At 63.3% G+C, this 115,343-nt stretch carries 80 protein-coding genes, 1 tRNA gene and 1 pseudogene; 37 read left to right on the top strand and 45 right to left on the bottom strand.

Translation table 11 applies throughout. The annotated features are described in order from the left end of the window. The first annotated feature begins 268 nt into the window (after positions 1-268). Positions 269-5,050, top strand: a complete 4,782-nt coding sequence (locus BV071_RS18330; RefSeq protein ID WP_035610360.1) for an autotransporter-associated beta strand repeat-containing protein — start codon at positions 269-271, stop codon at positions 5,048-5,050. Between the two features lie 146 nt (positions 5,051-5,196). Then, a complete protein-coding gene (locus BV071_RS18325) occupies positions 5,197-5,724 on the top strand; it encodes a glutathione peroxidase (protein ID WP_035610358.1) in 528 nt (175 codons plus the stop codon). Positions 5,725-5,976: 252 nt separating this feature from the next. Here the strand turns inward: BV071_RS18325 and BV071_RS18320 are convergent, their stop codons facing one another. After that, positions 5,977-6,642, bottom strand: coding sequence for a GntR family transcriptional regulator (locus tag BV071_RS18320; RefSeq protein WP_035610355.1), 666 nt, complete (start codon positions 6,640-6,642; stop codon positions 5,977-5,979). A 118-nt stretch (positions 6,643-6,760) separates the two neighbouring features. On the opposite strand from BV071_RS18320, the gene madL reads away from it, so the two are divergent. From madL to BV071_RS33240, 4 genes are all read left to right on the top strand, one after another. Next, positions 6,761-7,150 carry a malonate transporter subunit MadL gene (gene madL / locus BV071_RS18315; protein ID WP_035610353.1) on the top strand — a complete coding sequence of 130 codons (390 nt, stop codon included), beginning with the start codon at positions 6,761-6,763 and terminating at the stop codon, positions 7,148-7,150. Beyond that, positions 7,147-7,908: a malonate transporter subunit MadM gene (gene madM / locus BV071_RS18310; protein ID WP_035610350.1), complete on the top strand. Its 762-nt coding sequence runs from the start codon at positions 7,147-7,149 to the stop codon at positions 7,906-7,908. The genes madL and madM overlap by 4 nt, the downstream gene beginning before the upstream one ends. Before the next feature lie 3 nt (positions 7,909-7,911). Beyond that, positions 7,912-9,393, top strand: a complete 1,482-nt coding sequence (locus BV071_RS18305) for an acyl-CoA synthetase (RefSeq protein WP_265594584.1) — start codon at positions 7,912-7,914, stop codon at positions 9,391-9,393. A gap of 364 nt (positions 9,394-9,757) precedes the next feature. After that, positions 9,758-12,904 carry a GDSL-type esterase/lipase family protein gene (locus BV071_RS33240; protein WP_052573533.1) on the top strand — a complete coding sequence of 1,049 codons (3,147 nt, stop codon included), beginning with the start codon at positions 9,758-9,760 and terminating at the stop codon, positions 12,902-12,904. 197 nt (positions 12,905-13,101) lie between these two features. On the opposite strand, the gene BV071_RS18295 is transcribed toward BV071_RS33240, so the two are convergent. Continuing rightward, a complete protein-coding gene (locus BV071_RS18295; protein WP_035610347.1) occupies positions 13,102-13,944 on the bottom strand; it encodes an endonuclease/exonuclease/phosphatase family protein in 843 nt (280 codons plus the stop codon). A gap of 153 nt (positions 13,945-14,097) precedes the next feature. On the opposite strand from BV071_RS18295, the gene BV071_RS18290 reads away from it, so the two are divergent. The 3 genes from BV071_RS18290 (at position 14,098) to BV071_RS18280 (ending at position 18,027) form a co-directional block, all read left to right on the top strand. Next, the gene (locus tag BV071_RS18290) at positions 14,098-14,889 is read left to right on the top strand and encodes a carbohydrate-binding family 9-like protein (protein WP_081886078.1); all 792 of its coding nucleotides are present in this window, start codon (positions 14,098-14,100) and stop codon (positions 14,887-14,889) included. Positions 14,890-14,893: 4 nt separating this feature from the next. Continuing rightward, the gene (locus tag BV071_RS18285) at positions 14,894-16,477 is read left to right on the top strand and encodes a hypothetical protein (protein ID WP_035610344.1); all 1,584 of its coding nucleotides are present in this window, start codon (positions 14,894-14,896) and stop codon (positions 16,475-16,477) included. 68 nt (positions 16,478-16,545) lie between these two features. Beyond that, the gene (locus tag BV071_RS18280) at positions 16,546-18,027 is read left to right on the top strand and encodes a C25 family cysteine peptidase (protein ID WP_035610341.1); all 1,482 of its coding nucleotides are present in this window, start codon (positions 16,546-16,548) and stop codon (positions 18,025-18,027) included. On the opposite strand, the gene BV071_RS18275 is transcribed toward BV071_RS18280, so the two are convergent. After that, positions 18,011-18,529 carry an ankyrin repeat domain-containing protein gene (locus BV071_RS18275; protein WP_035610339.1) on the bottom strand — a complete coding sequence of 173 codons (519 nt, stop codon included), beginning with the start codon at positions 18,527-18,529 and terminating at the stop codon, positions 18,011-18,013. The genes BV071_RS18280 and BV071_RS18275 overlap by 17 nt on opposite strands. 77 nt (positions 18,530-18,606) lie before the next feature. Next, the gene (locus BV071_RS18270) at positions 18,607-20,085 is read right to left on the bottom strand and encodes a catalase (protein ID WP_035610540.1); all 1,479 of its coding nucleotides are present in this window, start codon (positions 20,083-20,085) and stop codon (positions 18,607-18,609) included. Positions 20,086-20,237: 152 nt separating this feature from the next. Here BV071_RS18270 and BV071_RS18265 point away from each other — a divergent pair, with 152 nt between their 5' ends. The 3 genes from BV071_RS18265 to BV071_RS18250 all read left to right on the top strand — a co-directional run bounded on the left by BV071_RS18265 (position 20,238) and on the right by BV071_RS18250 (position 24,159). Beyond that, complete coding sequence (locus BV071_RS18265; RefSeq protein ID WP_035610336.1) at positions 20,238-21,119, top strand: LysR substrate-binding domain-containing protein; 882 nt, start codon at positions 20,238-20,240, stop codon at positions 21,117-21,119. A 239-nt stretch (positions 21,120-21,358) separates the two neighbouring features. Continuing rightward, positions 21,359-21,775, top strand: coding sequence for a BlaI/MecI/CopY family transcriptional regulator (locus BV071_RS18260; protein WP_052573532.1), 417 nt, complete (start codon positions 21,359-21,361; stop codon positions 21,773-21,775). Next, the gene (locus tag BV071_RS18250; RefSeq protein ID WP_075090946.1) at positions 21,772-24,159 is read left to right on the top strand and encodes a M56 family metallopeptidase; all 2,388 of its coding nucleotides are present in this window, start codon (positions 21,772-21,774) and stop codon (positions 24,157-24,159) included. Before BV071_RS18260 ends, BV071_RS18250 begins: the two co-directional genes overlap by 4 nt. 167 nt (positions 24,160-24,326) lie before the next feature. Here the strand turns inward: BV071_RS18250 and BV071_RS18245 are convergent, their stop codons facing one another. Both BV071_RS18245 and BV071_RS18240 read right to left on the bottom strand, forming a co-directional pair. Continuing rightward, on the bottom strand, positions 24,327-24,974 hold the full coding sequence (locus tag BV071_RS18245; protein ID WP_035610536.1) for an SDR family NAD(P)-dependent oxidoreductase: 648 nt from the start codon (positions 24,972-24,974) through the stop codon (positions 24,327-24,329). Positions 24,975-25,081: 107 nt separating this feature from the next. Beyond that, on the bottom strand, positions 25,082-25,654 hold the full coding sequence (locus BV071_RS18240) for a hypothetical protein (protein WP_035610329.1): 573 nt from the start codon (positions 25,652-25,654) through the stop codon (positions 25,082-25,084). A gap of 139 nt (positions 25,655-25,793) precedes the next feature. Here BV071_RS18240 and ribD point away from each other — a divergent pair, with 139 nt between their 5' ends. Beyond that, positions 25,794-26,828: a bifunctional diaminohydroxyphosphoribosylaminopyrimidine deaminase/5-amino-6-(5-phosphoribosylamino)uracil reductase RibD gene (gene ribD / locus BV071_RS18235; protein ID WP_035610327.1), complete on the top strand. Its 1,035-nt coding sequence runs from the start codon at positions 25,794-25,796 to the stop codon at positions 26,826-26,828. Positions 26,829-27,048: 220 nt separating this feature from the next. Here the strand turns inward: ribD and BV071_RS18230 are convergent, their stop codons facing one another. Continuing rightward, on the bottom strand, positions 27,049-27,312 hold the full coding sequence (locus BV071_RS18230; protein ID WP_265594583.1) for a hypothetical protein: 264 nt from the start codon (positions 27,310-27,312) through the stop codon (positions 27,049-27,051). A 176-nt stretch (positions 27,313-27,488) separates the two neighbouring features. On the opposite strand from BV071_RS18230, the gene BV071_RS18225 reads away from it, so the two are divergent. Next, the gene (locus tag BV071_RS18225) at positions 27,489-27,851 is read left to right on the top strand and encodes a hypothetical protein (RefSeq protein ID WP_035610320.1); all 363 of its coding nucleotides are present in this window, start codon (positions 27,489-27,491) and stop codon (positions 27,849-27,851) included. 106 nt (positions 27,852-27,957) lie between these two features. Here the strand turns inward: BV071_RS18225 and BV071_RS18220 are convergent, their stop codons facing one another. From BV071_RS18220 to BV071_RS18185, 8 genes are all read right to left on the bottom strand, one after another. Beyond that, positions 27,958-28,818, bottom strand: coding sequence for a PEP-CTERM sorting domain-containing protein (locus BV071_RS18220; protein ID WP_035610318.1), 861 nt, complete (start codon positions 28,816-28,818; stop codon positions 27,958-27,960). Between the two features lie 326 nt (positions 28,819-29,144). Beyond that, on the bottom strand, positions 29,145-29,552 hold the full coding sequence (locus BV071_RS18215) for a hypothetical protein (protein ID WP_265594582.1): 408 nt from the start codon (positions 29,550-29,552) through the stop codon (positions 29,145-29,147). A gap of 152 nt (positions 29,553-29,704) precedes the next feature. Continuing rightward, positions 29,705-30,562, bottom strand: coding sequence for a trypsin-like peptidase domain-containing protein (locus BV071_RS18210; RefSeq protein WP_035610313.1), 858 nt, complete (start codon positions 30,560-30,562; stop codon positions 29,705-29,707). 55 nt (positions 30,563-30,617) lie between these two features. Beyond that, positions 30,618-32,663, bottom strand: a complete 2,046-nt coding sequence (locus tag BV071_RS18205; RefSeq protein WP_265594581.1) for a PDZ domain-containing protein — start codon at positions 32,661-32,663, stop codon at positions 30,618-30,620. 144 nt (positions 32,664-32,807) lie between these two features. Next, on the bottom strand, positions 32,808-35,060 hold the full coding sequence (locus BV071_RS18200; RefSeq protein ID WP_035610309.1) for a right-handed parallel beta-helix repeat-containing protein: 2,253 nt from the start codon (positions 35,058-35,060) through the stop codon (positions 32,808-32,810). A gap of 65 nt (positions 35,061-35,125) precedes the next feature. After that, complete coding sequence (locus BV071_RS34850) at positions 35,126-36,706, bottom strand: LamG-like jellyroll fold domain-containing protein (protein ID WP_081886076.1); 1,581 nt, start codon at positions 36,704-36,706, stop codon at positions 35,126-35,128. Between the two features lie 313 nt (positions 36,707-37,019). After that, positions 37,020-37,766, bottom strand: a complete 747-nt coding sequence (locus BV071_RS33235; protein WP_052573531.1) for a helix-turn-helix transcriptional regulator — start codon at positions 37,764-37,766, stop codon at positions 37,020-37,022. A 148-nt stretch (positions 37,767-37,914) separates the two neighbouring features. Beyond that, positions 37,915-38,298 (bottom strand): response regulator, encoded by a 384-nt coding sequence (locus tag BV071_RS18185; protein ID WP_035610303.1) that lies wholly within the window; start codon positions 38,296-38,298, stop codon positions 37,915-37,917. A 126-nt stretch (positions 38,299-38,424) separates the two neighbouring features. Here BV071_RS18185 and BV071_RS18180 point away from each other — a divergent pair, with 126 nt between their 5' ends. Together BV071_RS18180 and BV071_RS18175 are read left to right on the top strand one after the other, a co-directional pair. Then, entirely contained in the window at positions 38,425-38,625 is a 201-nt protein-coding gene (locus BV071_RS18180; protein WP_035610301.1) for a hypothetical protein, read from the top strand. A 107-nt stretch (positions 38,626-38,732) separates the two neighbouring features. Next, positions 38,733-40,043 carry a hypothetical protein gene (locus BV071_RS18175; protein WP_265594580.1) on the top strand — a complete coding sequence of 437 codons (1,311 nt, stop codon included), beginning with the start codon at positions 38,733-38,735 and terminating at the stop codon, positions 40,041-40,043. 82 nt (positions 40,044-40,125) lie between these two features. On the opposite strand, the gene BV071_RS18170 is transcribed toward BV071_RS18175, so the two are convergent. After that, complete coding sequence (locus BV071_RS18170) at positions 40,126-40,752, bottom strand: superoxide dismutase (RefSeq protein WP_035610297.1); 627 nt, start codon at positions 40,750-40,752, stop codon at positions 40,126-40,128. Positions 40,753-40,866: 114 nt separating this feature from the next. Between BV071_RS18170 and BV071_RS18165 the strand changes: the two genes are divergently transcribed. Further along, positions 40,867-41,484 (top strand): hypothetical protein, encoded by a 618-nt coding sequence (locus tag BV071_RS18165; protein ID WP_035610294.1) that lies wholly within the window; start codon positions 40,867-40,869, stop codon positions 41,482-41,484. A gap of 5 nt (positions 41,485-41,489) precedes the next feature. Here BV071_RS18165 and BV071_RS18160 read toward each other — a convergent pair whose 3' ends face one another. Together BV071_RS18160 and BV071_RS18155 are read right to left on the bottom strand one after the other, a co-directional pair. Next, complete coding sequence (locus BV071_RS18160) at positions 41,490-41,939, bottom strand: type II secretion system protein (protein WP_035610291.1); 450 nt, start codon at positions 41,937-41,939, stop codon at positions 41,490-41,492. Between the two features lie 54 nt (positions 41,940-41,993). Further along, the gene (locus BV071_RS18155) at positions 41,994-42,995 is read right to left on the bottom strand and encodes an amidohydrolase family protein (protein WP_035610288.1); all 1,002 of its coding nucleotides are present in this window, start codon (positions 42,993-42,995) and stop codon (positions 41,994-41,996) included. A 120-nt stretch (positions 42,996-43,115) separates the two neighbouring features. Here BV071_RS18155 and BV071_RS18150 point away from each other — a divergent pair, with 120 nt between their 5' ends. Further along, positions 43,116-45,128: a SpoIIE family protein phosphatase gene (locus BV071_RS18150; protein WP_081886075.1), complete on the top strand. Its 2,013-nt coding sequence runs from the start codon at positions 43,116-43,118 to the stop codon at positions 45,126-45,128. Here BV071_RS18150 and BV071_RS18145 read toward each other — a convergent pair. The 8 genes from BV071_RS18145 to BV071_RS18105 all read right to left on the bottom strand — a co-directional run bounded on the left by BV071_RS18145 (position 45,125) and on the right by BV071_RS18105 (position 58,894). Further along, a complete protein-coding gene (locus BV071_RS18145) occupies positions 45,125-50,224 on the bottom strand; it encodes a DNA repair ATPase (protein WP_052573530.1) in 5,100 nt (1,699 codons plus the stop codon). The genes BV071_RS18150 and BV071_RS18145 overlap by 4 nt on opposite strands. A 70-nt stretch (positions 50,225-50,294) precedes the next feature. Then, positions 50,295-50,669 (bottom strand): GxxExxY protein, encoded by a 375-nt coding sequence (locus tag BV071_RS18140; RefSeq protein WP_265594579.1) that lies wholly within the window; start codon positions 50,667-50,669, stop codon positions 50,295-50,297. Positions 50,670-50,712: 43 nt separating this feature from the next. Further along, positions 50,713-52,779, bottom strand: a complete 2,067-nt coding sequence (locus BV071_RS18135; RefSeq protein WP_035610283.1) for a hypothetical protein — start codon at positions 52,777-52,779, stop codon at positions 50,713-50,715. A gap of 29 nt (positions 52,780-52,808) precedes the next feature. Further along, a complete protein-coding gene (locus BV071_RS35505; RefSeq protein ID WP_265594578.1) occupies positions 52,809-53,594 on the bottom strand; it encodes a hypothetical protein in 786 nt (261 codons plus the stop codon). A 112-nt stretch (positions 53,595-53,706) separates the two neighbouring features. Next, positions 53,707-55,320 (bottom strand): FtsX-like permease family protein, encoded by a 1,614-nt coding sequence (locus BV071_RS18120; protein WP_035610277.1) that lies wholly within the window; start codon positions 55,318-55,320, stop codon positions 53,707-53,709. 50 nt (positions 55,321-55,370) lie between these two features. Further along, positions 55,371-56,288: a hypothetical protein gene (locus tag BV071_RS18115; protein ID WP_035610275.1), complete on the bottom strand. Its 918-nt coding sequence runs from the start codon at positions 56,286-56,288 to the stop codon at positions 55,371-55,373. 46 nt (positions 56,289-56,334) lie between these two features. Beyond that, positions 56,335-57,492, bottom strand: a complete 1,158-nt coding sequence (locus BV071_RS18110) for a formylglycine-generating enzyme family protein (protein ID WP_052573528.1) — start codon at positions 57,490-57,492, stop codon at positions 56,335-56,337. A 100-nt stretch (positions 57,493-57,592) separates the two neighbouring features. Next, a complete protein-coding gene (locus tag BV071_RS18105) occupies positions 57,593-58,894 on the bottom strand; it encodes a Gfo/Idh/MocA family oxidoreductase (RefSeq protein WP_035610273.1) in 1,302 nt (433 codons plus the stop codon). Between the two features lie 178 nt (positions 58,895-59,072). Between BV071_RS18105 and BV071_RS18100 the strand changes: the two genes are divergently transcribed. From BV071_RS18100 to BV071_RS18090, 3 genes are all read left to right on the top strand, one after another. Further along, complete coding sequence (locus BV071_RS18100; protein ID WP_035610524.1) at positions 59,073-60,467, top strand: MFS transporter; 1,395 nt, start codon at positions 59,073-59,075, stop codon at positions 60,465-60,467. Between the two features lie 46 nt (positions 60,468-60,513). Beyond that, positions 60,514-61,776, top strand: coding sequence for a Gfo/Idh/MocA family oxidoreductase (locus BV071_RS18095; RefSeq protein ID WP_035610263.1), 1,263 nt, complete (start codon positions 60,514-60,516; stop codon positions 61,774-61,776). Between the two features lie 228 nt (positions 61,777-62,004). Beyond that, the gene (locus BV071_RS18090; RefSeq protein WP_035610259.1) at positions 62,005-62,862 is read left to right on the top strand and encodes an SPFH domain-containing protein; all 858 of its coding nucleotides are present in this window, start codon (positions 62,005-62,007) and stop codon (positions 62,860-62,862) included. Positions 62,863-63,053: 191 nt separating this feature from the next. On the opposite strand, the gene BV071_RS18085 is transcribed toward BV071_RS18090, so the two are convergent. From BV071_RS18085 to BV071_RS18075, 3 genes are all read right to left on the bottom strand, one after another. Continuing rightward, the gene (locus BV071_RS18085; protein ID WP_265594576.1) at positions 63,054-63,962 is read right to left on the bottom strand and encodes a DMT family transporter; all 909 of its coding nucleotides are present in this window, start codon (positions 63,960-63,962) and stop codon (positions 63,054-63,056) included. 106 nt (positions 63,963-64,068) lie between these two features. Beyond that, entirely contained in the window at positions 64,069-65,502 is a 1,434-nt protein-coding gene (locus BV071_RS18080) for a C39 family peptidase (protein ID WP_035610257.1), read from the bottom strand. Between the two features lie 150 nt (positions 65,503-65,652). Beyond that, positions 65,653-66,360, bottom strand: coding sequence for a hypothetical protein (locus BV071_RS18075; protein WP_265594575.1), 708 nt, complete (start codon positions 66,358-66,360; stop codon positions 65,653-65,655). Between the two features lie 42 nt (positions 66,361-66,402). Here BV071_RS18075 and BV071_RS18070 point away from each other — a divergent pair, with 42 nt between their 5' ends. Beyond that, positions 66,403-66,633 (top strand): addiction module protein, encoded by a 231-nt coding sequence (locus BV071_RS18070; RefSeq protein WP_035610252.1) that lies wholly within the window; start codon positions 66,403-66,405, stop codon positions 66,631-66,633. Between the two features lie 308 nt (positions 66,634-66,941). On the opposite strand, the gene BV071_RS18060 is transcribed toward BV071_RS18070, so the two are convergent. After that, positions 66,942-68,528: a peptide chain release factor 3 gene (locus tag BV071_RS18060; RefSeq protein WP_035610246.1), complete on the bottom strand. Its 1,587-nt coding sequence runs from the start codon at positions 68,526-68,528 to the stop codon at positions 66,942-66,944. Positions 68,529-68,692: 164 nt separating this feature from the next. Here BV071_RS18060 and BV071_RS18055 point away from each other — a divergent pair, with 164 nt between their 5' ends. The 5 genes from BV071_RS18055 (at position 68,693) to BV071_RS18030 (ending at position 72,581) form a co-directional block, all read left to right on the top strand. Beyond that, a complete protein-coding gene (locus BV071_RS18055) occupies positions 68,693-69,499 on the top strand; it encodes a hypothetical protein (RefSeq protein ID WP_265594574.1) in 807 nt (268 codons plus the stop codon). 161 nt (positions 69,500-69,660) lie between these two features. Beyond that, positions 69,661-69,855 carry a hypothetical protein gene (locus BV071_RS18050; protein WP_035610242.1) on the top strand — a complete coding sequence of 65 codons (195 nt, stop codon included), beginning with the start codon at positions 69,661-69,663 and terminating at the stop codon, positions 69,853-69,855. Positions 69,856-70,027: 172 nt separating this feature from the next. After that, positions 70,028-71,104, top strand: coding sequence for a Gfo/Idh/MocA family oxidoreductase (locus tag BV071_RS18045; RefSeq protein ID WP_035610240.1), 1,077 nt, complete (start codon positions 70,028-70,030; stop codon positions 71,102-71,104). A 94-nt stretch (positions 71,105-71,198) separates the two neighbouring features. Further along, entirely contained in the window at positions 71,199-72,440 is a 1,242-nt protein-coding gene (locus BV071_RS34340) for a DUF1080 domain-containing protein (protein ID WP_075090945.1), read from the top strand. A gap of 68 nt (positions 72,441-72,508) precedes the next feature. Continuing rightward, positions 72,509-72,581 (top strand) — tRNA-Ile (locus tag BV071_RS18030). A gap of 781 nt (positions 72,582-73,362) precedes the next feature. Here the strand turns inward: BV071_RS18030 and BV071_RS18020 are convergent. Further along, the gene (locus tag BV071_RS18020) at positions 73,363-73,620 is read right to left on the bottom strand and encodes a hypothetical protein (RefSeq protein ID WP_035610235.1); all 258 of its coding nucleotides are present in this window, start codon (positions 73,618-73,620) and stop codon (positions 73,363-73,365) included. Positions 73,621-74,112: 492 nt separating this feature from the next. On the opposite strand from BV071_RS18020, the gene BV071_RS18010 reads away from it, so the two are divergent. From BV071_RS18010 to BV071_RS17990, 5 genes are all read left to right on the top strand, one after another. Continuing rightward, on the top strand, positions 74,113-74,547 hold the full coding sequence (locus tag BV071_RS18010) for a GNAT family N-acetyltransferase (protein ID WP_035610230.1): 435 nt from the start codon (positions 74,113-74,115) through the stop codon (positions 74,545-74,547). A gap of 81 nt (positions 74,548-74,628) precedes the next feature. Next, positions 74,629-75,747, top strand: a complete 1,119-nt coding sequence (locus BV071_RS18005; protein WP_052573524.1) for a sialate O-acetylesterase — start codon at positions 74,629-74,631, stop codon at positions 75,745-75,747. 74 nt (positions 75,748-75,821) lie between these two features. Then, on the top strand, positions 75,822-76,685 hold the full coding sequence (locus tag BV071_RS18000; RefSeq protein ID WP_265594573.1) for a hypothetical protein: 864 nt from the start codon (positions 75,822-75,824) through the stop codon (positions 76,683-76,685). Positions 76,686-76,748: 63 nt separating this feature from the next. Further along, positions 76,749-77,315 (top strand): ribonuclease H-like domain-containing protein, encoded by a 567-nt coding sequence (locus BV071_RS17995; protein ID WP_035610226.1) that lies wholly within the window; start codon positions 76,749-76,751, stop codon positions 77,313-77,315. 464 nt (positions 77,316-77,779) lie between these two features. Next, a complete protein-coding gene (locus BV071_RS17990) occupies positions 77,780-82,093 on the top strand; it encodes a LamG-like jellyroll fold domain-containing protein (protein WP_081886073.1) in 4,314 nt (1,437 codons plus the stop codon). A gap of 116 nt (positions 82,094-82,209) precedes the next feature. Here BV071_RS17990 and alr read toward each other — a convergent pair whose 3' ends face one another. The 5 genes from alr to BV071_RS17965 form a co-directional block, all read right to left on the bottom strand. Next, positions 82,210-83,307: an alanine racemase gene (gene alr, locus BV071_RS17985; RefSeq protein WP_035610221.1), complete on the bottom strand. Its 1,098-nt coding sequence runs from the start codon at positions 83,305-83,307 to the stop codon at positions 82,210-82,212. Positions 83,308-83,347: 40 nt separating this feature from the next. After that, the gene (locus tag BV071_RS17980) at positions 83,348-83,707 is read right to left on the bottom strand and encodes a hypothetical protein (RefSeq protein WP_265594572.1); all 360 of its coding nucleotides are present in this window, start codon (positions 83,705-83,707) and stop codon (positions 83,348-83,350) included. A gap of 115 nt (positions 83,708-83,822) precedes the next feature. Next, a complete protein-coding gene (locus tag BV071_RS17975) occupies positions 83,823-84,083 on the bottom strand; it encodes a hypothetical protein (protein WP_035610217.1) in 261 nt (86 codons plus the stop codon). Between the two features lie 9 nt (positions 84,084-84,092). After that, on the bottom strand, positions 84,093-85,601 hold the full coding sequence (locus BV071_RS17970; protein WP_035610214.1) for a tryptophan 7-halogenase: 1,509 nt from the start codon (positions 85,599-85,601) through the stop codon (positions 84,093-84,095). Between the two features lie 22 nt (positions 85,602-85,623). Continuing rightward, positions 85,624-87,201, bottom strand: a complete 1,578-nt coding sequence (locus BV071_RS17965) for an FAD-dependent oxidoreductase (RefSeq protein ID WP_265594571.1) — start codon at positions 87,199-87,201, stop codon at positions 85,624-85,626. Positions 87,202-87,265: 64 nt separating this feature from the next. On the opposite strand from BV071_RS17965, the gene BV071_RS17960 reads away from it, so the two are divergent. Next, on the top strand, positions 87,266-88,048 hold the full coding sequence (locus tag BV071_RS17960; RefSeq protein ID WP_035610210.1) for a class I SAM-dependent methyltransferase: 783 nt from the start codon (positions 87,266-87,268) through the stop codon (positions 88,046-88,048). Positions 88,049-88,533: 485 nt separating this feature from the next. Here the strand turns inward: BV071_RS17960 and BV071_RS17955 are convergent, their stop codons facing one another. From BV071_RS17955 to BV071_RS17945, 3 genes are read right to left on the bottom strand one after another with little or no spacing between them, the layout of a single operon-like run. Continuing rightward, positions 88,534-89,232 (bottom strand): sigma-70 family RNA polymerase sigma factor, encoded by a 699-nt coding sequence (locus tag BV071_RS17955; RefSeq protein WP_052573523.1) that lies wholly within the window; start codon positions 89,230-89,232, stop codon positions 88,534-88,536. Between the two features lie 15 nt (positions 89,233-89,247). Next, entirely contained in the window at positions 89,248-91,992 is a 2,745-nt protein-coding gene (locus BV071_RS33225; protein WP_265594570.1) for a serine/threonine-protein kinase, read from the bottom strand. Between the two features lie 43 nt (positions 91,993-92,035). Beyond that, positions 92,036-92,383 carry a VOC family protein gene (locus tag BV071_RS17945; RefSeq protein WP_035610207.1) on the bottom strand — a complete coding sequence of 116 codons (348 nt, stop codon included), beginning with the start codon at positions 92,381-92,383 and terminating at the stop codon, positions 92,036-92,038. A gap of 216 nt (positions 92,384-92,599) precedes the next feature. Between BV071_RS17945 and BV071_RS33220 the strand changes: the two genes are divergently transcribed. Beyond that, the gene (locus BV071_RS33220) at positions 92,600-94,807 is read left to right on the top strand and encodes a YXWGXW repeat-containing protein (RefSeq protein WP_052573521.1); all 2,208 of its coding nucleotides are present in this window, start codon (positions 92,600-92,602) and stop codon (positions 94,805-94,807) included. A 135-nt stretch (positions 94,808-94,942) separates the two neighbouring features. Here BV071_RS33220 and uvrA read toward each other — a convergent pair whose 3' ends face one another. After that, positions 94,943-100,651, bottom strand: a complete 5,709-nt coding sequence (gene uvrA, locus BV071_RS17930) for an excinuclease ABC subunit UvrA (RefSeq protein ID WP_052573520.1) — start codon at positions 100,649-100,651, stop codon at positions 94,943-94,945. Positions 100,652-100,747: 96 nt separating this feature from the next. Further along, positions 100,748-102,625, bottom strand: coding sequence for an acetylxylan esterase (locus BV071_RS33215; RefSeq protein ID WP_052573519.1), 1,878 nt, complete (start codon positions 102,623-102,625; stop codon positions 100,748-100,750). Positions 102,626-102,688: 63 nt separating this feature from the next. Here BV071_RS33215 and BV071_RS17920 point away from each other — a divergent pair, with 63 nt between their 5' ends. Continuing rightward, positions 102,689-103,066: a hemin transporter gene (locus BV071_RS17920; protein WP_035610204.1), complete on the top strand. Its 378-nt coding sequence runs from the start codon at positions 102,689-102,691 to the stop codon at positions 103,064-103,066. Positions 103,067-103,075: 9 nt separating this feature from the next. Here the strand turns inward: BV071_RS17920 and BV071_RS33210 are convergent, their stop codons facing one another. The 4 genes from BV071_RS33210 to BV071_RS33200 form a co-directional block, all read right to left on the bottom strand. Then, the gene (locus BV071_RS33210; RefSeq protein WP_052573518.1) at positions 103,076-106,219 is read right to left on the bottom strand and encodes a protein kinase; all 3,144 of its coding nucleotides are present in this window, start codon (positions 106,217-106,219) and stop codon (positions 103,076-103,078) included. A 251-nt stretch (positions 106,220-106,470) separates the two neighbouring features. Beyond that, the gene (locus BV071_RS33205; RefSeq protein ID WP_052573517.1) at positions 106,471-109,287 is read right to left on the bottom strand and encodes a protein kinase; all 2,817 of its coding nucleotides are present in this window, start codon (positions 109,285-109,287) and stop codon (positions 106,471-106,473) included. Between the two features lie 128 nt (positions 109,288-109,415). Beyond that, entirely contained in the window at positions 109,416-110,606 is a 1,191-nt protein-coding gene (locus BV071_RS17905) for a serine/threonine-protein kinase (protein WP_052573516.1), read from the bottom strand. Positions 110,607-110,671: 65 nt separating this feature from the next. Further along, on the bottom strand, positions 110,672-112,069 hold the full coding sequence (locus BV071_RS33200; RefSeq protein WP_052573515.1) for a type II CAAX endopeptidase family protein: 1,398 nt from the start codon (positions 112,067-112,069) through the stop codon (positions 110,672-110,674). Between the two features lie 532 nt (positions 112,070-112,601). On the opposite strand from BV071_RS33200, the gene BV071_RS17895 reads away from it, so the two are divergent. Together BV071_RS17895 and BV071_RS17890 are read left to right on the top strand one after the other, a co-directional pair. Continuing rightward, a complete protein-coding gene (locus BV071_RS17895; protein ID WP_035610201.1) occupies positions 112,602-114,836 on the top strand; it encodes a hypothetical protein in 2,235 nt (744 codons plus the stop codon). A gap of 44 nt (positions 114,837-114,880) precedes the next feature. Then, positions 114,881-115,343, top strand: a pseudogene (locus BV071_RS17890) (hypothetical protein); the annotation flags it as partial.

Raw genomic sequence — 115,343 nt, 5'->3', positions numbered from 1 at the left:
TAAAATTGCGGTATCAGACCTGTTTGCAAACAAAGTTGTTTTCTTTGAAAACAGCCTTGGTATATAAAAAACAGACTGCGGTACCTCCTAGACCGCAGCCGAACCCAACCCAACCCAAAAAGCCCAAAACCCCGCAACCGGGTCAGTCCCCCGGTGCAACATAACGACCCCGATTTTTCCGGGTTGCTCGCGCTTCTTCGCCCGCATGCGGGCTCCGGGAACGTGTGCACTCGTCACTTGTCCCCCCCAATTTCGACCCCAAACCCCAATGAAACAAACCCCGACCACGCCGCTCATTACCCGTGAATCCCTTACGGCCACAGCCTCCCACAATGCCCGCTGGTTTGCCCGGCTGGTAGTAGGCGGGATCCTGAGCTCTGCCGTAAGCCAAGCCGCGATCGACAATATCTGGAACGGATCGGTCGATTCGAACTGGAACACTCCGGGCAACTGGAGCTTCGGACATGCCCCGGTGAAGACGGGGACGGAGGCAACCAATGAGCACGGGGTGATCGATTCCACGACGGTGAATATCCCGACGATCACGGTCGATATGACCCCGATCCCGACCGACATCATCCTGCGAGGCGTGAGCAGGCTGGATCACCGCTCGGGGATCGCGACCACCGGCGGCGGCAACTGGATGTTCGTGGGATCCACGACTGGCAGCAACTCGGTTTACAACCTGGCCAACACCACCACAGCGGGGGGCGGGATCAGCGGCTTCGCCCAAGGCTCCGGCACGATGACCGCCAACGGCGGCCGCCTCTACGTGGGCGGCAACAATGGCGGGGCCAGCACCGGGATCGGCAAGGTGAACATGAACACCACCGGCAACCTGAACATCGGCAACCGCCTCTACGTGGGCGCACGCGGTGGCAACGGCACTTTCAACATGGAGTCCGGCACGATGCCGATCGGCAACGATCTGGCGCTGGGCACCGGCGGCGGCACCGGGGTGATGACGGTGACTGCGGGGACCATCACCACGGGGGGCTGGAACTTCATCGGCAAGAACGAAGATGGAACAGGCTCCAATGGCTCCCTGTTCATGAACGGCGGCACGCTGACCAACACCGGCCGCACCTACGTGGGCCAGAACACCTGCACCGGCCTGCTGAAGCTCTCGGGTGGCGACTACCTGAACGTGAACAACGAGCAGTTCATCCTCGGCGAGGATGTGAACTCGAACGGCACGGTCACGGTGGACAACACCAACTCCGACCTGCAGATCGGCGGGGAACTCTGGATCGGCCAGAATGGCGGCACCGGGGTGGTGAACCTGAGCGCGGGTAACATCAGCGTGGGCAACTGGCTGGCCATCGGCCGGGCCAACAATGCCACCGGCACGCTCAACATCAGCGGCACCGGCGTCTTCACCAAGAACTCCAACCAGGAGTTCATCGTGGGTAGCGACGGCACGGGGGCGCACGGCACCATCAACCAAAGCGGCGGCACGATGAACGTGGGCACCGTCGCGGTCAGCATCGGTCGCGCGGGTGGCAGCTTCGGAGCGTACAATCTCTCCGCGGGCACGGCCACGTTGGGCGGGACCCTGCGGATCGGCGAAGGCGGCACCGGCACCCTGACCATGACCGGGGGCGCCTTGAGCGCACCTAATGTGGATGTCGCCACCGGCGGCGGTTCGGCCGGCCACATTGATTTCGATGGCGGGACGCTCTCGACCAAGCGGATCAACGGCGGACCAGGCGCGGATGTGGTGGAATTCAACGGCACGCAGATCACCTCCAACGGGATCGAGCCGAACTTCATCAGCAATCTCGACACCGCCGAGATCCAAGTCGGCGGCCTGAAGATCAACAGCAATGGCAGCCCGATCGGCATCCCGCAGATCTTGAGCGGTGCCGGCGGCCTCACCAAGAGCGGTGCCGACACGCTGACGCTGACCGCAGCCAACACCTACACGGGCGCGAATACGGTGAACGGCGGCAAGCTGTATACCACGACCGACTCCGTGGGCGGCGGTGCCTTGACAGTTGCGAACGGTGCTTCCTTCGGGGTGACCGCGACCTTCTTTGATGCCCAGTTCAACGCGGCCAGCGCCTCCTTCGGGACCGGCGGTGCGACCAGCCTGGACATCAACTACAACGCGATCGCGGGGAATCCCTCGCTGGCACCTGTGAACGTGACGGGCGCCCTGACCATCAACGGCACCGCGACGATCAACCTGACGGGCCTGCTGCCGCAGGTGGGCAGCTTCCCGCTGGTGAAATACAACAGCACCACGGGCGGCACCTTCACCCTCGGCACCTTGCCTCCCGGCATCCAGGCCACGCTGGTCCACGACACGGTGAACAAGCTCTACCGGCTGAATATCACGGCGGTGGCCCTGCGGAGCTGGACTGGCAACTTCGACAACGAATGGAGCACCCGGACGACCACGGGCACCCAGAACTGGCTCGATTCGATTGCGAACACTCCGGCCTTCTTCGCGAACGGGAATCCGGTGACCTTCGACAACAGCTTGTTGGTCCCCGCCAATAGCGCGATCAACATTCCCGGCACGGTCACGCCAAGCGGCATGACCTTCGACAACACGATCGATGTGGACTACAGCCTCAGTGGTGCTGGTCAGATCTCGGGCACCGGCGGCCTGCTCAAGCAGAACACCGGCAACCTGACGATCTCGACCGCGAATACCTACACCGGCGTCACCACGCTGGCAGGGGGAACCACCAGCGTAGCCACCTTGGCTGCGGGCGGTGCGGCCAGTCCGCTGGGTGCAGCTCCGGCGGCTCCGGGCAATCTGGTCTTCGCGGGTGGCACGCTCGCCTACACCGGTCCGGCTACCACCAACAATCGCGGTTACACCGTGGGAGCAGCCGACAATGCGGTCATCAGCACGCTGAAGATCACCAACAACCTGGAGATCTCCGGGCAGATCGCCCGTTCCCTGGGTGGCTTCGTCAAGGATGGTGCCGGCACGCTGACGCTGTCCTTCCCGGGCGCGAACGGTCTGTCGAACAACGGCCTGACGGTGGCAGCAGGTGGCTTGGTCCTCAACGGCACGGGCCAGACCAACGCGGTGGCAGGTCCCCTGCTGATGCGCTCCGGAACCGTGGTGAGCCTGCTGAACAATGCGGCTCTCTCGGTCACGGGAGAAACCCAGATCAGCAATACCGCTGGCACGGCCGGGGCGATGACGCTCGCCGGGACATCCGTCTACAATGCCGGAGCCCAGCTGCTAATTGGCACCGGCGTGAACGGCACCGCGGGCTCGCTGACCATCGGCGGCAGCAGCACGCTCAACCAGACCGCCGGATGGCTCGCAGTCGGCCACACCTCCACCAGCACCGGAACGCTGACGGTGAAGGAGAACGGCACCTACAACCACACCGGCAATGACTTCAACGTCACCGACCTGGATAATTCCATCGGCAACTTCAACCTGCAGGACAACGGCACCGTCCACTCGGTGACGACCTTCTGGGGCAAGAACACCGGCACGGTCGCCACGGTTAGCATCAGCGGCACCAGCACCTACACCGGCACTGGTAGCTTCTTCGTGGCGCTGAACACGGGCTCCAGCGGCACGGTCACCATGACCGGCGGCACGGTCAGCCACACCGGGGGTGAGTTCATGATCTCCCGCGATGGTCTCGCGGTGTGGAACCAGAGCGCCGGCTCGGTGAGCGCCAACGGCTGGATGATCCTGGGCCGCAACGCCACCGGCGACGGCACGCTGAACATCTCCGGCGGCACCTTCACCCAGACCCAACTCGACCGGCCGCTGATGGTCGGTGAGTTCGGCAAGGGCACGGTGAACATGACCGGGGCGGCGCAGGTGACTTCGCTGGGTGCGAACGGGCTGATCCTGGCGAACGAACCGAGCGGCACCGGCACCATGAACCTGGATGGCGGTCTCCTGACTGTGCGCCGGGTGCGTGAGGGCAATGACAACAACGGTGGTGTTGGCGGCGAGAGCCACTTCAACTTCGACGGCGGCACGCTGAAGGCCGGCGCGAATGCGAATGCCAACTTCATGTCGAGCCTCAACAGCGCGATCATCGAGGACGGCGGTGCGATCATCGACAGCAACGGCCAGACCATCAACATCGGGCAGGGGCTTGATGATGACGGCACCGGGCTGGGCGGGCTGACCAAGATCGGCGCCGGCACGCTGAACCTGAACGGCACCAACACCTATCTGGGAACGACCACCGTCAGTGTCGGGACGCTCGGCGGCACCGGCACGATCAAGGGTCCGATCTCGGTCAGCAACGGCGCCTCGCTGGCACCGGGTGCTCCGACCGGAGACCTGTTCGCGGATGGCAACGTGAGCTTCGCTGTTGGCGGTAACTTCGCGATCAACCTCAGTGCCACCGAGCCGACGACCGGCCATCTGGTCGCTACCGCCAACCTGAACATCACCAATGCCAACCTGGTGATCACGGGAACTCCAACGGCGTCGACCTACATCATTGCCGACTACGGCACCAAGACGGGCACCCAGTTCGCCAACCATGCGGCGGTCTCGGCAACGCTGCCTTCGGGCTACTCGATCAACTATGCCTACCAAGGCGGCACCCAGATCGCGATCGTGCGGGCGGCAAGTGCCTTCGAAACCTGGGCGAACGGCTTCTTCCCGGGCGAGACCGATCCGAACATCGTGGGACCGAATGCGGACCCGGATGGTGACGGCAACAGCAACGCGCTCGAGTTCGCCTTGGGTGGCACCCCGAACAACGGCTCGAGCGGTCCGAAGGTCTACAACCTGATCGGTGACGGCAACGATGCTGGCACGGCCAACGAGTTGTTGCTGACCATCGCGGTACGCAGCGGAGCGCCGGTCTTCGCCGGAGCGCCCTCGCCCACCGCCGCGAAGGACGGTTACACCTACACGGTGCAGGGCAGCCTGAACCTGGCGGCATTCACCAGCCCGGTCACGGTGGTCACCCCGGTCGTCACCACCGGCCTGCCGGCGGCACCGGCGGGGTATGAATACCGGACCTTCAGCCTGACCGCCAGCGATGGCTTGGCCCAAGGCTCGAAGGGCTTCCTGCGGGTGAACGTGACTCCGACCCCCTGATCGGTCCGATTCGATCCTTGAAGTGATTCAATTCCAGCCCCGGCCGCCCTCAAGGTGGCCGGGGTTTTCTTTTCCCTCCGGTTCCACCCCGGATGGCGTGGAATAAGCGATAGCAGGATCGCTCCTATCGCCGTATTTCTCCCGCCATGCGCCACTTCCTCGCTTCCCTCGTCCTCTTCGCCACCGCTACCGCAGCGGATCTCACCAGCATTCCCTTCAAGACCATCTCCGGCAAGGAGACCAACCTGGCCGAGTACAAGGGCAAGGTGGTGCTGGTGGTCAACACCGCTTCCAAGTGCGGCCTGACCCCGCAGTACGAGAAGCTCGAGGCGATCTACGACAAGTACAAGAAGAAGGACTTCGTGATTCTCGCCTTCCCTTGCAACGACTTCGGCAACCAGGAGCCGGGCACGGCCGAGGAGATCAAGGAGTTCTGCAAGGACAACTACAAGGTCAGCTTCCCGCTGATGGAGAAGGTCCACGTCAAGGGCGCGGAACAGCATCCCCTCTACACCGCACTCAGCGGCAAGGAAGGCGCCTTCCCGGGTGATGTGACCTGGAACTTCGGCAAGTTTTTGATCGGGAAGGATGGCAAGCCGATTGCGCGCTTCGAGCCGAAGACCACGCCGGATAGCGCCGAGGTGACCGAGGCGATCGAGAAGGCGCTGAAGTGAGAAGAGGTGCGGCTCTGGAGGGCTGCTAATGAGCTTGGAAGCGATGTCTCCCCTGCTGTGCCGGGGATGCTTTGGAGCGAGGGGAGCTTTCGGGAAGACGTGGACTTGCACGGTCGCGGCTCGGGAGAGCCGCGCCACTTCTGCAAGACAGCGGAGACTTGGGGTGAAGCGCCACGCCCCCACGCTCGGCAAGCCTCGCGAAGAAAGGCGGGGGCAAGCCTCCGCAGTCCAAGGAGAGCCGCGCCACTTCTGCTACTTCTTGCCTGCGGCGGACTTCTCGTAGCTGGAGAGGAGGTCGTGGAACCTCTCGCCCTGGACGGCCACGTGGCTGCGCAGGGTATCGGCGGCGATGGCGGCATTGCCGTCCTTGAGCGCCTGGAGGATCTGCTCGTGCTCCGCCATCGATTGGCGCATGCGGCCGCGGGCACGGAGCTGCATCCGCCGGAAAGGGCGCAGGCGCTTCTGGAGCCGCTTCGCTTCCGTCACCAGGAAGCTGTTGCCCGCCGCCCGGTAGATCAGTTGGTGGAACTCTTCGTTGCGATGGTAGTAGGCGTCGGGATCCTCCTTCTCCAGTGCCTGCTCACAGGCCCGCGCGCTCACCGAGATCTCGGCCAGCTCGCCGGGTGAGATCCGCCGCGCGGCGAGGCGCCCGCAGAGGGCTTCCAGCTCGGCCATCACCTCGAACATCTCGATCAGCTCGACGATCCCGGGGTGCCGCACGAAGGCCCCACGGCGCGGGATCAACTCCACCAGCCCGGAACCGGCGAGCATTCGCAACGCTTCCCGCAAGGGAGTGCGCGACACGCCGAAGCGCTTCGCCAAACTGACCTCATCCAGCCGCTGTCCGTCCTCGAACTCGCCTTCCACGATGCGTTGTTCGATGTCTTCGCGGATCTCGTCGGCGCTGCGGCTCGTCATAGGTGCAGCAGCGTAGCGGCCGATCCCGGCTGTTCCAGACAGCATTTGGATTTTTGTATACAAGAATCGCCATTCTCCTCATGGTGCGCCGGTCCGCCTCCCAAAAACCCTCTCTGGTATGGCCATCTACGGAACGGCAATCCTATCCTTCTGCCTGCTCGCAGGCATGCTGATCGGCCGCGGGCTTGGCCAGCTGCTCGGCATGGAAAACAAAGACATCGGCGGCGTCGGCATTGCGATGCTGCTGCTGATCCTTCTAACCGATTGGCTCAAGAAGCGCGGCAATCTGCAGCCGCCCACCGAGTCCGGCATCCTCTTCTGGAGCGCGATCTACATCCCGGTGATCGTCGCCATGGCTGCCTCGCAGAATGTCCGCAAGGCGATCCACGGTGGCTATGCTGCGCTCATCGCGGGCGTCTTGGTCTCGGTTGCCTGTGTCGCGCTGGTGCCGCTCTTCTGCCGGATCGGCCGTTCCCGCGGCGAAGACTCTTCCCACCTGGACCCATGATGCAGTTCATCAAACCGCTGCTGGTGGAGTATCCGCTGATCACCGCTTTCGCGGTCATCGGCTTGCTGGTGGGCTTTTCCTATCTGCTGTCCGGTTGGCTGACCCGCGGCCGCCTGCATGGCTCCGCGATCGCGATCATGCTTGGCCTGGTACTGGCCTATGTCGGTGGAGAGATCACGAAGGGCGAGAAGGGGCTGGCCGACATTCCAGAGTTTGCCGGCATCGGCCTGATGGGCGGCTCGATGCTGCGTGACTTCGCCATCGTCGCCACCGCCATGGGCGTGCGCATGGAAGAGCTTCGCAAGACCGGTATCGCTGGAGTCGCCTCCCTGTTCACCGGAATCTTCGTCTCCTTCGTCGTGGGAGTCTGCGTGGGTTATGCCTTCGGCTACCGGGATGCGGTCAGCCTGACCACACTCGGTGCCGGCGCGGCGACCTTCATCGTCGGCCCAGTCACCGGCACAGCGCTCGGTGCCACCCCTGAAGTCATCGCGCTGAGCTTCGCGGCGGGGCTGATCAAATCGATCACCGTGATGGTCGGCACTCCTCTCGTCGCCCGCTTCATCGGCCTGAACAACCCGCGCACGGCGATGATCTATGGCGGCCTGATGGGCACCACCAGCGGCGTCGCCGGTGGCCTAGCGGCCACCGATCCGAAGCTTGTCCCCTATGGCGCGATGACCGCGACCTTCTACACCGGCCTGGGATGCCTGCTGGGGCCTTCGGTGATGTATTTCATCATTCGCTCGATCTTCTGACAGATGGTGGAACTTCCCTTGATTGCCCGGGCCCGCGCCCATGAAGAGCGGATCGCCATTCATGCCGATGGCCGCTCCTACTGCTACGCGGATCTGCTGCGACGCTCCGAGACGATCGCGGCCGTTCTGTTAGACGGTCGCGCTGATCTTCGGGAAGAACGCGTGGCCTTCATGGCACCCCCGGGCTTCGACTACGCAGCGCTGCAATGGGGAATCTGGCGGGCTGGCGGGATCGCCGTACCGCTGTCCACCCAAGTCACCGCGCGGGAACTGGACCACGTGCTGGGCGACTCGGACATCAAGCTCATCCTCACGACTCCGGCCTACGCCAGCAAGCTGGACCCCGGCCCGCGCCGCCTGCTGGTCATCGAAGAAGGGACTAGGGCTGAGTGCTCCTTGCCCGACATCGCAGCCACCCGGCGGGCAATGATTCTCTATACCAGCGGCACCACCAGCAAACCGAAGGGCGTGGTGAGCACCCATGCGAACCTCCAGGCGCAGATTGAGGCCCTGGTGAACGCGTGGGAGTGGAGCGCGGAGGATCGCATCCCGCTCTTCCTGCCGCTGCATCACATCCACGGCATCATCAATGTCCTCGGCTGTGCCCTGTGGTCCGGCGCGATGATCGAGGCCTTCCCGCGCTTCGATGCGGAGCTGATCCTGCCGCGGGTGAAGGCGGACGCCTACACGCTCTTCATGGCGGTGCCGACGATCTACGCGAAGCTCGTCGATTTGTTAGGTGATGGCGCGTCGGATCTTGCCGCCGCCTTCGGCCGCATGCGCCTGATGGTCTCCGGCTCGGCGGCCCTGCCCGCGGGGCTCCACCGCCGCTGGCATGATCTGACCGGCCAGCATCTGTTAGAACGCTACGGGATGACGGAGACCGGGATGATCCTCTCCAATCCGCTGCAGGGGGAACGCCGTCCCGGTGCGGTGGGCCAGCCCTTGCCCGGCGTAGAGGTCCGGCTGCGCTCCGAAAGCGGCGAGACCCTGCATGGCGAGCACGAGCCCGGCGAGATCCAGGTCCGCGGCCCGGCGGTCTTCAGTGAATACTGGCAGCTTCCGGAAATCACCGCGGCCTCTTTCGAGGATGGCTGGTTCCACACCGGCGACATGGGCGTGATGGAAGATGGCTACTACCGCATCCTCGGCCGCCTCTCCGTGGACATCATCAAGAGCGGTGGCTACAAGCTCTCCGCGCTGGAGATCGAAGCCGCCCTGCTCGACCACCCGGCCATCCGTGAGTGCGCGGTGGTCGGCTTGGAGGATGCCACCTGGGGCGAGACCGTCGCGGTCGCCGCCGTCCCGGAAGCCAGCGCCCCACCGCTGGTGCTCACGGAACTGCAGCACTGGGCCAAGGACCGCCTCTCCCCCTACAAGCTGCCCCGGCACCTGATGCTGGTGGAGCAATTGCCCCGCAACGCGATGGGCAAAGTCGCCAAGCGCGAGGTCGCGACCTTGTTCACGGACGGGCCCTGCGCCTAAGAGGCTTTCTGAAAATCGGGATGGCAGAGCCTCTTCTCCAGAGGGCCGGATGAGAATGAAGCGGAGAACTCACGATGCGGCTTGTGGCCGCCGAGGTGCGACGGTCATAGACGCGCCGCTACAGGCGCGATAGGCGCTCTAGTATGCAGCTCATTCCCTAGATCAGGGCGATTTTTCTTCACCGCGAAGAAGCATCGGTATGTCCGATGCCATCGATTGTATACAATCAGATTGACCCGGTGTCCGATTTACACCTAATTGCAGACATGAGCCTCCCAAACCCGTGGCGTTTGCCCGGGGCCGGCTGCTGTCCCGCCCACATTTGAGCGCGGACTTCTCTACCCAACCTAACCCAGTCGAACCCATGTTATCCCGCAAGCTCCTCACGGGCTGGCGACCGGCCCTCTTGGCGGGTCTTGTCGCCGCCCTCGTCTCCTCACTCCATGCGCGTACCCTGTTGGTAGACTTCGGTCCCAACAATACGACGGATGGCAATGTCACTCCCTCCGGAACTCCGGTGATCAATCCCGGCAACGGCAGCACCGGTGTGGCCGACAGCAACGGCAACTTCTGGAACAACGTGGTGGGAGCCGGTGCCACCGGCGGCCCGGTCGCGATGAGCTACCTGAACCTCATCGATACCAGCAATGCCCCCACCGGCATCGGCCTGACCCTCGGTCCCAACTGGAAGTCCAATGGGATCCTGAATGGCGGCCTGCTAGCGCCGGATTCCGCCACGCTCGGCAGCTTCGCCATCGCGAAAGCCACCCAAGACTACCTTTTCATCGACGGTGGCAACGGCAACTACGCCACCCTCAACATCAACAACCTGGATCCTGGCAAGCTGTACAACCTGCGGCTTTTCGGCACGCGCAATACCACGGATGTAAGAAAGACGACTTACACCGTGACCGGGGGCAACGGGATCTTCAGCACTTTGCTGCAGACTTCCGGAACCGACATCGGGGGCGCCGGCATTCACGGCAACAACTCCACAATCGCTACGCTCAGCGGCCTGCAGACCGATGCCAGCGGCCAGCTGTCCCTGCGGGTGACCGCGACGGAAGGTGGCTTCGCCTATCTCGGCATCCTGGAGCTCAGCGAAGGTGACGCCGCTCCGGCGATCGTGACCAAGAAGGTGCGGGTGGACTTCGGCAGGCATGACGTGACCAACGGCAATCCGACCGTGAACCCGGACAGCTTCGGCAGCTACTGGAACAGCTTCGGGACTACCGCCAATGGCAGCGCCATCAGCAACCTGGTGACCACCACCAACGAGCCGACGTCACTGGGCATCACCCTGACCTCGGCGAACTGGCAGAACAACGGCATCAACAACGGCGGCCTGCTCGCCCCGAGCTCCGCGCTGCTGGGAGATCTGGCGGTGCCAACGGCAACCCAGGACTACTTCTTCAACAACGGCGCCACCGCCGTCTCGAATCTGACCATCCGGGGACTCAGCCCGACGAAGCTCTACTCCATGCGCTTCTTCGGCACGCGCAATGACCCATCGATCCGCCGCTCGACCTACACCATCACGGCGGGCAACGGGATCACGGCCGGCACCTTGCAGACCACTGGGCCCGGCATCGGCAACACAACCAACCCGGTGGCGACCTACAACGGCAACAACCGCAGCACCGTGGCACTGGGCAACATCCAAGCAAACTCCACGGGTGAGGTGAATCTGGCGCTCTCCGTGGCCCAAGGTGATTTCGCTTACCTGGGAATTCTGGAAATCGTCGAGAGCCTTTCCGTTCCGGCCCTGCCGCCGGTGGCGATCAACAACGACGTGGACCGCTGGACCTATCAGGACAGCCTGGATCCGGTCGCTCCCGGTGGAGTGCTCTTCGTCGGTAGCTCGAGCATCCGCCGCTGGGAAAACCTGACCAAGGATTTCGCGGACTACCGCATCGTGCAGCGCGGCTTCGGTGGCTCGCAGTTCTCGGATCTGAATCCGATCGTGCACCGCATTGTCACACCTTACCAAGCCTCGGCGATCGTCGTCTTCGAAGGCACCAATGACATCCGCGTGGGCAATAAGACCGGTGAGCTGGTCTTTGCCGACTTCAAGAGCTTCGTGACCACGGTCCGTGCCCAGCAGCCGAACGTGCCGATCTGCTACATCGGCATTACCCCGGTGCCCTCGTTCTTCGTGGATCCGAACCACGATCCACGCCGCCGCACCGCGAATACGCTGATCAAGGACTACTGCAACTCGGATCCGAACCTGAAGCTGCACTTTTTCAACACGAACGAGTTCCTGGACAACCTCCACGACACCGATCCGGTGGAATGGAACACCTACTTCGTGGATGACACCCACATGAACCGGAAGGGCTACAACCACTTCACGAGTGTGATCCGCCCTGCGCTGCAGGCGATCCTGGCTCCGAACAAGGTCGTGACGGCCAATCCGAATGCGCTGGTCGCGGGTGAGAAACTGTTCTTCGACTTCGGTCCAAGCGATGTGACGACCGGTGATCCGACCGTGGGTGCCGATGCGCGCGGCAACTTCTGGAACAACTGGTACCTGACCAACGGCGGCATCACCATCAATGCCGGCGAGCACCTGCCGAACCTGGTCCGCAGCACCGGCACGAACACCGGCATCCGCATGACCATGAGCGGCGGCTTCCTCTGCAATGGCAAGGCACCCTTCGGGGGCCTCTTCGCCCCGCAGCAGGGTCTGCTCGGCGAGCTGGCAACGGAGACGGCCACGCAGGACTTCTTCTACTCCACCGCGAACGACATCAACGACGCAACGAGTGACGACGTTCCCGGCGGCTTCATGATGGAAGGCCTGAACCCGGCGCTGAGCTACGAGTTCCGCTTCCTGGGTGCCCGCAACAATACCCAGACCCGGACCACCAAGTACGACGTCTACGGTAGCAACTCCGGCACGGCGAACCTGACCACCAGCGGCACCGCCATCGGCAGCACCGGCGCTGACATCAACGACGACGAAGCCGCGGTGATCTCCGGCATCCGTCCGGACGCCTTCGGCCAAGTCTGGGTGGATCTCACCCTGGTGCAGGGCGACTTCGCCTACATCAACGCGATGCAGATCACGGCCAGCACTCCGCCGGTCACGGGAACGCCGGTCGAGAACTGGCGCTCCGCGCACTTCAGCGCCGAGGAACTGAACAACCCGGCTCTGGAAGCGAGTGTCTGGGGCAACGATGCCGATCCGGATGGCGACGGGCGCTCGAACCTGATGGAGTATGCCAATGGCAGCGATCCCCGGGTGCAGGACTTCGAAGCACAGGACTTCGCGCTCGAAACGACCGGCGATGGCGATGTGCTCACCCTGCGCTACAAGAAGAACCTCGCCGCCACGGATCTGAGCTTCCAGGTCCAAAGCACCGATGCACTCGACGGATGGGACGACGTGCCTGACACGCTGGTCTCAACCGACGCAGGAATCGAAACCCGCAAGGCCTCCGTGAGCCGCACCGGCTTCCCGCAGCGCTGGCTGCGACTGAAGGTCGCGCTGGTCTCGGCGAACTGAGATCACGAGGACCGATCGAACGAAACTCCAAGGGCGGGGGCAGCGATGCTCCCGCCCTTTTTTGTGCCTGTGGAGGGCGGACACTCATGTCCGCCTGATGCCGGAAACGGCTCGCTGATTCCCGCCGGTTGGAGGAAGGTTCATCTCACCTCAAAGGCAGACAGGAGTGTCCGCCCTTCGCAGCGCTAGCGCGTTACTCACCAATCGAGGGTCGCTCTAACCGGGAAGTGATCCGAGGGCCAGTTCCCGTTCTTTGAGCTCCGCACGATCATGGATTCCAGGCCCTTCAGATCCGGCGAGGCGTAGATGAAATCGATCCGTCCGCGGTTCGTCACGCCGGTGAACTCGTGGAAGGTTCCCGACTCCTCGGGTGGCACGGAGGCGTTCAGGGTCTTCCAGATGTCCGCCATTCCGGTGGCCCGGATCGCGGCGTGCAGCGGGTTGTCATCCACCGAGTTGAAGTCGCCTGTTAGAATCACCGGTCCTTGCGGCTTGCGCTCCGCGATCCGTGCGAGGATCAGGTCGGTACCCTTCTTGCGCGCCAGCTCGGAGGCATGGTCGAGGTGGGTATTGAAGAAGTGGAAGGTCCGCTTGGTCTCGCGGTCGTAGAGCTTCGCCCAGGTGCAGATCCGAGTGACGGTATTGCCCCAAGTGCAGGAGTTGCAGATCTCCGGCGTATCGGAAAGCCAGAAGGTACCGGACTCCTGGATGCGGAAACGGTCGGCCTTTACCAGCAGCGCGGCATACTCGCCCTGATCGACACCATCCTCGCGGCCGACGCCGATCACCGCGTAGCCCGGCAGGCGGTCTGCCAGGTCATTCATCATCGGTGGCAGGCCCTCCTGGATGCCGACGATATCCGCGGCGTCGTTCTTGATCAACTCCGCTGCCTGGTCGCGCCGCGCGGTCCAAGCCAGCTCACCCTTGTCGCCGGAAGTGATGTAACGCAAATTGTAGGTGAGCACACGCAGCGGCGTGGCCTCCGCCAAGCTGCTCGCCAGGATCCCCGTCACCACACAGGCCAAGGTTTTCAAACTCATGGCTAGAGAGTGCGGATGAATGGCTGCCGTCGTCGAATCCAAATGTGTTTCACCGGCGCGAGCGTTTCGTCACAGTCGGGAGAAGGTCGGCGCCCCTGAATTTGACTCTTCAAATTCCCTGCAGTTTCGCGTTGTTTCGTGGTTACCCGTCCGATGAAGCCATTCCTTTTCATCCTCCCCCTGGTCGCCACCGCCACTTCCTTCGCCGAGCCGCTAAGCTACGAGTGCCGTCGCTCCGAGCAGGCGCCCGTCATCGACGGCGATCTCTCCGACCCGGCCTGGCAGAAGGCCGCGTGGACCGGCGACTTCATGGACATCCGGGGCAAGGACCAGCCCGCTCCGCGCTTCCGCACCCGTACGAAGATGCTCTGGACCGCCGAAGGCCTCTGCGTCTGCGCCGAGCTGGCCGAGCCACATGTCTGGGGCACGCTGACCGAGAAGAACGCGATCATCTTCCACGACAATGACTTCGAGATCTTCCTGGATCCCGATGGCGACACGCTCAACTACTACGAGTTCGAGATCAACGCGCTCGGGACGATCTGGGAGCTGACTCTGGACAAGCCCTACTCGAGAGGCGGGACCGCCACCCATGGGACCAACCTGCCCGGGCTGAAGAGCGCGGTGAAGGTTCAGGGCACGCTCAACAATTCCAGCGATACCGACAGCGGCTGGAGCGTCGAAGTCTTCCTGCCATGGAAAGACTTGGCCAAGTATCAAGGCAGCAAGACCGCGCCGCCGAAAGCCGGCGATACCTGGCGCATCAATTTCTCCCGGGTGGAGTGGAAGCATGAGTTGAAGGAGGGCAAGTATGTCCGCATTCCCGCGCATGGTGCCAAGATCGCGGATGGCGAGCATCCCGAGGACAACTGGGTGTGGAGCCCGCAAGGCGAGATCGCGATGCATTTGCCGGAGCACTGGGGGATGCTGAAGTTCACGGAGTGAAGCGATGACGGAAGGTGAAAAGAATGCCTTGGGCTTCCTAGCAGCCAAGCTGAATGCCAATGATGCGCCCGCGGTCCGCAAGGCCTGCGTGGTGCTTCGGGACTCGTGGCCTCCGGAAACACTCGCGCCCTTGTGCATCTGCTACTGGCATGCTCCCGCCGAGATTCGGCAACTTATCGCAGCCACACTGCTCGATCTTGCCACGGCACTCCCGACGCCCCTCTGGCCAAAGATCGATGAAGAGATTCGCGAAACTTGGCCGCGTTACGGCCCGGCCCCGGCAGGCGACTTCCCGCCAGAGGCCGGCAGCGTTCTGGTCGCCTTGTGTCACCCATCCGGGCACGTCCGCGAGCGGGCTACTACGATAAGTGCCGTACTTCCGCCGCTCCTCGCCGCCAGCCTGCTACTGGTGCGCCTCAACGATTGGGTGACTGCGGTCGAAGAGCGTGCATCGTCTGAACTGGAGCCGACGCTCGACCGGCTTTCCTCTGCGGAGAAGATGGCCGTAGCACCGTTGGTAGCCCGGCTGCGGACTTGCGGTCGCCGTGCGAAAGGATGGTGGCACGGGAAGAGGCGAGACGAGGAGTCCGCGCAAATTGAGTTCTGGTTCGATCATCTCGCTGCCTTCTTCGATCCCGAAGCATGGAAGAAGCTCTGGGCCCCCTCACGGGGCGAAGAGCGTCGCGTCTATCTGGAACTGCTCAAGCGCTCCAAAATCAAGCCCGGTCCCGACATCCGGCGGAACCTCTTCGGAAGCAACGACCGCGCTGCCCTGCTGTGGTATATTCAGGATGTTCTTCCCAGCCTCGGCGAGGACGAGCGCTCTGAAGCGACCGAAGCCGTCGCCCGCTCACGCGCTGTCCCGGTGCGGCGACTCTGGCTAACCCGGCAAATGGAGCTTGATCCTCCCGCCGCCATCAAGGAGCTGGGGGAGACCCTGATCAACCGTAGCCGCAGCCTCCGCCATTTCGCCCGCTTTCATCTTTCGCGGCTCGCTCCAACGGATTTCGCCGCACACTACCGCGCCCGGCTTGATGTCCCGGAATTGGAGCCTTGGGCCCTCCGTGGCCTCGTGGAGGTCTCCTCTGCGGCGGCCCGTCCCGAAATTCTTGCCCGCTTGGAGAGCCCGCATCTGCCGACGAGGACGGCGGCGATCGAATGCCTGGATACCGATGCACTCGGAGAGCATATCGACTTCTTGCTGCAAACCATGGCATCAGATCTTCCAGCACCAGCTAGGGCTGCCCGCAAGCACCTAGCCAAGGTCACCACCCTCCTCGGCCCCCACCTGCTTGCCATCCCGGATCAAGTAGCTGCGCTCCCCATCGACGTCAGGTTGCACCTCGTCCGCCTGGCACCTTTCTTCGGGAAGTGGCACGGCTTGGAGTTCCTGCTGCAGATGATGCAAGACAAGTCCATGGTGGACGATATCCAGGAAACCCTGCGGAACTGGCAATACCGCGAGAACCGTTCCTTTATCCGCCTCGATCCCGCCAAGCGGGCCGTCCTCTTGGAACTTCTTGCCAGTGTCAACTTGGGAGAAGGCCTGAAGAAATCGATCCACTACATTCTTGAGCGCTCGGAGTGAGTTTCCGGGGAAGCCCACCAGCGAATTTTCGGCGGGTTTCCCGGCGGATTTCGCATATACCGGATGGAATGAAGCGGCTCCTCCTTGTCTCTCTTCTCGCGCTGGCCGGTGCTGATGCGCAGGAGCGGGGCACTTGGCTGTGCGTGGGGCCGCCGGATCTGGTGGAGGTGGCGGGACCGCTGTGCGAGTTGCGGGCTTCGGAGGGGTGGAAGGTTCAGCGGTCCAATGCCGCGCCGCGGGAGGCGATTGCGGCACTGCCGGAGAGACCGGCGGCGGTGCTGATCCTGGGGGATGATCGCCTCGTTCCGGCGGAGCGGCTGCCCTATCACGGCTGGCTGGCGAAGCATCCGAAGGAGTTCGTGAGCGACGCGGTCTTCGGTGATCTGGATCAGGATGGGGTTCCTGATGTGCCGGTTGGGCGGATCCCGGGCCGGGGCCGGGCGGAGATCGCCCGGGTGGTGGATAAGATCATGGCTTGGGAAAAGCGCGTGCCCTCGCCCGCGGACCTGACGATCCCGGTTTGGTCCGGTGACCCCGGGTTCGGGAAGATCGGCGAGGTGATGAAGCAGGTGGCGCTGCCTTTTTTCCTCAGCCGCCTGCGCAGCGAGGCACCGCCGTGGGCTGGCTTCTGGGTCCAGCAGTCGGACCCGCGCAGTCCCTTCTGTGGCTGGCCGGAAGCCAGCGCGGCGAACTTCAATCAGAGGATCTCGCAAGGCAGCTTGTTCAGCGCGATGATCGGCCACGGGCGCACGGACTCCTGGTGGATCATGACCCTGCCCGACGGGGCGCTGCGCTATGGGGCGGCTGATGCGCGGGCGCTGACTGCGGCGCAGCCGGCCGCGCCGCACATCGTCTTCGCTTGCAAGTGTGGGGCCTTTGCCGATCCGCAGGTCCAATGTTTGGGAGAAGAGCTGCTATTCGCACCCGGGGGGCCGGTGGCAAGCATCGCGGCGTCGGTCGATTCGCATCCGCTCACGAACTATTATGGGTCCACCGCACTGCTGAAGGAGCTGGACTCATCCCCGGTGGACACCTTGGGCGGGCTGTGGGTGGAATCGATCCGCCGCGCGCATGCGACGCGCGAGCCGCTGAAGGAATGGCTGGTGGCCCTGCTTGAGCCCTTCGTGATCGGCAAGCGCAACCCGGTGAAGGATCTGAAGGCAGACCATCTGCTGATCTACAATCTGCTGGGCGATCCGGCGACGCGGGTGTTCATGCCGCAAGCGCTGGAGGCCAAGGTCACAGCCGCGGACGGCAAGTGGAACTGGAGCGTGCCCAAGCCACCCGGTCTGCCCGCAGAGGCGAAGCTGATCGTGCAGCATCGGGCGCCGCTGCCGTCCTTTGCTCTAGGCCTGCAAGCCGGCGATGCGGAGAAGGCCAACGCTGCGATGGATAGGGCCAACGCGGCCTTGGATTTCCGAACCGTGAAGGAGCTGGGGGCTACGGAAGATTGGAGCGGGAGCATCGCTGAGCCGGGGACGCTGCGGCTATGCGTCACCGGTGGCCCGGCTCTGCTGGTGCATGCGGCGCGCCTCAAGCCGCACCCTTAGCCGGCTTCATCAGCTTGCGGAAGAAGAGCACGCGCGGGATGGCCATGACCCGTGCGAGCCAGCCGAGGGAGGACTTGCGCCAGCCTTGCTTCACGGCGCTGGCCTCCAGGAGCTTCACCATCTCCAGATGGCCGAACATGGCGGCGAACATCACGGGAGTGCGGCCGCCGCCTTGGTCAGCGACTGGATCGGCGCCGGCATCCAGCAGGAGCTTGGCGATATCGAGGTGGCCTTTGAAGGCGACTCCGGCGAGCGGGGTCTGGTTGCGGTCATTGCGCGCATCCACTTCGGCATCGCGACGCAGGAGGGCCCAAGTCGCCTTGGCATGGCCGTGGTAGCTGGCGAGCATGAGGAGGGTGTTACCCTTCTCGTCGCGGAGGTTCACTGGCATCCCCGCTTCCAGCATCGGCTCCAAGGTCTCCTCATCGCCCTGACGGGCGGCATCGAGGGCCATGGCCTGGAGTTCCGCATAGCGGGCTTCTTCTTGGGCGGTAGTGGTCATCGGATTTGGTCCTTGGGTTCAAGAGAGCGGGCGGTGCCGACACACCGCCCGCCATGATTCATGTCAGCGATGGCGGATCAAGCTAAAGCGGGCTCATTCGGATACGCACCACTGGCCTGCCACTCGATCTTGAGCGCCTGCGCTACACCCGCGGCGTAGGCGGGATCGGCCTTGTGGAAATGGCCCAATTGACGGTCAACGATTTCCCGCGGCACGCCCTGCATCGCCTCAGCGATATTGTGAAAGAGCTGATCCTTCTGCGAGTCGCTCATCAGGCGGAAAAGATTTCCCGGCTGGGTGTAGTCGTCATTGCCATCGCGATGATTCCAGCGGTCGGCATCGCCGGAGATCTTGAGCGGCGGCTCGGCGAAGCGCTCATCCTGGACGGGGCCGCCCATGGTGTTCGGCTCGTAGTAGGCATTGCTGCTCTTGGGCTCCATGAAGTTCATCGAGCCGTCCATGTGGTAAGTATTCACCGCGCTCTTCGGGCGATTGACCGGGAGCTTCTCATACCAGGTGCCGACGCGGTAGCGATGGGCATCGGCGTAGGAGAAGATGCGGGCTTGCAGCATCTTGTCCGGCGAGAAGCTGATGCCGGGAACGATGTTCGAGGGCGAGAAGGCGGACTGCTCGATCTCCTGGAAGTAGTTCTCGGGATTGCGGTTGAGCTCGAGGATGCCGACGTCGATGACCGGGTAGTCCTTGTGCGGCCAGACCTTGGTGAGGTCGAAGGGATTGAAAGGGCACTTTTCGGCGTCTTCTTCCTTCATCACCTGGATCTGCATCTTCCACTTCGGGAAGTTGCCCTTCTCGATCTCCTCGTAGAGATCGCGCTGCGAGGACTCGCGGTCTTTGGCGATGACCTGCTCGCCTTCCGCATTGGTCATGGTGCGGATGCCTTGCTGAGTCTTGAAGTGGAACTTCACCCAGAAGCGCTCGTTCTTGGCATTGATAAGCGAGTAAGTATGCGAGCCGTAGCCATTGGTGTGACGGTAGCTCAGGGGCAAGCCGCGATCCGACATCAGGATGGTCACCTGGTGCAGCGACTCCGGCGAGAGCGACCAGAAGTCCCACATCGCGATGGCGCTGCGCATGTTGGTACGCGGGTGGCGCTTCTGGGTGTGGATGAAGTCCGGGAACTTCAGCGGATCACGGACGAAGAAGACCGGGGTGTTGTTGCCGACGAGATCCCAGTTGCCTTCCTCGGTATAGAACTTGAGGGCCCAGCCGCGCACGTCGCGCTCGGCATCGGCAGCGCCGCGCTCACCGGCCACGGTGGAGAAGCGCAACAGCATGTCGGTCTTCTTGCCGACCCGCTCGAAGACCGCGGCCTTGGTGTATTGCGTGATGTCGTGGGTGATGGTCAGGGTGCCGAAGGCTCCGGAGCCCTTGGCGTGCACGACACGCTCCGGGATACGCTCGCGGTTCTGGTGGGCGAGCTTCTCGATGAGCTGGTAGTCCTGGAGGAGCAAGGGACCGCGCGGTCCCGCAGAGATCGAATTCTGGTTGTCGGCAATCGGGTTGCCACCGGTCGTGGTCAGCTGGGGTTTCGCCATGGTAATGATGGAATGGGGTTGCAGGGCCAAGCGTGGGCGCTTTCGCGGTATTTGAGAAATCGCAGGTTGAAAACGGAGCCATTGGGAATACTTATGGCTTAGAGGAGTTTGGACCGGGATGGATGGGATGGCTTGGATAAGAATTAAAGACGATGGAGCTGAGACAGCTTGAGATCTTGCTCAGTGTGGCGGAATCGGGATCGCTGACTGCGGCGGCGAAGCTGTGCAATCTGTCCCAGCCGGCGATCAGTCAGCAAATCCAGGCGCTGGAGGAGGAGATCGGGGAGGCGCTGCTGATCCGGCGGGCGCGGGGTGTGGATCTGACTGCGGCGGGGAAGACGGTGCTGGAGCATGCCGTCCGGCTACTCGCGGAGCGGGACAAGCTGCGGAATGCCTTTGCGGATCGGCGGGAGCTTCGGCACGGCCGGGTGGCCTTCGGGATCATTCCGACGATTGCGCCGTATTTGTTGCCGCAGTGGCTCGGGCCCTTCCGCGAGCGGCATCCAGGGATCTCGATTGCGATTTCGGAGTCGCGGACGCAGGAGCTGATTACCCAGTTGGTGGAGGGAAGGATTGAGTTCGCGATCCTGAGCGATGTGCCGGAGCATGAGCGCCAGAAGTGGTCGCTGAAAGTGAAGGAGCTGTTCCGCGAGCCGCTGCTATTGGCGGCTCCGGTGAAGCATCCGCTGATCCTGCGCAAGGCGGCACCGACGGCCGCGGATCTCAATCCGGCGGAGTTGATCCACTTGAAGGGTGGTCACTGCCTTTCCGATCGGACCTTGCGGCTGTGCAAGATCCGCGAGCCGGATCCGGGATTGCAGTGCGATCAGTTGGGGACGGCGCTTTCGATGGTGGCCTCGGGATTGGGGGTGACGGTGGTGCCGAAGCTGGCAACGCGGAACCGGGTGATGGATGGGGTTGTGGTTCGGCCTTTCGCGGGGAAAGGGATGTTCCGCGTGATCGCGCTGATGAAGCGGCGGGATGCGAAGGACACACCGGCGGCGGCGGAGTTGTTGAAGGAGCTGGCGGGGTGATAGAGAGCCCAAGGGCCGGGGCGGATAAGAGTTTAACCGCGAAAAACGCGAAAGGCCGCTAAATTGGAAAGTCAGAAGAGGGAAGCCTCGATCGCACCGGCTGTTAGATTTTGCGTCTTTTCCCGCTTTCCGCGGTTGAATGCCTTTGAGGTCCCGAGGGGCATCCCCCGGGCCCTTAAACTAAAAACTTAGTTTTTGGCTTGTGATGATTTGGAAATCCTGATTTCTTTCGCGGCATCATGGCACGAAAGAAGACACCTGAACCTTTGTCCGGGCTCTCGCGGCGGGAGACGGAGATCATGGAAATTCTCTTCGCCCTGGGCGAAGCCACGGTGAGTGGGGTCACCGAGAAGATGCCGGCGGATCTGAGCCCGAACGGGGTGCGAACGATGCTAACGATCCTGGAAGGCAAGGGCCGGGTGACACGGCGCAAGGAGGGGCGGGAGTATTTCTACAAGCCGGCGACCGATCCGGCGGTGGCCGGGCAGAGCGCGCTGCAGCAGGTGCTGCGGGTGTTCTTCGATGGTTCGCTGAAGCAGGCGTTGCAGGCGCGCTTCACGGGCAGCGGGGCCGCGCCAGATGCGGCGGAGATCGCGGAGTTGGAAGCGGTGATCCGCGAAGCCAAGCGCCAAGCAAAAGGAGGAGAGAAGCCATGAAGCTGCCGCTCGATCTGTCGTGGAGCTCGTGGTTCGCCATGGGCTGTGTGAAGACACTGCTCATCGCTCTCCTCGGCGGAGCCTTCATCGCCTGTGTGCGGCAACGCGACCTCGCCGCGCGGCTGTGGACCGGCTTGGCCTTGTTGCTGCCAATGGCCTTTTTCTCGGGGTTGTTGCCGCTGTCGTGGAAAGTTTTGCCACCGGCGGAGAGGATTGGAGCTGCATACTTTCCACTGCCTGCACTAGCGACGAGATCTCCCCTTGAAGCTGTCCCCGTCGATGAACCCATCGGCGAAGGCGATGAAGGGCCATCTCAAGCGACGCCGGTTCCGGTCAAAGCTACCGCCTCGTCATCGATCATGATTCCCGATCTGTCGCCGCGCCAGATCTTGGCGGGTTTGTGGATTGGAGGCGGGCTCCTTAGCCTGCTGCCCTCTTTCTTCGGGTGGTGTGTCACCCGGCGCTTGAAAGGCAGACGCGCTCCGGCAGCGATGTTCGCGCACTGGCAGGAGATCGCGGGAAGTACGGCGGACTTCGTACCTCTGCGGCTTTCATCGGATATCAGCTCGCCAGGAGTCGCTTCGGCTTTTCGGCCGGTGGTCCTGCTGCCCGAGTCGGCCATAGATTGGCCGGAAGAGCGGCTGCACTCGGTGCTCCGCCATGAATTCCATCACATTCGCCGCCGGGATTTGATAGGGCGGTGGTTGGGACGTAGAGTTAGGGCATTGCTGTGGTTTCATCCGGCGGCGTGGTGGGTGCAATCGCGGATCGTGATCGCTCAGGAACGTGCGGCGGATGAAGCGGTGGTGGCAGCGGGAGTGCCAGCTGCGGACTATGCGGGGCACTTGCTGGAGACTGTGAGCGAGGCGCGTTGCTTTCCGGGCCTGGCGATGGCGCGGCGCTCGCAGATCGGCGGACGGATCCATCTCCTGCTTGCACGGCGCGAGGCACCGGCACGATTCCGGCGCTTTGCGGAGCGGTTCATGGCGGTGGCAGCGGCGGCGGCCACGGTGGTGCTGGCGATTCTCGGTTTTGCGGCTCCTGAGGTGATGCGTGCGGCGGAGGCTCAATCCCCTCCCCTGTCCGTTGCCAAGCAAGAGAAGCGGCCGGATATTGTGGACCGGCGTGGTAAGATCATCGCCACTTCGGATCCTGAGAAGATGCCCGAAGCCATGCGGGCGAATCCGCCGTTGCGCTGGTATCCCGATGGTGCGGCAGTCGGTCACCTGAGTGGCTGGGTCCATCCTGACAAGGATGGCGGAATGGTGCCGGTCGAAAAGTCCGGCCTGGAAGCAAGCCCGCTTCTTCAGGAAGGCAAGCCGGTGCAATCCACCGTGGATCTGCGCGCCCAACGGCTGGCTTGGAATGAATTGGCTGCGGTTGAGCGAAAGGGCTCGATCGTGGTGATGGATCCGCGCAAGGGCGAGGTCGTGGCGATGGCATCCTGGCCCGCGATCGATCCGAATGCCTATGCGGATGGGGTGACGGAGGAGCAGATGCAGGCGTGGCAGAACGATGAACGCGAGCCGCTGCGGAACCGCGCCTTGTCGCCGGATGAGCCCGGGTCGTTTGGGAAGGTGGTTTTGGCTCTGGGGGCAGCCACAAATGATCTTACGGGTCGCAAGTATTCCGGTCACGACGGGGCCTTCAAGAGCGGCGGGATCATCGTGAAGGATGACCATCCGATTCATGGGGAGATCGGGCTTCGCACCGCGTTGATGAGGTCTTCGAATGTTTATTGTGCCCAGCTCGCGATGGAGATGGGCCATGAGAAGTTCAGCCGGATCTGGGACGACTTCAATCTGCCGCTGGCCGCGGGCTCGATGTGGCAGGCCCCCGCGGCCAGGTGGTATCCGCTCAATCCCTCTAAAGAGCCAAGCCTTGTCGAGCTGAGCCGCGCCTCCTATGGGTATGCGATTCAGATCTCCGTTCTCGATCGCGCCGCGTTGCTCTCGACGGTGGCCAGTGGGAGCATCCGCCAGCCGGTGTTTGTCGTAGGAGAGCAGGTTCACGAAGCGGTTCCAGTGGGAGAGCGCGGGGTGGACCGAGAGGAGCTTGCGCTGATCCGGCAAGCTCTGAGCGATAGCGTCAATGGGCCCTACGATAGCAGCGGCGGTGGTTCGGGGTCCCGTGCGCGGGCGAAGCTTCCGGATCTAGCGGTTGCTGGAGTCTCCGGGACCAGCCTTCTGGTGGAGAAAGGAGAATATGTGAGTGGTAGACTCGTGGCGAGCTTCACGGCCTACGCACCGGCGGAAGCACCGCGGTATGTGGTGGCGGTGCGACTCGAAGGCGGGAAGAAGGAGCAAGAGCCCTTCTTTGGCACGACGGTCGCGGGTCCGGTGGCGGCGCGGGTGTTGAAGGGGCTGATGGAGTTGGGGGAGTAGCAGGAGGCTAGCCTTCTCCTGATCGGCGAGCTACCTGCGCCCCTTCAGGGCGCGTCATCTCTTCCTACTTAACCCAGGGCTGCGCTATCGCTTGCCCTGGGCTATCAACCTTTGCCCCTTTGGGGCACTAGAGAGACACCCTTGGGGCACTGGAAGCATCCGCTCGGTTAGGACACCCGGCTGTCCAACTGGAAGACCTGGCCGGAGCTGTGCGGGAGCTTGTCGTGCAGCGTCAGGAGGAAATCCGCGACGGCTTCCACCGTATTGAAGCGGCCTAACACGTGCTCGCTGCGGACGGCTTCTTTGCGTTTCTCGCTGAGGCTGGCGGTCATCTTGGTTTCCAGGAATCCGGGGAGCACGACGTTCACGCGGATGTTGGCTTGGCCGAGTTCCTTGGCCAGTGACTTGCCGAGGCCGATGAGCCCGGCCTTGGCCGCGGCGTAAGCGGCTTGGCCCGCGGGCGGATGAATGGCCGAGTAGCTTGAGACGAAAACGATGTGGCCACGGCGCGTGCGGATCATTCCTCGTGATGCGGCGGCAGCACAGAGGGCCGCGCCGCGGAGGTTCGCCGCCATGACTTCGTCCCACTCCGCTTCGCCCAGCTTGGCGAGCAGGGCGTCGCGGGTGAGGCCGGCATTGCAGATGAGCAGATCCGTATCGCGACCGCGGAAGTATTCCTTCACGGCGGCCGCATCGCTCACATCGAGCTCATCGCGGCCAGGGGCCGCCACGGTATATCCGGCAGCCACAAAGGCCTCGGCCAAGGCTTGGCCCAAGCCACCCTGGCCACCGGTGATGACAACTTGCCCGCTCACGAAAAAAGGCTGTCGCGGCGGCGGCAGCCCGGCAAGCGGCAAGGGCAGGAGGCCCACGGGAAAATCCATCCCTTTCCCGCGGGCCCTTTTGAATCGATAAGCTGCTCCTATTTTACCGGATCGGGCTTGTCCTCCTTCTCCGAGGTCACCGGCTCCGACTTCTTGGCATCACCTCCGCGCGGGGTGACGACGATCGCGTGTTTTTCGTAGCGCACGATCGCATTGGCCTGCTCCGCGATCATCTTGAGCGCGGCGCTGGCGGGCATGTTCTTCACTAGCAAGGTCACCCTGCGCTGCTCCAGCAGCTTGGAAGGATCCTGGATCATGATGTTCGGGGCGAACTTGCCGCCGGATTTCTTTTCGACCATCACGCCGAGAGCCAGGACCGCTTGGTCGGCATCCACGTTGTCGAAGTTGATCTCGGGCATGACCTGCCTTCCGAGTTCCTTCTCGCGCGCGACGGCGGCATAGGAATCCTGGTTCAGGCTCAACTGTTTGAGTTGATACTGGGCATTGGCGTGACCGGGTTGGAGACGGAGCACTTCATTGAAGGAGATCTTGGCGGCCTCCACGTTTCCATCATTCAGAGCGGCGACACCCTGCTTGTAGGTGTCGCTCACGATATCGGCGCGCAATGGCAGACAAGCCAGTGCGGCGAGGGCGAAGATAAGTCTCTTCATAGGGGTTTGCGTTGCAGGTTTGAGGCGCAGGCAAAGGCAGGGCTTTGCCCTCGATGAAAAAGTTGGAGAAAACTTCCCGCGGATCAACCGCCTTCACACAAGCTTGCAGAAAATTCACAGAAGTGGCCTTTCATTGTCCATGCAAGGTGAAGACCAGCGCTGGATGCGCCGCGCGATCGAGGAAGCCCGCAGGGGCCTCGGGCGGACTGCGCCCAACCCTGCGGTGGGCGCGGTGATCGTGCGCGATGGCGTGGAACTCGGTGCCGGCTGGCATCGCGGTGCCGGTCTGCCGCATGCGGAGCGCGAGGCGATCGCGGCGGTGCGGGCGAAGCATGGCAGCGAGGCGATGCGCGGCAGCGAGATCTATGTCACCCTGGAGCCCTGCTCCACTCACGGCCGGACGCCGCCGTGCACGGATGGGCTGATAGAAGCGGGTTTCGCGCGGGTGATCTACGCCGCGGAAGATCCGAATCCCGCGCATGCCGGGCGGGCTGACCGCCTCCTGGAAGCGGCGGGAATCCGGGTGAGCCGCGGCGTGCTGGCGGCGGAGGCGGAAGAAGTGATCCGGCCCTTCGCCAAGGTCCAGCGGAGCGGCCTGCCGTGGGTGATCCTCAAAACCGCGATGAGCTTGGACGGCCGCATTACCCGCCCGCCGGGCGAAGGGATGTGGCTCACCGGGCTGGAGGCGCGCGCCGAAGTCCAGCGCCTGCGCGCGGAGTGCCAGGCAATCCTCACCTCCGGCGAGACTGTGCGCCGCGACAACCCACGACTGGACCTGCGCGATCCGGAACTGGCCGCAGGCCGCGAGCAACCGTGGCGCGTGGTGCTGACCCGCGATGCCGCTTCGCTACCGCAGGATGCGATCCTTTTCACCGATGCACAGCGCGAAAGGACGCTGGTGGAAGACCGCGATCATCCGGAGGAAGTGCTGCGGCGGCTCGCTGCGGAGCGGGGTGTAGCGAGCGTGCTGGTGGAGTGTGGCGGCAGACTGGCGGCCGAATTCATCGAGGCAAAGCTGGTGGATGAATGGGTCGCCTTCCTCGCGCCGCTGCTTGCCGGCGGACCGGTGCCAGCCTTGGCCGGGGCGGGATCGGCGGAGGGGCTGAGATTGTTAGATCCGCTTTTTTCACGCTTCGGGCCGGATGTGATGTTGCGGGCCCGCGTGGGCGGATGATCTAACAGAGTAACAACGGTGGCGCGCAATTTTCACGCAGCCATCATCTTCACTTCACGGAGTGGCGGAAGTTTCCGGCTGTCGTGCCACTCCTTCGCCGATGATTGCTTCCCGGACCAGCTTCGCGGGAAGAAACCCACTTTCCCGCCAAGAAAAAGCCCGGCGTCGCCGCATGGCCACGCCGGGTCGTTTCGAAGGGGATCAATGGCTGCGCGCTGGATCAGCGGCAGCTACGGCCCCACTGCACACTGATCGAAGGGCCATGGTAGGAATGCCGAATGGGGATGACGCGAGTGCGCCAGACCGGGCAGCCATGGCAATCGTAGTAGGCGACGTAGCGCTCGATGTAAGCCGGGCCGCGGCACGAGCGGTGGTATTCCACATAGACCCGCGAAGGGCGGTAGCCGTGACCGCGAGCCTCAGCAGCGGGAGCTGCGAGGAAGATGGCGGTTCCAAGGGTGAGGAGCGTGATCAGGTGCTTCATAAACTTCGTATTGGTAGTCACAGGTTCCGACGAAGCGGGGCGGGGCTTATTCAAGAAGTCCGAAAATTTTTTGCCGGACGTGACGGCCGCGATTCCAAACGAACCAGCCATTTCCCATGGCGCGTGGATGGTGTGAATGGAATGCTACCGATGAACGTCCAACCGACTTTATCCCGATGAACGATTTCAACGACTCCTTCCAAAACGACAGCACCGGCGGCCCTTCACAGGCCGCACCGGAGGCGCCGCGTTTCGCGAGTTTCCAGCAAGCCGTCGACTCCGCTCGACAGGATGCTGCATCAATCGCGCGGGAGGCCGCCCCCAAGCTGAAGCAGGCCCTGGCGGGAGCTGCTCATGACATAGCCTACGGGGCGGCCTTCGGCGCTTGTTTCGCGGCATGCTTCGCCAAGGAGCTACTGCCGACGGCGGTGAGAGACACGCTCCGCCGCGGCATGCGCGATGGCAAAAGCGCCGGTGAACAAGCGGCGACGGAAGCCACCGCTCCCGCGGCCGATTTGCCGCCACCGCTGACGGCGTGACCGGCTGCAACGAATTTCCATTACTTGGCGCATAAACGAGTCATGGCGGCACTCTCCGGGTGGAGGGTGCCGCCATGGTGCTGTTTCAGGCGTGCCTGGAAGGCCGTCAACGGCGACGGCGAAACGCAAACGCTGCGCCTAAAAGTCCGAGCGTGAATGCCGATGGTTCCGGCACCACTTGGGTCACGCTGATGTTGGAGACCCGTGCGAAGTTTGTTCCGAGATTCAGGGCCGTGGCGGGAAGAACCGCAGAGCCGGTGAAGCGCAGGCCGGCAGGGCCCGTGGGAACGCTGGCACCGGTCTGGAATTGCACCACGGCACGTCCCGACTCCGGCGGCGAACCGACGATACCGAGCAGCTCGAGGCCGATGACGTTCACCAGGGTGCCGTCTTCCGCAGGGCAATTGATCGGGTTGCCATTGCCGTCCAGCATCTCCAATCCGAAAGTCGGGAGGATGCCGAGCGTCGACTTGAGCAGGCCGTTGCTGCCATCCACATCAAAGCTGACCTGATAGATGGTGCCCGGCAGCAAGAGGAGTTCCTCCCCGGGTGCATCAAAGGTGGCAGTGGCGGACCACGTGAGGGCCAAGCCAAGGCCGACGCCGAGGGAGCCGAGCACGGAATCGGGATTGTTGCTGATCCTGAAATCGAGGCCGCCATTGTTCAGGGCGACTTGGGCACCAGTCTCTGCGAGCCGGACCTCAGGTGCCAAAGGTAGATTTGAACCCAGGACCGCTCCGCCGGTAGCTTGGGCATACCAATAGTCTCCGAGGTCACCGGATTTCGAGCCGCCCAGATGGACGTCCAGGAGGGTGCCTTCGGCGAGGGTGGGAGGGGTGACCGTGACTTGGCTGTTAGGGCCAAAAAGTCCTGAATAGTTCGTGCCGTCAACCAGCGTCTGGCCATCGGAGATTCCGAGGGTGGCGGCCAGAGCTGCTGCAGCGAGGAGGGGTGCGCAGCATTTCATTTGCGTCGCATAGCATGTGGAAGGGGAAGAGATCGCTCAATCCAAGGGCGGGACTTTTTCCTTATTCTTGGATAAGTTAGGTTAACCTCCAATTTGGCCTAAACACCGCAAAATCGGCCATTATCACTGTTATTGATTGATAGTCAAAAATCTACGATCCGCTTCAAGATGATGGAAAAGCGGCGGAATATCTCTGCCGGCAGACCAGAGACATCAGCTTGGCCGCTTATTGACCCTCACCGTTACGCGCGACATAGCCTCGGATCGCCTAGCTTATCCTACGATATCGCGTAGGTCGTCACATTTCACGCACTTGGAGAATATGATCAGGGCGCTTGGCTCAAACCCTCCCCGAGATGCTCCTCGAAGGGCCGCGAGTAGAGGGACCAGTGGAGCATGGCCAACAGTGAGCCGAGCACGCTCACGGCAACGAACACGAAGGCAAAGGGTACCTGGACCGGAAACTCCCTACCCGCCAAATTGAGATGCCAATCCGCTCCAACCAAGGGAGCCGCCAAGAGAACGGCCAGGAACAGATAGTTCAAAACGAATACCGTGGTCGCCATCAGGCGTGCGCGCGGCACCGCGAGGGATAGGCAGATCGAGACCGGCAAGAAGAGGACGAACAGATTATAGGAGCGCAGGTTGTTGGCGAAGCTGTAGGCCATATCCAAACCCGCGGAAACTCCTAACAAAAGCAGCAGGGTACAGGTGGAGATAACGAGCTTCGACATTGGGAACGGGGCTCTTTGGCTAGCAGGATCATCCCAATGTCGGGTCCGGAAATCAATCCCATCCGGCGGCACCGGCCAGCCTAACAAAAACGCGCCCGGAGGGAGCTCCCCCCGGACGCGCTACAACAAATCGATGGGTCAGTCGGACGGGATTACTTCTCGTCTTCCTTTGCCGGTGCTTCGGCCTCCTTCTTGGCGGCCACAGGCTTGGCATCCTTTGCTTGGGCCGCGGTCTTCGCGACATCGGCGGCAGGCAGGACGACTTGGCTCGGCTGGATCTGGCCGCGGGAACCACCCTTGCCCTGGCGGAGCACGGAGATACCGAGAAGCTTGCCATTCGAAAGGAAGACCGGGCAGCCGACGGAATCCGTCGGCACGCGGTAGAAGGCGCGCGGCTTGCTGGTGATGCCAACGATCTCGGAGGTCCACAGGCTGGTCTCGCGGTTCATCGCCTCGTCCATGCGGCCCAGGGCGATGCAATCGTCGAGGAGATCACCCTTCGCGGAGTCCGCGAGGTCGATGGCCTTGAACTCGACGCCCTTGGCTTCCTCGCTCTCGGTGCGGACCTTGATGAAGGCGAGACCGAGGTCTTCGTCCTTCAGCACGAGATCACCCGGGACTTCCGAGCCATCCGCAGTGATGATCTTCACTTCCTTGATCTCGGAGGTGGCCTTCAGCTTGATCTCACCCATGGGGGTGTTGACGGTCTGGCCGTCGACCATCGAGGACTTGTCCATGCCACCGAGGGCGGTGACGATCAGGCCCGAAGCATCGACCACGGTGCCGATGACTTCGCTCTTCTCTTCCCGATCCTGGCCGGCGAGGGCCTGCTTGACTTGGGCGGGCGCATCGCCATCCACAGACATGCTGGTCTTGGAAAGGACGGAGAGCCAGACGACGGCCTCGGCATGAGCGGCGGAGAGCTTCTTGGCGGCCTCCTTCATTTCGGGATTGGCGGCAGAAGCGAGGGCGGTGGTCGCCGCGAGGGCGAGGGTCAGGTTGCGGATCATGGTTCTGATTTGTGCAAGGGGTTAATCGTGGTGATGAAGGATTGAGTCGTGGATCTTACCAGCGCGGTTCGATTTCCAGGAACTGGGTGCGGGGGCCGCGGCGGATGCCGAAGACCACGCTGCGCGGTTTGGTTTCGCGCAGGCTGTTCAGCTTGGTCTTGAGGGTATCGATGTCGTTGGTGGGCGTGCCGTCGATGGTGAGGATGGTGTCCTCGATCGCAAGACCACCCAGAGCAGCCCAGCCGCTCGGCTCAACCTTGAGCACAGAAACGCCGGCGGGCTCTTCGCCCTGCTGCTCCTTCAAACGGTCGCGCTGGCTGGTGGAGAGCTGGCGGGCGGTGAACTCGAAGAGCTCGTCCTTGTGCTCGTTCAGCTCGCTGTCGTCGATCGGGCGCTTGGCCAGGGAGACCGACCACTTCTGCGGCTGGCCATCGCGGATGCCTTCGAGCTCGACGCTCGCGTCGGTGGGATAGGCGAGGATCAGCTCGGGGAGGACTTCAGCGTCTTCGGGGCGGCGGGCGTTGATCACCTTGCCATCGAGCTTGAGCAGGAGATCGCCTTCCTTGAGGCCGGCCTTCTTCGCGGGGGAATCCGGGGCCAGTCCGATGACGCGGACACCCTTCTTGCCGGGGATGCCGAGCGCGGTGGAGAGTTCATCGGTGATCACCTGCGTGGCTGCACCCAGGTAGGCCTTGTCCGCCAAGCGTGGGCGGACGGGATCCTTTGCGGTGCCGACCTTGACCACCGTGGCGAGCTGCTGGCCATCGCGCTCGAATTCCACCAGCACCGGCTTCGGTTCACTGGCTCCTTGGGTGAGGTCCTTGGTGACCTGCTGCAATTCGGCGCGGTTTTTCACGACCTTGCCACCGACGCGCACGATCACGTCCGAGCCGCGGAGAGGCGGCTTCGCCTCGGAGGAAGGCCCGCCGCCGCGCACGGTATCGACCAGCACGCCATCCTTGCTGTCGCGGAACTTCTCAAGCGCGGCCACCGTGGTGAAGTCGCGGGCGGTGAAGCCCCACTCGCGGAGCTCGTCCTCCTTGCCCATGGTCGCCTCGCGGACCACCGTGGTAAGCTCCCAAGTCTGGGGCTTGCCATCGCGCTTGCCGGAAAGGGTCACCTTGGTGCCCGGGACGGTGCCGAGGACCATTGCGTTGAAGGTCGGCAGGTCCTCCGCCGCGTGGCAATCCGGCAGCACGGTGCCGTTGTAATTGGTGATGAAATCGCCGGGTTTGATGCCCGCCTTCGCTGCCGGGCTGTCTTTCCAGACGGAGGCCACCAGCGCGCCCTTCTCGTCATCCATGCTGCGCAGCAGCGGCTGGACCTCCAAGCCGATCCAGCTGCGGGTCACGCTGCCTTTCTCGATCAGCTCCGCGGCGACCTTCTTCGCGAGGTTCGAGGGGATCGCACCACCGAGGCTGGCGATGCCCACCTCATTCACGCCGACGATCTCGCCAGCGGGATTGACCAAGGGGCCGCCGCTGTTGCCGGGGTAGATCACAGCATCGTGGCCGATCCAGCGGACCAGCTCACCGACGCTCTCGCCATCGAGAGTCATGGAGATCTGGTGCTTCGGCACGATCATCTCGGTGTTTGCTACGATGCCGCGGGTGATCGATTGGGAAAGGCCACCGGGGCTGCCCATCGCGAGCACCGTATCGCCGACCTTGAGCTTGTCGGAATCCCCGAAGCTGGCGACAGCGAGCGGCTGGTCCTTCAAACGGCGCGTGGAAAGATCGAGCTTCAGGATGGCGAGGTCCGCCAGCGCGTCGGTACCGACCAAGGTGGCGTCGACTTCCTCCCGGTTCGAGAGCGAACAGACGAAGCGGGTGCCGCGGCCGGCCACATGATGGTTCGTGAGCACGTGACCTTCCGCCGAAATGATTGCGCCGCTACCGCTGCCCTGCAGCTTGCGCATCCGGCCATCCATTCCCTCCTCCATCACCACGTAGATGCGCACCAGCGTGGGATACATCTTGTTGATCGCATCCTGCAGCTCCGCGGCGGGTGCCGGCGGGGTGGCGGTGGCCTCCGCGAGCGCCGGCTGGGCGGTGGCGAGGGCAAGCAAGAGCAGGGCGGCACGGTGGGAAGGAAAGGTCATGGCGGTTCTAGAGTGCGCCATGTAGCGCCCCGGTCCAGCCAGCTTGTTCAAGTATTCCCCCGGAATCTCCGCGGAATACCCTTGAAACGCGCGGATTAGCGCGTTCCCGCCAGCATCCGCCAGCATCCGCCAGCTTGGGATCACTCAAGGCGGCGAACAACCTGTCCGCGTGGCGCCGGTCGCTGAATAATCGCCGGCCGTATTGCTGAAGACGCAGCAGCCGGAGATCACGCCACCGCTGCTCAAGTTGACCTTGATCCCGAAACCCGTATTGAAGCTCGCCGAGCAGTTCGTGACAGAGGTAGCCGTAATCCCATCACTCCCACTGCCAGAGGCGACGCAGCGGGAAACACTAACGGCACTGATACCGGCCCCGCCTACCGTCGAGACATGACAGTCGACCACGCTGCCGAAGGTGCTCTCAATCCCGTAGGATTTGCAGTAAGTCACCTGACAATTCGAGACGCTTTGGGCGTTGATCCCAATCCCGTCGTTGCAGGCGACGACGCAGTTCGAAACGCGGCTATACGGCGCATAAATGCCAGCACCGTTGTAGGTGCAAGACACCTGATCGATGAACGCACTATGCCGCTGGCTGGGGCCGCCACTTGTGATAGCGGAGGACCGGCAACCGCGAATGGTCAGGTTATAGAATTGTCCGCCGGACCGGGAGTCATTGTTGATGCCGTAGACGAAGCCCGATTGGGTGATCGACCAGTTGCTGGTCCAGTCACCGGTGAAAGTGGAGGCCCCGGCGATGATACCGTTCTTCACTGTCACATTGGTGTTGTCGAAGGGAATCGAGACGGCGCTGCCCGCTGAACCCGGGGCTGAGCTGAGCGTGAAACCGTTCAGGTCGATGGTGACGTCGCTAGCCCCGACGTTGATCGCATTGCCCAAACCGGTATGCTGGAGATTGCCCTGCAAATAGTAGCTTCCCGATGTGCTAATCGCGAATGGCAAGGAGGTGATGGGAATGCGGTTGTCCTTCGCCGCCACCAGTGCGGTCGTGGCACCCTGAATGGCTGTCACCGCGGTCTGTGTGGTCGAGGTGGTGGAGGCGATCGCTTCAAAGGATGGAGTCAGGGTGTCGAAGCCGGTGCCACTGCCATCGGCCCTGGAGCCGACCGAGTTCGCGATGCGGGAAGCGGAGATTGTCGTCGCCGGGCCGGAAGTCACCGAGCAATCGGTCACCACCCCGGCGCGGATTCCCAGATTCCCTGCGACCCTGACCGAGCAGGCTTGGACAATGCTCGATTGATCGGTGCCCAGATCGATCCCGTAGCCCTTGATCCCGGTGATCGAGATACCGGAGACTTGGACCGATTTCGGTGCAAGGGAGCGCCAGTTGATGCCACCGTCGAAGCCGGGCCCATTGGAGAAGGTGCCACCGCTGTAGGTGGTGCCGCTGCGGATATTGCCATTCGAGATGGAGACCCGCTGCACATCGCTGCCCAGACTGATCGCATCTCCGGTAGCGGTGGGAGCGGTGGACGCGATGGTAAAGCCATTCAGGTCGAGGCTGACATCGCTGACCGTGATCGAGATGCCGTTCCCGGTGGTAACGCTCAGATTACCCATCAAAACGTAGGAGCCCGGGGTGCCGATCGCCACCGCGGTGCTGCCACCGGGAATCTGGATGCGCTTGTCGGCCGCGGCTCCCAGGCTTTCCAAGGATGTGCCGCCTTGGACGATTCCGGTGCCGGTGCCGTCCACCCGGGCGCCGACGGAGTTCGCCACGCGTTCTGCCGAGATCGAAGTCGAGGCGGCATTGGTGACCGAGCAGTTCGAAACCACCCCCGCGCGGATGCCGATGCCAACCACGTCCCGCACCGTGCAGCCTTCGACGATTGAGGAGTTGTTGACCGCACTGCCCACCACGATTCCTTCACCGGGCACCCCGGTCACCGAGATCCCGCTGATTCGGCAGGCGGTAGGACTGGCGTTCGCCCAATTGATGCCACTGTAGAAACCGGGCCCCGATGAAATGACATTCCCCGTGAAGGTCGCTCCGCTCCGGATGTGGCCATTTGAAATGCTCACGCGCTTGCGGGTGCCGATGAAGCTGATGCCGTAGTTGCCAGCGGTCGGATTATTAGAGGAGATGGTGTAGCCGTTCAGGTCCAGCGTCACATCGTCCGCCTCGATGTTGATGCCATTGCCGGTGGCCACATCGACATTCCCGGTGAGGTAGTAACTTCCCGGCTGAGTGATCGTGAAGTGAGGGCCTGCGATGGACGGCTCCGGGCTCTTGGGAATGGGAATGCGAGCCTCAAGCTGGTCCAAGGTCTTCATGCCGGGCACGGGCGGTCCCGCCGGCGGAGCGAGAGGACCTTGGGCAAGGAGGGCGCAGGAGGTCGAAAGCAGGACGGCTGCAAAAAGGGTCCGGGTTTTCATGATACTTTGCCGTTCGGGTGAACGAGGCCGATGCCGCACTGGAACTGGAAGTGCGGTGGTGAGCTTCAAGGTTGGAGTGGCTTGGCGGATTGGACGCGAAGGAAGTTCCGGGAAGCGGGTTGCACGCCGATGGTTTGGCTGGTGGTCGTGGCATTGGCGGCACCCGCGAAGAATCCGGTGTCGTGATACCAAGGTGCACCGCCAAGGTCGGGCGAGGTCTCCAGACGGTAGAGACGCCGGGGTGAACTGGTGAAGGTCACGTCCCAAGTATTGTAGCCGCTGTTCGGGAAGAATTGTACGCTCTGGCTGGTGATCCTCAGGCGGCTTGCGCTGTCATTGGGATCGCTGTCGGCGAGATTCTCATCCTTGTCGGAGATGCCGTCTTTGTCCGCGTCGCTGGTACCGGTGGCGGTGGTGAGGTTGCCGAACTTTTCAATCTCCCAAGAGTCAGTGATGCCATCGGCATCACTATCCCGGCCATAGAGTGTGGCGGTCTTGAGAGTCTCCAGATTGATCCAGCCGACATTGGCACCCCAAGCGTAGCCGGAGAATTGGCCGGTCAGCAGGTCGAAGCGCGGACGGTAGGCATCGCCCGGTGGACGAGGTGCGCCGTTGCTACCGGTGCCGAAGTTGATCCAGCCCAAGTTCGCGGCCCAAGCGAGACCGGAAAGATTGCCGGTACCGTCGTGGTTAACGCCGCTGTCGCTGCCAAGGGTGTTCGTGTAGCGGAGGCCATTCGCGGGGCTGCCATTGCCGAAATTGATCCAGCCGCAGTTCGCGCTGTGGGCATAGCCGGAGCAGGCATACTCGCCGATGACCAAGCCGCTGTGCGGGGGCCGCGCATGAATCCAGCCGATATTCGCGCCGTGAACGTAGGGGGAACCCGCGGCGATGGTACTGGGCACGCCGGGTGGCCGGATTCCGGCGGGCTGCGGGCCGCCGAGCGAGGCGATGTCCGCAGGGCTGAGTTCCTCGCCCCAGAGGGCGAAGGAGCCGAGCTTGGCAGGCTTCAGGTCGCCGCCTCCGGCAGTATCGTCCGAGAAGAGATGGAAGGTGGATTGCAGGGACAACACTCCATTGAAGGCTGCAGTACGCGGCGCACCGTTCGGGGTGCCATTGATGTAGAGACGCATCGTGGTCCCGCCACCCGCGCCATCGTTTCCGCAGGTGATCGCGAGGCGGTACCAGGTATTCACCGCAATGGCACCCACCGAGCTGAGTCCGGCATTCACGCTGCCGGACAGGTTATTCGAGGAAAAGACGTAGACCGAAACGTCGGTGTTGTTCAGCGGATTGAGTTGGAGAAGCCCGGAGTAGGGTTGCATGGCGTCCAGCTTCACGTCCATTACCACCGTCCAGCGGTTGCTGCGGGTGGCTCCGGGTCCACCATTCACGCCGACGGAATTTGTGACCGTCAGGCGCTTGGCGGATGTGGTGAAGGGCTGGGTCTGGAGGAACTGGAAACCGCTGCCATCCCCGCTGAACGAGTAGTCGGCTCCTGCCGCCAGGGTGGAGGCATCCAGAGCGGATCCGACATCCGCCGCCAGATTGCCATCAAGCTGCCAGAGGCCCGCCGGATGATCCAAGGCGCCCAAGGCTGGTAGAGCTCCCGACGCCGCGAGGGCGAGGACAGGTAGGATTCTCATGACCGATGATGATGGGAGCTTGGGTCGGAAACCGAAACCATGGGGAAGGAAGTCGTTGTCGCAGGGCGGTCACACGGCCCTTGGAAATACCTCGATGCAAAATCCGAAGGAGGGCTCTGAGGCTCCCGCGTCGCGCCGCCCGCCGTTTTGTTACGACGGGCGACACGTGTCAGGAGCTATGGACAGGTGCTCACCCGAGCCGTCCTGAAGTATCCGTGAGGGGGGAAAAACGGCCTTCGAGCCGATCAAGGTGAACAGTCGGAGCATGTTCACATTCAGTCCTCGTGAAAATACGCAGGACCGCGTACGCCGTTCACTCAGGCGTCAGGCCGCTGCGGACCGCCGCAGTCCGCGTTTCGGTGCGGGTCTTGCGGAGGATGTTCTGCACGTGCTTGTCGATCGTGCGCGGCGAGCAGCCGAGGATGATGGCGATTTCCGAGTTCCGCTTCCCTTCGCCAAGCCAGGAGAAGACTTCGGCCTCGCGGGCGGTCAGCAGGGATTCGCTGGCCGGTTGGACGACCCGGCTGATCTTATCCAACGCGCAGGCATTCCGGTGGGCGATCTGGATGTGCCGGATCGCGAGCGTCAGCAGCGTTTTCATGCGCTGCGGGATCGGGCGGTCGCGGTTGATGGTCAGGGCATTGATCCAGCCCGGGCGGGACAACAGCACATTGACCTGATGCTCGATCCCGTAGGGGCGGAAGATGTCGTGATAGAAATCCGTGCGGTGGAGCTGCCGGCGGCTGGCGAGATCGGAGATGTCCACCACCGGGCTCTTCCCACCGCCTCTAATGTAGCTGTAGATCGGGTTCTGCTGATAGACCTCCTGAAGCCGGCCAACGAAGCGCTCCAGTTCTGCGGGACCGATCTCCACATTGTGGTCGAAAGCGTAGAAGTCCCCCGCTTGGTCGATCTGGTCGAAGGCGATCGTCGCACCTGGCAGCAATTCCGAGGTCAGGCGGACCAAATGGCTGCCGAAGTCCGCCAGCGGCACTGCTTCCTGCAGGCCCGCAATGAAGTCGAGCAGGCGCAGGTAGTCCGAATGACGGAGGCGTTCCATGGAAGGGGAGAAGCCGCTACCCTAGACCAAGGGGGAAAATCGGCAAGGGAACCCGAAGTCCGGACGCAAAGAATCCGGGGAAATGGTCCCCGGATTCCGCAAAATCCAGACTAACAGGCGGTTAGAGAGCGGCTCCGTTCCCGCCACTTCAGCCTTTCTTCTCGCCGTAGCGGGAGAAGAGATCTTCCAGCCACTCCGTCTTCAGGGGCTTGGAAAGCAGGGTCACCGTGCCTTGGGGGATCAAGCGGTTGACCACCTGCACTTCCTGGGAGTCCAGGCTGTCGACCAAAGCCACCACCGGCACGACGTAGTGGGATTCCGATTCGATCAGCTTGCCGTAGAGCTGGTCGCCATCCATGTCCGGCAGTTTGAGGTCGAGCAGGATTAGGGCGAAGTCGTAACCGGAGGCCTGTGTAAGTGCCTCCTTCGCCGTCGCGGCGGTCATGTAATAGTAGCCTCCGTCCTTCAGGACTTTGGTGACTTGGCTGACGAGTTCTTCGTCGTCGTTGATCAGCAGGATCGGCTTCTTCATGGGATTAACCGCCACAATCGATAGCTTAAGAACCGAAGGCTGGCTTTTACGATCAGAGGGCTTGATTATACCAAAGTAGCGTCCCGCAAACTTGACCCCTCTTCCATTTTACGGGAAGCCAGAGGGATGAAGCGTTCCAGCCTGATCTTCATTTCCGCGCTTTTCGCCGCCCTGTCCTTCAGCTCCTGCACCACGGGTACCGAGGGTGTCCAACAGCGCCAAGACCGCCGGACGGAACGCTACAAGGAGGGCCAGACCCGCCAGGAGATCCGCGCCGATGCCCGGCAAGAGCGCACCGATGCTTGGTACGACCGGCACATGTATTGAAGCGGAGCAAGGAGCCGAGGCGCTGCTCAACCCGGCAGCGGGCGAAAGATAGATCGTGAAAACGGATCGGGATCTGATATGTGCCGGAGAAGAAGAAGTTCCAAGGCATGCCCCGACTCCGCCGTCGCCGTGATACGGAAAAGCACCCTTCCCGCAAGCGCGGCGGAAGCGGGCGATGGCCGCTACTCGCTTCGCTCGGACTTCACGGGAGCCTGCTGATCCTAGCCCTGCTGTGGGTGGTGAAGGGTCCAGTCCGGCCCCCACAGGAGAAGACTGTCGATTTCATGCCCAGCGGCGGTGGTGGTGGAGATGTCACTGCTCAGGAGCGCAGCATGCGCAAGCAGCACCGCGATTTCACCATGCGGCAGATGGAGCGCCTGGCGGTGAAGGGGGTGAGCGGAGACATCGCCCTACCCGAGGCCTTCGCTTCCACTCCTCTCAAGCCGCTCTACCAACTGCCCACGGCGAGCGTCAGCCGCGGTCAAGGCGGCGAAGGCGCTGGTGGTGGGCGCGGAGCCGGACAGGGCCGCGGCTATGGGAACGGCATTGGGATTGGTTCCGGGAAGGGCTCGGGGGCCTCGAATCCTTTCGGGATGATGGATGCCTCCAGCGGGCTGAGCGGAACCTTCTACAATCTCAAGCGGCGTAACGACGGGGCATTCCTCAACACCTCTTTCTACGACTATCACCGCATCGTCCACGAGTTCGTGAGCGGTGACTGGCACGCCAATGGCCTGGAGAAATTCTTCCAAGCACCGCGGAAGCTCTACCTCACCCATCTCTACATGCCGGCCGCCCGCGCCCACAGTGCGCCGGCCGCCTTCGGGCAAACTCCCGATGACTCCCCTGCTTGGATGGTGGTCTATCGCGGCACGGTCACCGCGCCGAAGACCGGCAAGTTCCGCTTTGTGGGTGCCGGTGATGATACCCTGGTGGTCCGCTTCGGGGGGAAGGTCGTCTTCGACTACGGTTACTTCAGGGCGACGAATCCGGACGCGCCCGAGCTCCGGCGGCCCGTCCTTCCGGTCCCCGGGCGGAAGCTCGCAAAGCCCTTCTCGGAGCAGGAACCTGAGACCCCGCCGCCGAGCCCGCCCGAGAAGAAATACCGCTACGCCACCACCATCGACTGGAACCGATATCTGGGCGGGATGGCCATTGGCGCCGAATTCGAGGCAGTCGAGGGCAAGACCTATCCGGTGGAGATCGTGATCAGCGAAGGCCAAGGCTCGCTCTTCGCCGCCGCGCTGCTGATCGAAGAGGCTGGTGCCTCACCCGTTCTGACACGGGACGGTGCGCCGATCCTCCCGCTCTTCCGGACCGAACTGACCACACCACCAGCCGCCAGATCAGACAATGCCCCACCCTACGATCCTGCCGGGCCGGTATGGCGGATCGTCAAAGGAAGGGAGGGGATTTGAGGCGGTAGCCCTGCCGCCCACATAAGAAACCGGCAGCCAGGGTGTCCCGGCTGCCGGCTTGGTAAAAACGATGCGGAAGGGCTCAGGCGGCCGCGAAATTCGCAGCGACCACGTCCCAGTTCACCACGTTCCAGAAGGCGGTGATGTAGTCCGGGCGGCGGTTCTGGTAGTGGAGGTAGTAGGCGTGCTCCCAGACATCGAGACCGAGCAGCGGGGTCGCGCCCTTGGTGCCACCGAAATCAGGGCCCATGGTCGGGTTGTCCTGGTTGGCGGTGGAGGAGATCGCGAGACCATCGGCGGTCTTGGAGAGCCAGGCCCAGCCGGAGCCGAAGCGGGTGGTGGCAGCCTTGGCGAAGGCTTCCTTGAAAGCATCAAGGGAACCGAAAGCCTTGTCGATGGCAGCGGCCAGCTCGCCGGAGGGAGCCTTGGCACCACCGGGGGCGATGACCTTCCAGAAGAGGGAATGGTTGACGTGACCGCCGGCGTTGTTGCGGACAGCCGTACGGATGTCATCCGGCACCGCGCCGAGGTCCTTGATGAGGTCATCGGCGCTCTTCGCCTCGAGATCGGCCTTGCCGGCGACGGCGGCATTCAGATTGGTGACGTAGGCGTTGTGGTGCTTGCCGTGGTGGATCTCCATGGTCCGCGCGTCGATGTGCGGTTCCAGGGCATCGAGGGAGTATCCGAGTGGAGGAAGCGTATAGGCCATGATCGTGAGTCGGTTTGATTTGCGTTCGCGCGGTCCGGCGGGTAGTGCCGTCGGGCGGCTGCGACGGACCCAAGCTTGCGCCGGGTCCGGGCATCCGCAAGGAACAATCCGAACATGCCGCTCGAAGTCAAAGACGCCCTCTCCTGGATCATCGGAGCCCTCGTCGTGGGTTTCCTGGCCGGAACCCTGTTTGCCTGGTTGGTCGCCTCCCTGCGCCGGACGCGGCTGGAGGAGCGCCTGAAGGCGGCGGAGCGCCAGAATACCGAGTTGGCCGCCCGCCACGCCGAGGCCAGCTCCGAAGCCGGCCAGCATGAGGCGAATGCGCAGGCGCTGCGTACGCAGCTTGCCGAGCTGCGGGTCCGCGTGGAGGAAGGCAGCCGCTCCCTCTCAGAAAAACAGGAATTGCTCACCCAGGCCGAGCAGCGACGGGTCTCGCTGGAGACCCTGCTCAAGCCGGTCGCCGAGACGATCGGCAAATTCGACGGCCGGCTCGGGGACATGGAAAAGGCCCGCGGGGCCGCCCATGCGGAGATGCAGGCTCAGCTTCAAATCCTGGCAGCACTCGCCGGGCAACTCGGCGAGCTGGGATATTCCCTCGAACAGGCGCGGGACGGAGCCCTGCCCGCGATCAGCGCGGTGTCGGCCTTCGGGGAGGATTTCGGCTTTGTGCCGGATCCCCAGCAGCAGGCCTCATCCGCCGCCTCCGATCTGCGCTCCGCGCTCGAAGGCTGAGATGGTCACCAATCCAAGCTGAGGTCCGGAGCGTGGCTCTCCAGGGCGTTCAGCGAGCAGTTGATGTAGAGCTGGCCGGGGAGCGGGAATACATCCGCGTGAGCGCGGACGTAGTGACCACCACCCGCGCAGGCTTCCATGCCCTGGACCTCATCATAGGTCTTACCGCTGATGTAACCCTTGGCAAACATGTGCGCGGCAATGTCCTGGCTGCCGCCTTCGGCGTAGGGCATGCCACCGGCTTCGTAGCCGTAGAGATTCTGATACGAGCGGACGGAGGTCTGCACGTTGCGGATGGTGAGGATACAACCGGTGCGATCAGCGCCTTTTTTCCAAGCGCGGGCTCCGAGTATCAAGACAGTAGTCAACGAGAGGAGTACGGCGATCACTACGGTGAGTTCCAGTAGCGAGAAGCCGCTCCTCTTCGAAGACCGCAGGGGGGGTGCGGTTTTCATCAGTGGGGGGTTGTGGGGGTGAGAAAACCTTAGCATTCCCCCGCTCCAAGAACATCACGTGATCGCGGAAGCGTCCGAATTTGCGCCGCGGAGAACGCTGGCAGCGCGCGTGAAGGTCTCCGGCGGAAAGCCAAGCAGGTGCTTCAGCACGGCATCGCGCTCCAGTGGGTTGGCGATCGCGGCGGTGACGCGGAAATCTTCCCACGAGAGCATCCCGAAGGCCCAGGGCAGCAAACCGCTGGAAGGCACAGGCAGATCGCTGCCGTGGAGGACGCGGTCCACCATCGGCGTGGCGTTGAGGCGCCTCAGGGCGGAGGGCCGCAGGCGGAAATTGAGGGCGGCCAGGGCGCTGTTGTCGCCGTAGAGATTCGGGTACTTCGCGAGCATGCTGGCGAAGACATCGAGGTAATCCGGATCCAGCAGCATCATGCCGGTGCCAGAGTGGGCGGCGATGCAGGTGACACCGATCTCCAGCGGCAGCTCCAGCACTTGCGGTGAGGCGAGCTTGTGATCCATGACCGGCATGGTGCGCTCGCTGCCGGTGTGGGCCAGCAGCGGGAGACCGGCCTCGGCCATGCGCTCAAGGAAGGCGGTGTAGCGGGGGTTATTCCAATCGATGCCCTGCACGTTAGGCAGGCACTTGAGCGCGGCGGCACCACCGGCGAGGGATTTCTCCAGCTCCTCCATGGCGTCCTTGCGCGCGGGATGGATGGAGACGGCGGCAAGGAACTCCGGATGCTGCTGCGCAAGCTTCAGCACGTAGTCATTTGGCACGTAGAGCGAGGAGCGCTCCGGCAAGGGCGTGCCGTCTTCGAGGTGCGGCAGCTCGTGGGCCAGGAGCATCGCCCGGTCGATCGACTCCGCGCTGCGGACGTATTCGAGGACCCGGCCGGCATAGACGGCATCAAAGTCCGGACCGTGGAGGTCGCGGGTAGTGAGGCCGACGGCTTTGGTCATCATGGGCTCGCCGAAGCGGGTCAGGCCCTTCGGCCGGTACCAGCAGCCGGTGCCACCCGTGCCGGTGCCGACGATGTGGACATGACAATCGATGCGCATGAGCAGTTGTTAGGAAAAATCCGGCCGTATCACAAGACGCGGCGCTTCCGGCGTCGAGTCGGGACTTCCCGCTTGTGGCGGGGCGCGCCATGGGGCTACCAATGAGAAGCCCCAAAAGCTGTGGCTACCCCTCCCACCAATTCCGTCAGGTCCCGCCTGCGCCAGGTGGTCGCCCGCCTCTCCGGCTTGCGCACCCGCTTGCTGGTGCTGGTCCTGCTTGGCGTCCTGCCGGCGTTCATCCTGACGCTCTACACGGCGGCAGAGCAGCGCAAGCGGGCCGCGGCCGATGTCCAGTCCGATGCCTTGCGGCTGGCGCGGCTCGCCTCGGCGCAGCAAGAGCGCATGATCGAGGGCTCGCACCAGCTGCTGGTGATGATGGCGCGGCTGCCCGAGCTGCGCGGGGATGATCCGGCGGCCGCGAGCGCCATGCTGGCAGACCTGCTGCGCCAATATCCGATTTATCTGAACTTCGGGGTCATCGAAATGGACGGTCGCCCCTTTGCCAGCGGCGTGCCCTTGCCGCCGGGCCTCAACTTGGCGGACCGCGGTTACTTCCAGCGCGCCGTGCGAACCGGAGGCTTTGCCATGGGTGAGTACCAGATCGGCCGGATCACGGGCAAGGCGAGCGTCAACTTCGGCTATCCGCTCAGGGACGAGGCCGGCAAGATCCGCCGGATCGTCTTCACCGCCCTGGATCTGTCGTGGATGGAGCGGCTCGCCGCGGAGGCGGAACTGGCCGAAGGCGGCACGCTGACGGTGGTCGATGGCGACGGCACCGTCCTGGTGCACTGGCCCGATCCGGAAAGCCAGCGCGGGAAATCGATGAAGGATCAACCGATCTGGGAATCCATCTCGAGACTGCACCACGGCACCTCCCAAGCGCTGGACTCGGCTGGCGTGCCACGCTTGTTCGCCTTCACCCAATTGCGCGGTGCGGAGGGCTCAGGCTTCGTCAGCGTGAACATCGGCGTGCCCACCGCAGTGGCCTACGCCGAGGCCAACCGGATCCTCAAACGCAACCTCAGCTTGCTGGGCTTGGCGGGGGGACTCGCCCTCGCCGCGGCGTGGTATGGCGCGGACTGGGTGATCCTGCGCCGGGTGAGGGCTCTGGTCCGCGCGACCGGACGACTCGAGGCAGGTGATCTCCGCGCGCGCTCTGAAATCCGCTACGGTCACGGGGAACTCGGAAAGCTGGCACATGCCTTTGACGCCATGGCGCTATCGCTCGAACAGCGCGGGACGGAGCGGGATCGAGCTGAGGCCGGGCTCAAGGAGCTGAACCTCGAACTGGAGCAACGGGTGGCGGAACGGACCGCCGAGCTGCGCGCGAAGAACGAGGAACTCGAGGCGGACCTGGCGCTCGCGCGGGAATTCCAGCTCGCGTGGCTGCCGGGGGAACAGCCCCATTTCCCACCTGAAGGCGTGGGCCCGAATCTCCTCTGCTTCCATCACGCCTACGAGGCCTCCGGCGCGGTCGGCGGCGACTTCTTCGCGATCCTGCCGCTATCCGAAACCCAGATTGGGGTGGCGATCTGCGATGCGATGGGCCACGGCGTGCGGGCCGCTTTGATCACGGCGATGATGCGCGGCTTGTTCGAGGAATTCCGGCAATTTGCCACCGATCCGGGCAGATTCATCACGGAGATCAACCGCGAGCTCGCCGGACTGCTCGGCGGCACGGAAACGACGCTGTTCGTCACGGCCTGCTATCTGGTGGTGGATGTGGAGAACGGCCGGGTGTTGCACGCCAATGCCGGCCATCCCTGGCCACTGCACCTGCAGCGCGCAACGGGGAATGTAGCCTCGCTGCGGCTTGAGAATATGCGAGCAGGCCCGGCACTCGGCCTGGTGCCGGGCGTGAAGTACCGCACCCAAGAGTGCCAGTTGGAAGCGGGGGATGCGCTGCTGCTTTTCACCGACGGGCTGTTCGAGATCAACGGTCCGGACGCGGAGGAGTACGGCATGGACCGGCTCAAGGAATCGATCGGCAGCCGACTCCCGCTGCCGACCGCACTGCTGCTCCAGGAGGTGCTCAGCGAAGTGCGCGAGTTTTCGCCAGCCCGGCGCTTCGACGATGATCTCTGCGTGGTGGGAATCGATTTGCTGGCGCAGGACCGCAGTGTTGGTGCTTAGCCCTGCTTCACGTCGGGATCGAAGGACAAGGACGGCTTTGCGGGGGCCTCCATCTGTTCGATGCTGTGGTTGTCGTCCTGCACCGGCACGACCTTGATATCCACCTGCACGGGCACAGCACGGAGACCCTCGATGATCTGGCGGAGCTGGCCGACGGTTTGCTCGGCGAGCGATTGCGGCTGGGCATAGCTGCGACCGGCTTGGGCGATGCCTTCCTTGATGGCTTCGAGGCCGTCGTTGAACTGCGTGAGCTGGGCGACCACGCGAGCTACCGGATCATTTTCACCGCCGGCACCGAAGACCTTGCGCTTGTTGAACTCCTTCTTGATCGATGCCCAGCGCGTGGCCTGGACTTCGTCGAGGAGGCCTTCCATCTCGTAAAACTTCAGCAGGTTCGCCTCCGCGGCGGTGGTGAGGTTCTGCGACTCGCTGCGGTAGTGGTCGACGACGATCTGGCGGACTTCCTCCGGGGTCATCAGCGGCAGGACCTTCTCCGCGATGCGGTTCATGTTGCGGTAAGAGCCTTGCAGCTTGAAGGACGGCTCGTTGCGATAAGCGTCTTCCTGCGCGGCGCTGGCGATATACTGCAGGTTCACCCGCAGGATGGTATCGCGCACGGCCAAGAGGTGCTTGGTCACGGCCAGCATCTCCTCGACCTCCGCAGGCGTGTAGTTGCCCTCGAAATCGGCACCGTCGCGGCTGCCGGTCTCGGCGTAGCGGATCAGCATCAGCACGTCCTTCTGCGAGCGGCTCGCGAGACGCGAGAGCGCGGCATTCGAGGTCAGCGCGTTCTCGATGTAGCTCGATTTGAAGGCTGCCTCGTGACCTCCGAGAATGTCGCCGAGGTTGTAGGTATCGGCGCGGTTCGCGAGCATGTCCGGGATCTGGAACTTGCCACCGCTCTCGGTGTAGGGGTTGCCCGCCATGACCACGGCGACCTTTCTACCACGGAGATCGTAGGTCCGCGCCTTGCCTTGCCACACGCCTTCGATCTTACGCTGGGCGTCGCAAAGGCTGATGAACTTCTGCAGGAACTCGGGATCGGTGTGCTGGATGTCGTCGAGATACAGCATCACGTTGTCGCCCATCTCCAGCGCGAGGTTGGCGCGCTCGACTTCCATGCGGGCAGAGGCGTTCGGAGCCTCTGCGGGGTCCAGGGAGAGCACTCGGTGGCCGAGTGCGGGACCGTTGATCTTCACGAAGGTGAGGCCGAGGCGATTGGCGACGTACTCCATGATCGTCGTCTTGCCGTAGCCGGGCGGCGAGATCAGCAGTAGCAGGCCCATGCGGTCGGTGCGGGTATTCGCACCGGCGGTGCCGAGCTGCTTGGCGAGGTTGTCGCCAATCAAGGGCAGATAGACATCGTTGATCAGACGGTTGCGGACGAAGGCGCTCATCACCTTCGGCTTGAACTCGTCCAGGCGCATCTGCTCGCGCTTGGCACAGGTGAGCTTGCTCTTGCGCTCGGCCAGCGCACGGAAGGCTGCGGCGTCGGTGCGCTCGTGGCGCTCCAAGCGATCGAGGAACTCGCTGTAGTGAACTTCCAAACCGCCATTGACGATGCGGGTGTGGCTCGAGCGCAAGCCTTCCACGTGGAAGGAAAGCGGCACAGACTTCACCGCGCGCTGCTCGAATCCACCGCGTGCGAGATGCACCGCGGCTTCGTCCATCACGGCATCGGCCAACTCCGGCGGGGTTCCTTGCAAGGCGTCGTTGCTGGCCGCGAAACCGGCGAGCCAATCGCGGGCGACTTCGTATTTCGCGGAAGGCGGCACCTCGTCACCGCCCAGCGATTCCTTGAACACCGCTTCCGCCCGCTTTGCGACCAAGCCCTGGTTGAGCGCCTTCACCAGCTCCGCTGCGGCTGAGGACACGATGAAGCTGCCTCCCGCGGCCAGTTCTTCCGCGAGGTATTCTGCAGCGTCCGACTCCTCTACGGTCTGGAACAGACCGTAGTCTCCGCGCCACTTGACGAAGGCCTCGGCGAGGCGCGCCTTCCAGCGCTCGGCTTCATCGCCGCCAGCAAACAAACTACGACGCTTCCCGTAGGAGGCTAACTGGGCCGCGAGCCGGGCCTTGCCGGAATCTTCCCAGGAATCCCAGAACAACAACGCGGCAGCACGCTCGGCGGGACCGAAGCGCAAGAGGCCTGCCTCCGCGTGAATCGTCAAAAGCTGGGCAAGAATCTTCGCCGCATCTTCATCGTGCACGCCCTTGGTGTAGCCCTCCGCATAGCGTGGCTGCATGAAGGCCTGGATGTCTTCCAGAAGCAAGGTGCCCCGCGCCTCCCCGGGTCGGCCGGGCGCGTCCGCTTCCAGGAAACGCCAGGCCAGATACTCCGCACGCGCTACGCGTGGGCTTTCGCTCGGCACCTCCAGATCCCATGCCTCGCGGGCAGCGAGGAAGTCGGCATCAATAATCGGCTCGTAGAACTTGGTGCCGGTGAGGTGGAAGGCCATCGCGTCCTCATGGGGCACGATCGCCATCTCCAGCGGCTGGGTGTTCACGTTGAAGGCATTCTTGCCGAAGCGGATGACGTTCTCGCCGTCGACATAGAGATCCTTCTTGTCCTTGAGCTGGCGCACGCCGTCCTCGCGCAGGGTCTTGAGGCGGGTCTGGAGGTCGTCCGCCTTGACCGAATCTCCCAAGGCCTGCAACTGGCCGATCAGGTCGCGGACCTTCTCGATCATCGGGTCGGTCGCGAAGTAGGAGTGGATCTCCTCCACTTCCTTGAGCGACAAAACGCGGTTGCGGATACCGGCCAGGATGCGTTCGGCGGATTTGAACAAGGCTCCGGCGCGCTTGCCGCGGGCCTCCACGAGCTGCGTGCGGCGGCCTTCGAAGGCATCGTAGATCTCCTCGCGGCGGCTGGAGAGTTGCTCGATGTATTCGTCGAACTCGGCGAATCGGCCTTCGAGTTCTTCCACCTGAACCATCAGGCGGGTAAGCGATTCATCGCACTTCTCCGGCGTGTCACAGAGGTCGAGGTAGTTCGCCAGCGCCTGCGAAAGCAGCTTCATCTGCGCTGAGAACTGGGCCTCGCCCTCGCCGCGGGCGAGTTCCTTGCGCCGGTTGCGCAGCGAGCCGCGGGTGCCATTCAGACGGGCGTAGAGCGCGGAGATGCGCTCGATGATCGCAGTGGTCTGCGTGGCATCGGCGATCTTCAGGCCGCCGACGATTTCGATCAGCATCTCCAGCTCCGCTGCCGCCTGATCCAATGCAGTGGCCACTTCATCGGCCTCGGTGACCTTGGCGATCTTGGTGAGTGCCGCTTCCTGCGTGTCGATCGCCGCGGCATAAGACTTCAGCGATTCCTCGCCTAACAGGAATTCGACGGTCCGCGCGGACACGGCATCGGTGGTCTCCACGACCTCCTTCTCGAAGGCGGCGATGGCGACCGGATCTGCATAGCGGACATCGCGCAGGCCGATGATCTCGCCGCGCAGCTTGCGCAGGCCGGCAAGCTGGTGGACGAAGCCCTGCAGGGCATCCGGCGGCGAGTTCTTCGCCTCTCGGACCAGCTTCTCTACCGCGGTGTGAACTGCGGTGGTGCGCTCACTGGCGACAGCACGCAGCTTCTGGACCTTGTCGAATTCGCCGATGGCCGCTTCACCCGCCCGCTTGATCTCGCGCACCGGCGCGGCGAGCGACTGGCACTCGGCGCGGTCGAGCCAGAAGTAGGCATCCAGCAGGTCGCTGGAGCGCTTGACGATGTCCATGTAGAGGCCTGCGAAGGAGTCGTCCTTCTGCAGCAGCGTAAGTAGCTCGCGTGCCTCCGCCATGCCGCGGACCAGCTCGGGGTTGCCGACCTTGTAGAGGAAGGATTCCTTGTCGGTGGCGGCGGCGGCGCTGGTCTCATCGTCCAGGTACGGCGTTTGCCAGATCTGGAGGGCATGGTGCTTCTGGGCCTGATCCTCCTCACGAAAGAGCACGAGTTGACCATTGCCGAAGAGCGAGAAGCCGGAGCAGACGATCGGCGTCTCCACCGATTGCTTGATCCGGTTGTAGGAGAGCAGGACGTAGGTGCCCGCAGCACGGTTGTAGAAGGAGTAGAGGACGTCTTCACCGTTCGCGCTGGCGACCTTGCGCTCATAGCGCATGTCGAGCAGGCCGTGGTCGAAGGTCTTCACCTCGCCGCTCTGCAGCAGGTAGCCATTGGCAAAGATGACGCCCTGGTCATCCGGCAGCAGCACGCAGGAGTCTCCGATCGCATCAATGCGATGGACGGTCTTGGTCTTTTCGTTGAAGACGAGATGGCGGTGGAGCGACTCGCGGTAGGGCAGGATCCGCAATAGGATCAAAGAGCCGACGCAGGCGTAGAAGATCTCCGCGTCGTCGAGCGTTTGGTCGCTTTCGGTAACCGGCTCGGAGTAGATACCTTGGCCGCTGGCCGTATTGTCTTCGACCTTCACGGTCAGGTCGCCGCCGACGGTCTCGACGAAGACGCGGTCCTCGATCGAGATGTGCGGGTGCTCGCCGGAGCGATGCATTCCGCGGTGGACCCGCTTCCACTCGAACTCTTGCTGCGCGGGGAAGACGCACTCGTGGTCGAAGCGGTTGCCGATGTATTCAAGCTGGCCATCACCGGCGAAGCGCCACTTGAAGGCCTTGATGTCATCCACGGTCTTGCCGGCCCGCATCACCAGGTAGAGGTGCGGCCCGATGACCATGAACTTCAGGAAGACCGCCTCGCGGTAGTACTTGAAGAGGTAAGCGAAATCCTCGGCAAACTTCGGATCGCGCAGCACTTCTTCCACCGGCAACTGGGTGAAAGAGCGGCTCTCTGGATTGAAGTCGTAGGCAGCGAAGACGTCCTTGACGTCCGTCGTCTGCTTCAGGCCGAACTGGATGTTGTATCCGAAAAGGAAGCGACGCTTGCCGATCGCCACCAGGTCGCGGGCGATGCAGTTGTGCTCAGTCGACACACGCTCCGTGCCGAGCAGCGCGGTCTCGATCCCGCCGAAGACCTGCAGTCGTTCGGAGTTCAGGGCATCCAGGCCCGTCCGCAGGGTCGCGGCGTGCTTGTCCAACCGGGCGCGGATGACTTCATACGCGCCACCTTCGAGTTGGTCGGGCTTTGGGGGTTCTTCAGGCATGGAAATAGTTCAGGCAGAGGGAGGCACCACGAATCTCTCGAATCGAACGAATCTCTTGGAGAAGCGCCAGTCAGCGGACGATGCGCTCGTATTGGAGGTCCTTGGGCTTGCCGAAGTTCACGAGAATGCCCAATTGGAAGGAAGACGCCTTGAGGTAGTTGTGGACTTGAGCACGGTGTTCATCCGTGAGGCCGCTCACAGCTTTCAATTCAACGATGATCTTCGACCAAGCAACGACATCCGGCTCATACTTTTTGGTAAGCAAACGTCCCTTGTAGTAGATCTCCAGCTTCGGCTTGGCAACGAATGGGATGAGCCTACGGCTCAACTCGTCCTCCAGCGCTTCCTGGTAGACATCCTCCAGAAATCCGCTGCCCATCTCGTTATAGACCTCAAAGCACGCACCGATGATGTCGAAGGCTTCCTGCTTATAGATCAGCTCCATAATCCAAAGAGATTCGTTGGATTCGTCCGATTCGTGGTGCCACTTAACGAAGCACCTTGGCAGCCTTCTCATCGGCCAGGCCGAAGCGGTCGGCGGTGCCGAGGAAGGAGAGGAGCTTGCGGCGGGTGTCACCGGTGGCGTCGACCAGGAGCTTGCCGAGGACTCCGCTGACCGTGAGGTTCTTCACGTCTTCAGCGGTGACACCGAACTGGCCTGCCCATTCCTTGAGCTGCGCTTTGAAGTAGTCCGGGTCGCCGTTGAAGAAGGTGTCCTTCACGTCGCCGAGCACTTCGCTGTTCGCGACCATGCGGTCCACCGACTTGCCGCGCGAGATGGCACCGGCGATCTGGTCGAAGAACTTCCCTTCGCCACCGATGATCTCGATCTTGGCAGCCTTCATCGCTTCGCCCATGACGGAGGCTTGGGCCTGGGCAATGTCCCTCTGGATATTGATGCCAGCAAGGTCCACGGCCTTCTCCTTCTCCAGGCGCAGCTTGAATTCTTCGTGCGACTGGCCGGCGGATTCGAATAGCTTCATCGCCTCGGCCTTCTTGTTGATACCTTCCGCTTCCGCTTCGAACTTGAGGCGGTTCACTTCCGCATCCGCGGTGCCCTGCTTCTGGGTGGCATCGGCCTTCGCGATCATCACCTCGGCTTCGCCAAGGCCCACGGCAGCAGCTTCCTTCGCGGTGGCTTCCGCCAGCAACTTCTTGGCGGAGGCCTGCTTCTCGCTGGCAGCCTGCTCGGCTTCCGCGGAGATGACGACTTCCTCGGCCTTGAGTTCGGCCGACTTCTTCGAAGCCTCCGCCGCCTTCACGCGCTGATAGAGTTCTTGGTCGGCCTTCAGCTGAGCAGCCTGCTGGGTACCCTCGGCTTCCTTAACCTTGCGGATGACATCCTCCTGCGCGGCAGCCTCGGCCAAGGTGACCTTGACCTGCTTCGCGCGATCCGCGCCGGCGAAGGCCTCGGTGTCCTTGATGCGCTCTTGTTCGGCGACGACTAGCTTCTCGACCGCGACGCGTTCCTTGATGACGTCCTGGATGGCCTTCTTTTCCACTTCCACGGCCTTCTCCTTCTCGATGCCCTTGAGCGTGGTCACGCGCTCGCGCTCGATCGATTCGAGTTCCTGGTCGCGCTTCACGCGCTCCACTTCCACCACGTCGGTGCGCTCCTTGTTGCGCTGGGCCACGAGGACCTGGCGCTCCTTGTTCTGGGTGGCAACGTCGATTTCTTCCTGTGCGGAGATGCGGGCACGCTCGGCCTTCTGGCGCTCTTCCTCGCGGACCTTCTGGGTTTCCGCCTCTTCACGGGCACGCACGCTCTCGACCTCGCGCTTCTGCTTGGCCTCGGTTTCGGCGAGCTGGCGTTCAAGCTCAAGGATCGCCTCGCGGGTCTCGACGTCCTGCTGCTTGATGACCTTCTCCTTGTCGCGGACGATGTTGTTCGAAAGCTTCGCTTCAACCGCGGTCAGCTCGGTGATCTTCTTGATACCCTGCGCGTCGAGGATGTTCTCGGGGTCGAGCATCTCCAGCGGCGTCTGCTCCAGGTAGTCGATCGCAGCGTCGTCTAGGATGAAGCCGTTCAGGTTGGTGCCGATGATCTTGATGATCTCGTCACGGAAGGTCTCGCGCTCTTCATAGAGTTCAGTGAAGAGGAAGCGTTTGCCCACGGTCTTGAGCGCCTCGGAGAACTTGGGGTCGAAGAGGTCGCGGATCTCAGCCGCGCTGGAGGCGCGATCGCAACCCACGGATTGCGCCACACGCAGCACATCCTCCTCGGTCTGGTTGACCCGCACGAAGAAAGCGACCTTGATATCCGCGCGGATGTTATCCTTACAGATCAGGCCGTTCTTGCCGACGCGGTCGATTTCCACGCGCTTCAGGGAGATATCCATGCTCTCCATGCGCTCGACCACGGGGAACACGGTCATGCCGTTGAAGCTGACTTTAGTGCCGCGGGCGCCGGATTTGATCAGTGCCTGGCCACGTTGGGCCTTGCGGTAGAACATGGACATGACGACGGCGCTGCCGATGACAGCGACGAGAATGCCGCCGATGATGAGCGCGGTGAGTAGGGACGGGACGGCGAAGTCAGCAAGGATCGCAGACATTTGTTTTTATCGTTGTTGGGAGAGTTTTATCAGTGGGCGGAACGAACCACGTAGAGGCCGGAGTCTTCGTCGCGGCTCACTACAAGCACGTGGGCATTGCGCTCGATGGGTTCGCTGCCTTGGGCCAAGCGGGCACCTACGATGATCGGGGCACCGCGGTTATCGACCACCACCTGACCATACTTTTCATCGACCACGGCGGTGCGGACATAGCCGGTCCGGCCGATGAGAGGAGCTTCGGGCTCGGGGTCGTTTTGCAGGAACTTGAAGAGTGGCTTCAACGGCGTGAGCACCAGCCTTGTGAGAATGATGGCACTAATAAGAGCACCCAGGATTACCAAGGCACCACCCCAGCCGGTCGCACTCGGATTGAACCAGTAATTGCCAAGCATCGCGCCGCCCCAGATCAACAGGATCAGGACTGAGAGAACGCCCATCACGGGCATTTCCTCGGCATTGACGACTCGAAGCGCGCCTTGGAGCAGGTCCCCGAAGAAATGATGCTCACCGTCGCCATGATGATGGTGCCCGGTGGCGTGGCCGTGCCCGTTCGAGTGGCCAGGAGCATGCCCGTGATGCCCCGCGGCGCCATGGACCGGGCCGTGAGCGTGCCCATGCCCGTGACCGCCGTGGATCGGGCCATGATGCCCTCCGGCGTGACCATGGCCCGCGCCATGGTGGCCGCCGTGCGCATGGCCATGTCCATGGCCCGCGATCCCGATCAGAGTCAGCAGCCAGTAAAGGCCGACGGGCACCAACAGGATGGTCAACGGCAGCATCGCCGGGCTGGTGGCTAGGTCCCAAATTTCCTTCACGACGTCCGTATTTCACCGTATGGCCGCAGTTTCTGCGACTATAAAAGCGGCTTCGGATTCTCTACCCGGTTAGAATCGGGCGGACGGGAAAAGGGGGCCAAGGCCGGAATCCTCACAGGTTCCGCAACGATTTCGCCGCATCGCTGCGCGAGGCGAAATAGGCCGGCACCAGCGCCGCGAGGGTGCAAAGAACGAAGGCGGAAACGGCAATGATGACCACCTCGGTCGGATTCACCTCGGCCGGCAGGCCATCGACCCCGATGAAGGATTTCGAAAAGGGATCGAAGCCCATGACTCGCATGGCCTCCTGCAGCGGCTTGATGAAGCGGATCACGAGCAGGCCCAAGCCTACCCCTAGCAGCGAGCCGATGAAGCCGAGGATCATCCCTTGGTTCAGGAATACCCCTACAATCTGCCCTGGGGCCGCACCCAGTGCCTTCATCACGCCGATCTCCCGGCGCTTCTGGATGGTGGTCGTGAACATCACCGCCATCATCGAGAACGCCGAGATGATCATGATGAAGGAGAGCACGAAATACATCATCGCACGCTGCTGGTTGAGCAGCTTCGAAATCTCGCCCAACTCATCCAGCCAAGTGCCCGCCACCCAGCCCTCCGGCATGCCGGCTTGGATCTGTTCCGCTACTTTGACCGCCTGATAGGGATCGTCGATGCGCAGCCCGATCCCCTGCACACCGTCGTCCAAGCCCGAAAGATTCTGGGCCAGATGGAGAGGCATCAGGACATCCGGTGTGAGCATCATCTGCGAGGCCTGATAGACGCCATAGACCGTCGCCTCCTTTGGCAGGATAATCTCCCGGAAACGCTTGGCGTTCTCTGCGTTCATCTCCTCCACATTGGTGGTATCGAGCTCTGCCAATACCTTTCCGGCTTCGGCCGGAACGGTCTTCTCAAACAATGCGCCGCCATCAACCACGTCGACGCTCTTGAGCATCTCGGCGAAGCGCTCCAGGATTGCGATTTCCTGGGGCCGCGTTCCCTCGTTGTCCGCGTAGGCAAGACCCAATGGGGTGACGACCTCATTGTAGTTGTCATCGCTCAGAAAGACCTTGTCGCCGCGGCTCTCGAAAGCGGTCTTCAAGGCAGCCTTGGCAGCGGCAAGCTCATCCGCGTATTTGAGGCGGAGCGGCGGCTCGCGGTCGAGCTTGTCGATCTTCTCCGCCTCATCGAGATTCTTTGCGGAGAAGAACCTGATCTTATCGCCGACATGCATGCGAGTTTGCGATGCCAGGTTGGAGGAGACGATGACATAATCGTCCATACCCATGTCCGCCCGGCTCTCCGGATAGCCGCTATCGAGCATTCCCTGGAGCGACTTTACCTGCTCGGGATCTTCGGTATCGACGGCTTTGAAGGACACCGGGCGCCTCGCCACATCGCTCACCATCAAGACATAATCCTGGATCACCGGTGTCGCGGACTGCACGTGCGGCGCTTTTTTCAGGTCGTTGGCGATCTCCCGCCAGTTGTCGATCGCGGTCAGTCGGTGATCGGGCACGAAGTTCACGCGCACGTGTGGTGTGAACCCCAGCACGCGCTCCTTCACCTTCTTCTCCAAGCCGGTGTAAACCGACATCACCACTACCAGCACCAGCACGCCGAGCAGCACCCCCGTGACCGAGATCAGGGTCACGGCGGAAAGCAGGGCCCGGCGCGGGTTGAGATAGCGCCAGGCGAGCATGAAACTGAAAGAGCGGCGAGCCATGCGCCTTGCCTAGCCGCGATCCGCCGCCCCGGCAAGGTCCGCGAGCCACATCACTTTTTCGCCGCCACCCGGCCATAGAGCACGATCGGGCTGCCCGCGCCCTCCGAGGCGATGCGGATCAAGGACCCGTCCCGGGAAAACGCGATCGACTCCGCCTGGCGCAGGTGGTGGCCAGACAAGGCAAGCGGCTCCCGGGCGAATGCCGCCGCCCAAGACTCCCCGTCGTGGCGCGGGAAAATGAAGGCCTTGGCATAGGTGACCACCGCCGCCATCGAGCCATCCGCCGCGATCGACATGCCGGTCGGCTGGGTGCCGAAGGGCATGGGCGGCATCCCATTCGGCAGATTCTTGCTGAGCTGGCCGATCTTCTTCGCGATCTGCAGGCCCGGCTTCTCCGGCTTCAAGGGCAGCTCGTAGAGCATCGGTGGATTGGTGCGCTTGCTCAGCAGCAGGATCTTCCCGGCCTTGGCGTCCACACTCACGGACTCGCAATCGCGCGGGCCGTCCTCGTAGCGGAAATGGATGCTCCAGGCCACGGGGATCTTGCCCGCGAACTGGGCGCCTGCCTGCGGTGCAGCCGGCTCAGCCACAATGTGCAGCGCGCATTCCGACCGCTGCGAGCCATTGTCGCCAGTGTCCGCGATCAGGAGGTAGGACTTCTTCTCGAAGACAAAGGACGCGAGGTCCTCCCAGTCGACATTCAGCACGCCGTCCACGAGCACCTTGCCGCGGTCCGCGCCGTTGATGTCTGTTAGGAAAAGCTCCGCCGGGCTGCCGCTGTCGTTGAGCAGCCAGAGCAGGCTGTCATCGCGGGTCGAAGCCGCCATCCCGCTGGCTTCGGTAAGGCTCCGGGCCTTCAGCTCGACATCGGACTTCCGCCGCTCGAAGGCGAGATCCTGCGCCTGCGCCTGGGCCAAGCTGGCCGCCGCGATGAACCAGAAACTGCAAACGCGGACGCGGGCGGACATGCCGAAATAGTGGCAATACCCGCCCGCCATTCAAGCCTGCGGCTGCCTACTCCTTCGGGCCCGGGCCGGTATTCCACATCTTGTGCATCACCTTCACGTCCGGCACGGTCATCGGCCGCACCACGCGGAAGCCGATGAAAGGGCCATTGGTGAAGTACCAGATCGATTTGGGATTCTGCGGATCGATCGCCTTCCACTGCGGGTCCGAGGGCACCCGCGCCGCGGAGCGCAGCGTTTCCGGGCCGCCGTCGAAATAGTTCCCGCCACGGGTCGAGTGCGGATAGCGGTTCACCGCCGGCACCCAGGGATTCTTCGCGCCCGCCTGCCACTTGCCATAAGTGTCAGCGGCATAGGCATCCAGGCACCACTCGGAGACATTGCCGTGCATGTCGTAGATGCCCCAAGCATTCGGCTTCTTCTGGCCGACCTTTTGGTAGGTGTAATTCGCATTCTCCATCGACCACGCGTAGTCGCCGAGCTGGGCAGGATCATCGCCGAAGCAGTAGGCGGTGGTCGATCCGGCACGGCAGGCGTATTCCCACTCCGCTTCCGTGGGCAGGCGGTAGTAGTGGCCAGTCTGAGCAGTGAGCCACTCGCAGAACTTGCTGGCCGCGTGATGGGTCATCGCCACCGCCGGCCATCCGGCGCTGTAGCCCTCGCCCATCTCGAAGTGCATCGGCACGTAGGGCGGAGTCGGCTGGCTGACGACATCCACGAGGCTCTCGCCCTCTTTGATTTCCGGCGCTTCGGAAGTCTTGTTGTTAGAGTCGCGGTCGAGCGTGCCGTCCTTGTTGCGGGACTTGCCGTTCTCCATGAAGGCCCGGTAGATGTCCCAGGTCATCTCGCACTTGCCTATCCAGAAAGGATCGAGCGCGACCTTCACCTGCGGACCTTCATCGGCCTTACGGCCCTTCTCGGACTCGGGTGAGCCAATCGTGAATTCACCGCCCGGCACCGGCACCAGGTCGAACTTCGCATCCTTCGCCTGCGACACGGTTTCCGTGTAGGCCTTCATCGCTGCCGCATCCGCGGGTGCATCGCCCTTCTTCTTCACCACCTCGAAGATCTTCTCGGTCACCGGGAAGTACTGCGGATTTGGTAGTTCCGGTGCGGCGGCAGCCGGCGCTTCGGGCGCAGCCGTCTGGGCAAAGACGCATGCAGGGGCCAGCAAGGCACAAGCGGCAAGAAGGGAACGCGAGGTCATGGGCAGAGAAGCATGAGGGCGCGGCATGGACCAAGTCCAGTCCGCGCCCCGTGGAAAACCCGGTCGGGATATGAAATGAAATGGAACCAAGCGGATCGGATCAGGCGAACTTGTGCACGCCCGGAACCGGCACCGGTGCCACCGGGAAGCTGTCGGTCATTTTCAAGGTGTCCGGCGCCTGATCCTGGGCCGATGCCCACATCTGCTCCCAGGTCACGCGCTGGCCGCTGTGGGCAGCCTCGCGGCCCAGCAGGCCGAGCATGGTGCTATTCGCCATGTACTCCCCGGTATTGATGATCTCACCCCGGCGCAGCGCGGCGAAGAACTCGTTGTGACAGACCTGATACATGTTCTGCTCGGATCCCGGCGCAGCACGGAACATCCAATCCCGCTTCTTGCCATCGAGACCCAAGACCATCGGGGTGTTCGGCGCAATCGCCGTGCCCTTCTCGCAATACACGCGGTCGACGGTTTCGGTGTGACATCCAAGGTATTGGCGCTCGCCGAGGTGGCACATCACGCCGCCCGGGTATTCAAAGACAATGTTGTAGTGGTCGTAAACGTTACCGGCATCGGTGCGGTAGGCGCGGCCGCCATTGGCCACGGCGGCGATCGGCGCGACATCACCCATCGCCCATGCGATCTTGTCCACGGTGTGGACCGCCTGCTCCAGCAGCGGGCCACCGCTGGCCCACTCGAAATTCGTCCACCAACGGAGCTGCCATTCCACGTCAGACATGTTGTCCGGCTTCTTCATGCCTGGTTGCAGCGGCTTCGGCGGGCTGCCCATGTAGGTACCATAGACCGAGTAAATGCGGCCCAGCTCGCCGGAAGTGATTTTGGCGTAGAGCTCGCGCACGCCCGGGGCGAAGCGCCAGCAAAAGCCGTGCTGGATCGCCACGCCCTTTTGCTTCGCCAGCTTGGCGGATTCCACCACCGACTTCACGCCGGTCGCGTCCACCGCCATCGGCTTCTCGGCGAAGACATGCTTGCCAGCCTCCACCGCCGCGCGCAGGTGTTGCGGCCGGAATCCCGGAGGCGTCCCCAGCAGGACCACATCCACGCCGCTTTCGAGCAGCTTCTGATAGGCATCGAGCCCGACGAACTGGCGCTCGGCAGGCACCTCGACCTTGCCGCTGTACTGCGCCTGCAGGCCCTTGAGGCTTTCCTGAAGCGCCTCGGGGAAAGCATCCGCCATTGCCCACAGCACCACGTTCGGATCCGCGCTAAGTGCCTGCGTGGCAGCACCGGAACCACGGCCACCGCAACCGATCAGGCCGATCTTCAGCTTCGCATTGTTCGCCGCGCCTTGGCCAAGCAGCAGGTTTGGAAAGCCGGCCACGGCCGCAGTGACCGCTGTGCCGGCAAGCACATTTCGACGGGTAAGGGATGGGGAATTCATTCGAGGTGCTTTGGTTAAATCGGAACGGGAATACGAAACTTCATGCTCCGGCTTTCAGCAGCGGAAGCGCAAATTACAGATTAGCGCGTTTTTCATGAGAGAAGCGGACGATTTACGCCGAATTCTGAATGCTTCAAGCTTGCCGCCCCGCGCAGACCTCGTCGAGTCTCCCTTCAACATGGAAAAAACCGCCCCGCCCGCCGTGCTCACCCGCTTGTCGGTGATGATGTTCCTACAATTCTTCGCCTGGGGCTCGTGGTTCGCCACGCTGGCGCTGGCGATGGGCGGCAACAAGCTCGGCGACTTCATCGGTGGCGCTTACGAAAGTGCACCCCTCGGCGCGATCTTCGCCCCTCTCTTCCTCGGCCTCGTGGCGGATCGCTTGTTTTCGTCCGAGCGCGTGATGGGGCTCCTGATGCTGATTGGCGGTGCCATCATGGCCGGAATTGCCATCATCGCCCCGCAAGGTGCCGAGAAGGGCGGACTCATGGTCTGGCTGATGATTGCCTACATGCTCTGCTTCATGCCGACGCTGGGACTCGGGAACACCATCACCTTTACTCACCTGAAGCAGGAAGATTTCCCGAAGGCCCGCGTCTGGGGCACCATCGGCTGGATCGTCGCAGGCCTGGCACTCGGCGCCGCAGGCTGGTCCGCCTCGCTCAATATCTTTTGGCTGGGTTCCATCTGCAGTCTCCTGCTCGGCCTCTACTGCTTCACCTTGCCGCACACCCCGCCACCCGCGAAGAACAAGCCACTTGATCTCGGCTCACTCTTGATGGTGGACGCGTTCAAGCTGCTGAAGAGTCCGCCCTTCCTGGTCTTCGCGGTTTGCTCGATGCTGATCTGCATCCCTCTCGCTTACTACTACGGCCAGACCTCCGCCTATCTGGGTGCCGCCGGCTTCAAGCAGCCAGCCTCCACCATGACCTTGGGCCAAATGTCGGAGATCTTCTTCATGATCCTCATCCCCTTCTTCTTCCGGAAGCTCGGGGTGAAGTTCATGCTGCTGATCGGCATGCTCTGCTGGGTCGCCCGCTACGCGCTCTTCGCTTTCGGCGCGCCAGACCAAGTCGCGTGGATGCTCCTGCTCGGCGTCGCTCTCCACGGCGTTTGCTACGACTTCTTCTTCGTCACCGGCTTCATCTACACCGACAAGAAGGCCCCCGCCGAGATCCGCGGCCAAGCGCAGTCGCTGCTAGTCTTCCTGACCCAGGGTCTGGGCATGTTCTTCGGCTTCCGCATGGCCTTCGGTGGAAAGTTTCCCTTCACCGAGAGTCCCCTGCCTAATACCATGAAAGAGTTCGGGGTGTCACCTGCCGGGCAAGCACCGCTTCTCGAAAACGTGACCGCTTTGACTGCCGGCAAGGCCACTCCCTCTTTCTTCGAGAGCCTGGCGGGCATGTTCGGCAAGGGGTATCCCGAGGGCACGGACCCAACATTGATTTCCAAGGCCATGCTCGACTGGAAGAACTACTGGATCTTTCCCGCCGGCATGGCCGCGGTCATCGCGGTGATCTTCTTCGTCGCCTTCTGGGACAAGTCCGCCGATGGCGGCGATGCAAAACACTAAGCGCCGCCCCAGTAAAAGTCGTTTCGTTCTTCTCCACTTAAAATCCATGAACCGCCGCCAAAGCCTCAAGTCCCTCGCCGCGCTCGCGACGATCCAGATCGTTCCGAGCCGCGTGCTCGGTCTCGCCGGACAGACTCCGCCTTCGGAAGAAATCACCCGCGCGATCATCGGCTGCGGCGGCATCTCCGCCTCGCACCTCGGCATGCCGGGCAAGCTGCTGGCGCTCTGCGACGTGGACCAGAGCCACCTCGACCAGCGGATGAAGGATGCCGATGCCGAAAAGAACGGCATCAAGGGCTACCACGACTTCCGCGAGGTGCTCGAACGCAAGGACATCGATGTCATCCACGTCGCCACCCCGCCGCACTGGCATGCGCTGATCGCGATCGCCGCAGCCAAGTCCGGCAAGGACGTGTGGTGCGAGAAGCCGATGAGCCGTACCATCGGCGAAGGGGTGGCGATGATCAAAGCGGTGGAGGAGAACAAGCGCGTCTTCCGCCTGAACACCTGGTTCCGCTTCAAGGACAACTTCTACGGCATGGGCGTGCCGGTGAAGCAGATCAAGAAGGCGGCCATGCAGGATCTGTTAGGCTGGCCGCTCAAGATCACCGTCTCCGGCGTGACCGGCTTCGACTGGAAGCTCGGCACCTGGGTCGGCAAGACCAACCTGCCGGTGCAACCCGTGCCGGAGGGCTTCGACTACAACTTCTGGCTCGGCCCTGCGCCGGAGAAGCCCTACAGCGCGCATCGCACCCACGCCTCCTTCCGCGGCTACTGGGACTACGATGGCGGCGGCCTCGGCGACATGGGCCAGCACTACCTCGACCCAGCGCAATACATCCTGAACAAGGACCACACCGCGCCGATCTCGGTGGAAATCGATGCCGATCCGCAGGACGCCGACGCGATCGGCACCTGGCGGCGCATCGAGTTCACCTACGCCGACGGCTGCAAGATCATCCTCGATGGTGCCAACAAGGACAAGGATGCCAAGTACATCGAAGGGCCGAAGGGCTGGATCACCAAGGGCTTCGAGTCCAGCATCCCGGACCTTGCCAAGAAGCTGGACGCACTACCCGACCCCGACCCGGTGATCACCGACTTCCACGAAAGCGTGCGGACCCGCAAGAAGTTCGCCCTGAATGAGCAGAACGGCTTCTGGTCCTGCACCATGGTCAACATGGGCGTGACCGCGCACCGCTTGAACAAGAGCCTCAAGTTCGACCCGAAGGCGCTGAAGTTCGACAACGAGGACGCGAACAAGCTGATCAGCCAGCCGATGCGTGGGCCTTGGAAGATCGAGGCGTAACCAGTCTGCGGTCATTGGTAAGAGCGGCTGGATGGTAGGGCGGCCTGGCCTCAGGCCGCCGCGGGCGATCCACGCGGACCTTTCCAAGGTCCGATGCTTGCGTGTGATCCCCACATCGCTCACGGCGCGCTAGGCCAGCGCGCTACCTTGATAGAAAACACAGCTTCCTTTCTCACTGACTTCCCCTGCCGCTCCGCTATCACTCCCATAGCAACAACCCGGAAAAATATGAGCGAGAAGAAAGCCATCTGCGTCCAAGGCCTCATTCCCTTCATCCTGCTCGTCATCGTCGTGGGGGCCTTGTTTTTCACGGGCAAAATCGTGTCGATTCTGGAGCAGGCGCCCTACCTTCTGGTGCTGATCGTCCCCCTCGGCATCCTCTGGCTCAAAGGTCTCTTCATCGTCTCCCCGAATGAGGCCAAGATCCTGACCTTCTTCGGTAAGTACACCGGCACCGTCCGCGAGCCCGGCTTCTGGTTCGCCAATCCCTTTGCCTCGAAGGATCGCATCTCCCTGAAGGTCGCAAACTTCCAGAGCCCTCAGCTCAAGGTGAACGACGCCCACGGCAACCCGATCGAGATCGCCTGCATCGTCGTCTGGCGCGTGGTCGATACCGCCAAGGCCGCCTTCGACGTGCAGGACTTCAACGTCTTCGTCCACATCCAGGCGGAGACCGCGCTGCGCCATCTCGCCAGCCATTTCCCCTATGAGCCGCACCAGCCGGGCGAAGTCTCCCTGCGCGGGTCCCCGGAAAAGGTCGGCGAGACGCTGCAGCAGGAACTCCAGGATCGCATCCAGATCGCCGGTATCGAGATCCTCGAAGCCCAGCTTTCCCACCTCGCCTACTCTCCGGAGATTGCCCAAGCCATGCTCCGCCGCCAACAAGCCGCCGCCGTGATCGGTGCCCGCCAGATGATCGTCGATGGCGCGGTCAGCATGGTCGAGATGGCCCTCAAGAAGCTGGAGACCGACAACGTCGTGCAGCTCGACGAGAAGAGCAAATCGATGATGGTGAACAACCTCATGATCGCACTGGTCTCCGAGTCGCATATCCAGCCGGTGCTGGCGACGAGCCAGAACGCTTGATCAGCTGTTAGACCACCTCGGCAACATTCCCTGTCCCAAAGGGCGTCCCATGGAGTGCTGCGGCACGACGCAGCTTTGGCTTCGGGAAGGTGATGCCGCGGTCAACGGTCACGAATTGGAGGGAGGCGGATTCACACCAAGCCAAAGTGGCGTCGTGCCGCAGCACTCCATAGCTGAGCCGTGCCTTTCGCCTACCTCCGGTTCACGATCCCAATTCCCACCAGGACCAACAGTGCCCCAATCACAAACTTCGGATCCAGCGGCTCCTTCAACAATACCACCCCGAAGGTGATCCCGAAGATCGGTGTCAGGAACGAAAACACGGAAAGCCGCGAGGCCAAGTATTTCCGCAGCAGCCAGAACCAATAGAGGTAGCTCGCAAAGGCCACCACCAGCGTCTGGAACACCAGGTTCGCGCCCAGCTTCGGAGTCCAAGTCGTCGCCGCGGTCTTGCCGCTCAGCCACGCATAGAGCAGCAGCATCACTCCCGCGCCTCCGAGTTGATACCGCAGGGTCTTCGTCGCTGGGGTCTCGGACAAACGGCTGCCGCGAATCGCCAAGGTCGTCGCGGCCCACAAGATCCCGCCAAGAATCCCCAAGGCATCCCCTAACAGAAGATTCTTCCCACCCGGCGCGAAGAAGCTACCGGAGAAGGCGGTGACGATCCCGGCAAAGGCAACCGCCACACCGAGCCACTGCTTGCGGTTCATTCTCTCCTCGTGCGACACCCAGTGAATTCCCAGCACCGTGAAGACCGGCGCGGTGTAGAGGAAGACCGCCATGTGTCCCGCGGTCGTGTAGTTCAGCCCCATCGACACCGCCAGGAATTCCCCGCCGAACAACAAACCCACCAGCAGGCCGGGCCGCAGAGTTCCATCACGCAAGGACAGATTCTCCCTGCGGAAGATCATCACCAGGGTCACCAGCACCGCCGCCAGCGCAGAGCGGATCCCCACTTGGAACACCGGGCTCATCTCCGCGACAGCGGACTTGATCGCCACTTGCTGGAAGCCCCAGAGCGCGCACAGCACCAGCATCGAGCCACAACTGAAGCCATCAAGCGGCTTGCGGGATGGGATGACTGATGGTTCCGCGCTCAAGGGAGGCGGAGTGAGCCGTGATCCGCCCTCCCCCGCCAAGAAAGAAAAATGCCCCGGGACTTTCACCCCGAGGCATCTCAACAACCGAAAATCTCTATCGCGCCGATCAAGGCAGGATCATGAACAAGCCGCCGGAGCTGGCCCAGTTCGCGACCGTGGTGGGCACCCAACGGCGCTCGTAGCTGGCACCCCAGGAGTCGGACACCGCGAGCTCGTTGGTCTTCTCATTGTAGCCCACGATCATGCAGATGTGGTGGGCGTCTTGCTCGGACTCCTGCTTGACCACCTCCGCCGCCTTCGCCGCGATCTCGGCGGCCCAACCCGGCCAGTCCACCACGCTGCTGCGGCGGGCGGTATTGGCGTTGGCGGTCTCGTTGTAAGGCTTCAGCGAGCGCATCGTCCACATCACCGGGATACCCTTGTCGATGTAGCCCTTCACGTCGCGAACGCGCAGCTCCTTCACGCTCTTGTCTTCGGTCCGGCGGCCCTTGCTGCGGACTTGCTGGCGGACTTCGTCCAGCAGGTATTCCACGGAAGTGCCGCCGCCCATGCCACTCTTGCCGATCATCGCCAGCAGATACATGTCCGCCTCGATCCCTGCGGTGCGCATTGCCCGCTCGAAGGTGGCCGGCACGCAGTAACCCTTCGGACCTTGGTTCACCATCGGGATCTGGCCGAGATACACGTCGCCGTTGTCCATCTTCACGATGTCCTCCGCGAGCTGCTTGCGGATGTCGCCATCCTTGACCCGGGCCGTCTTGCCACCGGCGTCCGCCAGCTGCAGCGGCACGATCGAAAGGGAAACATACTCGCCCTCTTGGTTCGACAGGATCAGCGAGTGGCCGTTCCAGTCCCAGCGCATGACCTTCTTGCGGGTCTTCCGCGAGTCGCCGAAATGCTCCATTTTCGGCTGGCCCAGCGCCGCCGTGATGCTGGACAGCACTGTCTGCTCATCCGCCGCCATCGCCTTCGCCAAGCTGGCTTCGTCGGCCTCGCTCTTGCCTTCGAAGTGCTTCTCGCCCTGGCCCATCGTGCTCTTGAAATCGCCCTTGTTCGAAAAGACCGCGGAGAGGATCGAGGCATTGCCTTCCTGGTCGGCGTAGAGCGCCACCGAGTAAGGTCGCGCGCCGAAGAGCCGGTAGGAATCCCCCGTGTAAGCACGCCAGCTCGCGCAGTGCTTGGTCTTGGACTCTTGGTCGAGGTGCAGCACTGCGGCAATCTCACTCGCTTGGCGAACCTCGAAAGGCGTGCCGGAGAAGAGCGCGTAGCCCGCCATCTTGCTCAACTTGGCAAGCTCCTCGGAGAGCTGCTTGGCCTGCGCATCGAAGCTGGTACGGTCCTCCCCCATCAGCATGCCCGGGGAGACCTCGAAGAGCTTCCCATCCGACTCGCGGCGCAGCAGGTACTTGTCCTTTTGCACGCCCTCGAAGCGCGCGCGGATTTGGCCGCCCTCCCCGTCTTTCAGAACCCGCCATTCACCGATGGCATGGGAGCTCAAACAAGTCGCGGCGAGAAGGAGGAGAGACAGAGTGGGTTTCATGGGCGCAGATAAACCGGGGGCAGCGGCAGAATTCAACACCAGAAGCGCCGAGGAGTCGCGCTTCCGTCTGCCTCTTTCGGGGCAGGAAACGATGGAAGCCCATGATTCTTGGGTGACGTCTGAAAATATCCGGATGCACGCCGCGGAGCTTCAGATGGTGCCGCAGATCAGGCGAACTTTGGTGTGGGTCTCTTCAGTCTGGAGCTCGATGTAATGGGGGCCCCCGCGGCGCACCGGACTGCCCCGGTAATCCGTCGCCCAACTCCAGACCTCCTCAGTCGGCCCCCTACCACCGCTCATCGCAGCCCCTCCCGAAGTCCAACCTAGGGAAGTCGGACTCGCCCGGTCTTTGGTCAGCTTCAACTCGCGGATCAGCCGCTCGGTTTCCCCGGGAGGGCAGGTAAAAACGTAGCTGTAGGTTAAATCGGCAAATCCCCCTCCTTGGAAATCACAGGAGATCATCTTGGCGTCCTTGGGGAACGCGACCGCAGTGAGCTTCGTGAAGCGCCGCCCCGGTTGGACCCGGTCCACGAGCGCGCTGCCTAACTCCCAAAGCGGCAGCAACGCCGCGAAAAGCAGCGAGATACCCAGCCGCCACTTCCGCAGAGGTCGCAAAGCTCCAATCAGCCGACCGAGAAATGCCGCGGGTAAGGTGATGATCAGGAGAAAGGGGGAAACAATTGCACCCTGAATCGCACCGGAAGTCGCCCCCTCAAGGGTATTGCTCCAACTGATGGCCCCATGAAGGATCATGCCGATCCACCCCATCAGCCAGATCGTGCCGATCCAAAGCAAGGTCTTCGCAACCCGCGCGCCGCGGGATTGGACCAGCATGGGATCTGGTGACGGGTCGTCCATCGTGGGCTTGCGATCTGGCGGCCATTGAGGCATCCTTTCAGCGTGAGTGCCACCGCAGAGAGAATTCGCAGCGAAGCTTTTTCGCTGAGCTCCGAGGAGCGCGCCGAGCTGGCGCATTTTCTCATTCGGTCCCTCGATCCGGCTTCAGATTCAGAATCTCAGGCGGAATGGGATGCAGAGCTTGAGAGACGCGGAGAGGAAATCCGACAAGGCGTCGCTGTAGGCATCCCAGCCGAACAGGTCTTTGACGAACTTCGCGCCCGGCTGAAGTGAAGCCCTTGATTTTCCATTCGGAAGCAAGGGCCGAGTTGGAAGAAGACGCCCTGTGGTATGACCGCCAGACCGGTGGCTTGGGGGACGACTTCGTCACGGAAGTGGAGAAAGCGACCATTCGCCTTCGGCGGAATCCGGGACTCTCCCCACCGCACGGGAAAAGAGGCTTCCGCAAGGCTTTCGTGGAGCGGTTCCCTTACACCCTCTATTTTCTGGAGCTTCCCGATACGATCTGGATTGCCGCGGTAGCTCACCAGAGTCGTCGCCCCAACTATTGGCGAAACCGGCGGCCAGAATAAACGACGGCCTCACTTCACCAGCCGCTCCGCTAGCTCCCAGTCCTCGTGGTAGCGCTTGAAGCTGCGCAGGGCCCACTCGGCCTCAGCCAGCACGACCCAATGACCGGCGGAGTCCTTCGCCAGCATGCAGCCGCCGGGGAGATCGTCGGTCGGGGCATTCGGGCCGGCCACCGGCTCGTCGTCCTTCATCAGCCAGCGGATGACCGTGTAGGGGCAGTGCTCCAGCACCACCTCCGCGCCGTATTCACTCTCCAAGCGGTACTTCAGCACCTCGAACTGCAGCGGGCCGACAGCCCCCAGCAGCATGGTGGTACCGCCGGCGCTTTCGAAAAGCTGCGTGACGCCTTCCCGCACCAGCTGGTCCATACCGGCGCGGAAGCGCTTGGCGGTGGCCGTGCTGCGGCCGCGGATGGTTGCGAAGCACTCCGGCGGGAAGACCGGGATCTCGTCGAACTTGATCGCGGAATCCGTGGTCAGCGTGTCGCCAATCTCGAAGGGCTGGTTACCCACCAGACCGACGACATCACCCGCGAAGGCTTCGTCCACGATCTCGCGTTCCTGCGCGAAAAGCTTCTGCGAGTTCGAGAGGCGGATCTGCTTGGCCGCGGAGCCGTGCCAGACCTGCATGTCGCGCTCGAACTTGCCCGAGACGATGCGGATGAAGGCCATCCGGTCGCGGTGCTTCGGGTTCATGTTCGCCTGGATCTTGAAGACGAAGCCGCTGAAACGCTTGTCCTCCGGCTCGATCATCGCCTCGCCGGACTTCCGGCCGGAGGGCTCGGGGGCCATCGCCAAGAATCCATCGAGCAGGAGCTGGATGCCGAAGTTGTTCGCCGCGGAGCCGAAGAAAATCGGAGTCAGCTCGCCCTTGAGGACGCGCTCGTGGTCGTAGGGCGCACCGGCGATATCGAGCAGCTCCATCTCCTCGATCGCCTTGTCCACCAGGTCGCCATCCACGTGCTCGCGCACGGCCGGGTCGGTCAGGCCCATCACGGAGACCGGCGCACGGTAGGCGCCCGCCTTGGTCTTCTCGAAGAGGTTCAGTTTCCCGTCCGCGCGCTGGATGATCCCGCGGAAGCGCGGGCCATCGCCCAGCGGCCAGTTCATCGGGTGTGAGGCGATGCCGAGGACATTTTCGATCTCATCCACCAGATCGATCGGCGAGCGGGTCGGCCGGTCGAGCTTGTTCATGAAGGTGAAGATCGGGATCCCGCGCAGGCGGCAGATCTCGAACAGCTTGCGCGTCCGGGCCTCCACGCCCTTACCGGCATCGACGACCATGATCACGGCATCCACCGCGGTGAGCACCCGGTAGGTATCTTCCGAGAAGTCTTCGTGACCCGGGGTATCCAGCAGGTTCACGTGGAAGCCGCCGTACTGGAACTGCAGGACCGTGGAAGAGATCGAGATGCCGCGCTGCTTTTCCAGCTCCATCCAGTCCGAGGTCGTGGAACGCCGGTCGCGCCGCGAGGTCACGCTGCCCGCCAGATCGATCGCGCCCCCATAGAGGAGGAACTTCTCCGTGAGCGTGGTCTTGCCAGCGTCCGGGTGGGAAATGATGGCGAGCGTGCGGCGGATGGATGACGGATGGGACACGGCGGGCCGGGAGGGAAGCACGCCCCCCGCCCCCTGCCAAGACCGATCCCCCCGGACGATCTCCCGCCAACTTTCCGCAAGCCGCCACCAGCAAGTCCTGCCCCGCCCCGGCTAGGTTTGGCCCATCACTCTGCCCGGCCATGCGCCCGCCACCCTTCCTTCACTTGCCCATCCGGCTCCTGCACCACGCCCCGGCGCTCTTTGAGGAGCTCACCCGCTTGGGAATGCTCTGTGTGCGGGGAAAGAACCTCACCGCGGAACTGGTCGCCATCGCCGACCCCGGGGAAGCCGTGCTCAAGGGCAGCGATCGGCTGCTTTTTCCGGGCCTCGGCCTCTCGCTGCTGCCCTCCCGCCTCGCCGGGCTCCACGCGCTGCGGCTCGCCAGGCTCCCGCAGCATGTCGGAATGCTCGAGTTCGACTTTGAGAAGGGCAGCTTCCCGCTCTCGATCGCCGTCCCGGACGAATTCTCGGCTGGCTCACGCCTGAAGTCCTTCGTGGCGGCCTTCTGCGCGGAGGAAGTGACGGTCGAGGAGCTCTTTGCATGGCGGGCCGAATTCACGCCTGCCTTCGAGGCCTGCCCTTGCTGCCAGAGCATCGCGGACCAGCGCCGCGCCTGCCCCGAGCGGCATCCGCTTGCGCCGATTCTGGCCGATCTCGCCGAGCTCCGGCTCTCCGCCCACTGCCGCCTCATCGGCAGCGGCTTCGATTTCTCCCGTTTCATCACCACCCGCGCCCTCTCCTTTGACGAAGGGACGATCACCGCCAACGACGACGGCGGTGACTGCGTCCTGCGCATCGATCCCGCCTTTGCCCATGCGATCTGGGTCCTCCCGGTCCAAGTCGATGGCGAATGCCGCACCACCGTCCGAGTCTACGACACCCTCGGCAGCCTGAATCTGGAGCTGTCCGTGCCTGGCGATCAATTCGTGGCTCCTTGGCAGTCCTACTGTGCTCAAGCCTGCTCCCAATGAGTTGGGCCTAGCGGCAAATTGCCATCCGCCGTGGAACAGCAAATGAGACAGCGTCTCAATTCCTTGAAATCCATCGACTTGAGATGAATTCTCAACTCATCTTTCCTTGCGCGGCCCCCACACTGCGGTCTAACTTCTAGGGAACCATTTCCCGATTCATTATGAAGACGACCACAACCACCCGCGCCTGCGCCGCCTGCGTCCACTGGAACAAGCTGGAGGACGACCACGGCGAATGCCGCCGCCACGCCCCGCAAACCGTTGCCTTTGAAGTCGACGACGAGGTGAAGTTCGAATCGATGTTCCCCGTAACCGCCGGCGAGGACTGGTGCGGCGATTTCAGCAAGACCGAGTGATCGCTCGCTGATAACACCTTTTGAGAGACGCCCCGACCGCAAGGCCGGGGCGCTTTTGTTTCCCGCCTCCCGGTACCTCGGATATTCGCTAGACGGTCTGCGGGGGATGCCGCTTGTTCCCACCCGGAATCTGAAATAATCCGTCACCCTCACTCGTTTTACCGCCCCGATCATGCAGAAACCTCTCCGCGTCCTCTGTGTGGGAGCTGGCCACATGGGCCGCTCGCACGCGCTTGCTTACCATCGCATCCCCGGCTTCGAAATCTGCGGGATCGTCACCCGCTCGGCGGAGAGTCGCGGCAAGCTGAATGCCGAGCTCGGCGGCGGCTACGCGGAGTATGCCGACTTCTATGAGGCACTCGCGGCCACCAAGCCGGACGCAGTGAGCATCTCAACCTACCCGGACACCCACGGTCCCTATGCGGAGGCCGCCTTCGACGCCGGTTGCCACGTCTTCATCGAGAAGCCCTTGGCAGAGAATGTCGCCGCCGCGGAGGGCATCGTCGCCAAGGCCAAGTCCAGCGGCAAGAAGCTGGTGATCGGCTACATCCTGCGCCACCACCCGAGCTGGATCAAATTCATCGAGATGGCCCAGACCCTCGGCAAGCCGCTGGTGATGCGCATGAACCTCAACCAGCAGTCCTCCGGCGACAACTGGAAGACCCACAAGGCGCTGATGTCCTCGATCTCGCCGATCGTCGATTGCGGCGTCCACTACGTGGACGTGATGTGCCAGATGACCCGCTCGCGGCCGATCCGCGTCTCCGGCATCGGCGCCCGCCTCAGCGACGAGCTGCCGGAGGGCAAGATCAACTACGGTGCCCTGCAGGTGACCTTCGAAGATGGCTCGGTCGGCTGGTACGAAGCCGGTTGGGGCCCGATGATGAGCGAAGTCGCCTTCTTCGTGAAAGACGTGGTCGGCCCGAAGGGCTGCGCCTCGATCGTCGCCGACAAGGCTGCGGCCGAAGGCCAGAGCGCCAACGTGGACGCCCACACGCAGACGCAATCAATCCGCCTCCATCACTCCCAGCTTACGCCCGAAGGAACCTTCGCAAAGACCGACGAAACCGTCCGCCTCGACGATGAGCCGGACCACGACGGCCTCTGCCACCGCGAGCAGGAGTATTTCCTCAAGGCGATCCTCGAAGACGTCGATCTCACCGCCCACATGGATGATGCCGTCTCCTCCATGCGTATCGTCGCCGCGGCCGACGAAAGCTTCCGCACCGGCAAAACCATCGACCTCTGATTTTACTCCGGGTCTTCGCGGTTACCTCTTCTTCAAATCAAAATCCTTGGCGCACTTGGCGTCTTGGCGGTTCACTCACCTTATTCCACCGATCATGAAATCCATCGCTCTTCTGCTCCTCCCCCTCGCCGCCAGCGCCGCGGAACCACAGCTCCAGCAAGTCCCGCTCTTCAATGGCAAGGACCTCACCGGCTGGAAGGGCGAAGGCTATGAGGTGGTGGATGGCACGATCGTCTGCACCCCCAAGGGCAGCAACCTCTACACCGAGAGCACCTACGCCAACTACGCCCTCGACTTCGAATTCAAGTTGCCGCCCGCCGGCAATAACGGCATCGGCATCCACTACCCGGGCACCGGTGACGCGGCCTACGTGGGCATGGAGATCCAGGTGCTGGATAACTCCTCGGAGAAGTACAAGGACCTCAAGCCCTATCAGTTCCACGGCTCGATCTACACCATGGTCCCGGCCAAGAAGGCCCCGCTCAAGCCAGTCGGCGAGTGGAACTCCGAGCGGATCCTGGTGAATGGCGACGACGTCCAAGTGACTGTCAACGGCGAGCTCATCACCCAGGCCAAGCTCTCCGAGCTGAACAAGGAATTCCCCAAGCACGAGGGTGCCAAGCGCCGCGCCGGCCACATTTCCTTCTGCGGTCACGGCGATCCGGTCGCCTTCCGCAACCTCAAGATTTGCGAACTCGCTCCGACGGCCAATGACGAGGGCGCCAAGCAGGCTGGCTTCACCAAGATCTTCGACGGCACCACGCTCAACGGCTGGGAAAGCGAGGAGGGCGACAAGGGCCACTGGGTCCCCATCAACGGCATCCTCAAGTACGATGGTCATAGTGAAGCCAAGGACAAGGACCTCTGGTTCGGCAAAGAGTACGGCGACATGACCATGATCTTCGACTGGCGCTGGAGCGGCACCGGCCCGATCATGAAGCGCCCGGTCATCGGACCCGATGGCAAGGAAACCGGCGAGTCCGTGGAGGTCCAGGAACTCGACAGCGGCATCTACCTGCGCGGCAACTCCAAGAGCCAGGTGAACCTCTGGAACTGGCCCTGCGGCTCTGGCGAAGTCTACGGCTACCGCACCGACAAGTCCCAGCCCGCCGAAGTTATCGCCGGTGTCACCCCCAAGGTGAAGGGTGACAACCCGCTCGGTGAGTGGAACCGCACCATGATCACCATCCAGGGCGACCGCCTCACCGTGACCATCAACGGCAAGACCGCCATCGAGAACGCCCAGCTTCCCGGCGTCCCCGCCAAGGGCAAGATCGCCCTCCAGCACCACGGTGCCGCGATCGACTTCGCGAACATCTGGGTGAAGGAACTCTGAGTTCCCATCTGCGTCCGCCATGCCCGCTCTGACCCGCCGAATACGTCCCCGCCGCACCACTGCGGAACGGGGGCGTAGCTCCGCGGTCAGAGCGCCCGCCTTATTAGCGGGAAGTCGCGGGTTCGATACCCGCCGCCCCTACCCCATTTTCAGCGAGTTCCGAGGCTGGAATTCGTTAGGCAAGCTCCCCTGCCTCATCTTAAAAAGTAGTTCCCCCGGCTCACACCACTACGGCCCTCTTCCTCCGACTCGCCCGCCAGACGAGCAAGCCAATCCAAGGGAGAGCCACGGCAAGCAGGATAAGCCAGTGGGGAATGAAGAGAGCCCGACTATTCGTCCCGCGGATGGTCCAAGCATGTTCGACCGAGGCGCGGTAGGTTCTCGGTGCGCTCTGGCTGGCCATTTTACTGATTTGCCGTTCCGCATCAGAGGCCGAAAGGCCTTGCCCCTGTATGAAGAAGGGCAAGGGAAGTAACTCGGGGTCAAGGTTCTGGTGATCGGTGCCCCTTGCCGCAGGACTCGAGTTTTGGCCCGCAGAGTACTCGGCGCCGATGTAGGAATTCGACTGGATCAGCTCGCATGGCCCCCAGCGAACGGAGAACCAATGGAGTTGGGAATCCCACCACCCCCAGCCGAAAAACGCGATCACCAAGACACCGGACCAGAAGGTGACGGAACGGTGGAGGGCGAGCTTCACGCGGGCAGAATGGCCAGAGCCGGACAAAAGAAAAGCGCCTCTGCGTCGTTGATCCGCCGAGCTTATGGCTTCCGGCCCTCAATCGCCGCGATGACTGCGGCGCAGTCGAAGCGCACGGACGACTCAAACAGAGAAAACCCCCGCTTGCCGCAGCAAGCAGGGTTGAGGGTGTTGGAATTCCGGCAGGCAGCCGGTTCATTCCCCCGATGCAGGCGGAGGGGTATCCTAGCGAACTGCCTTCACGCGGAAAAAGCGATGACTTGAACTGCCAAGATACTCGCCCGGCGCTGCTGGTGCCCAGTTCTCGGCGTCCGCACTGGTCTCAATGCTCACGTCATACCGACCATCGGCCACAGCTGGAATGAGCACGGGTTGTGACGTCATCTCTTCGGCCTTCTTGGTGATTCGCAGCGTGACTGTCAGTCCGTCACCCTCGGGGGTCCCATAGGGAGGCAGGAACACCTGAGTCACTCCGGTCATCATCACATTCTTTTGGACGATGTCGGTGGCTTGCCGCCTGGAATGTAGAGTTTAGGTTTCGCGCCACCACTCGCCAGGGTGAATTCCAGATTCCGAGACCCACTCCCTCCAAGGATGCCAACCACCTGAACGATGTCAGTCGGCTGGACTGCAACCGTGGTATTGTTTTGGCTGAGAAGGACGTACTCAGAGCCAGTGAGCTTCGTGACTGCGAGCGAAGCTGCGATGATGAGGGGGAGTTTCTTCATGGTGCCCAGTCCGTATCCGCCGCCACCGCAGGATGCGAGAACGAAGCGCCGCACCCTTGCGAGAGCCTGGCGGTCATTGTTAGGCAGCTGCTCCTGATCGCTTATAGCGAAGGTCGGCCCAGCTCAGCTTCGCGTATTGCTCTTTGTGCTTCCTTGTCTCCACGGTCCAGCTCCTTATAGGCGGTAGGTCGCGGGTTCGATACCCGCCGTCCCTACCTCGTCCGCTCCGCCTCAATTCTGTTAGTTCATGGCAGCTCTGATCCGCCCCTTCGCCGAAGCTGACACTGCTGCCCTCGCCGCCCTCCTCGGCGAGCTCGGCTATCCCACCACGGCGGGTGAGCTGCGCGGGCGGCTCGCCCAGCTTGGCAGCCACCATCACACTCTGGTCGCCGAAGCTCCCGATGGCGGTGCGATCACCGGCTTCATCGGCTTGATGCGCGTCGCCACCTACGAGCACTCCGCGCCGATCGGCTACATCCTTGCCCTTTCGGTCAGCTCCTCTTCCCAAGGCCAAGGCATCGGCAAGGCCTTGGTCAGCGCTGCCGAAGATTGGTTCCGCGCCCAAGGCATCCACGAAATCCGCGTGAACAGCGGCCTGCAACGTGAAGGTGCCCATCGCTTCTACGAGGCGGCGGGGTTCACCATCACGGGCCATCGTTTCCGCAAGCGCCTCACGCTCTGAGGCGAGGGACAAGCAGCGCCTTGAGTGCTGGCCTTCCTGCCTTGGATCGCCTAGAGTGTCCGGTGGAACTGTCCGCCATTCATGAGAGCGCTCTTCATCCTCCTTTGCCTCGCTACCGCGGCTGCGGGAGAAGGCATCGTGCTTTCCTCGCCCTGCGATTACCAGGTGATCCAGCGCAAGACGAAGGACTCGGGCACCGTCTCGATCTGCGGCAACCTGATCGACTTCAAGGACCAGGTCCCGCTTGTCGAAATCCGCGTGATCCGGGCAGATCAAACCGGCGAGTGGCAGCCCCTAACAGGCGGCGCCAAGTCGGGTGCCTTCTGCACCACGCGCGATCTCCCGGCAGGTGGCTGGTACCGCATCGAAGCCCGAGCATCGATTGATGCCCACGTCGTCGCGGAGACCGCCACCGAGCACTTCGCCATTGGCGAACTCTTCGTCATCGCCGGCCAATCAAACTCCGCGAACTACGGCGAGGAAAAGCAGGACACCGCCACCGGCCTGGTCGCCAGCTTTGATGGCCAGTGCTGGCAATTGGCCAAGGATCCACAAGCCGGGGCCAGTGGTTCCGGCGGCAGCTTCATGCCGCCCTTGGGCGATGCACTGGCCAAGCGCTTCGGCGTGCCAATCGGCTTCGTGCCCTGCGGCATCGGCTCGACCAGTGTCCGCGAATGGCTGCCCGCCGGCATCCCCTTCCCCAACCCGCCCACTCGCGTCGAGCGGGTGAAACAAGAGCCCGACGGCCAATGGAGCAGCGATGGCAAGGCCTTCACCGCGCTCGTCGCCCGCATCAAAGCCTGTGGCACCCTGGGTCCGCGCGCGATCCTCTGGCATCAAGGCGAGAGCGATGCCAACCAAGCCGATCCCACAAACACCTTGGCCGGAGACCTCTACCGCCAGTATCTCGAAACGATCATCCGCGAATCACGGAAGGCCTCCGGCCACGAGCTCCCGTGGTTTGTCGCTCAAGCCAGCTACCACAATCCCGGCGACGAAGGTTCTCCGGACATCCGCGCTGCCCAGGCTTCCTTGTGGAAGGATGGGATCGCGCTGGAAGGCCCTGACACCGATTCCCTCAAGGGCAGCCTCCGCGAGAACAATGGCAAGGGCGTGCACTTCAGCAGCGAGGGACTCCACCAACACGCCTCGCTGTGGGAACAGAAGATCAGCCCATGGCTGGAGCAGCAGCTGAAGTGAGCAAGGAGGCAGCTCTTTCTTTACCTTCGATTTACACCGCATCCTCCTTCATTTGTGATACACCGGATCGAACAATGAAACGGTGTCCAATATCCTTCCTCATCCTCGCCGGGGCTTGTTGCGTGACGGGAGCAAGCGCGGAAGACCCGTCCCTCCTAGCCGCTGAGAAAACTTGGATCTGGCCTCCGCAAGGTTACGAAGCGGATGTCTCGGCGGACGCAGAGGAATTCAAGATCGACCTGAAAGCTCCCTCCGATTGGGAGCTGCGGACCACGGAAGGAAGACCGGTCTCCACAATCTCGGCCGCGACACCGATTCCAAGCATTTCCCTGGTTGCCAAGGCAGACAGTCCGCAGGAAATTCGTCTGACCTTGGTCCCGGGGGAGCCCGACGAAAAGTCCACCAGCCGGCCCGTGAAACTGGATGGAAAAAACGTGGGAAGCCTTGAATTCCCCGAGCCCCTGGTAGCGCGATTCCACATCCTCCGCACGGCGCTAAAGCCCTTGGGCGATCGGTTTCAAGTTACGATCGACCGCCCTTTGCGAGAGGTGCAAGATGCTAACAGCAACCAGATCAATGTGCCGCCGGATGTCAATTGGCTAGGGCATACCGTGATGAGCACCTTCGACGGACGGTTCGCGAGCTATAGCAGCGCCGAGCCTGTAATCCTCAACGCGAAGCTGCGCGAGCGGAAGCCCAAGACTTATAGCGAAGCATTGGACGCCTTCGGGCCCGCCTTCATACACCCGCTGTCGGGAATCGGCTTCTGGGAGTGGCACTTCGACGACGGCCAATTTTGCCGGGCCATGGGAAGCCCGGTAGGCGGTTTGGGGCAGGCGATCCAGCTCGAGATCCAAGAGGACCTTCGCCAGAAGGCTCCTAGCATCACCAAGCCCGCCCCTGCCGCGGATCCAGCTACTCCCCTTCCATCGCGCTGAGCTTACCTTCCTTTTCTCCCTCGGAAGTTGCCCCGCGCGGGAAAGGCCGTTTACCCTTCCCGCGTGTCCGGCAAGAACATCGTCTACTTCGACCTCGAGACCCAGCGCAGCTTCGGCGATGTCGGTGGCTCGGCCCACAAGGACAAGATGGGGATCTCGGTCGCCGTCACCTATAGCACCACCCGCGGCGGCTACCGGATCTATGGCGAGAGCGATGTCGATGCGCTCGTCGATGAGCTGGTCCGCGCCGACCTCGTCGTCGGCTGGAACCACGTCGAGTTCGATTACCCCGTCCTCCAGGGCTACACCATCCGCGACTTGCCCGCGCAGACGGTGAATTTGGACATGATGCTCGACCTGCAGGAGAAACTCGGCTTCCGCATGAAGCTGGATTCCGCCGCCTCAGCCTGCCTCGGAACCGGCAAGTCCGCCGATGGTCTCGACGCACTCCGCTGGTGGCAGGAGTACAAGAAGACCGGCAATACCGAGCCGCTGATGAAGATCGCCGAATACTGCGCCTTCGATGTGAAGGTCACCAAGTGCGTCCACGAGTACGCCTTGGCCAACGGCCACATCAAATACCAAGACCGCGGTGGCCAAGCCCAGGAAGTCGCCGTGGGCTGGCAGTAAAATTTCCGCTCCAAGCGGGTGAGGCTCAGCCCACCACGCCGATCATTCCCAGCACGCCCCACACGGCCTTCACGAAGAAGGCGATCAGGAGGATCAGGAAGACGTAGACGCTGACGTCGATCTGCTTACGGGTCATGGCGCGGCGGTTTTAGGGCCGCCCGCCTTGCCGTGCCAAGGAGATTCGGGCGCATTCGTGTGCGAAAATGATGCGCTCGTCGCCGCTCTTCACCTAGTGATATCACGCAATTGATGTGTCGAACTGTTTGAAGCAGTGGACTTTCCGAAGGTTTGGAAAATATTCCCGTCATACCCATCGCGGTTTTGAAATATAAATTGCGTTTGAACCGGCCGCTCCTAGCGTCCCGCCCGTTACCCCCGGAGCGACCCATATCTTCAGGCCCCGCGACCAATTGGAACCCGTGCGGAGTCTTGGATAGAGCCCCGGTGACGAACCTGACGAACCCATGAGATCCAGAAATACCGTTCGCGGTGCGCTCGTGCGCGCCGCCTTCATGGTCGGCTGCCTGAGCACCTGTGCTTCCGCAATCGACGTAGCTGGCTCGCTGCTCATTGACCTCGACGCAGCGGACTACAACACGACTGATGGCATTTGGCCCCAGCACTCCTTGACCGGGATTCAGGGCAGCTTTGCCAAGCAGGCCACTGGCACGCCCCAACTCGAGACCATCGGCGGCAAGCTCGCCCTCGTGCTGGATGGCGATGGTGACTATCTCCAAGGCCCGAACACCACTGCCGCCCTGCACGGCGCGAATGCAACGCACTCGGTGGAATACTGGGCCTTCCAAGGCCAGATCCGCCCGGAAGAAGCGGTGCTCTCCTGGAGCCGTCGCGAAGGTCCGAACGGCACTTTTGCCGGCTTCCGCTATGCCACCAATCCCGACTTCGGTGCGGCTGCCCGTTGGGGTCCGCCCGATATGGGCTTTGCGGGTGGAGCTCCCGCCGCCGGCCAGTGGCACCATATCGTGGTGACCTATGACGGCACGACCCAGCGCATCTACGTGGACGGCGTACTCAATGCTTCCGAAGCCGCCAGCTTGGACGCCAAAGACGGATTCCCGATCTGGATCGGCACCGAGCGCAATAACAACGGCGACGACGCCGGCCGCTTCTTCCAGTTCTCCGGAGCGATCAGCAAGGTCCGCATCCACAGCGGCGCATTGACGGACGCGCAGGTGCTCAACAACTACAACCTGGAAGTCGGCGCCCATCCCGGTGTCGTCGCCTCCACCCTGCCGCGCCCGCCGATCCACCGCTGGTCCTTCAGCGAGGCTGCTGGTGCGGCTCCGGAAGGTTCGGTCGTAAAAGACAGCCTCGGTGGCCTGACTGGCGTGATCAAAGGCAACGGTGCCACCTTCACCGGTACTGGCATCACCCTGCCTGGCGGGGCCGCCGCCACGCTGCCCGCCTACGTGGACTTGCCAAACGGCCTGATCTCGAAGAACCAGCGCGTCAGCATCGAGATCTTCTCCACCCAGACTGGGACACAAGCCTGGAGCCGCCTGATGAGCTTCAGTAACTCCACCATCGGGGAAGTGAATACCGCGGGGAACACTCCCGGGTTCAACGGTGCTGAGGACATCTCCGTCTTCGCGAACTCCGATGTGAATCCCGACTACCGCCTTGAACGCCTCGGCGGCACGATGAGCAACGGCGCTGCCGTGCGCATCTCGGAAGGTGCCACGGTGCTCAACACCCAGCTCCACCACGTCGTGGTCTTCGATCCCGACTTTAAGGAGTGGCGCATCTACCGCAACGGCTACCTAATGGAGACCCTGCCGGAAACGCAGGGCCCGAGCAGCATCGAGGACGTCAACAACTGGCTCGGCCGTTCCGAGTATGGTTCCGACAACGGCTGGCAAGGCACCATCAATGAGTTCCGCGTCTACAACTACACGCTCACCGAAAGCCAGATCCGCGGCAACACCGTGGCAGGCCCCGACTCGCTGAATCTCGCTGGCACGGCGGACTCCTTCACTTGGGTCCCCACCGCAGGCGGCACCTTCGCCTTCAACAACGCGGGTGGCCAGGACAACTGGGATCCCGGCACCAGCTTCCCGGATGCCACCGGCGTCTTCGCCAACCTCGTCAGCAACATCACCGGCGATCAGACGGTCCCGCTCAATACTACGATCACCGTAGGTGCGCTGACCTTGGGCGACACCGATGGTTCCAACAAGTTCACGGTCACTGCCGGCACCGGTGGTGTGCTGGAGATGAATGCAGGCACCGGCTTCTCGGCCTCGCTCAATCAATCGTCCAACAGCGCCGCGAATGAGATCTCCGCGCCGCTCGCCTTGGTCTCCAATACCGAGCTTGCCAACACCAACTCGGCCAACGCGTTGACCCTCTCCGGAACCATCTCCGGCGCGGGCAACCTCGCGAAGGGCGGCTTCGGTGCGATCAACCTGACCGGTGACAACTCCGCCTATGCGGGTAATATCGCCCTCAGCGGCGGTGTCCTCAGCATCGGCATTGGCGGCACCACGGGCAGCCTTGGCACTGGCACTGTGACCATGACGGATGAGGGCACCTTGGTCTTCAATCGCTCCAACGCTAGCACGGTGGCCGCGAATATCACCGGCCCTGGCCTTACCCGCTTCATCGGCACCGGCCCGGTGACGACCACCGGCACCATCACCACGAGCGGCCAGATCAATGTGAGCACCGTCTCCACGGTGATCAACCACGGCACGGTGAACAATGGCTTCTTCACTGCCATCGAAGGCAGCCTGGTCATGGATCAGGCCAACACTTCCTGGGTCACCGGCGACTTCAACGTCGGCGACGTGCAGGCTGGCTTCAGCAACCTGCTCCTGAGCAATGGCACCGTGGATGGCACTGCCATCTTCGCCGGCAAGAGTGTCGGCACCTCGGGCGTCATCGTCCAGACCGGCGGCACTTTGGTCGATCGCGCGGGTGGCTCCGACAGCCGCATCGGCGGTGCGAATGCCGGAGGCGCCGGCGCATGGGGCGCGCTCCGGATGACCGGCGGCGTGCTGAACAGCAGCGGCAACTTCCAGATCGGTGCCTTCGGTACCGGCGTCATGGAAGTGGAGAACGCCACCGCCAACTTCAACGGGGGCTTCCCGGTGATTGCCCGCTACGTGGACGGCACTATCTCCAGAAGCCGTGGTCTTCTCGATGTCCGCGCCGGTGGTGTGGTGAATCAGACCCAAGGCGGCGGCATCCGCCTGATCGTCGGTGAAAGCGGCAACGCCAACCTGAACATCCGCAATGGCGGCACGGTCAACTTGACCGGCGGTCTGCTGGTGGGGTCCACCAACGAAGGGATCGGTAATGGCATCGTCAACTTGATGACGGGCGGCGTCCTGAGCACGCAGCTCATCAATCAGGGAGGCACCACTGCCGATGCTCAAGGCGTGTTCAACTTCCACGGCGGCACGCTCCGCGCACGGGGAGACCAGGCGGAGTTCATGAACAACGTCGACCGCGCTTACATCTACTCGGAAGGCGCGATCATCGACACGAATGGCTTCGCCATCGGCAGCACTCAGACCTTCGACGATCCCACCGGCAGCGGTGTGGCCACCATCCCGGTCCTCAATGGTGGCTTCGGCTACCTCGCTCCGCCGTACATCGAGCTTACCGGCGGCGGCGGCACCGGTGCCACGGCGATCGCCAATATCTCCGGCGGTGCCGTCACCAGCATCACCGTGACCAATCCGGGCGTCGATTACACTTCGGCTCCGACGCTGAACATCATCGGCGGCGGTGCGGGTTCGAACTTGTCCACCGTGGCACCGACCCTCGCGGCGAATACCGCGGGCTCGCTCACCAAGACCGGTGCAGGCAGCTTGTCGCTCAACTCGGCTAGCTTCTACACCGGCCCGACCCTGGTGAACCAAGGCACGCTGGCTGTGAACGGCGACCTTTCGCTCGCAACAGGCAACGTGACAGTGGCCACTGGTGCCACCATCGGCGGCAACGGCACCATTGGCGGTAATCTCACTGTAAGCGGTGCGATCAATCCGGGCCGCGTCGAAGCGGGCCAGACCACCGGTCAGCTGGCGGCGATTGGCGGCCTGACGATGAATCCAGGCTCCAGCCTGGTCATTGACATTAATGATGCCCAGACACCCCCCAACGATACGTTGACGGCAGGTACTCTGAACCTCACGGGTGTCTCCTTGGTCGTGAATCTGACCGGGGTGGCCACTCAGTTGCCTTACACGATTGCCACCTTCAACAACCGCATCGGCACCTTCGCCTCGGTCCCGGCTGGCACCACGGTGAAATACAATCCCACCAGCATCGAGATCACCGCGGTGGGCACGCCGTTCCAGAACTGGATCGCCGGCTTCTTCCCCGGTGTCACTGATCAGAACATCGTCGGCCCCACCGCCGATCCGGATGGCGATGGCCAATCGAACTCGGTCGAATACGCGCTCGGTGGCACGCCGAACAACGGTGCTGCGAATGCGCGCGTCTATCCGCTCGCTGCTGACAGCGATGTGGATGGCGACACCAATCGCGAGAGCCTGCTGACGATCGCGGTGCTGCAAGGCACCCCGGCCTTCACCGGCACCCCGACGACGGCGACCCAGAACGGTTACACCTACACCATCCAAGGCAGCCTGCTGCTCAACGGCTTCAACGATCCGGTGAGCGTGGTTCCGACTCCGGTGACCACCGGCCTGCCGGTCGCACCCGCCGGATACGAGTATCGCACTTTCAGCCTGAACGGCTCGAACGGCCTGCCTTCGAAGGGCTTCTTGCGCGTGAACGTTACTCCTTGAGTAAGCTCACCCGCGGATCCCGCTAATACCATTCAAGCCCCGGGCGCTCCCAGAGTGCCCGGGGTTTTTCTTTGTCAGGAGAGTGGTTTTGAAAGCCGCTCTCTCCCCGAAGCAACTCACACGTACACTCGCACCACCCGCGGCGTGATGCCGGTGAGAATCTCCCACGCGATGGTGTCCGCCTTGGCCGCGACCTCATCCACCCGGATATTCGGGCCGAACATCTCAACCTCGTCGCCCTCGGCCACCTCACTGTCCGTCACATCGACCATCAACTGGTCCATCGTGACCCGCCCCAACAAGGGGAAGCGGCGACCGCGGATAAAGGCCTCCGCCCCATGCCCGGAGACATGCCGCGGATAGCCATCACCATAGCCGATCCCGATCGTGGCCACCCGTGTGGGCTTGGCCGTGACAAAGGTCCGCCCGTATGAAACCGCATGACCCGCCGGCAAATCACGGACCAAGGTCACCCGCGACTTCAGGCTCATCACGTTCTTGAGCTGCGCCGGATGCGTCGCCAGCGGCGAGACGCCGTAGAGCATCAGGCCCGGCCGCGCCAGGTTGCAGTGCTCCCGACCGTATCCCAATAGCCCTGCACTGTTAGAAAGATGCCGCCACGCGAAGCGCTCCGCGCCACCGAGCGATTGCAGGATCTCCGCGAACTTCGCGATTTGTCCAAGCGTGAACTCTTCGTCCTCGTCGGCGGAGGACAAGTGCGAGCCGATACCCTCGATCTCCAGATTCGGGAGGCCTTCTATCTCATTGAGGATCGCCGGCAAACCCTCCGCGACGAAGCCGCCGCGGCCCATTCCGGTATCCACCGAGATGTGCACCTTCAGGCGGGACTTGTGCATGAAGGCGAGACTGTTGAAATGCCGCGCTTCATCCAGCGACGAGATGCACGGCGTCCAGCCGCGGGCGACAATCTCCTGCCGCTCTTCCGCCCAAGTGGCCCCCAGCAGATAAATCCGCGTGGTCACGCCCGCCTCCGCGATGCGCCGCGCCTCGCCGACATTCGCGACGCCGAAGAAGACTACCTCTTCCTCCGCCAGTGCGCGGGCGATCTCTTCCAAACCGTGGCCGTAGGCACCGGCCTTCACCACGGCCATCACCGCGCAGCCAGCGGACTCACGGGCCGTGTGCAGGTTTTCACGGAGTGCGGATAAATCGATCTCCGCCCAAGCGCGGGGCGGTGAAGGCGGCGGATTCACGCCGCGAGCAAACTCCTGCCCCCCGCCGCGGGCAAGCCCTTCAAGGCTTCGGCAGGAAGAAAGCGATCAGCAGCCCCGCCACGACCGGGGTGATCACCAGCTGCAGGATCCCCGCTATCATCGCCGCATCGCTCCAGTGTTGCTTGCGCCAAGCCGGATCCGAGTCGCAACTCGCCACCCAACCGACGAAGAGGCAACAGAAGACAAAGAGCAGGAAAAAGACCACCAGGAACACGATCGCGGAGACCGTGGCGGAAAGCGGTAGTGGCGGAAAACCACCGTTGAAGCCCCAGTACAGCCCCGCCGCGGCGATTCCCGGGACCACCATCGGCATGTAGACAAACCAACGCCGGGCCGTAACCGCAGGCCCACGATGCTCAGGACGATAGGGCTCGTCCATTTCCCTCGGATTGATCTCCATTCCTTCCGGGCTTCAGGCAATCTACGTCCTCTCTGACTCCGGCGGAAGGTCCTCTATTCATGTGCCCTGAGCGGAACACCAAATACATCCCCGGCTAAATCCAAAGAATGAAGAGATAAGTCTGGTAGATGATGACCGCGAGCAGCGACTGGATCAGCAGGTTTCCAACCGTCGCCCAGATCATGAGGGCTCTGCGCCCACCCTCCGGGCCTTCCGTGGAGGCAATCAGCCAGCCGTTGAAGGCCGAACTTCCCGCCAGGACCAGCAGGAAGCACACAATATGAATCCGAGTGCGGGTCACGGAGAAATCCCCGAAGGAGAAGTCATCCGGGAGGTATTTCCAGAGGTAGGCCAAGCCGTTCGCTCACGGAAACGGCACCCGCGGCTCCGGCTTCATGGATCGCCGCGCCGCGCCGATGCAGAGCTCCGGTGCTACCGCTTGCTTGGCGAGCACGCGGCGCTGATCGCAGATCGACTGCCACACCTTCTTCTCCTCAGCTGGGATCTCCGGATGACGCCGGAAGGGCACGCCCAAGCCGAGAAGAGCGCCAATCCACGAGTCGATGCCAACAGCCCCAGGCCACGCGGGCAGGAAGTTCGAAAGCAAATTCGTCGGTCCGATGCCCTGGTAGAGATCCACCAGCGCGGCACAAGAGTGCGGCTTTGCGGTGGCACGCGCCATCTGCCAGAAGGCGGAGTCGGAAGCGGTGTTGAATTCATAGTGCACCGCGTGGAAATCGCGGCACTCGTCCCAGGCCTCGCCCACCACCTTGTTGTAGTTGGTCTGGCAGGCCTCGCCGACATGACCGTCGGTCTCCGCTAGCAGGCGCATCAGCCAGTTGATCTGCAGCCCTAGCAGGCCCATGCGCAGCGAGGCCATGGGCGGCAGGAAGCCGCCGGCATCGCCGATGGCGAGCACCGGCCCGTCCCAAGCCTTGCCCAAGCGGCCGGAATTCCAATGCAACACCTGTGGCCCCAGCGTGGCGTCGCCGGCCTTGGCGAGCAGTTGGGCGATCGCCTCATCCTCGCTGATGTAGTCGGGATGGAAGGCCAGACCCATACCGATTGAGTCGTCGTGCTCGGTGCGCCAGCGCCAGCCGCAGTCCTGAGTCTCCAAGGTGGTGTAGGGACGGATCGGCTCGCTGCCGCGGCGGCGGCGCAGGGTCACGGCCCGCGTGCAGGGCGCGGCATCCGCGTAGGAGATCCAGTCGCTGTTGCCCGCCAGCCTGGCCAGCGGTCGGGCGCTGCCGCCCGCATCCACGAAGAGATCCGCGATGATCGCGGTGCCGTCATCGAAGCCCAGCTTGCTTTCGCTGCGGTCGAAGGAAGTCACCTTGACCGGCCGGATGGTGACGCCCAGTGCCTGGCAGGCCCGCAGCAGCAGGCCATCCAGCAGCTCCATCCGGAAGTTGAAGCCAGTGAGGTGCTCGAGCGGCTTGAAAGCATTTGCGCCATCCTTGGGGAAGAGCTTGCCCGCCGCCATCAGCGCGATCGGCACCGTGCAGAGGTCCATCCCGCTTTCCGCCGCCAGGAATCCCGGCTCGATGGAAAAGCCGGCAATGCCCTGGCTGAAGGTCTGGTCGAAGGAACGGTAGAAGCTGCCGCGCTCGCCCCAGAGACACTTGTAACCCAAAGTCCAGACCGGCCGGACATGGTTGTGGAGGTCCGAGCCCTGCAGGCCGAGCACGGCGCAGAGCTGCTGAATTACGGCAGGCGTCGTACTTTCGCCGGCGGGATCGGGAGCGCTTTCGCCGGGCTCACTCACCAGGATGACCGCCAGGCCGGGAAGCTGGCGCTTGAGGGTGGCGGCAGTAAGCAGCGCATCGGTGCCGGAGCCGGCGACGACGACCTGACGGACGGGAGAGGTTTTCATGGGCTTGTAGCAGGAAAGGGGTTCAGGTCCATTGCCAGGACGGGCGGCGGATCGCATCGAGCGCCTGGCGGACGCTCACGCCGGCCTTGGCCTGCGCGGCGAGCTTGTCGCGGTGGCGCTGGAAGCCGGCGAACTCTTCCGGCGAGAACAAATGCGGCGCGTAGTGTGGCACCTGCATGCCCACCAGCATGGCGAGGAAGCCTTCCACGCCGTAAATGTTCGGGCGTGCGGGCAAGGCTTGGACCAGCAGCATCGGGTTCGGACCCACCTCGGTGTAGAGGCGGTGCAGTTCCGCGTAGTTGCCGAGACTCGTGTTCTCCCGGCAGTGCTTCCAGAAGGGCGTGTCGAGCCGCGTATTGAACTTGTAGTGGTAAGCGAGGAAGTCGCGGATCTCATCCCAGGCAATTGCGGTCACCCGGTTGAAGCCCGCGATCATCGTCTCATCGAGCTTCGAGCCGGTCTGGCGCAGTGACTCCGCCAGCCAGCGGCATTCGAAGACGACTTGCGCCAAGGCGGTCGCTTCCAGCGGCTCGACAAAGCCGGAGGCATTGCCGATCGCCACCACATTGCCCACCCAGCTCCGCTCGTAGCGGCCGCTGCCGAAATTCACCACGCGGGTCTCGCCCGTGATCTTGGGGTTCTTCGCCAGGAACTCGGCGCGTGCCTCGTCATCGGAGACGAACTCGCTCGCATAGACATAGCCGCGGTTGATGAAGTTCTCGTGCTCGATCTGCCAGCACCAGCCGTGATCGTAGGTCTCTGCGGTGGTGTAAGGCAGGATCGGCTCATCCTCGCGCTGCCAGTCGCCGATCACCGCGCGGTCGCAGAACAGCGAACCCTTGTAGCTGATGAAGGGCTCCTGCAGCGCCTTGCCAATCAACTCGGCGCGGAAACCGGAGGCATCCACATACAGGTCCGCCGTGCGGGTGGCACCACTCTTGAAGTGCAGTGCGGTCACCTTGCCATCAGCGGTCTCCACGCGATCCAAGGTATCGTCTTCCAAGCTGACGCCATAGCGCTTGGCGACATCCTCCAAACAGGAGACCAGACGGTGGTTCTCGATGTGGAAGGCATACTGGCCCTTGATCACGGGCTTGCCGAGCGGACCGGTGGTGAAGGCCTTCTCGCGCGCCATGAGCGCACCGGCCTGAGAGAGGTCATGGCAATCGCCCGCGGCATAGAAGCCATTGGCCTTCGGCATCCCCTCGAAGCGCTGGTCATACTGGAACTCGAAGTCGTAGAAGAAATCCTCGCGCGGTCCCCACAGCAAACGGAGGCCCTGCTTCCAGGTCGGCTGGGCACCCGCATAGAACTCCTCCTTGGGAATCCCCAGAGTGTCAAAGATGTGAGCCGGGAAGGCGGCGGTGGTCCCCTCACCCACCCCGATGACGCCGATCTCCGAGCTGTAAACCAGCGAGACCTCGAGGTTCGGTTGCAGGCGCTTCAGGGTGAGCGCGGCGAGCAGTCCGGCGCTGCCGCCACCGAGGACGAGCACGCGTTGGACCCCTGCGGGGGCGGCGGATGGGTTTTCCGAGTGAGAGACCATGGGAAGATCTCCATGCCAGCGGAAGCGGCCCGCGGCATCAAGCGGAAGTACCACTTCCGGAGGGGATCCGCTCCGGCAGCTTGCGCCGACCGCCGGTCGGCACCACGGTCCCGCCGTTATGGCAGCACTCGATTCGCAGCAGCAACGTTCCGCCGCCCAATTCGACCGGCAGGCGGCCAACTACGGGAAAAAGCACATCCTGGCCGATACCCGCGACGTCGAGGCCCTGATTGACCTGATTCCGCTCCCGAACCGGCATGGAAAGGTCCTGGATGTGGCCACCGGTGGCGGTCACACCGCCTTGGCCCTGGCCAAGGCCGGCTACCAGCCGGTTTTGGGCGACCTGGCCCCCGCGATGCTGGAACATGCCAAGGCCTTGCTCGCCGGAGACGGCGTCCAGGCCGAGACCGCGCTCTTTCCGGCGGAGGAGATTCCTTTCCCCGATGCCAGCTTCCGTCTCGTCTCCTGCCGGGTGGCACCCCACCATTTCAGTGATGTGCCGGGTTTCGTTCAGGAGGCCCATCGGGTGCTCGAGCCGGGTGGCTACCTGATGATCATCGATGGCAGCCTACCGGACGACGATCCGGAAACCGCCGAGTGGCTGCACCAGGTGGAGAAGTTCCGCGATCCCTCGCATGGCCGCCTGCTCGACCGGCCGACTTGGTCGCGGATCATTGAGGAGGCCGGGTTTGAATTATTGCGGGCCGAGCTGGAGCCGATGAAGCAGCCCAACTTGGAGTGGTACTTCGAGGCGGCGGCTACCACCGAGGAGAACCGTGAGCAGGTCCGGGAGCTGATCCGGACCGCCAGCCCGCATGTGCGCGAGGCGATGGAGCTTGAGACAGAGGATGGTCCGGTGCGCTGGGTCTGGCAGCGGATCAGCCTGCTGGCCGTGAAGTAATTGTTAGAATGGATCGATTGATCCCACCCGGTCCCGCGAGCGGGTGGGATGTCGTCGGTCATTCAAAAGCCGCAAAGAGGAGTCCGGTTGAGAGGCCAAATGGCACGCGGATAGGGAGGACTTCGGTAGTGCAGCCCTTCGATGGGGCGCGCTGGCCTCAGGCTGCTGCGCTCGATCCGCGGGGATCACAAACTCTACTACGCTCTTGGTTGATCCCCACATCGCTCGCGGCGCGCTGAGGCCAGCGCGCCCTACCGAAAGGCAGCCTTAGCGGGAACCTTGGATCCTGTGGGGAAGCGAGGAGGTTGCGGACAGGAAGACTGTCTGAGGTTGCCGCACTCCCGGCCCCCTTTCAGGGGGCAATCCACTTTGAGACGAATCCCAGGGCTGCGCTATCGCTTGCCCTGGGCTTTCTCCCGGCCGCCCCCTTGGGGCTTTTGATCAAGCATGGTTTCACCGACTTCAGTCGGTAAGGCCCCCGGCTTCTAAGTCCTCACCCAGACTTCCACCAGATGGCGGAACTCGCCCGCGGCGTCGGCGGCATCGCTGGTGGTGGCGGCGATCTCGTCGCGGATCTTTTGGCGGAAGCGTTCGCGGAGGCGGTGGATGGCGACCTTGAGGGCGGTGGAGGAAAGGCCCAGGGCCTGCCCTGCTTCAACAGGATCACCGGGCGAGCCGCCATCGAGCCATGGGCGGAGGGTTTCGAAGTGAGCCACCTTGCCCGCGGCTTCCATCTCGGTGGCCAGGGCATCGAGGGCACGACGGATCAAGGCGAGGGCCCAGGCGCGGTCGAAGTCGAGGTCCCAGTCCGATGGAGTGCCTTCGATGGGCCCGTCTTCCAAAGGCAGGTGCTCTTCGCCACCGCCGCGCTTTTGTGCTGCATCGCGCTCGCGGTGGCGGAAGACGAAGTGCTTCACCGCCGCGAAGAGGTAGCTGCGGAAGCGGCCTTTTGTCGGGTCCGCCGCGCCGATGGCTTCGCGGCCTAACAGCTCTTCAAAGAAAGCGTGGGCCAAGTCCCGCGCCTTCGCTTCATCGCCGGAGAAGCGGCAGATGAACTGATGTACGGGATCGTAGTAGATGGCGCAGAGTTCGGAGAGAGCGATCCGCGCTTCCTCCCCGCGGCCCTGCGCCCGCCGGACGAGAGTCCAGCGGGTGGAGTGGAAGGAGCAGGAGGCATCGGGCATCGCTCGCGGGATTTGTCAGAGGGCCAAGGGCAGGTCGTCCAGCCGCCACTCGCCATCTTCAAGGATCATGTCCAGAGATCCGCCGCTGGTCGTGGTCTGGCGGAAGATCTTCTGGTGGTCCGGCCTGGGGTCTTGGTCGTCGTAGGACCTGATCAGACAGCGGACTCCGAGCCGCTCAATCACCATGTCCCAAGCATCGAGCCCATCGATTTTGGTCTTCCAGCGCTGGCTGAGGCTACGCTTCATCAGCTCCCTGTCGCCCGCCCTGACGGCATCGAAGAAGGTCCGCGCGGCGCCGTCGGGCGTCGAGAAATCAGGAACCACGACGAGGGGCGGCGGAGGAGGCAGCGGCGGCCCGAGAATGAGCTGGCGATCCGCTTCGGGATCGGGCCAGAGCGGCGTAACGAACATCAGCACAGCTCCCACCCAAGCCGTGCCGAGGGAGATTCCAGCCAAGGGAAAGCCCGCCCAAGCCGCGAGGATGGCAGCGAGGACCGCTACCGACATGATCGCGGGCGCGATCACCCATTCCCCGGATGCGTAATTCCGGGCGGACCAAGGATCCAAGCTGTCGAGGCTGAAAAGCAATGACGGCTTGATCGCGGTTTCCGCCGGCAAGGCTGGCGTGAGCCGCGCGGTAAAAGCAAGCCAGTGGCGCTGCCATTCCTTTCGGTCCGCTGCGAAGAATGAGATGCGGGCGGTTTTCACACCACCATCCCGGCCGGTCTCGCAAGTGATGCTGATGTTCTCGCGATACTCTCCCGCAGCCTCACGCAAGGCCCGGCGGACCGGGGATTCCTCACGCTCTACCGCGAGCTTGCGATCCAGCACTTCATCGAAGCGCAAAATCCTCTCCGAGCAAAAATAGGCCATGGGCCAGTGACCGTCGAAGCGCTTCGCGGCGACGAGGAAGGCAAGGGTCAGCCCCACCGAGAGCCATGCCACCGTGCGCCGCAAGCCGGAGCCGGGACGGCGGAGACCGGGCGGGAGCGCGGCCATGCGGAAGAGGAAGAGGGACGGAATGAAGGCCGCAGCATGCACCAACATCACCTTCGCAAGGAAGTCGCCCTTCCCGCCGAAGAGCGGGTAATCTTCCCGACCGGCGCGCACCGCGAAGGCGAGGCCGCCCGCCAGCAGCGGCAGCCAGACGAAGAAGAGAAGCAAAGCATGCCTGCCTGTTAGCGGCATGTGGCCCTTCTTCATCTTCCACAAGGCCCACCAGCCACCGGCGGCGCTGAGCGCAAGAGCGCAGAACCCCGGCACGATGGCAATGAAGAGGTAACCCTTCACCAGCCAACCGGTGCCAGTCAGCACCGCCCCGGCGATCAAGAGGCCAAAGGTCCAAGGAAGATGCCGGGGACGATCGGCATGGACGCCGACTGGATCGACGCGCCGGGCGGCGGGTGATCCGTCGACGATACCCTGCGAGCGTCGGGCCGCGCGGGATGAGGTACGAGTCGTGTAGTAGATCATGCCAGCCAGCAGCAGGACCGATAGGATCTTCATGAATCCCGGAGAGTACCCAAGCAAGGCCAAGACCGGCCACGCGACTGTCGCGAACTGCGCCAAGAGCAGCCCGCGGAGCGCTCCCTCCGAATCCTTGATGCGCACCCAAGACACGGCCCCCAGAACCATACCGGTGAGCGCGGGGGCCACCACCCCCACCAGGATCACCAAGAGATCCAAAGTGGTGAAGCTCTCCTTGTGGCCCGTGATACGGCCCAACATGAAGTGGCTCATGAGCGGCACGCCCAGAAGCACCGAAAAGGCGGTAGTCGCCGCGGCCGCGACCGCGGTCACCGAAGTCTTGGCTCGCGTCCCTGCAGGCAGCGGCGGCTCTGGAGCAACTGCGGTGACAGCGGCCCCTGACACATTGTTAGAAAACTCCTCGGCTTGCTGGTAGCGCTTCTCCGGTTGCTTCTCCAGCGAGCGGAAGACCACTTCATCCAAGCGCGGATCGCTGGCGGAGCGCTCACTGGGCGCGGGGAAGCGGCCCAAGGGCAACTCGCCGGTGAGCATCTCGTAGAGCACCACGCCGAGGCTGTAGAGATCCGCGCGGTGATCGACCGCGCGGGGATTCTCGATCTGCTCCGGTGCGATGTAGGCGGTGGTGCCCAGCGCCGCACCGGTCATGGTCAGAGTGACATCGCGGGGATTCTCTCCGGCCATGCGGACGATCCCGAAGTCCGCGACCTTCACCTTGCCGCGGGCATCCAGGAGGATGTTCTCCGGCTTGATGTCGCGATGCAGGATGCCGTGGTCGTGCGCATACTGCAGTGCGGAGCAGAGCTCGGGAATGATCGCGAGTGCCTGTGCCGGGGTGAAGCGCGCGGCCTGCATGGCCTGGCGCAGGTTCACGCCATCGACATACTCCATGGTCAGCCAGAAGAGGCCGCCGCTTTCGCCGAAGTCGTGGACGGCGACGATGTGCGGGTGGCTGAGCTTGGCCAGGGCACGCGCCTCGCGGGCAAAACGCTCGGCGAAGCCGGGATCGCGCTCGAGGCCGGGCAGGAGGATCTTAAGCGCAACCATTCGGTCGAGCTGCGGCTGGCGGGCCTTGTAAACCACCCCCATGCCGCCGCGGCCGATGCACTCCAGTATCTCGAATTGCGGCAGCGCGGCGCGGATCTCGTCGATCGAGGGCAGGCCGTGCGGCGGCGCTTCCTCACGCGCGCCCAGCAGGACGCAGGCGGGGCAGAGGCCGCCGGGGGCATCCGGCGGCAAAGGGCGATGGCAGGAGGGGCAGGTATTTTCAGTCACATCCTTACCTGACGGAATGTCCGGCAGCGGTTACGGAAATTCTTCAATGCCGCCGCTGGGTCATCATGAACTCGTTGCCCTCGGGATCGATGCACATCGCGAGGTGAAGGGGATCCTCAGGGGTGTCATTCGGCTCCGCGGTCAAGTCGCCGCCGCATTCCTTCAGGCGGGCGATGCCTTCGCGCAGGTCATCGAGCTGGAAGGAGAGGCCGGTCCAGGTGCGCTTGCCCTCGCCGCCGCCGTGGACGCCGATGGTGGCGCCAGCGATCACGATCTCGCTCCACACTTCCGACTGGAAGCTGATGGCGCCGCCGAACAGCTGCTCGTAGAAGCGCAGGCAGCGTTGGTAATCAGCGGCCCAGAGGACGTATTTCACTTTTTCGACCGTCATGGCGGCAGCATGACCCGGGGGTCGTGCAAGCGGCAATCTGCATCCGTGCAGATTGGTAAATCCCACGTTTGAAAGGAAGGCCCCCGCGCGTAGCATCTTATTGATCGTCTTGGGGTGGCAACGAGGAGGCCGGATGGCCGTGAAGATGCGATTGAATAAAGAGCCCGCGGCAGCCGTCTCTCGGGTAGTCCTTAAAATTCAAAGGGGGAAACCGCTATGAAACCAAAATACTTCTCCATTATCGGGGCCGCCGCCCTGCTCGCTGCGGCCAGCCCCCTACTTTACCCGACGACTGCGCATGCGCTCTCGACCGAGGTGCAGCCGAAGGAAGACGATGTGCAGATCCTGACGCGCGGGCCGGTCCATGAGGCTTTCGCCGAGGCGGTCACCTCGAAGCCGGAGCCCGGCTACATCGTCAGCAAGGCACCGCCCTCGCTGATCGAGGAATTGCCGCCCGAGCAGCAGTTGGAAGGCGACAATGTCACTTGGATCTCCGGCTACTGGGCTTGGGATGACGATACCAATGACTTTCTCTGGATCAGCGGCGTGTGGCGCAACATTCCGCCGGGCCGACAGTGGGTGCCCGGCTATTGGAGTGATCTGAAGGATGGCCGCTGGCAATGGGTCTCCGGCTACTGGGCGGACACCGCGGTGGCCGATGTGGAATACGTCGGTGAGTCCCCGCCCCAATCGCTCGACGCTGGTCCGAACACGGCTGCGCCGGATGAGGACTCGACCTGGGTGCCCGGCAACTGGCGCTATGCGGAAACCCGCTACGTGTGGAGCCCGGGCTACTGGAACGCGCTGCGTCCCGACTGGACCTGGGTGCCCTCCCGCTGGTGCTGGGCTCCGAGCGGCTACTACTACGTGGACGGCTACTGGGACTATGCGATCGCCAATCGTGGTGTGCTTTTCGCGCCGGCCTACTTCCGTAGCCCGGTGTGGGCTGATCCCGGCTACTGCTACACTCCCAGCGTGGTGGTGAGCCTGGGGGTCTTCGACAACCACTGCTGGTACCGTCCGAACTACTGTCACTACTACTTCGGCGACTACTACGGTCCCCGTTACAGCGACCTCGGCTTCTTCGTCTCCTATGGCTGGCACGGCCGCCGCGGCTGCTATGATCCGATCTGGGCGTACAACTACTGGGACCACCGGCATGACATCGGCTGGCGCAACCGGGTGGCCGATCGCTACAATTTCTTCCGCGACAATGCGGATGCCCGCCCCTTCCGGACTTGGGCCGGGATGCGTGACTTCCGCAATGACCGCTTCAGTGATGATCCGCGCAGCCGGAGTCGGCTCTTTGCCAGCACGCTGAACGGCTTTGCGCGCAATCCAGTGCGTGGTGAGCGCTTCCGGCAGTTGACGGCCGCAAACCGCGACCAACTGGTGGCCCAGCGCCAGCAGATGCGTGAGTTCACCCAGAACCGCCGCCAGATGGAAAGTGCGCGTCTCCGCCCGAATAATAACATCGCGGGTGGTGCCAATGCGAATAACCGCATGACGGTGCTGCGCGAGAATATGCGCCGCTCGCCGGTGAGCGGTCGCGATGTCAGCCAGATCGCGCAGAACCAAGCTCCGCCACGCCGACCGCTGGCCGCAGGGAATTCGGCCCGGGTCCGCCCGGAAGCGGTGGTGCGTCCGAACGCGGCAACTGGCCGGGACATCGCCCAGCGCATGCAGCAGAGCATGCGCCCGGGTGCTGGCAATGGTGCAGCGGCGCAGGCCAACCGCAACAATATCGCGGGCCGTCAGAATCTGAACCCACAGGCGAACCGCAACAACATCGCGGGCCGCCAGAATCTGAACCCGCTGGCGAACCGCAACAACATCGCTGGACGCCAGAACCTGAATTCGCAGCCGAACCGCAATCGCACACAGCCTAACATCGGCGGCACCGCGCAGCGGGAAAGCCAGGCAGCGAATGCGCAGCGCCGCCAACAGCAGGCACTGCAACAGCGCCAGGCCCAGCGCTCGCCGCAGGTGGCGCAACAGCGCCAGCAAGTGCGCCCGCAGCAGAATTCCATCGGCCGGACTCGTCCGCAGTTGGGCAATCCGCAACGGCAGATCCAGCAGCGGCAACAGCAGCAAGTGCGCCCGCAGCAACGGGTGGCACCTCAGCAGCGCCAATCGATCCAGCGTCCGCAAATCCAGCGCGCCGCACCGCAGCAGCGCCAGCAAGCGCGGCCACAATTCCAGCAGCAGGCTCGTCCGCAGCAACGGGTGATGCCGCAACGCCAATCAGCGCCGCGCATGCAGTCCCAGTATAGCCGTCCGTCGAGCAGTGTGCAGCGGCAGTCGATCTCGCGCCCGCAAGTCCAGCGCGCGGCTCCGAAACGGCAGTCGGTCTCACGTCCACAGGTTTCGCGCTCTTCCTCGACGCAACGGCAGTCGAGCCAGCAGCGGGGGAAGAGCCGGTGAGGCAGGCAATGAGGGAAGGTTCACTCAGCCGCGCGGAGTTATGCTTCGCGCGGCTTTTCTTTTTTGGTGGGAGTGTCTTCGCGTGAGCTTGGCCCTTTTGCGGCGCAGCCGCAAAGGCCGGTCACACTTGGTATGTCATGACTTGATCGCCAAGGCCGCCGCCAGGAAGGGCGCGGTGCGCGACTTCTTTGACTTCACCACAGTCTCCGGTGAACCTTCCGCCACAACGGTGCCGCCTTGGTCGCCGGCCTCCGGTCCCATGTCGAGGATCCAGTCGGCCTCGGCGGCGACGGCCATGTGGTGCTCGATGACGATGACCGTGTGGCCTTCATCAACCAAGCGATGGAGCACGTCGATCAGGCGCTTCACGTCTTCAAGGTGGAGGCCGACGGTCGGTTCCTCGATGAGGTAGAGATTGGCGCGGATGAGGGTCTTGAGGTTCTTCGTGGAGACGCGGCCCTTGGTGAGCTCAGTCACCAGCTTGATGCGCTGGGCCTCGCCGCCACTCAAGGTGGGTGAAGGTTGGCCGAGCTGCAGGTAGCCGAGGCCAGTGTCCGCCAGCAGCTTGAGCGGCGCGGCGATGCGCGGCTGAGATTCGAAGAACTCAGCGGCTTGCTCGATGGTCATGCGCAGCACCTCGCCGATGTTCTTCTCACGGAAGCGCACTTCGAGAGTGGCGGGGTTGTAACGCATTTCCGCGCAAGCCTCGCAGGGCACCCAGGTGCTGGGCAGGAAGTCCATCTCCAGCTTCACGCGGCCATTGCCCTCACAAACGGGACAGCGGCCATCGCCGGTATTGAAGGAGAAGCGCGAGGCCTCGTAGCCGCGCACGCGCGAGTCCGGGAGCTGGGCGAAGAGCTTGCGGATGTCATCGAAGACCTTCACGTAGGTCGCCGGGCAGGAGCGCGAGGTCTTGCCGATTGGCGATTGGTCGACCTCGTAGATCGATTGCAGCTTGTCGAAGCCCGAGGCCGAGCGCCATTTGCGGATCGAACTCTTCTTCTTGCCCTCGGCCTTGGCGTCCTTGGCCCGTGCGGCATCGGCGATGCAGGAGTGCATGAGCGTCGACTTGCCGGAGCCTGAAATGCCGGTGAGCACGGTGAGGCGACCGAGCGGAATGCTGACGTCGATGAACTTGAGGTTGTTCGCGCGGCAGCCTTCCACCTTCAGCAGCGGGTGATTCTTCGGCACCGCGCGGCGGCTGCCGCGGCTGGGGTGAATGATCGGATGCGAGAGCGCGCGGTAGGTGGGCGAGTTCTCGTATTCGGCAGGCGCTGCGCCCTTGGCCTTCTTGCCCTTGCCATTCGCGGAAGGCAGCTGCGGCGGCAGCCCTTGATAGACAACCTCGCCACCGAGGCGGCCTGCCCCGGGCCCGAGGTCGATCAGGTGATCCGCACGGGCAATCGTGTCTTCATCATGCTCGACGACGATGAGGCTGTTGCCGCGGTCGCGCAGGGCCACCAGGGTTTCTAACAGAGCGGCATTGTCGCGCGGATGGAGGCCGATGGTTGGCTCATCCAGCACGTAGAGCACGCCGCGGAGATTGGATCCGAGCTGGGCGGCGAGGCGGATGCGTTGGCTCTCGCCGCCGCTCAGGGTGCGCGCGGAGCGATCGAGCTGGAGATAGCCGAGACCGACCTCCTGCAGGAAGGCGAGGCGCTGCTTGATCTCCGGAAGGATGTCGCGGGCGATCAGGGCATTGCGGTCGCCGCTGATCTTGAGCTTGTCGAAATGAGTGGAGGCATGTTCCACCGGCAGGCGGGCGAGATCCTGGAGAGGTGTGCCCTGGAAACGCACCGCGCGGCCTTCCGGATTGAGGCGCGCACCGTGGCATTCCTTACATTCGACGAGTTCCTCGTCCTCCATGCGCTCGATCTTGCGGTCGGCATCCATCTCCGCTTCGAGAACGGATTCGTAACGCGAGGTATCGAGATGATGGCGGTGCTTCGGAACCATGCCATGGCCGCGGCACTCCGGGCACCAGCCGTGCGGCGAGTTGAAGGAGAAGAGCCGCGGGTCGAGTTCCTCGAAGGATCGATGACAGCTCGGGCAGCTCGCCTCGCTGGAGAGCAGCACGAACTTCTTGTCCGGGGTGAAGAGCTTCAGCGTGCCTTTGCCGATCTCCAGTGCGCGCGGGATGATGGTGGCGAGCGATTGGTCGCTGCCCTTTTTGGAGATCTCGGCGACGACGACATCGATGTCGTGTTCCTTGAAGCGCTCCAGGCGGGTGAAGCCTTCGGCGTCGCGGAATTGTTTGTCGACTAGTAGCTTGGTGAAGCCCTGCTTGAGGGCCCACTCGGCGACCTCGGTGTGATAGCCTTTCCGGCCCTTGATCACTGGTGCGAGAATCGAGACCGGGCCCTTCTTGAGGAGGTCGCGGATGCTTTTTTCAATCGCGGCGAGCGATTGCTTCTCCACCGGCACGCCGCAATCCGGGCAGTAGCGGGTGCCGAGCTTGGCGTATAGCAAGCGCACGAAGTTCCAGACTTCCGTGACAGTGGCGACGGTGGACTTCATGCCGCCCTGCGAGACGCGTTGCTCGATCGCCACGGTCGGCGGCAGGCCGGCGAGCGAGTCGAGTTCGGGCTTCTCCAGTTGCTCAGCAAATTGGCGGGCGTAGGCCGACATCGAATCCAAGAAACGCCGCTGGCCTTCGGCAAACAGGATGTCGAAAGCGAGGGTGGATTTGCCCGAGCCGCTGAGCCCCGAGACCACCACGAAGCGGTCGCGCGGGATATCAATCGAGATGTTCTTGAGGTTGTGCTCACGGGCACCGCGCAGGGCGATGACATTCGCTTGCTTGGCAATCGGGCGGGCGACGGCTTCTTCCTTGAGGCGTGTGGTCGCTGCGCTCTTCGGCTTGATGTGGGGCTCAAGGTAGCGCGAGGTCTCGGTGCCGAGCGAAACGATGTGCTCCGGAGTGCCTTGACCGACGATCTGGCCGCCCTGGGCGCCCGCTTCGGGGCCGAGGTCGATGATCCAGTCGGCGCACTTGATGACGTCGAGGTTGTGCTCGATCACCAGCAGGCTGTGGCCGGACTCGACCAAGCGCTGGAACACGCCTAACAGACGCTCGATGTCCGAGAAGTGCAGGCCGGTGGTCGGCTCGTCGAGGATCAGCAGCTTGGTGCCCTTCTTGCTGCTGTCCTTGCCCTTCGCTTCGGCGAGGAGCTGGCAGAGCTTGAGGCGTTGGGATTCACCGCCGGAAAGCGTGTTCAGCGGCTGGCCGAGCTTGAGGTAGCCGAGGCCGACTTCAGCCATGGGCTCCAGCAGCCTGCAGATCTGATCGTGGCGCTTGGCATGCGGCGAGGACAGCCCCTCGGTCTCGCCGTAGAAGGCGAGGGCTTCGCTGATCGAAAGGTCGAGGATGTCGGCGACCGACTTGCCGAGGTAGTGGATGTCGAGTGTCGAGGGCTTGTAGCGGCGGCCGTTGCAGTCCGGGCAGGTCACGTGCAGGTCCGAGAGGAACTGCATCTCCACCTTCTCGCTGCCGGCACCGGCGCAGCGGTCGCAGCGGCCTTCGCCGGAGTTAAAGGAGAAGAAGCCGGTACTCAAACCGCCCGCCTTGGCGTCATCCGTCTGGGCGAAGAGCTGGCGGATCGGATCGAAGGCACCGAGCAGCACCGCCGGAGTAGAGCGCGGGGTGCGGGCTAGCGGCGATTGGTCGACAAGCAGGACATCGCTCAAGTACTGCGTACCCCGTAGTTCCTTGACCGGTGCCGGATCGAGGTCCGACTCATCCTTGCGCAACTTGCGCGCGAGGTTGGCGTAGAGGACGTCGTGTGCGAGGGTCGACTTGCCCGAGCCGGAGACGCCAGTGAGGCAGGCGAAGACTCCCAGCGGCAGCTCGAAATCGAGCTTCTTGAGATTGTGGCGCGAGGCGCCGCGGATCTCGATCTTCCGGGAAGATGGCGCGCGACGCTTGGCTGGCAGCGGGATCGAGCGCTCGCCGCTGAGCCAGGGCAAGGTGCCGATGCCCGACTGGCCTTTCTTCGGCTTGATCGCACGACCTTCGTTGACGGGTCCCTGGAACACCAAGGTGCCGCCATATTCTCCGGCAGCCGGCCCGATATCGAGAAGCTGATCCGCGGCACGCATCACCGCTTCCTCGTGCTCCACGACGACGAGAGTGTTGCCCTTGTCGCGCAGGCCGTGCATCACGCCAACCAAGCGGTGGATGTCGCGTGCGTGGAGACCAACGGTCGGCTCATCGAGCACAAAGAGCGTATTCGTCAGTGAGGCGCCGAGGCAGGTGGTGAGGTTCACACGCTCGATTTCGCCACCGCTCAAGGTCCGCGCCGGGCGGTCGAGAGTGAGATAGCCAAGTCCAACTTCGTTCAGATAATGCAGTCGCGTTGTGATCTCGCTGAGGATCAGGTCGAGCGAGGCATCCGCCGCGCCGCGTGGGCCTCCCGCCGTGCGGATCGCGGGCGTTTGCTCGGTGAACCAAGCGCGGAGATCCGAGACCGGGAGGGTCCACAGCTCGGGCAGGGTCTTGTCATCGATCTTGAAGCACAGCGCCTCCGGCTGCAGGCGGCGGCCGCGGCAAGTGCCGCAGGTGGTGTAGGAACGGTAACGGCTGAGGAAGATGCGGACGTGCATCTTGTAGGACTTGGTCTCCAGCCAATCGAAGAAGCCCTTCACGCCATACCACCCGCCTGATTTCCACAGCTCCTCGAGCGATTCCAGATCGACGGTGGAGCCGCCGTTCGCGTCGCGCAAATTACGATCGCCGTAGTAGATCCACTCGCGGGTGGCCTCGTCGAGGTCTTCCCAGGCGGTGTTGATGTCGACCTTGCGCTCCTTGCAGCAGCGCAGCAGGTCGCGCTGGCACTCCTCGCCGCGCTCGCCTTGGAAGGGCTTGATCACGCCTCCCCGGATGCTCAGCGAGGGATCCGGCACCGCGCGGTCCAAGTCCAAGCCGATGACCCGGCCGAAGCCGCGGCACTTCGGGCAAGCCCCGAGAGGATTGTTGAAGGAGAACAGCGCGGGCGAAGGCGCGCGCAGCGAATTGCCGGTGTGCGGGTTCGTCCAGGTCGAGGAGAACAGCCGCGCCTCATACTTCGCTGCGGTCTTGCCCTTCGCCTTCGGCGTGTAGGAAAGCGAGACGAGGCCCTTGCCTAGAGTGAAGGCATGTTCCAGCGCCTCTAACAGGCGGCTGCGGTTCTCCTTGGTCACCGGCAGGCGGTCTTGGATGACGGCGATCTTGGAGCGAAGCTTGGAGATCTCGGCCTTTGGCTGCTCGTCGGTGCGGTAGATCTCGTCGCCCACCAGCACGCGGAGGTAGCCCTGCTGCTGAAGGAAGGGGAAAAGCTCCTCGCTCTTGGTCTCCGCAGGGATTGCGACCGGGAAAGTGACCAGGATCTGCTCGCCCGGCAGATTCTCATAAGCCCAGGCGGCGGCGGACTCCGGCGAATCCGGCCGGATCTCCTCACCAGTATCCGGGTCATAGCCGCGGGCCGAGCGGGCGTAGAGCAGCTTCAGGTAGTCATTGATCTCCGTGAGGGTGCCGACCGTGGAGCGCGTGGTGCGGATGTTGTTCTTCTGCTCGATCGCGATCGCCGGCGGGATGCCATCGATGTGATCGACCACCGGCTTGTCCATGCGGTCGAAGAACTGCCGGACGTACGGCGAGAAGGTCTCCACATAGCGCCGCTGCCCTTCGGCATAGAGCGTGTGGAAGGCCAGCGAGGACTTGCCCGAACCGGATGGCCCGGTAACCACCGTGAGCTGACCCAGCGGAATATCGAGATCCAGCCCCTTCAGATTGTGCTGACGGGCACCGCGGATACGGATCGAGGCGGGTGCGGCGGGGGGCGGGGACGAGGACTTCTTCGCGGGCACGGGCGGAGGGTAGGCGGGAAGTGCCGGTCCGCTAGTAGAGTTTTTGAACAGTGTGGAAACTACGTAATTGAAAAGCCGTTTCGCGGAAATTCCGGCTTATAGTTCCGCCACCCACTTGAGAATTTCCTCCTGCGTCATCCGTCCCTTCACGATGGTGAGCTGCTTTTCCTGCCCCACTGCCCGGTAGGCAGTCTCGATATCAGCGGTCGGGAATTGGCCGTCCGTATTGAATAGAAGCAGGGGCCGGGGAGCCGCCAGCAGGGCACCACAGGAGAAAGTCCCTATGCCTCTCAGCCCCGGCGCGAAGAATCCGGGAGAGATCAGCTCCTCATCGCCCGCGAAACTGCGGCCACCGCAGTCCACTGCCACGGCATCAGCCACCGGCGCGGCCAACAAGGCTGGTATGCCAGCGCGACCGCGGCCGACCAAGACGATGCGCTTTACCTGAGGAACCTCGCGCAGGCCTTGGCAGAGCTCGATCTGTCCTGAAACAAGCCCCTGCAAAGCCGAGCGATTGTAGGTAGAGAAGAAGGCGGAGAATTCGTCCGCTTTCGGATCGGGAGCGGAAGTTTTTACCTTAACGAGGGAAGTTTGGCCGGAATGCTCGAATTCCGGAACCCCCTTCGCTTCCTCGCCTTCCACCACTTCAAAGGACACCACCACATTTTCCTTCAGAGGAGACTCTACGGCTCGCTTGCTCTCACGGAGATCGGGAGCCCAATCGGTTTGCAAGGTATGCCGCCACGCTGGCAGCATCGTTTTCTTGAAGCGCTCCAAGCCCGCGGCATCAGTGGGCACCAACTTCTGCCACTGCTGTTTCCGCTCTTCCTTCCGCGCGGCGATGAACTGCTCCATCGTCAGCGCATCGGCAGGCAGCTTGCCATCGGGGAAGACGCGGAGGTCTTCATCCGGCAGCTTCTTGTAAGGCTGCTCCTTCAGCAGCGCAGGATCCGGCTTCTCTAACAGACGGTGCCCGAGCCAATCGTAAACCGCCTCGCGGCTGGTCTGGTTGTAGTTGTGGCCGAAGTTGAAGCGTTCCGCCTTGAAGCGATCCTCCACGCCCAAGAGCTTGTAGATCCCCGCAATCGCCGGACCCTCCACCTCCATGGTCGTCTTGGTCCAGTCGCCCGTGGCTCCAACAATGAGTTGCGGGCGCGGTGCGGCTGCGGCAGCGATCTCCATGTTCGAGTAGTCGATCCGCAGGCCTGGCGCATTCTCGCAATTGCAGCCGCCCTGCATGCTGTGGCTGACCATCACCACCGGCACCTGCGCGGCAAGGCGGCCATCGATGGCACCGAGGATAAAGGTTTGCGTGCCGCCGCCGGATTCTCCGGTGCAGGCGAGGCGCTTGCGATCCACATCCGGCAAGCCCTCCAGGAAATCGAGCGCGCGGATGCTGTTCCAAGTCTGGAGGCCCATCTCATTGATGTTCCATAGCTGGTCCGTGGGCTGAGTACCGTAGCCGCGGTGAACCTTCTTCGGATCACCGCCGGCGAAGCCGGTGTCATTGTAGCCCACCATGTCGTACGAGAACGCGATCATCCCTTGTCGCGCGAAGCTGATGCAGCGCGCGCGGATGCTCCCGGCTTCCTCATCCGCCATCCGTCCATTTTCCCAATGGCCATGCGGATTGAGAATCGCGGGAAAAGGACCCGCGCCCTTGCCAAGGGGCCGATAGAGATTTCCGCCCAGATAGAAGCCGGGATAGGGCTGAAAGTGGACCTTCTCCACCGTGTAGCCGTCGCACTCCAGCTTCCCGAAAACCGTGGCCTTCAGCGGCGTCTTCTCCGGCAGCGGCCAGAGTCCGCAGCTCACCAGGATCTGCTCGCGGATCTCGGTGGCGCGGGCCTCCCATGCGGCCCGGGATTCGATCGTGGGGAACTCGCGCGGCGTATTGAGGGTGCGCGGCGCGGTCTCTTCCGCCATCGATCCGAGCGGGAGCAACGCAATGAGGAAGGCGGGAAGTACGCGCATCACCCAGCTGTAACGTCCATTCCCGCGCTTGCCTATCCCGCAATCCGCTGCGATGACGCCGCCATGGAATCCATGGAAGAAATCGTCGCGCGCGAAGTCGGCGCGGAAGGCCTGGCCGCGATGGTCGCCGGCTTCTACCGCCGCGTGCGGACCGATGACCTGCTCGGCCCGCTCTATCCCGAGGCCGACTTCGAAGGCGCGGAGCAGCGGCTGCGTGAATTCCTGCAGTTCCGCTTCCTCGGCAACGAGACCTACATCGAGAACCGCGGCCACCCGCGCCTGCGGATGCGCCACTTCCCCTTTGTCATCGGCGAGGCCCAGCGCGACCGCTGGGTCGAACTGATGGAAGCGGCGATGGACGAGTGCGGGATTGCGGGCAATGCCCGCGCCGTCATCTCGCCCTTCTTCGCGCAAGTGGCGGACGCCATGCGCAACCGCTGAGCACCTCCATCAGCCGCGCGGGATCCGCTTGCCGTTGATCGTCTCGCCGTTGTTGTTCGTGCCCTTGAAACTATCGTCGTCGCCCTTGAGCGTGATCTTGTCCTCGTATCCAGACTTCCACTTCACGGTGTAGGAGCGGACTTCGTCGTCGGTGGAAGTAAGAGTCCAAGTGCCCGAGTCATTGCCCTTGCGGACCGTGTGATCGTCGCGGAAGACGCAGTAGCTCGGGTTCCACGCCCAGCCATCGACGATCGGGTCCTTGCCCTTGACGATGCGCCAAGCGGTGACCTTGTCGCCGACGTTGTTCTTGCCGGTCATTTCCATGCCATCGGAGGAGAGCGTCAGTGTCTCGGTGAACTCGCCGTTCTGCCAAGTGAAGGTGTAGCGCGCATCGTCGCCATCGACTGCCACCCAGCGGCCCTTGTGCCCCGCCTTCTCAGCCTGGGCCTTGCCGCTCTCTTCGATGGTCACGATGTCCTTGGACATCCAGACCCAACGGCCGGCCATCGAAGTGTTGCCGACGGCGCCGGACTTGCCGGAGGACAGAGAGGAAATGGTCGTGCTGGCGGTGCGATTGTTCGCCGATTCTTCCTTGCTGCTGCCACCAAGCATTGCGTCCAGCCACTCCTTGAGGTTCGCAGCGTCGGCGGCGCGGCCTTCCGCCACCTTCGCACCCTTGGCATCGCCATCGCTGGCCAGCTTCTTGGCAAGATCCGCCATGCGGGTGGCATAGGGCGTACGGATCTTGTCCGCCTTGCCTTCGAAAGCCGCATCGATGGTCTTCTGCTTGGCCAGGCTGTATTCGCTGATCTTGGCCATGTTCTGGGACAGGCGGATGCCGCTGGCAGCGTCCACGCCGTTGGGCACGCGGTTGTCCTTCACCAGCGCCTTGAGCATCGAGATATCGCGGTTCCAGGTGGACTGCTCGTTCTTGCTGAGATTCTTGTGCCAGCCATCGAGGTCCCAGGCGAAGGTCTTGGCATTGGTGGCAAGGTCCTTGTCGCGATCCTGGACGAGTTTCGCCAGCAACTCCTTGGCCTTGTTTTCCAGATCGGCCACTGCCGCCGGCACGTTCTCCGGCTTGCCCGGATCCGCCTTGTCATCGCCCGGAGCAACATCCCATTCGACCACAAATCCGGAAGCCGGGTCGCCGGAGTAGGCGCTGAGCCAATCGCCGTTCGGGCCGATCTTCAGCACGCCGCCATGATTGGTGGGCTGGGCTTCATCCCGCCAGCGGGTGTAATCCAGCGCCTCGCCATTCATCCAGACCCACTTGTCATCCTGGCGCACCGCCCCGGCCCAGAGACCGTCCTTGATGCCATCCTGCGGCAGGTGGTCGGCCAGCCATTGGGTCTTCTCCTCGGTATCGAGGAAGATGAGATGTCCGCCGGCTTTCCCGGCCATCTCGCCAGCCTTCTGGATGCTGCTCGTCCCCATGGCGAGGAAGACATAGTGGCCCTTGTATTCGATCGTGCCCGGCGGGAAAACCGGATTGCCATCCTCGATCGATTTCCCGACCCGGCCAAGCACCAGCGGCAGCGCCGCGGAATTCATCCCATCCGCTTCCCACTGGATCGCGAAAGGATAGCGGTCCGCTGCGTCGCGGGCATGCAGCGCCGATTTCGCATCGACGATCGCGTAGGCACCCTTGCCCTCCGGCTTTTCGTCGAGGTGCCAGGCGGCACCGTCAATCCACGACCAAGAGTCAGCGGCACTGCCGGCACCGATCCACAGGCCGGCCTCCGCACCCGCTTCCGCGTTGGGCGTCAGCATCGACACCTGCTCAAGCTGCTTCTGATCCTCCGCGACGAAGAGATGCGCCCCGTGTTTCTCGGCGAAGGCCTGCGCGGCGAGCCAAGTCATCGGCGTGGGAATCACCATGAAGTGGGTCGCACCCAGCTTCACCGTGCCTTCCGGCATTTTTTCGCGCTTACCGGCGACCAGATCCCAGCGCAGCTTCTCCAGTGATTCGAGCGAACCACCTGAAGCCGTGGCATCATTGGCATTCGGCAGGCCGCCCTTGCCAGTCGTTGCCTTGTCCGGGGTCTTGGTGCTGGCGTCCTTGGCCACTTGATCGGCGGCTTGCTTGCGGGCATCCGCCTGGGCCTTGGCGGCGGCTTCCTCCTTTGCCTTCTCACCCGCCTGGAACTTCGACCAGCCGATCGCGCCAATCGCAATCGCGGCGGCCAGCATCAGCAGGCCCTTGGCCATGCCACCCGAGCCACCGCTGTTCGAAGCGGAATACTGCTGGCGCGCGGGAGCGGCACCCGCGACCTTGCGCATCCCCGCGGGACGGCGCGGCGGGCCAGCCGGCGGCGCGTAAGCATGAGCGGCCGCTGCAGGCGCGGACGCCTTGCGCAGCCACGCCTCAAGATCCGCGGACATCTGTTCCGCGCTCTGATAGCGCAGCGCGGCGTTCGGATGCATCGCCTTGTCGCAGATGCGGTCGAGGGCGACGTCACAGCCGCAGACGGTCGAGGCCGGCGGCTGGTAGTTGTTGAAGGGCGGGCAGCGCCCGATCAGCAGCTCATAGAGCACCACGCCGAGGGCAAAGAGATCGGAGCGGCGGTCCGCCTTTTCCGGGTGGGTCAGCACCTCCGGGGCTACGTAGCCGGGCGTGCCCATGACCACGCCGGAGCCCGCCACATCGGCCGGGCGTGCCAGACCGAAGTCACCGATCTTCGGCACCACCTTCTCATTGAGCAGGATGTTCGCGGGCTTGATGTCGCGGTGGATCACGCCGTTTTCGTGGGCGTGGGCCAGACCATCGCAGATCCCCTTCACGATCGTGACCGCCTGCACCGGGTCCACCTGCATGTTGTAGGCGGAGTGGAACAGCGATTTGCCGTTCACGAACTCCATGACGATGTACGGCATGCCGTCCACGTCGCCGTAGTCATACACGCCGATCAGGTTCGGGTGATTGAGGCGGGCCATCGCCTTCGCCTCGGTCTCGAAAGACAGGTGGAACTCAGGATCCTCCCCGAGTTCGCGGGGCAGGATCTTGATCGCGACGTCGCGATCAAGGCTGCGCTGCCGCGCCTTGTAGACGGCACCCATGCCGCCTTGGGCAATGAAAGCCTCGAAGTCATAGGCCGGAAGCAACTCGGCCAGGAGCTCGAAGGAGGGAGCTTCAAACGATTCTGCACTCATGGAAAAACGTGTGGCGACTTAACAAGAAACCCGGGGATTGGCGATTGGAACAAATGCCGCAAATTCGTAACGATGCATAACCCCGCAATATTCATGAAGTTTTGCGGACGACCCTTACTTAGACACCGCCGAACACGATTTCTTGGCGCGCGACGGTAATTTTCACGTAAAGTTCATCGAACAGCGGACTCCCCTCGCCTCCCGGCGGGGGCGCGGGTTTTGCTATCATCAGCGCTACAAAAGATAGCTTTTTATTCGGCGGGCAAAAAATCCTCGGGACCCACCTTGGCGTTCTCGCCCCAGTGCTTGCTGCCGCGGACGCCATTCATCTCGTAGGTCACCGTCAGGCGCTTGTTCCAGCCGGGGTTCGGATCCTTCTTCAGTTCGCCCGGGCCGACGTGGAAGGCGCGGTGCTCTTCCACGAGGAGTTCCCGGACCCGCTCCGTGACATCGGCGCTTTTGTCCCAAGTCGCATAGGTCGCGGAAATAATCCGGAAGCCCCCGGCCTGCAGTTGCTTGGTGCCCTGCACGCCGAAACCCTCCAGCCACGGCTCCATCTTGTTGGCGATCTCGATACGGCGCTGGATGGCCGCTGCCAGGTCCGGGGCGGCCCCGTCGCGGGCCGCCATCATGCGCGTGACATAAGAGTCACGGATCTTGATTGCCTTGGAATCGAAGTCGGCGTCGATCGCCGCCTGCTTCTCCGTGCAGTAGGTGGCGATCTTGGACATCGGCTGGGACATCCTGAAGCCGTTCCCGAGCTTCTGCGGAATCCGGTTCTTGCGGACCGCTTGCTTGAGCAAGTTCACATCGCGCCGCCAGGCGTTGACCTCGTTTTTGCTGAGGTTGCTGAGCCAGTTGTCCAACTCCCAGTTGAGGTTCTTGACGTTCGCGGCGAGGCCCTTGTCGCGCTCCTTGGCTAGGTCCTCGAGCAGTTGCTTGGCCTTTGCCTCCAGCTCTAGCAGTGCGGGCGGAAGCTCCACCTCAGGGGCCTTGGGGGTCTCCTCCTGGGCGTGGGCAGCGCCGGAAGCGAGGGCTTTCCCCGCGGCCGGCCATTCGATGATGAAGCCCGCCGCCGTGGTATCCGCGGCATCACCCGCCCAAGCTTGGCCGGGGATCAGCTTGAGCTTGTCGCCGGGGCCTTCACTCGCGGAGTCATCGATCCAGCGCGTGTACTCCCATGGCTCGCCAGTGGCCCATGCCCACGCCCCCTCCGCACGGGTGCCGCCGAGCCAGAAGCCGTCACTACCGGAATCGTCGGCGGGCAACTTCTTCGCGAGCCACTCATCCAGTTCCTTGGTGGCGGGGGCCATCAGCTTGCCGCCCGCGCTGGCAGCAAGTTCGGCGGCCTGACCATAGCTCATCGGGGCGGTGGCGATGAAGATCCGGCTGCCTTCGTGCTCCAAGGTTCCGGGCGGATAGAGCGGTGTGCCCGCGTTGATCGCATCACCGGTGCGGGCCAGCATCTCGGCGAGTGCCGCGGGATTCTTGCCGTCTTCCCGCCATTGCATCGCGAAGGGATAGCGATCGTTCGCCTCGCGGGCCCGCAGCTCACCTTTGCCATCGAGAATCACGTAGCTGCCCGCGCCTTCCGGTTTCATCTCGGCTTGCCACGGCGAGCCATCGACCCAGGACCACTGGTACTTCACTCCCGCGCTGCCCGCGCCGAGCCATACGCCTGTCTCCGCACCATCTACGCCCGCCGGCATCAGCAGCGTGAGCTTCTCCAAGTCCGTGGCCGTCTTCGCGACGAAGAGATGCGCTCCGTACTCCGCGGCAAAGGCGGAAGCCGCGCCCCAGGACATTGGCTGCGGCATCACCATGAAATAGCCATCTCCCAGCTTCACGCTGCCCGCCGGCATCTCCGCGCGGTCACCGGCCACCAGTGCCGACTTCAGCCGCGCCAGGGATTCAAGCGTGCGCTCGCCGCGGGGTGCCGGCACCCGCTCCGGCGCGGATTTCTCCGGCGGAGTGTCTTGGCTCACCGGTGCTTCCGGAGTCTTCTCAGCGACCTGCTGCGGAGGCGGCGTCTGCGTCTGCGCTTTCCGGAGCGCATCCTCCTTCGCCCGCTGGCTGTCGCTGAACTTCGTCCAGCCGACGGCGGCGACCACGATCGCCGCGGCCAACATGACCATGCCCTTGACCGCAGCGGATGAAGAAGCGCGGCGCCGGCTCTCCCGGGAGAAACCCGCGGTCGGCGGCACAATCGGACGTGGACCGCCAAATGCCCGCGCCGCTGGCGATGCCGCGGCCTGAGCTCCCGAAGCGTGATGCCGCAACCACCCGTCCAGCGCCGCGGACATCTCCTCCGCGGTCTGGTAGCGCAATTCTGCGAGCGGGTTCATCGCCTTCTCGCAGATGCGGTCGAGCGCGGGATCGCAACTGCACAGCGTGGACGCCGGTGGGGTGCTGTCGTACGGCGGATGCTTGCCGACCAGCAGCTCATAAAGCACGACTCCCAGCGCGAAGAGATCCGAGCGGCGGTCCGCCTTCTCCGGATGATGGATCACCTCCCGCGCGACATAGCCGGGAGTCCCCATCGCCAGACCCTCGCCATCGGTATCGAGAGGGCGGGCCAAGCCGAAGTCGCCGATCTTCGGCACCGCGCGCGGCGTGAGGAGAATATTGGCCGGCTTGATGTCACGGTGGATCACACCGTTCTCATGCGCGTGGGCCAGGCCATCACAGATGCCCTTCACGATTCCCACCGCTTGGGCGGGCTCGACCTTCAGATTGACCGCGGAGTGGTAGAGCGACTTGCCGTTCACGTACTCCATGACGATGTACGGCATGCCCGCCACCTCGCCGTAGTCGTAGACCGCGATCAGGTTCGGGTGATTGAGGCGGGCCATCGCCTTCGCCTCGGTCTCGAAGGAAGCGAGGAACTGCGGGTCCGCACCGAATTCGCGTGGCAGGATCTTGATCGCCACATCCCGGTCCAGGCTGCGCTGGCAGGCCTTGTACACGGCTCCCATGCCGCCCTTGGCGATCAGCAACTGGACTTCGTAGGCCGGAAGCATCCCGCCCAGAACATCGACTTCGGGAGCTTCAAAGAAATCTGCACTCATGGAGGAACCCCGCCGGGGCAGGTATCAGAAAAGCCCCGGCCTGGCTATTGGAACCCCTTTAGCCGGGAAACCGCGTGCACGGTTTTGCAAAAACGCGCAGCGCAGCGCAGCCCCCGGGCAGAAACGCATCACTCCTTCGGCGGCGTCGCGGGAGCCGGGCTCTCTCCCGGCTTGGGTGCCGGTGTCGGCGGCGTGCCCGCAGCCGGCGCGGGTGCCGGAGGAGTCTTGCCCCCCGGAGCCGGATCCACCTGCTCTTCCTTCGCGGGCGGCGGGGCGTTCTTCTCCTTCTTCACCTCGTCGAACTTCTTCCAAAGGAAATACACCGCGATCAGGACGACGATGACGATCAGGATATGCTGCAGCATGCCCCAGTCGGTCTCGTTCTTCTTGCGGCGCTGCTGCACGACCACCGGGGCCGGACCCGGGCGGCGGCGCGGGGCCGTATGCGCGATCGGGGCGGCACCAACCTGCTGGCGGCGGACCGGCGGCTTCTGCATCGTGCGCAGCGGCGTGCCTTCCGGCTCCTTGTTCGCCCAAGTGGCCAGGTCCAGAGACATCTCCTCCGCGGTCGCATAGCGGCGGTCCGGGTTGATATCGGTGGCCTTCTGGAAAATCGCGTCGAGCCGCTTGTCGCAATTCACGATCGCCGACGGCAGGTCCGAGGTTTCCTCGGGGCGCTGGCCGGTCATCAACTCGTAGAGGATCACGCCCACCGCGAAGATATCCGTGCGGCGGTCGCTGTGCTCGGGATTGTCGTAGATCTCCGGCGCGGTGTAGCCGGGCGTGCCCATGATCAGGCCGGGACCCTCCGCCCAATGGGGCCGGGCGAGGCCGAAGTCGCCGATCTTCGGGATGATCTTCTCGTTGAGCAGGATGTTCGCCGGCTTGATATCGCGGTGGATCACCCCGTTCTCATGCGCGTGGGCCAGTCCATCGCAGATGCCCTTCACGATCGCGGCGGCCTGCTCTGGATCCACCGCCATGTTGTAGGCGGAGTGGTAGAGCGACTTGCCGTTCACATACTCCATCACGATGTAGAGCATGCCGTCGATCGCACCGAAGTCGTACACCCCGATCAGATTCGGGTGATTCAGGCGGCCCATCGCCTTGGCTTCCGTCTCGAAGGACTGGCGGAAATCCGGGTCATCACCCAGTTCGCGCGGCAGCACCTTCACCGCCACATCACGGTCCAGGGCCCGTTGCTTGGCCTTGTACACCGCTCCCATGCCTCCTTGGGCAATGAAGGCCGTGAACTCGTAGGCCGGCAGCAGCTCGGAAAGAGCTTCCAAGGTCGGGGCTTCAAAGGACTGAGAACTCATCGTGGGTTGCTCAGGGGATAACGCGCAAAATCCGGTTTGGCCAGAGGAAGGATGGCCTAGCGATCTTACAGCGGCGCGTGGTACACGATCCACTCCGGCACCTTGATCGCGAAATTGTAGAGCACGTGCAGCATGATCGCCGTCGCCAGATTGCCCGTCGCCGCGAAGCAGAGGGCGCAGGCGATGCCGACGAAGCCGACCGAGAGCAGGCCATACTCATCGTAGAAGTGCACGAGCGCGAAGACCAGAGCTGAAAACAGGGTGGCGGCGGGCACCCGCAGCTTGTTGGCCAGCGAGCGGAACAGGACTCCGCGGTAGAGGATTTCCTCTGCCACCGGAGCTGCCAGGCAGGCCGAAATCAGCGCCAGGCCCAAGCCCCACCAGCCTGCTTCCTCGCCGCTCAGACCGCCGGTAGGATCGAGTTGGATCTTGTTTGCGAGGAGGTATTTCAGCGCGTAGTCGACGCCGGTGAGCAGCGCGAAGGTGCCCAAGATCAGGAACAGGTCTGGCTTCGCAAAGAGTCCGAGGCGGCCGGTGGCATGGCCGCCCTTGCGGAACAGGAAGCCCAAGGCGACCAGCGCGGGCAGCAGCCGGGTAGCCGCATCCAGGACCGCTAGCACCGGCGGCTCGAGGTAGATGACCTGCCCGGTGATCTGGCCGGAAATGACGCCGTTCAGCACCATCTGGAAACCGATCGAGGCCAGGTAGGCGAGGAAGAAAATGGCCAGCCCCACCCCCATCGGCCAGCGCCCGACATAGCCGCCGGTCCGCGACCTCATCGCCCGCCCGAAGGCCGCCAAAGTCCGCGGCAGGAAGAGCAGGCCCACCCCGGCGAAAACCCAGACCATCCCGCGCGCCACTGTCGCCCGCAGCACCAGCTCGCGGTTGCGTGAGTCTTCCTCCGCCGTCTCCGGCTTCAGCCCGATCTCGGTCGCTCCGCGGTTGCCGAAAGCGACCAGATAACGGCGGTCCCACCAGCTATCGCGGCCATCTGCCACCCGTGCGATGATGATTCGCGGGTCGGGCGGGCCCGGCAGCCGCGGATCCACAAAAGGACCCATCACGGGATCCTGATCCTGGCGGATCGCGTTGAGAATCGCGAGGGCATAGCCGCCTTCCACATCCAGCGCATTCTCGGTCCCGAGCGTAGCCAAGGAGTGGACCGAGGTATCCAAGGTCGCCTTCAGGTCATGGATTCCCAAAGCCGCCCGGACCAGCGGCGGGAAATCCGTGGTGGACTCCGCAATCCGCAGGTCGCGGTCGATCTTGATCAGCGCCATCCGGCAGGATTCCTCCCCATAGCGGGGCTCATCTGCCGGGCGTTGCGCAAAGTGGTTGTCCCAAAGCCACACCCCCATGAGGAACATCAAAAGCGCCAGCACCGGCTCCGGCACACGCCGGCGCAGGATCTGTCGGTAGGGGTTGGCCGCCTTTTTTGCCTCTTGCGCTTCGATGCGCGGCATTATCGGGGTTTTTTAAAAAAACCGCAAGCTTCTCCGACATTCATGGGATATTAAGTAAAAAGCCCGAAGGCGGGGCGGCCGGTCAGGTGGGCCTTTCCCCGACTTTAGCGGGCTACGGCCGTGAAGATTCGGTGAAAATATCGTTACGTCGGGGCGCATGGTGAGGGCCGCAATCCTTCCCGCGCCTACATCTGCGCTGTCCTCTGCCCCTTCAAGGGTCGCGACCCGCTCCCCGCTGCGGCGTTTCGGACTTTCGCTTTCTAACGACTGTGTTATCTCGTCACCGCGCTAATGCCCGCTGAGTTATCTCACCCGGGTTCACCCCCTCGGCACCATGTCCAGAACCCTTCTCCTCCTCGCCCTTGGGCGAGGATCATTCCGGCAAGGATTGAGGCCCGCTTGCTCCGCCGCCTGCGCCTGCGCGTGGCTCGCGGCCAGTTCAATCCTCCCGGCTCAAGGGCCTTCATCCGCCTCGATGTGAAGTGAGGGACAGAAGCCAAGTTCCATTTCCAAAACTACTCCTCCAGGCACCATGATCAAAACCCTTGTTACCTTGAGCCGTGGATCATCCCGGCAAGCTGGCGGGGCCTTCACTGGCCTCCGCACTTCCCTCGCAGCGAAGCTCCCTCCCCTCGCGGTCTATGCCTGCGCCTGCTTCGCCGCTTCCATCAGCGGATCCCATGCCGTCACCACCGGCGACTGGGTAAGCTCAAGCTACCAGGAGATAGTGGTTCCGGACAACATCGCCCTTCCCTATCGCGACATCACCGCGATTTCCGGAGGAGATCTCCACACGGTGGCTCTCAGGCAGGGCGGCAAGGTCATGGCCTGGGGTCCCGGATACGACGGCCAACTGGATGTGCCGGCCGCCGCGAACAGCGGGGTCACCGCCATCTCCGCCGGCTACAAGCACAGCCTGGCCCTCAAGCAGGACGGTAGCGTCTTGGCCTGGGGTCTGAACACCTCTGGTCAGACCACGGTGCCGGTGGCGGCGCAGAGTGGTGTGATTGCGGTCGCCGCGGGCGGCCGTCACTCCCTCGCCTTGAAACAGGATGGTAGCGTCGTGGCCTGGGGCCAAGTTTACAGCACAACACCACCACCGGTCCCGCCCGAAGCGCAGAGCGGCGTCATCGCAATCCTGGCAGGCGGGGATACGAGCTGGGCACTCAAGCAAGATGGCAGCGTCGTGAGTTGGTCCAACGGGGCGGCGTCCACCATTCAAACCGGCGTGGCCGCGATGGCCACGGGCCATCAGCACCAGGTCTTCCTCAAGCAAGACGGCACGGTCGCGATCCAAGGATTCTATCTCTACGGCACGGGCCAGCAGACGCCGGCCACTGTGCCGGCGGAAGCCCAGAGCGGCGTCATCGCCGTCGCTGCAGGTGGCCAGCATACGCTCGCCCTCAAGCAGAACGGCAGCGTCGTCGCTTGGGGCTACGGTCCCGGCAACAGTGTGCCGACAGCGGCGCAGAGCGGCGTGATCGCCATCGCCGCGGGCCGCGAACACTCCTTGGCCCTCAAGCAGGACGGCAGCGTCGTCGTTTGGGGAACATACAGCGACTCCGCCGGATCCTCCGGGACACCAGCCGCTATGCCGGCGGCCATCCGGAGCAGCGTCACCGACATCGCCGCGGGCTTTGGCTTCGACTTGGCCCTCAAGCAGGATGGCGGCGTGGTGGCCTGGGGCAAGAGCAGCTACGGCCTGACCACCGTGCCAGCGGGGGCGCAGAGCGGTGTGACCGCCATCGCCGCAGGTGGCGATCACGCGGTGGCCCGCAGGCAGGACGGCAGCATCGTGGCTTGGGGCCTATACGGCCAGAACGCGGTGCCAGTGGCGGCGCAGAGTGGCGTGACCGCCATCGCCGCAGGCTATGCCCACACCGTGGCCCTCACGCAGGCTGGCAAAGTCGTGGCTTGGGGTAGCAATTCCGCCGGCCAGACCACGGTACCGGCAGAGGCAGAGAGCGGCATCACCGCCATCGCCGCAGGCAACTCCACCACGGTCGCTCTCACGCAGGCCGGCAAGGTCCTGGCATGGGGAGACAATTTTCACGGTCAGGTCACGGTACCGGCAGCGGCGGAAAGCGGGGTCATGGCCATCGCAGCAGGTAGCAATCTCACTGCCGCCCTCAAGCGGGATGGCAGTGTGGTAGCCTGGGGCAAGCCGTACGACGGCCAAGCCTTTGTGGACGTCACGGTGCCGGTCGCGGCCCAGAGCGGAGTCATCGCCATTACCGCCGGGGGAGATCACATCGTGGCGCTCAAGCAGGATGGCAGCGTGGTGGCCTGGGGTTACAATGGCAATGGCGCGACCGTAGTGCCAGCGGACGCTCTCAACGGTGTCAGTGAAATGGTGTCGAACTCCTTCGACCGCGCGACCTTCTATCATCTCGGCACACCCCCGCCGCTGGATCAGGATGGGGATGGCCTGAGTGACGCCGCGGAAATCCAGATGGCGGCGCTCGGATTCGATCCTCAAGTGAACCAAGCGGCGCTGGTCAGCGCGCTGATCACCGGGGCGCCCAGCGCAGGTCTCTACACCGCAGCGCAGATCCAAGCGCTGCATCCCGGCAAGACCCTCATTCCCCGCAATCCGGCCACTGGCAAGGTCAAGCTGACCCTCGACTGGCAGAAGTCGACGAATCTAACAAGTTACTCGGACTTCCCCGCCAGCCCGGCAGGGGTCTCGGTGAATGGCGCGGGCGACATCGAGTTCGAGTTCAGCCCAACGGATGCCGCGGCCTTCTTCCGGCTGGATGCGCATTAAACGAGACGAGCCGCTTCTTCTCTAAAACCAACTCCTCTGGTATCATGAACAAAGAGCCATTCGCATCCCGCCGCGGGATTTTCTTCGCTCTGAAATTCCGTCACCTCGCGATCGTCGCTTTCACCTGCTTCGCCGTCGCAAAGGCCGGAGCCGCCGGGACTGAAGGCGGCACCTGGGTGTTCTCCGGCACCTCTTATGCCCCGATCCCGGGTGAACTCACCACCCCTGCCGTCCCTTTCACCAAGGTCGCGGGAGGCAGATACCACTCGGTGGCCCTCCAGCAGGACGGCAGTGTGGTGGCTTGGGGGGACAACGTTTACGGCCAGTGCACGGTGCCGGTGGCGGCACGGAGCGGTGTCACGGCCATCGCCACGACCGGCGACCACAGCCTGGCGCTCAAGCAGGATGGGAACGTGGTGGCTTGGGGAACCAACGCATATGGCCAGTGCACGGTGCCGGCGGCGGCGCAGAGCGGCGTGACCGCCATCGCCGCGGGCTATCAACACA

The organism is Haloferula sp. BvORR071 (assembly GCF_000739615.1).
Taxonomy (GTDB): domain Bacteria; phylum Verrucomicrobiota; class Verrucomicrobiia; order Verrucomicrobiales; family Akkermansiaceae; genus Haloferula.
The sequence above is the reverse complement of the archived record's forward strand: the minus strand, read 5'-3'. Positions and strand labels throughout refer to the sequence as shown.

Bases quoted from the DNA above. Each gene is read 5' to 3' on its own strand.
- BV071_RS18330 (WP_035610360.1), top strand. From the start codon at position 269: ATGAAACAAACCCCGACCACGCCGCTCATTACCCGTGAATCCCTTACG.
- BV071_RS18325 (WP_035610358.1), top strand. From the start codon at position 5,197: ATGCGCCACTTCCTCGCTTCCCTCGTCCTCTTCGCCACCGCTACCGCA.
- BV071_RS18320 (WP_035610355.1), bottom strand. From the start codon at position 6,642: ATGACGAGCCGCAGCGCCGACGAGATCCGCGAAGACATCGAACAACGC.
- madL (WP_035610353.1), top strand. From the start codon at position 6,761: ATGGCCATCTACGGAACGGCAATCCTATCCTTCTGCCTGCTCGCAGGC.
- madM (WP_035610350.1), top strand. From the start codon at position 7,147: ATGATGCAGTTCATCAAACCGCTGCTGGTGGAGTATCCGCTGATCACC.
- BV071_RS18305 (WP_265594584.1), top strand. From the start codon at position 7,912: ATGGTGGAACTTCCCTTGATTGCCCGGGCCCGCGCCCATGAAGAGCGG.
- BV071_RS33240 (WP_052573533.1), top strand. From the start codon at position 9,758: ATGTTATCCCGCAAGCTCCTCACGGGCTGGCGACCGGCCCTCTTGGCG.
- BV071_RS18295 (WP_035610347.1), bottom strand. From the start codon at position 13,944: ATGAGTTTGAAAACCTTGGCCTGTGTGGTGACGGGGATCCTGGCGAGC.
- BV071_RS18290 (WP_081886078.1), top strand. From the start codon at position 14,098: ATGAAGCCATTCCTTTTCATCCTCCCCCTGGTCGCCACCGCCACTTCC.
- BV071_RS18285 (WP_035610344.1), top strand. From the start codon at position 14,894: ATGACGGAAGGTGAAAAGAATGCCTTGGGCTTCCTAGCAGCCAAGCTG.
- BV071_RS18280 (WP_035610341.1), top strand. From the start codon at position 16,546: ATGAAGCGGCTCCTCCTTGTCTCTCTTCTCGCGCTGGCCGGTGCTGAT.
- BV071_RS18275 (WP_035610339.1), bottom strand. From the start codon at position 18,529: ATGACCACTACCGCCCAAGAAGAAGCCCGCTATGCGGAACTCCAGGCC.
- BV071_RS18270 (WP_035610540.1), bottom strand. From the start codon at position 20,085: ATGGCGAAACCCCAGCTGACCACGACCGGTGGCAACCCGATTGCCGAC.
- BV071_RS18265 (WP_035610336.1), top strand. From the start codon at position 20,238: ATGGAGCTGAGACAGCTTGAGATCTTGCTCAGTGTGGCGGAATCGGGA.
- BV071_RS18260 (WP_052573532.1), top strand. From the start codon at position 21,359: ATGGCACGAAAGAAGACACCTGAACCTTTGTCCGGGCTCTCGCGGCGG.
- BV071_RS18250 (WP_075090946.1), top strand. From the start codon at position 21,772: ATGAAGCTGCCGCTCGATCTGTCGTGGAGCTCGTGGTTCGCCATGGGC.
- BV071_RS18240 (WP_035610329.1), bottom strand. From the start codon at position 25,654: ATGAAGAGACTTATCTTCGCCCTCGCCGCACTGGCTTGTCTGCCATTG.
- ribD (WP_035610327.1), top strand. From the start codon at position 25,794: ATGCAAGGTGAAGACCAGCGCTGGATGCGCCGCGCGATCGAGGAAGCC.
- BV071_RS18230 (WP_265594583.1), bottom strand. From the start codon at position 27,312: ATGAAGCACCTGATCACGCTCCTCACCCTTGGAACCGCCATCTTCCTC.
- BV071_RS18225 (WP_035610320.1), top strand. From the start codon at position 27,489: ATGAACGATTTCAACGACTCCTTCCAAAACGACAGCACCGGCGGCCCT.
- BV071_RS18220 (WP_035610318.1), bottom strand. From the start codon at position 28,818: ATGAAATGCTGCGCACCCCTCCTCGCTGCAGCAGCTCTGGCCGCCACC.
- BV071_RS18215 (WP_265594582.1), bottom strand. From the start codon at position 29,552: ATGTCGAAGCTCGTTATCTCCACCTGTACCCTGCTGCTTTTGTTAGGA.
- BV071_RS18210 (WP_035610313.1), bottom strand. From the start codon at position 30,562: ATGATCCGCAACCTGACCCTCGCCCTCGCGGCGACCACCGCCCTCGCT.
- BV071_RS18205 (WP_265594581.1), bottom strand. From the start codon at position 32,663: ATGACCTTTCCTTCCCACCGTGCCGCCCTGCTCTTGCTTGCCCTCGCC.
- BV071_RS18200 (WP_035610309.1), bottom strand. From the start codon at position 35,060: ATGAAAACCCGGACCCTTTTTGCAGCCGTCCTGCTTTCGACCTCCTGC.
- BV071_RS34850 (WP_081886076.1), bottom strand. From the start codon at position 36,706: ATGAGAATCCTACCTGTCCTCGCCCTCGCGGCGTCGGGAGCTCTACCA.
- BV071_RS33235 (WP_052573531.1), bottom strand. From the start codon at position 37,766: ATGGAACGCCTCCGTCATTCGGACTACCTGCGCCTGCTCGACTTCATT.
- BV071_RS18185 (WP_035610303.1), bottom strand. From the start codon at position 38,298: ATGAAGAAGCCGATCCTGCTGATCAACGACGACGAAGAACTCGTCAGC.
- BV071_RS18180 (WP_035610301.1), top strand. From the start codon at position 38,425: ATGAAGCGTTCCAGCCTGATCTTCATTTCCGCGCTTTTCGCCGCCCTG.
- BV071_RS18175 (WP_265594580.1), top strand. From the start codon at position 38,733: ATGCCCCGACTCCGCCGTCGCCGTGATACGGAAAAGCACCCTTCCCGC.
- BV071_RS18170 (WP_035610297.1), bottom strand. From the start codon at position 40,752: ATGGCCTATACGCTTCCTCCACTCGGATACTCCCTCGATGCCCTGGAA.
- BV071_RS18165 (WP_035610294.1), top strand. From the start codon at position 40,867: ATGCCGCTCGAAGTCAAAGACGCCCTCTCCTGGATCATCGGAGCCCTC.
- BV071_RS18160 (WP_035610291.1), bottom strand. From the start codon at position 41,939: ATGAAAACCGCACCCCCCCTGCGGTCTTCGAAGAGGAGCGGCTTCTCG.
- BV071_RS18155 (WP_035610288.1), bottom strand. From the start codon at position 42,995: ATGCGCATCGATTGTCATGTCCACATCGTCGGCACCGGCACGGGTGGC.
- BV071_RS18145 (WP_052573530.1), bottom strand. From the start codon at position 50,224: ATGCCTGAAGAACCCCCAAAGCCCGACCAACTCGAAGGTGGCGCGTAT.
- BV071_RS18140 (WP_265594579.1), bottom strand. From the start codon at position 50,669: ATGGAGCTGATCTATAAGCAGGAAGCCTTCGACATCATCGGTGCGTGC.
- BV071_RS18135 (WP_035610283.1), bottom strand. From the start codon at position 52,779: ATGTCTGCGATCCTTGCTGACTTCGCCGTCCCGTCCCTACTCACCGCG.
- BV071_RS18120 (WP_035610277.1), bottom strand. From the start codon at position 55,320: ATGGCTCGCCGCTCTTTCAGTTTCATGCTCGCCTGGCGCTATCTCAAC.
- BV071_RS18115 (WP_035610275.1), bottom strand. From the start codon at position 56,288: ATGTCCGCCCGCGTCCGCGTTTGCAGTTTCTGGTTCATCGCGGCGGCC.
- BV071_RS18110 (WP_052573528.1), bottom strand. From the start codon at position 57,492: ATGACCTCGCGTTCCCTTCTTGCCGCTTGTGCCTTGCTGGCCCCTGCA.
- BV071_RS18105 (WP_035610273.1), bottom strand. From the start codon at position 58,894: ATGAATTCCCCATCCCTTACCCGTCGAAATGTGCTTGCCGGCACAGCG.
- BV071_RS18100 (WP_035610524.1), top strand. From the start codon at position 59,073: ATGGAAAAAACCGCCCCGCCCGCCGTGCTCACCCGCTTGTCGGTGATG.
- BV071_RS18095 (WP_035610263.1), top strand. From the start codon at position 60,514: ATGAACCGCCGCCAAAGCCTCAAGTCCCTCGCCGCGCTCGCGACGATC.
- BV071_RS18090 (WP_035610259.1), top strand. From the start codon at position 62,005: ATGAGCGAGAAGAAAGCCATCTGCGTCCAAGGCCTCATTCCCTTCATC.
- BV071_RS18080 (WP_035610257.1), bottom strand. From the start codon at position 65,502: ATGAAACCCACTCTGTCTCTCCTCCTTCTCGCCGCGACTTGTTTGAGC.
- BV071_RS18075 (WP_265594575.1), bottom strand. From the start codon at position 66,360: ATGGACGACCCGTCACCAGATCCCATGCTGGTCCAATCCCGCGGCGCG.
- BV071_RS18050 (WP_035610242.1), top strand. From the start codon at position 69,661: ATGAAGACGACCACAACCACCCGCGCCTGCGCCGCCTGCGTCCACTGG.
- BV071_RS18045 (WP_035610240.1), top strand. From the start codon at position 70,028: ATGCAGAAACCTCTCCGCGTCCTCTGTGTGGGAGCTGGCCACATGGGC.
- BV071_RS34340 (WP_075090945.1), top strand. From the start codon at position 71,199: ATGAAATCCATCGCTCTTCTGCTCCTCCCCCTCGCCGCCAGCGCCGCG.
- BV071_RS18020 (WP_035610235.1), bottom strand. From the start codon at position 73,620: ATGATGACCGGAGTGACTCAGGTGTTCCTGCCTCCCTATGGGACCCCC.
- BV071_RS18010 (WP_035610230.1), top strand. From the start codon at position 74,113: ATGGCAGCTCTGATCCGCCCCTTCGCCGAAGCTGACACTGCTGCCCTC.
- BV071_RS18005 (WP_052573524.1), top strand. From the start codon at position 74,629: ATGAGAGCGCTCTTCATCCTCCTTTGCCTCGCTACCGCGGCTGCGGGA.
- BV071_RS18000 (WP_265594573.1), top strand. From the start codon at position 75,822: ATGAAACGGTGTCCAATATCCTTCCTCATCCTCGCCGGGGCTTGTTGC.
- BV071_RS17990 (WP_081886073.1), top strand. From the start codon at position 77,780: ATGAGATCCAGAAATACCGTTCGCGGTGCGCTCGTGCGCGCCGCCTTC.
- BV071_RS17980 (WP_265594572.1), bottom strand. From the start codon at position 83,707: ATGGACGAGCCCTATCGTCCTGAGCATCGTGGGCCTGCGGTTACGGCC.
- BV071_RS17970 (WP_035610214.1), bottom strand. From the start codon at position 85,601: ATGAAAACCTCTCCCGTCCGTCAGGTCGTCGTCGCCGGCTCCGGCACC.
- BV071_RS17960 (WP_035610210.1), top strand. From the start codon at position 87,266: ATGGCAGCACTCGATTCGCAGCAGCAACGTTCCGCCGCCCAATTCGAC.
- BV071_RS17955 (WP_052573523.1), bottom strand. From the start codon at position 89,232: ATGCCCGATGCCTCCTGCTCCTTCCACTCCACCCGCTGGACTCTCGTC.
- BV071_RS17945 (WP_035610207.1), bottom strand. From the start codon at position 92,383: ATGACGGTCGAAAAAGTGAAATACGTCCTCTGGGCCGCTGATTACCAA.
- BV071_RS33220 (WP_052573521.1), top strand. From the start codon at position 92,600: ATGAAACCAAAATACTTCTCCATTATCGGGGCCGCCGCCCTGCTCGCT.
- BV071_RS33215 (WP_052573519.1), bottom strand. From the start codon at position 102,625: ATGCGCGTACTTCCCGCCTTCCTCATTGCGTTGCTCCCGCTCGGATCG.
- BV071_RS17920 (WP_035610204.1), top strand. From the start codon at position 102,689: ATGGAATCCATGGAAGAAATCGTCGCGCGCGAAGTCGGCGCGGAAGGC.
- BV071_RS33210 (WP_052573518.1), bottom strand. From the start codon at position 106,219: ATGAGTGCAGAATCGTTTGAAGCTCCCTCCTTCGAGCTCCTGGCCGAG.
- BV071_RS33205 (WP_052573517.1), bottom strand. From the start codon at position 109,287: ATGAGTGCAGATTTCTTTGAAGCTCCCGAAGTCGATGTTCTGGGCGGG.
- BV071_RS17905 (WP_052573516.1), bottom strand. From the start codon at position 110,606: ATGAGTTCTCAGTCCTTTGAAGCCCCGACCTTGGAAGCTCTTTCCGAG.
- BV071_RS33200 (WP_052573515.1), bottom strand. From the start codon at position 112,069: ATGCCGCGCATCGAAGCGCAAGAGGCAAAAAAGGCGGCCAACCCCTAC.
- BV071_RS17895 (WP_035610201.1), top strand. From the start codon at position 112,602: ATGATCAAAACCCTTGTTACCTTGAGCCGTGGATCATCCCGGCAAGCT.